Origin of the sequence: Slackia sp. CM382, assembly GCF_000293015.1 — a bacterium.
Classification (GTDB): domain Bacteria; phylum Actinomycetota; class Coriobacteriia; order Coriobacteriales; family Eggerthellaceae; genus Slackia; species Slackia exigua.
This window is the reverse complement of record NZ_ALNO01000001.1, coordinates 114,527-229,869: the sequence shown is the minus strand read 5'-3', so window position 1 is coordinate 229,869 and position 115,343 is coordinate 114,527. Positions and strand designations below refer to the sequence as shown.

At 62.6% G+C, this 115,343-nt stretch carries 86 protein-coding genes (2 of these 86 running past the window's edge); 52 read left to right on the top strand and 34 right to left on the bottom strand.

What is annotated here, in order from left to right; translation table 11 throughout:
* The 9 genes from HMPREF1155_RS00955 to HMPREF1155_RS00915 form a co-directional block, all read left to right on the top strand.
* Nucleotides 1-466, top strand: partial view of a histidinol-phosphate transaminase gene (locus tag HMPREF1155_RS00955; RefSeq protein ID WP_009076125.1) — the final stretch only. It extends 635 nt beyond the left edge of the window; only the last 466 of its 1,101 coding nucleotides appear in the window; the start codon falls outside the window, past its left edge; its stop codon occupies nucleotides 464-466.
* Nucleotides 466-1,056, top strand: a complete 591-nt coding sequence (gene hisB, locus HMPREF1155_RS00950) for an imidazoleglycerol-phosphate dehydratase HisB (protein WP_009076283.1) — start codon at nucleotides 466-468, stop codon at nucleotides 1,054-1,056. Before HMPREF1155_RS00955 ends, hisB begins: the two co-directional genes overlap by 1 nt.
* A complete protein-coding gene (hisH, locus tag HMPREF1155_RS00945; RefSeq protein ID WP_009076451.1) occupies nucleotides 1,053-1,694 on the top strand; it encodes an imidazole glycerol phosphate synthase subunit HisH in 642 nt (213 codons plus the stop codon). Before hisB ends, hisH begins: the two co-directional genes overlap by 4 nt.
* The gene (gene hisA / locus HMPREF1155_RS00940) at nucleotides 1,694-2,434 is read left to right on the top strand and encodes a 1-(5-phosphoribosyl)-5-[(5-phosphoribosylamino)methylideneamino]imidazole-4-carboxamide isomerase (RefSeq protein WP_009076224.1); all 741 of its coding nucleotides are present in this window, start codon (nucleotides 1,694-1,696) and stop codon (nucleotides 2,432-2,434) included. Before hisH ends, hisA begins: the two co-directional genes overlap by 1 nt.
* Nucleotides 2,431-3,192 (top strand): imidazole glycerol phosphate synthase subunit HisF, encoded by a 762-nt coding sequence (gene hisF / locus HMPREF1155_RS00935; RefSeq protein ID WP_009076114.1) that lies wholly within the window; start codon nucleotides 2,431-2,433, stop codon nucleotides 3,190-3,192. Before hisA ends, hisF begins: the two co-directional genes overlap by 4 nt.
* A 9-nt stretch (nucleotides 3,193-3,201) precedes the next feature.
* The gene (gene hisIE / locus HMPREF1155_RS00930; protein WP_006362996.1) at nucleotides 3,202-3,858 is read left to right on the top strand and encodes a bifunctional phosphoribosyl-AMP cyclohydrolase/phosphoribosyl-ATP diphosphatase HisIE; all 657 of its coding nucleotides are present in this window, start codon (nucleotides 3,202-3,204) and stop codon (nucleotides 3,856-3,858) included.
* Nucleotides 3,859-3,891: 33 nt separating this feature from the next.
* Nucleotides 3,892-4,695, top strand: coding sequence for a histidinol-phosphatase HisJ family protein (locus HMPREF1155_RS00925; protein WP_009076276.1), 804 nt, complete (start codon nucleotides 3,892-3,894; stop codon nucleotides 4,693-4,695).
* Nucleotides 4,696-4,832: 137 nt separating this feature from the next.
* Nucleotides 4,833-6,020, top strand: coding sequence for a polysaccharide deacetylase family protein (locus HMPREF1155_RS00920; protein WP_009076001.1), 1,188 nt, complete (start codon nucleotides 4,833-4,835; stop codon nucleotides 6,018-6,020).
* A gap of 115 nt (nucleotides 6,021-6,135) precedes the next feature.
* Nucleotides 6,136-6,654, top strand: a complete 519-nt coding sequence (locus tag HMPREF1155_RS00915; RefSeq protein ID WP_009076523.1) for a pyridoxamine 5'-phosphate oxidase family protein — start codon at nucleotides 6,136-6,138, stop codon at nucleotides 6,652-6,654.
* 124 nt (nucleotides 6,655-6,778) lie between these two features.
* Here HMPREF1155_RS00915 and HMPREF1155_RS00910 read toward each other — a convergent pair whose 3' ends face one another.
* The 4 genes from HMPREF1155_RS00910 to panC all read right to left on the bottom strand — a co-directional run bounded on the left by HMPREF1155_RS00910 (nucleotide 6,779) and on the right by panC (nucleotide 10,968).
* Nucleotides 6,779-7,942 (bottom strand): cation diffusion facilitator family transporter, encoded by a 1,164-nt coding sequence (locus HMPREF1155_RS00910; protein ID WP_009076329.1) that lies wholly within the window; start codon nucleotides 7,940-7,942, stop codon nucleotides 6,779-6,781.
* 154 nt (nucleotides 7,943-8,096) lie between these two features.
* Nucleotides 8,097-8,936, bottom strand: a complete 840-nt coding sequence (locus tag HMPREF1155_RS00905) for a class II glutamine amidotransferase (protein WP_009076138.1) — start codon at nucleotides 8,934-8,936, stop codon at nucleotides 8,097-8,099.
* Between the two features lie 224 nt (nucleotides 8,937-9,160).
* Nucleotides 9,161-10,120, bottom strand: coding sequence for a bile acid:sodium symporter family protein (locus HMPREF1155_RS00900; protein WP_009076354.1), 960 nt, complete (start codon nucleotides 10,118-10,120; stop codon nucleotides 9,161-9,163).
* On the bottom strand, nucleotides 10,117-10,968 hold the full coding sequence (gene panC / locus HMPREF1155_RS00895) for a pantoate--beta-alanine ligase (protein WP_039993126.1): 852 nt from the start codon (nucleotides 10,966-10,968) through the stop codon (nucleotides 10,117-10,119). The genes HMPREF1155_RS00900 and panC overlap by 4 nt, the downstream gene beginning before the upstream one ends.
* 389 nt (nucleotides 10,969-11,357) lie before the next feature.
* On the opposite strand from panC, the gene HMPREF1155_RS00890 reads away from it, so the two are divergent.
* From HMPREF1155_RS00890 to HMPREF1155_RS00880, 3 genes are all read left to right on the top strand, one after another.
* The gene (locus HMPREF1155_RS00890) at nucleotides 11,358-15,749 is read left to right on the top strand and encodes an acyl-CoA dehydratase activase (protein ID WP_009076462.1); all 4,392 of its coding nucleotides are present in this window, start codon (nucleotides 11,358-11,360) and stop codon (nucleotides 15,747-15,749) included.
* Nucleotides 15,750-16,589: 840 nt separating this feature from the next.
* Nucleotides 16,590-19,466, top strand: coding sequence for a YhgE/Pip domain-containing protein (locus HMPREF1155_RS00885; protein ID WP_009076608.1), 2,877 nt, complete (start codon nucleotides 16,590-16,592; stop codon nucleotides 19,464-19,466).
* Nucleotides 19,463-21,649: a YhgE/Pip domain-containing protein gene (locus HMPREF1155_RS00880; protein ID WP_009076112.1), complete on the top strand. Its 2,187-nt coding sequence runs from the start codon at nucleotides 19,463-19,465 to the stop codon at nucleotides 21,647-21,649. Before HMPREF1155_RS00885 ends, HMPREF1155_RS00880 begins: the two co-directional genes overlap by 4 nt.
* Nucleotides 21,650-21,762: 113 nt before the next feature.
* Here the strand turns inward: HMPREF1155_RS00880 and HMPREF1155_RS00875 are convergent, their stop codons facing one another.
* Nucleotides 21,763-23,574, bottom strand: a complete 1,812-nt coding sequence (locus HMPREF1155_RS00875; protein WP_009076176.1) for an elongator complex protein 3 — start codon at nucleotides 23,572-23,574, stop codon at nucleotides 21,763-21,765.
* Nucleotides 23,575-23,761: 187 nt separating this feature from the next.
* Here HMPREF1155_RS00875 and HMPREF1155_RS00870 point away from each other — a divergent pair, with 187 nt between their 5' ends.
* Nucleotides 23,762-24,643, top strand: a complete 882-nt coding sequence (locus HMPREF1155_RS00870; protein WP_155999071.1) for a class I SAM-dependent methyltransferase — start codon at nucleotides 23,762-23,764, stop codon at nucleotides 24,641-24,643.
* Here the strand turns inward: HMPREF1155_RS00870 and cydD are convergent.
* Nucleotides 24,640-28,413, bottom strand: coding sequence for a thiol reductant ABC exporter subunit CydD (cydD, locus tag HMPREF1155_RS00865; RefSeq protein ID WP_009076572.1), 3,774 nt, complete (start codon nucleotides 28,411-28,413; stop codon nucleotides 24,640-24,642). The two genes, HMPREF1155_RS00870 and cydD, sit on opposite strands and share 4 nt — an antisense overlap.
* 461 nt (nucleotides 28,414-28,874) lie before the next feature.
* Here cydD and HMPREF1155_RS00860 point away from each other — a divergent pair, with 461 nt between their 5' ends.
* The gene (locus HMPREF1155_RS00860; protein ID WP_009076466.1) at nucleotides 28,875-29,792 is read left to right on the top strand and encodes an NAD(P)/FAD-dependent oxidoreductase; all 918 of its coding nucleotides are present in this window, start codon (nucleotides 28,875-28,877) and stop codon (nucleotides 29,790-29,792) included.
* Between the two features lie 229 nt (nucleotides 29,793-30,021).
* Nucleotides 30,022-31,440, top strand: a complete 1,419-nt coding sequence (locus tag HMPREF1155_RS00855) for a sodium-dependent transporter (protein WP_009076546.1) — start codon at nucleotides 30,022-30,024, stop codon at nucleotides 31,438-31,440.
* A 170-nt stretch (nucleotides 31,441-31,610) separates the two neighbouring features.
* Here the strand turns inward: HMPREF1155_RS00855 and HMPREF1155_RS00850 are convergent, their stop codons facing one another.
* From HMPREF1155_RS00850 to HMPREF1155_RS00830, 5 genes are all read right to left on the bottom strand, one after another.
* Nucleotides 31,611-32,321, bottom strand: coding sequence for a membrane protein (locus HMPREF1155_RS00850; protein WP_009076041.1), 711 nt, complete (start codon nucleotides 32,319-32,321; stop codon nucleotides 31,611-31,613).
* 4 nt (nucleotides 32,322-32,325) lie between these two features.
* Nucleotides 32,326-33,051, bottom strand: coding sequence for a molecular chaperone (locus HMPREF1155_RS00845; protein ID WP_039993069.1), 726 nt, complete (start codon nucleotides 33,049-33,051; stop codon nucleotides 32,326-32,328).
* A 134-nt stretch (nucleotides 33,052-33,185) separates the two neighbouring features.
* On the bottom strand, nucleotides 33,186-33,812 hold the full coding sequence (locus HMPREF1155_RS00840) for a 4Fe-4S dicluster domain-containing protein (protein ID WP_009076396.1): 627 nt from the start codon (nucleotides 33,810-33,812) through the stop codon (nucleotides 33,186-33,188).
* Nucleotides 33,812-36,721: a molybdopterin-dependent oxidoreductase gene (locus tag HMPREF1155_RS00835; RefSeq protein WP_009076162.1), complete on the bottom strand. Its 2,910-nt coding sequence runs from the start codon at nucleotides 36,719-36,721 to the stop codon at nucleotides 33,812-33,814. Before HMPREF1155_RS00835 ends, HMPREF1155_RS00840 begins: the two co-directional genes overlap by 1 nt.
* Nucleotides 36,722-36,782: 61 nt before the next feature.
* Nucleotides 36,783-37,544 (bottom strand): hypothetical protein, encoded by a 762-nt coding sequence (locus HMPREF1155_RS00830; protein ID WP_009076130.1) that lies wholly within the window; start codon nucleotides 37,542-37,544, stop codon nucleotides 36,783-36,785.
* A gap of 280 nt (nucleotides 37,545-37,824) precedes the next feature.
* Between HMPREF1155_RS00830 and HMPREF1155_RS00825 the strand changes: the two genes are divergently transcribed.
* On the top strand, nucleotides 37,825-39,366 hold the full coding sequence (locus HMPREF1155_RS00825; RefSeq protein ID WP_009076213.1) for a LuxR family transcriptional regulator: 1,542 nt from the start codon (nucleotides 37,825-37,827) through the stop codon (nucleotides 39,364-39,366).
* 131 nt (nucleotides 39,367-39,497) lie between these two features.
* On the opposite strand, the gene HMPREF1155_RS00820 is transcribed toward HMPREF1155_RS00825, so the two are convergent.
* A complete protein-coding gene (locus tag HMPREF1155_RS00820; RefSeq protein WP_009076414.1) occupies nucleotides 39,498-41,006 on the bottom strand; it encodes a helix-turn-helix transcriptional regulator in 1,509 nt (502 codons plus the stop codon).
* Nucleotides 41,007-41,217: 211 nt separating this feature from the next.
* Here HMPREF1155_RS00820 and HMPREF1155_RS00815 point away from each other — a divergent pair, with 211 nt between their 5' ends.
* Together HMPREF1155_RS00815 and HMPREF1155_RS00810 are read left to right on the top strand one after the other, a co-directional pair.
* Nucleotides 41,218-42,987 (top strand): FAD-binding protein, encoded by a 1,770-nt coding sequence (locus tag HMPREF1155_RS00815; protein WP_238319031.1) that lies wholly within the window; start codon nucleotides 41,218-41,220, stop codon nucleotides 42,985-42,987.
* 135 nt (nucleotides 42,988-43,122) lie between these two features.
* A complete protein-coding gene (locus tag HMPREF1155_RS00810) occupies nucleotides 43,123-43,734 on the top strand; it encodes a cytochrome c3 family protein (RefSeq protein ID WP_009076612.1) in 612 nt (203 codons plus the stop codon).
* 165 nt (nucleotides 43,735-43,899) lie between these two features.
* Here HMPREF1155_RS00810 and HMPREF1155_RS00805 read toward each other — a convergent pair whose 3' ends face one another.
* Entirely contained in the window at nucleotides 43,900-45,486 is a 1,587-nt protein-coding gene (locus tag HMPREF1155_RS00805) for an FAD-binding protein (RefSeq protein WP_238319030.1), read from the bottom strand.
* Nucleotides 45,487-45,862: 376 nt separating this feature from the next.
* Here HMPREF1155_RS00805 and HMPREF1155_RS00800 point away from each other — a divergent pair, with 376 nt between their 5' ends.
* The 5 genes from HMPREF1155_RS00800 (at nucleotide 45,863) to HMPREF1155_RS00780 (ending at nucleotide 51,669) form a co-directional block, all read left to right on the top strand.
* Complete coding sequence (locus HMPREF1155_RS00800; RefSeq protein ID WP_009075977.1) at nucleotides 45,863-47,419, top strand: LuxR C-terminal-related transcriptional regulator; 1,557 nt, start codon at nucleotides 45,863-45,865, stop codon at nucleotides 47,417-47,419.
* Between the two features lie 265 nt (nucleotides 47,420-47,684).
* A complete protein-coding gene (gene thrS / locus HMPREF1155_RS00795; RefSeq protein WP_009076530.1) occupies nucleotides 47,685-49,448 on the top strand; it encodes a threonine--tRNA ligase in 1,764 nt (587 codons plus the stop codon).
* A gap of 190 nt (nucleotides 49,449-49,638) precedes the next feature.
* Complete coding sequence (locus HMPREF1155_RS00790; protein WP_009076448.1) at nucleotides 49,639-50,745, top strand: DUF4190 domain-containing protein; 1,107 nt, start codon at nucleotides 49,639-49,641, stop codon at nucleotides 50,743-50,745.
* 304 nt (nucleotides 50,746-51,049) lie between these two features.
* The gene (locus HMPREF1155_RS00785; RefSeq protein ID WP_009076542.1) at nucleotides 51,050-51,337 is read left to right on the top strand and encodes a hypothetical protein; all 288 of its coding nucleotides are present in this window, start codon (nucleotides 51,050-51,052) and stop codon (nucleotides 51,335-51,337) included.
* A gap of 116 nt (nucleotides 51,338-51,453) precedes the next feature.
* On the top strand, nucleotides 51,454-51,669 hold the full coding sequence (locus HMPREF1155_RS00780; RefSeq protein ID WP_009076009.1) for a helix-turn-helix domain-containing protein: 216 nt from the start codon (nucleotides 51,454-51,456) through the stop codon (nucleotides 51,667-51,669).
* 66 nt (nucleotides 51,670-51,735) lie between these two features.
* On the opposite strand, the gene HMPREF1155_RS00775 is transcribed toward HMPREF1155_RS00780, so the two are convergent.
* Nucleotides 51,736-53,427 carry an AAA family ATPase gene (locus tag HMPREF1155_RS00775; protein ID WP_009076200.1) on the bottom strand — a complete coding sequence of 564 codons (1,692 nt, stop codon included), beginning with the start codon at nucleotides 53,425-53,427 and terminating at the stop codon, nucleotides 51,736-51,738.
* Between the two features lie 190 nt (nucleotides 53,428-53,617).
* On the opposite strand from HMPREF1155_RS00775, the gene HMPREF1155_RS00770 reads away from it, so the two are divergent.
* The 6 genes from HMPREF1155_RS00770 (at nucleotide 53,618) to HMPREF1155_RS00745 (ending at nucleotide 61,856) form a co-directional block, all read left to right on the top strand.
* Complete coding sequence (locus HMPREF1155_RS00770) at nucleotides 53,618-54,928, top strand: phenylacetate--CoA ligase family protein (protein WP_009076359.1); 1,311 nt, start codon at nucleotides 53,618-53,620, stop codon at nucleotides 54,926-54,928.
* On the top strand, nucleotides 54,928-55,356 hold the full coding sequence (locus tag HMPREF1155_RS00765) for a hypothetical protein (protein ID WP_006362933.1): 429 nt from the start codon (nucleotides 54,928-54,930) through the stop codon (nucleotides 55,354-55,356). The genes HMPREF1155_RS00770 and HMPREF1155_RS00765 overlap by 1 nt, the downstream gene beginning before the upstream one ends.
* 209 nt (nucleotides 55,357-55,565) lie before the next feature.
* Nucleotides 55,566-56,018, top strand: coding sequence for a glycoside hydrolase family 43 C-terminal domain-containing protein (locus HMPREF1155_RS00760; protein ID WP_006362932.1), 453 nt, complete (start codon nucleotides 55,566-55,568; stop codon nucleotides 56,016-56,018).
* Nucleotides 56,019-56,306: 288 nt separating this feature from the next.
* Entirely contained in the window at nucleotides 56,307-57,515 is a 1,209-nt protein-coding gene (locus HMPREF1155_RS00755) for an NADP-dependent isocitrate dehydrogenase (protein WP_202898186.1), read from the top strand.
* 192 nt (nucleotides 57,516-57,707) lie between these two features.
* Nucleotides 57,708-59,132, top strand: a complete 1,425-nt coding sequence (locus tag HMPREF1155_RS00750; RefSeq protein WP_009076470.1) for a radical SAM protein — start codon at nucleotides 57,708-57,710, stop codon at nucleotides 59,130-59,132.
* Between the two features lie 507 nt (nucleotides 59,133-59,639).
* Nucleotides 59,640-61,856 carry an FAD-dependent oxidoreductase gene (locus tag HMPREF1155_RS00745; protein WP_009076364.1) on the top strand — a complete coding sequence of 739 codons (2,217 nt, stop codon included), beginning with the start codon at nucleotides 59,640-59,642 and terminating at the stop codon, nucleotides 61,854-61,856.
* On the opposite strand, the gene hydF is transcribed toward HMPREF1155_RS00745, so the two are convergent.
* The 5 genes from hydF to HMPREF1155_RS00720 form a co-directional block, all read right to left on the bottom strand.
* Nucleotides 61,853-63,064, bottom strand: coding sequence for a [FeFe] hydrogenase H-cluster maturation GTPase HydF (gene hydF, locus HMPREF1155_RS00740; RefSeq protein ID WP_009075998.1), 1,212 nt, complete (start codon nucleotides 63,062-63,064; stop codon nucleotides 61,853-61,855). The two genes, HMPREF1155_RS00745 and hydF, sit on opposite strands and share 4 nt — an antisense overlap.
* A gap of 13 nt (nucleotides 63,065-63,077) precedes the next feature.
* Nucleotides 63,078-64,571 carry a [FeFe] hydrogenase H-cluster radical SAM maturase HydG gene (hydG, locus tag HMPREF1155_RS00735; protein ID WP_009076346.1) on the bottom strand — a complete coding sequence of 498 codons (1,494 nt, stop codon included), beginning with the start codon at nucleotides 64,569-64,571 and terminating at the stop codon, nucleotides 63,078-63,080.
* Between the two features lie 17 nt (nucleotides 64,572-64,588).
* The gene (hydE, locus tag HMPREF1155_RS00730) at nucleotides 64,589-65,647 is read right to left on the bottom strand and encodes a [FeFe] hydrogenase H-cluster radical SAM maturase HydE (RefSeq protein WP_009076454.1); all 1,059 of its coding nucleotides are present in this window, start codon (nucleotides 65,645-65,647) and stop codon (nucleotides 64,589-64,591) included.
* Between the two features lie 10 nt (nucleotides 65,648-65,657).
* The gene (locus HMPREF1155_RS00725) at nucleotides 65,658-65,915 is read right to left on the bottom strand and encodes a TM1266 family iron-only hydrogenase system putative regulator (protein ID WP_009075980.1); all 258 of its coding nucleotides are present in this window, start codon (nucleotides 65,913-65,915) and stop codon (nucleotides 65,658-65,660) included.
* 186 nt (nucleotides 65,916-66,101) lie between these two features.
* Complete coding sequence (locus HMPREF1155_RS00720) at nucleotides 66,102-68,840, bottom strand: RNA helicase (protein WP_009076504.1); 2,739 nt, start codon at nucleotides 68,838-68,840, stop codon at nucleotides 66,102-66,104.
* 435 nt (nucleotides 68,841-69,275) lie between these two features.
* On the opposite strand from HMPREF1155_RS00720, the gene HMPREF1155_RS00715 reads away from it, so the two are divergent.
* A complete protein-coding gene (locus tag HMPREF1155_RS00715) occupies nucleotides 69,276-70,214 on the top strand; it encodes a 3-hydroxyacyl-CoA dehydrogenase (RefSeq protein ID WP_009076453.1) in 939 nt (312 codons plus the stop codon).
* 278 nt (nucleotides 70,215-70,492) lie between these two features.
* Here the strand turns inward: HMPREF1155_RS00715 and HMPREF1155_RS00710 are convergent, their stop codons facing one another.
* A complete protein-coding gene (locus HMPREF1155_RS00710; RefSeq protein ID WP_009075969.1) occupies nucleotides 70,493-71,173 on the bottom strand; it encodes a DNA alkylation repair protein in 681 nt (226 codons plus the stop codon).
* 297 nt (nucleotides 71,174-71,470) lie between these two features.
* Between HMPREF1155_RS00710 and HMPREF1155_RS00705 the strand changes: the two genes are divergently transcribed.
* From HMPREF1155_RS00705 to HMPREF1155_RS00680, 6 genes are all read left to right on the top strand, one after another.
* Nucleotides 71,471-71,896 (top strand): Fur family transcriptional regulator, encoded by a 426-nt coding sequence (locus tag HMPREF1155_RS00705; RefSeq protein WP_238319028.1) that lies wholly within the window; start codon nucleotides 71,471-71,473, stop codon nucleotides 71,894-71,896.
* Nucleotides 71,893-72,198: a hypothetical protein gene (locus tag HMPREF1155_RS00700; RefSeq protein WP_009076256.1), complete on the top strand. Its 306-nt coding sequence runs from the start codon at nucleotides 71,893-71,895 to the stop codon at nucleotides 72,196-72,198. The genes HMPREF1155_RS00705 and HMPREF1155_RS00700 overlap by 4 nt, the downstream gene beginning before the upstream one ends.
* A 121-nt stretch (nucleotides 72,199-72,319) precedes the next feature.
* Nucleotides 72,320-73,327 carry a metal ABC transporter substrate-binding protein gene (locus HMPREF1155_RS00695; protein ID WP_009076031.1) on the top strand — a complete coding sequence of 336 codons (1,008 nt, stop codon included), beginning with the start codon at nucleotides 72,320-72,322 and terminating at the stop codon, nucleotides 73,325-73,327.
* The gene (locus HMPREF1155_RS00690; RefSeq protein WP_009076497.1) at nucleotides 73,324-74,157 is read left to right on the top strand and encodes a metal ABC transporter ATP-binding protein; all 834 of its coding nucleotides are present in this window, start codon (nucleotides 73,324-73,326) and stop codon (nucleotides 74,155-74,157) included. The genes HMPREF1155_RS00695 and HMPREF1155_RS00690 overlap by 4 nt, the downstream gene beginning before the upstream one ends.
* Before the next feature lie 2 nt (nucleotides 74,158-74,159).
* A complete protein-coding gene (locus HMPREF1155_RS00685) occupies nucleotides 74,160-74,969 on the top strand; it encodes a metal ABC transporter permease (protein WP_009076604.1) in 810 nt (269 codons plus the stop codon).
* A 309-nt stretch (nucleotides 74,970-75,278) separates the two neighbouring features.
* Complete coding sequence (locus HMPREF1155_RS00680; RefSeq protein ID WP_009076102.1) at nucleotides 75,279-79,313, top strand: MBG domain-containing protein; 4,035 nt, start codon at nucleotides 75,279-75,281, stop codon at nucleotides 79,311-79,313.
* A gap of 274 nt (nucleotides 79,314-79,587) precedes the next feature.
* Here the strand turns inward: HMPREF1155_RS00680 and HMPREF1155_RS00675 are convergent, their stop codons facing one another.
* From HMPREF1155_RS00675 to HMPREF1155_RS00655, 5 genes are all read right to left on the bottom strand, one after another.
* Nucleotides 79,588-80,391 (bottom strand): metal ABC transporter permease, encoded by an 804-nt coding sequence (locus tag HMPREF1155_RS00675; protein ID WP_009076185.1) that lies wholly within the window; start codon nucleotides 80,389-80,391, stop codon nucleotides 79,588-79,590.
* On the bottom strand, nucleotides 80,384-81,058 hold the full coding sequence (locus HMPREF1155_RS00670) for a metal ABC transporter ATP-binding protein (protein WP_009076357.1): 675 nt from the start codon (nucleotides 81,056-81,058) through the stop codon (nucleotides 80,384-80,386). The genes HMPREF1155_RS00675 and HMPREF1155_RS00670 overlap by 8 nt, the downstream gene beginning before the upstream one ends.
* 257 nt (nucleotides 81,059-81,315) lie before the next feature.
* Nucleotides 81,316-82,647: a metal ABC transporter solute-binding protein, Zn/Mn family gene (locus HMPREF1155_RS00665; RefSeq protein ID WP_009076627.1), complete on the bottom strand. Its 1,332-nt coding sequence runs from the start codon at nucleotides 82,645-82,647 to the stop codon at nucleotides 81,316-81,318.
* A 54-nt stretch (nucleotides 82,648-82,701) separates the two neighbouring features.
* Entirely contained in the window at nucleotides 82,702-83,358 is a 657-nt protein-coding gene (locus tag HMPREF1155_RS00660; RefSeq protein ID WP_009076265.1) for a ZinT/AdcA family metal-binding protein, read from the bottom strand.
* A gap of 170 nt (nucleotides 83,359-83,528) precedes the next feature.
* On the bottom strand, nucleotides 83,529-84,671 hold the full coding sequence (locus HMPREF1155_RS00655) for an ABC transporter substrate-binding protein (protein WP_009076053.1): 1,143 nt from the start codon (nucleotides 84,669-84,671) through the stop codon (nucleotides 83,529-83,531).
* Between the two features lie 121 nt (nucleotides 84,672-84,792).
* Between HMPREF1155_RS00655 and HMPREF1155_RS00650 the strand changes: the two genes are divergently transcribed.
* The 3 genes from HMPREF1155_RS00650 to HMPREF1155_RS00640 are packed head-to-tail and all read left to right on the top strand — an operon-like array spanning nucleotide 84,793 to nucleotide 87,516.
* Entirely contained in the window at nucleotides 84,793-85,887 is a 1,095-nt protein-coding gene (locus HMPREF1155_RS00650; RefSeq protein ID WP_009076478.1) for an iron ABC transporter permease, read from the top strand.
* An 11-nt stretch (nucleotides 85,888-85,898) separates the two neighbouring features.
* A complete protein-coding gene (locus tag HMPREF1155_RS00645; protein WP_009076024.1) occupies nucleotides 85,899-86,657 on the top strand; it encodes an ABC transporter ATP-binding protein in 759 nt (252 codons plus the stop codon).
* A 19-nt stretch (nucleotides 86,658-86,676) separates the two neighbouring features.
* On the top strand, nucleotides 86,677-87,516 hold the full coding sequence (locus tag HMPREF1155_RS00640; RefSeq protein WP_009076170.1) for a class I SAM-dependent methyltransferase: 840 nt from the start codon (nucleotides 86,677-86,679) through the stop codon (nucleotides 87,514-87,516).
* 42 nt (nucleotides 87,517-87,558) lie between these two features.
* On the opposite strand, the gene HMPREF1155_RS00635 is transcribed toward HMPREF1155_RS00640, so the two are convergent.
* Complete coding sequence (locus tag HMPREF1155_RS00635; protein WP_039993116.1) at nucleotides 87,559-87,933, bottom strand: desulfoferrodoxin family protein; 375 nt, start codon at nucleotides 87,931-87,933, stop codon at nucleotides 87,559-87,561.
* Between the two features lie 618 nt (nucleotides 87,934-88,551).
* Here HMPREF1155_RS00635 and HMPREF1155_RS00630 point away from each other — a divergent pair.
* Both HMPREF1155_RS00630 and ahpC read left to right on the top strand, forming a co-directional pair.
* Nucleotides 88,552-89,412 (top strand): alpha/beta hydrolase, encoded by an 861-nt coding sequence (locus HMPREF1155_RS00630; RefSeq protein WP_009076483.1) that lies wholly within the window; start codon nucleotides 88,552-88,554, stop codon nucleotides 89,410-89,412.
* Nucleotides 89,413-89,921: 509 nt separating this feature from the next.
* Nucleotides 89,922-90,485 (top strand): alkyl hydroperoxide reductase subunit C, encoded by a 564-nt coding sequence (gene ahpC / locus HMPREF1155_RS00625; RefSeq protein ID WP_006362881.1) that lies wholly within the window; start codon nucleotides 89,922-89,924, stop codon nucleotides 90,483-90,485.
* Between the two features lie 336 nt (nucleotides 90,486-90,821).
* On the opposite strand, the gene HMPREF1155_RS00620 is transcribed toward ahpC, so the two are convergent.
* From HMPREF1155_RS00620 to HMPREF1155_RS00605, 4 genes are all read right to left on the bottom strand, one after another.
* Nucleotides 90,822-91,526 carry an LrgB family protein gene (locus HMPREF1155_RS00620; protein ID WP_006362879.1) on the bottom strand — a complete coding sequence of 235 codons (705 nt, stop codon included), beginning with the start codon at nucleotides 91,524-91,526 and terminating at the stop codon, nucleotides 90,822-90,824.
* Nucleotides 91,527-91,531: 5 nt separating this feature from the next.
* Complete coding sequence (locus tag HMPREF1155_RS00615) at nucleotides 91,532-92,041, bottom strand: CidA/LrgA family protein (RefSeq protein WP_039993114.1); 510 nt, start codon at nucleotides 92,039-92,041, stop codon at nucleotides 91,532-91,534.
* A gap of 469 nt (nucleotides 92,042-92,510) precedes the next feature.
* On the bottom strand, nucleotides 92,511-93,239 hold the full coding sequence (locus HMPREF1155_RS00610) for a B3/4 domain-containing protein (protein ID WP_009076350.1): 729 nt from the start codon (nucleotides 93,237-93,239) through the stop codon (nucleotides 92,511-92,513).
* A gap of 162 nt (nucleotides 93,240-93,401) precedes the next feature.
* Entirely contained in the window at nucleotides 93,402-94,364 is a 963-nt protein-coding gene (locus HMPREF1155_RS00605) for a LysR family transcriptional regulator (protein WP_009076141.1), read from the bottom strand.
* 185 nt (nucleotides 94,365-94,549) lie between these two features.
* Here HMPREF1155_RS00605 and HMPREF1155_RS00600 point away from each other — a divergent pair, with 185 nt between their 5' ends.
* Entirely contained in the window at nucleotides 94,550-96,340 is a 1,791-nt protein-coding gene (locus HMPREF1155_RS00600; protein ID WP_009075981.1) for an FAD-dependent oxidoreductase, read from the top strand.
* Between the two features lie 314 nt (nucleotides 96,341-96,654).
* Here the strand turns inward: HMPREF1155_RS00600 and HMPREF1155_RS00595 are convergent, their stop codons facing one another.
* Nucleotides 96,655-96,951 (bottom strand): cupin, encoded by a 297-nt coding sequence (locus HMPREF1155_RS00595; protein WP_009076197.1) that lies wholly within the window; start codon nucleotides 96,949-96,951, stop codon nucleotides 96,655-96,657.
* A gap of 386 nt (nucleotides 96,952-97,337) precedes the next feature.
* Between HMPREF1155_RS00595 and nifJ the strand changes: the two genes are divergently transcribed.
* On the top strand, nucleotides 97,338-100,889 hold the full coding sequence (nifJ, locus tag HMPREF1155_RS00590) for a pyruvate:ferredoxin (flavodoxin) oxidoreductase (RefSeq protein WP_009076561.1): 3,552 nt from the start codon (nucleotides 97,338-97,340) through the stop codon (nucleotides 100,887-100,889).
* Between the two features lie 224 nt (nucleotides 100,890-101,113).
* Here the strand turns inward: nifJ and HMPREF1155_RS00585 are convergent, their stop codons facing one another.
* The 3 genes from HMPREF1155_RS00585 to HMPREF1155_RS00575 are packed head-to-tail and all read right to left on the bottom strand — an operon-like array spanning nucleotide 101,114 to nucleotide 103,608.
* Nucleotides 101,114-101,956: an ABC transporter permease gene (locus tag HMPREF1155_RS00585; RefSeq protein ID WP_009076408.1), complete on the bottom strand. Its 843-nt coding sequence runs from the start codon at nucleotides 101,954-101,956 to the stop codon at nucleotides 101,114-101,116.
* A complete protein-coding gene (locus tag HMPREF1155_RS00580) occupies nucleotides 101,957-102,703 on the bottom strand; it encodes an ABC transporter permease (RefSeq protein ID WP_009076253.1) in 747 nt (248 codons plus the stop codon).
* Between the two features lie 5 nt (nucleotides 102,704-102,708).
* Nucleotides 102,709-103,608 carry an ATP-binding cassette domain-containing protein gene (locus tag HMPREF1155_RS00575; RefSeq protein WP_009076160.1) on the bottom strand — a complete coding sequence of 300 codons (900 nt, stop codon included), beginning with the start codon at nucleotides 103,606-103,608 and terminating at the stop codon, nucleotides 102,709-102,711.
* Between the two features lie 209 nt (nucleotides 103,609-103,817).
* Here HMPREF1155_RS00575 and HMPREF1155_RS00570 point away from each other — a divergent pair, with 209 nt between their 5' ends.
* From HMPREF1155_RS00570 to murI, 9 genes are all read left to right on the top strand, one after another.
* The gene (locus HMPREF1155_RS00570) at nucleotides 103,818-104,552 is read left to right on the top strand and encodes a response regulator transcription factor (protein ID WP_238319027.1); all 735 of its coding nucleotides are present in this window, start codon (nucleotides 103,818-103,820) and stop codon (nucleotides 104,550-104,552) included.
* The gene (locus HMPREF1155_RS00565; protein ID WP_009076215.1) at nucleotides 104,527-105,939 is read left to right on the top strand and encodes a sensor histidine kinase KdpD; all 1,413 of its coding nucleotides are present in this window, start codon (nucleotides 104,527-104,529) and stop codon (nucleotides 105,937-105,939) included. The genes HMPREF1155_RS00570 and HMPREF1155_RS00565 overlap by 26 nt, the downstream gene beginning before the upstream one ends.
* 213 nt (nucleotides 105,940-106,152) lie before the next feature.
* Nucleotides 106,153-106,830: a TetR/AcrR family transcriptional regulator gene (locus HMPREF1155_RS00555; protein WP_009076094.1), complete on the top strand. Its 678-nt coding sequence runs from the start codon at nucleotides 106,153-106,155 to the stop codon at nucleotides 106,828-106,830.
* Nucleotides 106,831-106,976: 146 nt separating this feature from the next.
* A complete protein-coding gene (locus tag HMPREF1155_RS00550) occupies nucleotides 106,977-108,755 on the top strand; it encodes an ABC transporter ATP-binding protein (RefSeq protein ID WP_009076445.1) in 1,779 nt (592 codons plus the stop codon).
* A gap of 9 nt (nucleotides 108,756-108,764) precedes the next feature.
* Nucleotides 108,765-110,510 (top strand): ABC transporter ATP-binding protein, encoded by a 1,746-nt coding sequence (locus HMPREF1155_RS00545; RefSeq protein WP_009076034.1) that lies wholly within the window; start codon nucleotides 108,765-108,767, stop codon nucleotides 110,508-110,510.
* A gap of 180 nt (nucleotides 110,511-110,690) precedes the next feature.
* Entirely contained in the window at nucleotides 110,691-111,602 is a 912-nt protein-coding gene (locus tag HMPREF1155_RS00540; protein ID WP_009076342.1) for a DUF975 family protein, read from the top strand.
* A gap of 181 nt (nucleotides 111,603-111,783) precedes the next feature.
* Nucleotides 111,784-112,518, top strand: a complete 735-nt coding sequence (locus tag HMPREF1155_RS00535; protein ID WP_009076499.1) for a response regulator transcription factor — start codon at nucleotides 111,784-111,786, stop codon at nucleotides 112,516-112,518.
* Between the two features lie 2 nt (nucleotides 112,519-112,520).
* Nucleotides 112,521-113,642 carry a sensor histidine kinase KdpD gene (locus tag HMPREF1155_RS00530; RefSeq protein WP_009076360.1) on the top strand — a complete coding sequence of 374 codons (1,122 nt, stop codon included), beginning with the start codon at nucleotides 112,521-112,523 and terminating at the stop codon, nucleotides 113,640-113,642.
* Between the two features lie 747 nt (nucleotides 113,643-114,389).
* On the top strand, nucleotides 114,390-115,343 hold the 5' portion of the coding sequence (gene murI / locus HMPREF1155_RS00525; protein WP_009076019.1) for a glutamate racemase. Its footprint extends 297 nt past the window's final position; only the first 954 of its 1,251 coding nucleotides appear in the window; it begins with the start codon at nucleotides 114,390-114,392; its stop codon lies beyond the right edge, outside the window.

Below are 115,343 nucleotides of genomic sequence, written 5' to 3'. Positions count from 1 at the left end.
CGTGCTGCGCACGATGTCGAAATCGCGTTCGCTCGCCGGCGCTCGCATCGCATTCTCGCTTTCGAATCCCGAGATCGCGCGCGTGCTCGAGGCCGTACGCTTCAGCTTCAACCCGTACAATCTCGATCGCGCGGCCCTCGTCGCCGGAGCGGTCGCCTGCAGGGACGCGGCGTATTTCGAACAGACGCGCGAGCGCGTGATGGCGACACGCGAGCGCACGGCCTCCGCGTTGCGCGGCCTCGGCTGCACGGTGCTGCCGAGCGCCGCGAACTTCCTCTTCGTGCGTCCGCCTGCCGCCGTGTCGGCCCCACGCTACGTTTCCCAGCTGCGTGAACGCGGCATCATCGTACGATATTTCAATGCCCCGCGCACAAGCGGCCACGTGCGCGTGAGCATCGGCCTGCCGCAGGACATGGACCGGTTCATCGCGGCGAGCGCGGAGATCTTCGACCGAAAGGACGCCTGATGCGCACGGCAACGATCGAACGCGAAACCAAGGAAACCAAGGTGGCGCTGAGCATCGACCTCGATGGCGCCGGCACCGCGCACGTCGACACGGGCGTTCCCTTCCTCGATCACATGCTCGATCTCTTCGCATACCATGGCTGCTTCGATCTGGACGTCGCCTGCCAGGGCGACGTGGAGGTGGACGGGCATCACAGCACCGAGGACGTGGGCATCGCGCTCGGACGTGCCATCAGCGAGGCGCTCGGAGACCGTCGCGGCATCTTTCGCTACGGCGACATCGCGCTTCCTATGGACGAGGCCCTCGTGCTCGTCGCCGTCGACATCTGCGGCCGCGATTTCTGCGACTGCCGTCTCGACGTGCCGGCCGAGCGCCTCGGCACCTTCGAAACCGAGCTCGCCGACGAATTCATGGCGGCGTTCGCGCGCGAGCTGGGCGCATCGCTGCATGTGCGCAAACTGGCGGGACGCAACAGCCACCATATCATCGAGGCGGCGTTCAAAGGCCTCGGACGCGCCATGCGCGCGGCGGTTTCGATAGACGACGCACGCGACCAAGCTGTTCCTTCAACGAAGGGAACCATCCTATGAGCACGGCCGCCATCGTCGACTACGGGGTCGGGAATCTCTTCAGCCTCACGGGCGCTCTGCGGCGCCTGGGTGCGCCGACCGTCGTGACCTCGGATGCGGATGCGATTCGCGCAGCGGATGCGATCATCCTGCCGGGCGTCGGCGCATTCGGCGACGCGGCGGCTCGCCTGCGTGCATCGGGGCTTGCGGACGTGCTCGACGAACGCATCGGCGCAGGAGTGCCGCTCATGGGCATCTGCCTGGGGATGCAGCTCCTTTTCGAGCGCAGTTTCGAATACGGCGAGCATGCCGGCCTGGGCTACCTGCCCGGATCGGTCGTGCCGCTGTCCGAGGCGTTCGCGCGCGACGGCATCGATCTCAAGGTGCCCCATATGGGTTGGAACGCGCTCGATCGCGTGCGCGACGACGTCCTGATCGCCGACGTGCCCGAAGGCGCATGCGTCTACTTCGTGCATTCCTACGTCGCCGACGCGCGTCCCGAGCATCTCGTCGCGACCGCCGGCTACGGCATCGACGTGCCGGCTATCGTGCGTGCAGGAAACGTGTGCGGCTGCCAGTTCCATCCCGAGAAGAGCGGGGACATCGGGCTTTCGATCCTGGCCGCCTTCCTCGACGACGCGAAGGGAGGCCGCATCTGATGGACATCCTGCCTGCCATCGATCTGCGCGACAGCGGCGTCGTGCGTCTCGCCCAGGGCGATTATTCCCGGACGACGCGCTACGGTCTCGATCCCCTCGAGGTCGCCTGCGGCTTCGAAGGGGCCGGCGCGCGCTTCCTGCACGTGGTCGACCTCGACGGGGCGCTCGACGGCACGCTCGCGAATTTCGACGTGGTGCGTCGCATTGCGGAAGGCACCAGCCTCGTCGTCGAGGTGGGCGGCGGCATCCGCGATCTCGCGCGCATCGAGTCGTACCTGGACGCCGGCGTCGGGCGCATCATCCTGGGCACCGCTGCCGTCAAGGATCCTGCGTTTCTGGATGCCGCCCTTGCGCGCTTCGGGGCCGAAACGGTGGTCGTGGGCGTCGATCTGCGCGACGGCCGCGTCTCCGTGTCGGGCTGGACGGAAGATTCCGGACTTGACGGCATGGGCTTCTGCCGGAGTCTGGTCGCGCGCGGTGCGACGCGCGTCGTCTGCACCGATATCGCCTGCGACGGGATGCTTGCCGGCACGAACCGCGCGCTCTACGCCCGCCTGGCCGCGATCCCGGGACTTTCCGTCATCGCATCGGGCGGCGTGACCGACGAATCCGACATCGCCGCGCTGCGCGATGCCGGCGTCGAAGGCGCGATCGTGGGCAAAGCGCTCTACGAGGGCCGCATCGACCTCGCCCATGCGATCGCCGTCGCTTCGGGCGTCGCGGAAGGGGAACCTGCATGATCGGCAAGCGCATCATTCCCTGTCTCGACGTGCGTGACGGGCGCGTGGTGAAGGGCACGAACTTCGAAGGCGTGCGCGACGTGGCCGATCCCGTCGCCATGGCGCGGCGCTACAACGAATCATGCGCCGACGAGCTGGTTTTCTATGACATCACGGCTTCAAGCGACGGACGGGCGCTGTTCGCCGACGTGCTGTCCGCCGTGGCATCCGAGGTATTCATTCCCCTGACCGTCGGCGGAGGCATCCGCACGCTCGAGGACTTCGATCGCGTGCTCAAGGCCGGGGCGGATAAGGTCAGCGTGAACTCGGGAGCTATCGCCGATCCGTCGCTCATCGGACGGGCGGCGAAGCGCTACGGCGATCAGTGCGTCGTGCTGTCCATGGACGTCAAACGCGTGGACGGAACGTTTCGCCTGTTCGCGAACGGCGGACGCGTGGATACGGGCATCGATGCCCTTGCGTGGGCGCGCGCGGGCGTGGAGGCGGGCGCCGGCGAGGCGGTGCTCAACAGCATCGATGCCGACGGCGTGCGCGGCGGCTTCGATCTCGAGATGCTCAAGGCGTTTTCCGAGGTCGTGGATGTGCCCATCGTCGCATCGGGCGGCGCGGGGAAGAAAGAGGACTTCCTCGAGCTTTTCCGCGAGGTCCCGAGCGTCGATGCGGGGTTGGCGGCGAGCATCTTCCACTTCGGCGAGGTGGACATCGTCGACCTCAAGCGCTTCCTGCATGACGGCGGCATTCCGATGCGACTGATATAGGAGGATGACATGAACCTGGACGATCTCACCTTCGACGCCGCGGGGCTGATTCCCGCGGTCGTGCAGGACTTCTTCACGCGCGACGTGCTGACGGTCGCGTACATGAATCGCGAGAGCCTGGCCATCACGCTGGCGGAAGGCCGCACCTGCTTCTGGTCGCGCAGCCGCCAAGAGCTGTGGCGCAAGGGCGAAACCAGCGGAAACGTGCAGTACGTCGTGTCCGTCCGCGCCGATTGCGACGGCGATGCGCTCGTGGTCGAGGTGGTGAAAGACGGTCCTGCCTGCCACCTGGGCACCGACAGCTGCTTCACGAAACAGCTGTTCAAAGACGAATCCGTTCAGCGTTTCACGCTCGACGCCCTCTATGCGCTCCTGTGCGAGCGCAACGAGCGGCGTCCCGAAGGATCGTATACCACGTATCTCTTCGCCGAGGGCACGGAGAAGATCCTCAAGAAGGTAGGCGAAGAAGCCACCGAGGTCATCATCGCCGCCATGAAGGGCGACGAGGGCGAGACGGTCTACGAGATCGCCGACCTGTGCTATCACGTGCTCGTGCTGATGGCGGCAAGCGGCATCGGCCTGGACGAGGTTCGTGCCGAACTGGCGGACCGGCACGTGGTGGACCGCAAGGAGAAGCAGGTCGCGATGAGTTCGGCGCTCGTCTGAGCGCAAACGGGGAAGACGGAAGGGAATACGGGCTTGAACTGGGCGTGGCTTGACAAGAACCTGCATGCGCACACGACGTACAGCGACGGTGCGAACTCCATGGAAGAGATGGCCCGGCGTGCCGTCGACCTGGGATTCTCCGCATTCGGCTTCACCGACCATTCGCATACCTTCTTCGACGAGAGCTACTGCATGCCGCGCGAGCGCTACGAGGCGTATGCGGCCGAGGCGGCCGGGCTCAAGCGACGCCTTGCGGGCACGATCGACATCAGGTGCGGCGTGGAACAGGACTTCTATTCCGACGATCCGACGGATGCCTTCGAGTACGCCATCGGATCGGTCCATTACGTGCGCGTACCCGGCGCGAACCGCGGCACGGTGGTCACGATGGGCAATCCCCAGGGCGAGTACCTGCCAGTCGACGAGACGCCCGAGATCCTGGCGCTCGGATGCGCGACGTATTTCGACGGCGACTACTATGCGCTCGCCGAAGAGTTCTTCGCCACCGCCGCCCAGGTCGTCGAGAAGACGGGATGCGGCATCATCGGACACTTCGATCTGGTCAAGCGATTCAATGCGCACGGCAGGCTCTTCGACGAATCCCATCCGCGCTACGTGCGCGCCTGGCAGGCGGCGGCCGATGCGCTCCTGGACACGGACGCCACCTTCGAAGTGAACGTCCGCGCCTTTCGCAAGGGGCAGGCCGCAGAACCGTATCCGAGCCGTGCAATCAGGGACTACCTGACGCAGCGCGGCGCCGTGCTCATCCCCTCGAGCGATGCGCATGCCGTCGAAGACCTCGAGACCTGGGATTTCCTGCGCGATCTTGACGCGTAGCCCTTCGGCGTCCGATCGGTTTTCCGCACGTTCGCGCCGCCGCGCGTCCGGCGCGCCCCGCTTTTTTCTCGCGTTCGAGGGTGCAGGCATGGTTAAATGGAGCGAATCGGGATGCGTGCGTGGAAGGAGAGACGCATATGAGCCAGAACCAGGGATACGGCGTCTTCGAGGACGACCGTCCGTCCAAGACGCCCTTCATCGTGCTCGCGGTATTGGCGCTGCTGGTCGTCATTGGCCTTGCGGGGTTCGTCTACGCCGTCGGCGGTCCGGGGGCCCAGGAGCGTTCGATGGCCGACGGGGCTGCGCAGGCGGAATCTTCCGATCAGGATTCATCTGCGAACGGCACGGCCCAGACGAACACGGCCGCCACGCCGACGACCGTTCCTCTTGAAGACGGCCGCATCGTCATGACGCTGCATGGCAGCAAGGACACGTACGTGAAGACGGGCGAGAGCTATATCGAGTCCGGCGTCCACGTCCTCGACGTGAAGGAGGGCGACCTGACCTCCAGCGTGACGACGTCGGGTTCGGTGGATACGTCCAAGCCGGGCGACTACACGGTCACCTACACGGTGCGCAACGCCGCCGGCATGGAAGACTCGATCGAGCGCACGGTGCATGTGACCGATGACATGGCATGGGATTCCGACGGCATTTCCGTGCTCATGTACCACTACGTCTACACCGACGACGACCAGCCCGACGAGGTCAATTCCAACTACATCAACCAGAAGACGCTTGAAGAGCAGCTTAAATGGCTGACGGACAACGGCTACTACTATCCGTCCTGGTTCGAGCTCCGCGCCTATATCGACGGCACGCATTCGCTGCCGGCGAAGAGCGTCGTGCTCACCTTCGACGACGGCCAGTACGGATTCCTCGACTACGGCATTCCCCTGCTCGAGAAGTACAAGGTGCCGGCCACGGCGTTCCTCATCGGAGACAACGACAACACCGAAGAGATCATCCACGAGAAGGCGAGCCCCTACATCGATTTCCAGAACCATTCGTACGCCATGCATACGGGCGGATCGACGGCGATCGGGCACGGCGGGCGCATCTACGATCTGACCGCCGAGCAGATCACGGCCGACCTTCAGAAGCTCTCGGATATGCTGGGCACGAACGAGGCCTTCGCCTATCCGTACGGCGATGTGTCCGATGCGGCACCGGGTGCCGTGAAGGACGCGGGGCTGCTCTGCGCATTCACCACGGCCTATGATCAGGTCCATGTGGGCGACAACCCCTATACGCTGCCGCGCATCCGCATCTTCGGCGAGTCCCCGCTCGACAGCTTCGTCTACCAGGTGCAGACGGGCGCCTAAAGCCTCGAGCGCTTCCTCATGCACCGTCGCGAGGGAGCGGTTCGCCAGTGGATTCGGCGATGCTGCCGGCCATGGTCGCCCCGAAAGAATCCATCCTTCATCGAAAGGATTTCACATGCTTCCTTCCCTGCGTCGAAAGAACCAGAAGCTTTCGGATGAGGAGGTGCAGGCCGTCATCGCCCGAAACACGCATGGCGTGCTGGCGCTCGCGGGCGATGATGGGTATCCCTACGCGCTTCCCATCAGCTATGCATACGCGGACGGCGCATTCTATTTCCATAGCGCGCCGGCGGGGCACAAGATCGATGCCATCGCGCGCTGCGGCAAGGCGTCGCTTGCGATCGTCGACGCCGACGAAGTCGACGGACCCGGATACACGACGCACTTCCGCAGCGTGATCGCCTTCGGGCGTATCCGCCTGATCACCGATGCGCGCGAGAAGATGGAGACGGCGATGATGCTCGGTGCGCGTTACAATCCCGGCGTCGACCAGGAGAAGGTGCTGACCGAGCAGATGGCGGCGAGCTTCGCGCACATGCATATGATCGCGCTCGACGTCGACGAGATGACCGGCAAGGAATCGAAGCATTTCGCCACGCAGCGCCGCATCGAGAAGGGCGAGGAACGCGCATAGCATCGAGCGTCTCGGTCCATGCCGGCAAGTTCTCGCTCTCGCTGACCGTGCGGCAGGTCGTTGCGAAGGAGCCTGCGAGCCCGTGCGGCGCCGTCCTTGCGCCAACCGGACTGGGCGCCTGCGCTCAGTTGCTGTAATCGGTGTCTAGGGTCAGCTCGATCACGTACTCGGGGAAGGCGGCCTGGATCTCTTCGCGGATGGCTTCGGCGGCCGATGCGCGATGAGGCTCGTCGAAGGAAATGACGACGTCGAGGCTTATGGTGCGGGCATCATCGTCCAAATAGAATCCATGCACCTCGAGGATGTGCTCATGCTTCCAGACGATTTCGTTCACGTGCGAGCGGATAGATGAGACGCGGCTCGTATCGTCGACATTCGTGGAATAGATTCCGACCGCGTCGATGACGACGTTGCAGGTGCGATAGACGGTTGTGGTGATTTCGCGGGTCAGTGCATCGATGCGACGGGCGGTCATGGTCTCGTCGACCTCGATGTGCACGCTTCCCATCTGGCGGTTCGGACCATAGTCGTTCAACGTGAGGTCGTAGGCCCCTCGCACGCCCTCCACGCCCTCGATCGTCTTCCTCACGCGATCGGCGAGGTCGGAATCCATGCGTTCCCCGAGTATCTTGTCGAGGGCTTCGCGCAGGATATCGATGCCGGCTTTGACGATGACCAGGGAGATGACGACGCCCAAATAGGCCTCGACGGCAATTCCGAACGCGAGGTTCACGCCCGCCGCGACAAGCGTGGTGGCCGAGATGGCGGCGTCCATGGTCGCGTCGGTGCCCGACGCCTTGAGCGAATTGGATCCAAGCGCCCGTCCGCGTGCCGTGGCATAGCGTCCTAGGGCGATCTTCGCAACGACGCCGAGTGCCACGATGACGAGCGCGGTTTTGCCGTATGAGGCGGGCGAGGGGTCGATGATGCGGCTGACGGATTCGGAGAGGGAGGTCACGCCGGCCCAGAGCACGATGGCCGCGATGATGATCGTCGTAAGGTATTCGATGCGGCCGTGGCCGAAGGGGTGCGCGCGGTCGGGCTCCTTTTCCGACAGGCGCGTTCCGACGATGGTGATGATCGACGAGAGCGCGTCGGAGAGATTGTTCACGGCGTCGAGGACGATCGCGATCGATCCCGTCATGGTGCCGATGGCGGCTTTCATGGCCGAAAGCAGCATGTTCCCGACAACGCCGACGATGGATGCGCGCACGATGAGCGCACCGCGCCTCTGGGCGCCTTCCGTAGCCGAGGCGTTTCCCTGTAGCGTCTGATCGGGTCTAGGCATCTTCCCACTTCCTTTTTCCTGCGGCATTGGAATGCGGCGCGGTTTCCTGCAATGCAGGAATTCCTGTCGAACCGGTGCTCTGCAATGCTGGCATTCTACAACGTCGCTTCTGCCGCGGATGCAGGCGCAGGCGCGATGCCGACGCTTCGCGGCATCAGCGCCGGCATTCCACGGACTTGGCGCCCTGCAATGCCGGCGAGGCGTAGGAATCGGCGGCGGCAGGCAGGTCTACCTCGGGGAGCTGCAGGTAGCGGACCGTGCGGCTGTCGAAGGAATGCACGTGCTGGACATGAGAGGCGCGCACGAGGCGTCCCTGTCGATAGGCGACCAGGCGGCGCTGAGGGATGGGCGTCCAGTCTCCGAGCGTGAGCGGCACGGTGCAGAACATCGCCGCGTCGTCGTTCTGGCTTGCATAGAGCGTGGTGTCGAGCGTGTTCGTGTGAATGAAAAGCGTCTGTCCGTCATCGAGGATGAGATTAAGCTTGTTGCCGTTCGACAGCTGGTCGAAGGCGCTGCCGAGCACTTCGAACTTCTCGTCGAAGGAAAGCTCGTGCCCACGCCGCCGCATGGCTTCGTCGATGACGTCCACGAGGAACATCAGCACGCATTCGCTATCGGTTTCGCCCACTTCCCATGAATCGTATCCCGCGAGCAGCGCGTCGTTGACGATCACGCCGTTATGGATCATCGTCCAGGCGGTTTCCGAGGAATCGGTCTGGACGAACGGATGGCAGTTGTCGTAGGCGCAGGTGCCGTGCGTGGCCTTCCGGATATGGGCGAGAATATGGGTGGATTCGATCGCCTCATCGAGGGTGTGCCGCACGAGGGTCGAACGGTAGGCGGGTATGGGTTCTTTCACCATGCGGACCTCGTCGCCTTCGTGCCAGGCGACGCCCCAGCCGTGCGGGTTGTCCATGCTGTTGCCGAAGAATTCGGCGAGCGCGGCGGTCGCGGTCGTGGGATGAAGCGAGCTATAGGCGAAGAGCTGGCACATATCGGGATCCTTCAAGCGGTTTCGCCGGGTCGCGAAGGGTGCGGCGCAGCGCGTTATGCGGGGATATAGTAGGCGAGTGCGCGCGCGATCGCCCTGCATTCAGGAAATCTGCGTCGAAAACGCAGGTTGGAGGATTCGAGATTCGTGCGGGGAAGGGACTCGGCGTCGATGGCGGATCGAAGGTCGGCATCGGGAGGCCTGAGGACGCGCCTCGTTGCCGAGCCCTATCCGTTGTCGATTCCTCGTTCGGCCTTCTCCATGCCGCGGCGTCTCACGTTGGCGAAGATGGAGCCGGCGATATTGTGCCAGATGCTGAAGATGGCGCCCGGCAGCGTGGCGAGGGGATTGGCTGCGAAGTTGGCGGCGGCGAGGCTCACGGCCAGGCCGCTGTTCTGCATACCGACTTCGACGGCGAGCGCGGTGGTCTTGTCGTAGTCGAGTTTGAACAGGCGCGATATGCCGTATCCTGCAGCCAGCCCGATGCCGTTGTGCAGCGCGACGACGGCCAGCACGAGCGCGCCGCTCTCGATGATCTTCGATCCGTTGTTGGCAGTGATGCCGGCCACGATAAGCGCGATGGCCAGCACGGATACGAGCGGCATGATGCCGCCGGCGCGCTCGACCGCCTCTCCGCCGACGGTCGAGACGAGGACGCCTGCGATCACAGGGAGAAGCACCACCTGCACGACCGATGCGAACATGGTCCAGAACGACACGTCGACCCATGCGCCGCCCAGGCAGAAGACGAGCGCCGGCGTGACGATCGGTGCGAGCAGGGTGGATGCGATCGTCATGCCGACCGACAGCGGCACGTTGCCGCGCGCGATGTAGGTGATGACGTTCGACGCCGTGCCGCCCGGGCAGCATCCGACGAGGATGACGCCGATCGCGATATCGGCCGGAAGGTCGAGCGCCCACGCCAGAAGCCATGCGGCAAGCGGCATGATCGTGTACTGCGCTATGACGCCGAGCACGATTTCCTTCGGATGCGTGAAGACGACCTTGAAATCCTGGGCCTTGATGGTCAGCCCCATGCCGAACATGATCACGCCCAGAAAGACGGTCGTGTACGACGTCGCCCATGAGAAGAGCGAGGGCATGAAGAATGCCCAGACCGAAAGCGCCACGATGATGACGGCGACGTAACGGGAGAGCGCGGTTCCGATGGCGTTGAGCGTTTTCACGAGAAATCCTGCAGGTCGAAGCTGAAGTTGTCGATCAGGCGGGTGCGGCCGATGCGCACGGCCATGGCTACGAGCGCGTCGCGGTCGAGCGCCTCGATCGGCTGCATCGTGAGCGCATCGACGACGGTTACGTATTCGACGTCGGCGAGCGGCTCTTCGGCAAGCACCGCCTTCATCGCGCTTTCGAGCTCGGCGGCTGCCATGCCGGCGTGCGCGATGCGCTGCCCCTCGAAGATCGAGCGCGAAAGCACCGTGGCCGCTGCGCGCTCCTTGGGCGAGAGGTAGACGTTGCGCGAGGATTTCGCCAGGCCGTCGGCTTCGCGGACGATCGGGCAGCCGACGACTTCGACGTCGAAGTCCAGGTCGGCCGCCATCTTCTTCACGATGGCAAGCTGCTGGGCGTCCTTCCGCCCGAAGTAGGCGCGGTCGGGCAGGAAGATGTTGAAGAGCTTGGAAACGACGGTGCACACGCCGCGGAAATGGATCGGGCGTGCGGCCCCGTCCAGGGTTTCGGACAGCAGGTCGATGCTCACGAACGCGTGCGGGTCATGGTACATGGCCTCGGGTTCGGGATGGAATACGAGGTCGGCGCCGATGGTTTCGCAGAGCGCGACGTCTCGGTCGAAATCGCGGGGATAGGAGGCCAGATCCTCGTTCGGGGCGAATTGCGTCGGATTCAGGAACACCGACACGGCCACGCGGTCGTTTTCTCGGCGCGCGCGTTCGATCAGGCTCGCGTGTCCCTCGTGCAGGTATCCCATCGTGGGAACGAGGCCGACCGTCTTGCCCGCGCGCCTCCACGCTCGGGCGATCGCCTTGGCGTCTTCGACGGTACGTGCGATCTGCATGACGAATCCTTCTTTCGATTGCGCGGACGAAAGGCCTCGCGCGTCGTCTCGGGCATATCGCACGATGATACCGTGCCTTGCGCCGTTTCGCCACGACGCCTTCATGCGCCGTGGCCAACGTGCGAATATTCCTGACCGGCGTTTACGTCTATGCGATTCGCCTTCTTCTCATGGATAGGTTTCCGCATGACGGCTTCGTGACGTTTCGTCGGCAAGGTGTGGGGATTGTCTGCGCGCGTCGCCGAGAGGAGTACATTCGTATTCCAAGCCTTTTGGCTTTCAAACTATTCGCCGCAACGGACAGGAAGGCCTGCTTCGCAATGCGGCACCGATCGGGGGCGCGCCCGCGCATGAGGCTTTCCATGCGTCAGCCATGAGGGAATGCGCCTATGTGGGGATGGAATTTGAGCGCTGCGGGGAATCGCCTTCATCTAGGCATCGATATCGGCTCCACGACGACCAAGTACGCGGTCCTGGATGCCTCCACGCACGACGTGATGCATCTCGAATACCGTCGTCATGGCGCCCATCAGGCGGCATCGGTCGTGCGTGCGCTTGAAGAGGTCGAAGGGCTCTATCCGGGCTCGTCGGTCGAGGTCGCCGTCTGCGGATCGGGCGGCGCGGCGGTGGCGGCCGCGCTCGACGTGCCCTTCGTGCAGGAGGTCGTGGCGAACGCGATCGCGATCAGGGACATGCATCCTCAGGTCAGGTGCGCCATCGAACTCGGCGGCCAAGACGCCAAGATGATCTTCTTCCATAAGGACGAGGCGACCGGCGCGCTCGATGTGTCGGACATGCGCATGAACGGCAGCTGCGCCGGCGGCACCGGGGCTTTCGTCGATGAGATCGCCGCGGTGCTCGAGGTTCCGGTCGAAGGCTTCGACGCGCTGGCCCGCGAGGGCACCACGGTCTACGATATCTCCGGGCGCTGCGGCGTGTACGCGAAGACCGACATCCAGCCGCTGCTCAATCAGGGCGTTCCGCGTGCGGACCTGGCGCTGTCATCGATGCATGCCATCGCGAAGCAGACGATCGGCGGCCTCGCGCAGGGCCTCGACATCACGGCTCCGGTCATATTCGAGGGCGGTCCGCTCACGTTCAATCCGACGCTCGTGCGCGTGTTCGCCGAACGCCTGGGCCTTGAAGGCGACGATGTCGTCGTGCCCGAGCGACCCGAGATGATGGTGGCCATCGGGGCGGCCCTCTCATGCTCGGGGCTTTTCGCCGACGCGTCCGAACCGCTTGACATCGATCGGGCCAAAGACGTGCTGACGCGCATGGGGCGCGGCGCGTCGTCGGCGTCGGGCCCGAAGTTCTTCGAGACGCTCGAGGAGCGCGACGCCTTCGACGCGCGGCATCGCCTTCCCGAAATCGTGCGTGCAAGCGACGTGCCGGACAACGTCGGGCGCACGGTGCGCGCCTATCTGGGCATCGATTCGGGATCCACCACCACGAAATTCGCGCTCATCGATGAGCGCGAGCGCTTGATCGATGAATTCTATGCGTCCAATCAGGGCGAGCCGCTCGGCGTTTGCACCGATGCGCTCATGGCGCTGCGCGACCGGTATGCCAAGGCGGGCGTCGGGCTCGATATCATCGCCTGCGGCACGACGGGGTATGGCGAGGCGCTGTTCCAGCATGCCTACCATGCCGACTGCCACGCGGTCGAAACCGTCGCGCACGCGACCGCGGCCTGCGCCATCGAACCTGATGCGAGCTTCATCTTGGACATCGGCGGGCAGGACATGAAGGCCATCTGGCTCGACCGCGGCATCGTGTCCAACATCACGGTCAACGAGGCCTGCTCGTCGGGATGCGGATCATTCCTCGAGAACTTCGCGTCGTCTCTGCGCATAGACGCGCCCGATATCGCCGCCGCCGCGTTCCGCGCCGATTTCCCCGCCCAGCTCGGCAGCCGCTGCACGGTGTTCATGAACTCGAGCATCGTGAGCGAGCAGAAATCGGGCCACGGCCCCGACGACATCATGGCGGGCCTGTGCCGTTCCATCATCGAGAACGTGTTCACCAAGGTCATCCGTGTGTCCAATCTTTCGAGCCTGGGAAACCGCATCGTCGTGCAGGGCGGCACCTTCAGAAACGACGCGGTGCTGCGGGCGCTCGAGCAGTATCTGGGCCTCGAGGTCACGCGCGCTCCGTATCCCGGCCTTATGGGCGCCATCGGCGTCGCGCTCCTGACCAAACGCAAGGCCGAAGCCGCACGCGCCGCCGGTTCGTTCGAGAGCTCCTTCATAGGCCTGGAAGCGCTTCCCGGTTTCTCATGGACCGAAGAGACCGGGCTTTCCTGCCCGTTCTGCGCGAACCATTGCAGCCGTACGCGCGTCACGTTCTCGGACGGATCGACGTTCATGACGGGCAACCGCTGCGAGCGCGGCGAGGTCGTCGGCGATCCGAAGGATGCCGGGGTGCGTGCGCAGGTGGCGGCCATCCGTGCCAAGACGGCGACGGTGCCGAACCTCTTCGAGGTGCGCAAGGACCTGCTGTTCAAGGATTACGATGCAGGGAAGGCGCCTGAGCGCGGCGTCGTGATCGGCCTGCCGCGCGTGCTGGGCTTCTGGGATCGCATGCCCTTCTGGCGCACGCTTCTGCGGGCGCTCGGCTTCACGGTGAAGATGTCGCGCCTCTCGACGCGCGCGATGTACGGGGAAGGGCTTCCGGCCGTCGCGTCCGATACCGTGTGTTTCCCCGCGAAGCTCGTGCACGGGCATATCCGCGATCTTGAACGCCAGGGCGTCGATCGCATCTTCTTCCCGATCGTGACCACGGTTCCGACGGAGAACACCGAGAAGACGAGCGAATCCATGTGCGCGGTGGTCAAGGGGTATCCGATGGTCATCGCCAATTCGGACGACCCGACGCGTCGGTCGGGCATTCCCTTCGACAACCCGCTGTTCCACTGGTATAGCCTTACCGATCGCGACCGCCAGCTCACACGCTACTTCGCCGATGTCTTCAACATCGGTGCGGACGAGGTCGCGCGCGCGATCGGCCGCGCCGACGCGGCCCAGGCGAGCTTCCGCGCCGAACTGCTCGGGCGCGGGGCGGAGGTCATCGATGCCGCGGAAGCGGCGGGTACGTATGCGGTCGTGCTGGCGTCGCGTCCCTATCACAACGACGACCTGGTGAACCACGGCATCCCCGAGATGTTCTGCGAGATGGGCATTCCCGTGCTCACGCCCGATGCGGTGCCCGGCGCGGCCGAGGTCGACCTGTCGTGCAGCCGCTTGGACGTGGTCAACAACTTCCATGCGCGCATGCTTTCGACGGCGATTCTGGCCGCGGAAAGCGACAGCCTTGAATACGTGCAGGTCGTGAGCTTCGGCTGCGGGCATGACGCATATCTGTCGGACGAGATCGTGCGCCTGATGGACGAGGTGGGAGAAAAGACGCCGCTCATCGTCAAAGTGGATGAATCCGATAACCTGGGACCTCTGCGCATCCGCATCCGCTCGTTCGTCGACACGATAGGGATCACGCGCGAGATGGGGCGGACGCGGCGCGTGCGCAGCCTATCCGATCCGTACCCGGTGAAGTTCACCGAAGCCGATGCGCGGGAGAAGGTCGTTCTCGTGCCGAACACCTCGCATGCGTTCAGCCGCCTGATGGCATCGGTGTTCACGAAGCAGGGCGTGCGCGCGGTGCCGCTGCCGCTCGGACGCGAGCGTGCGATCGCGCTGGGCAAGCGTTACGTGCACAACGATATCTGCTTTCCGGCCCAGATCACGATTGGAGAGACGCTGGCCGCGCTCGAGAGCGGGGACTACGACGGGTGCGATGTTGCCGTGGCGACGGGCAAGTACATCGGCGACTGCCGCCTGACGCATTACGCGGCGCTGCTGCGCCGGGCGCTCGACGACGCCGGCTACGAAAACGTGCCTATCATCACGAACGACGACGTGGATTATCACGACATGCATCCCGGCTTCAGGATGAATCTGGCAAGCGCCATCCGCATCGCGATGGGTCTGCCGATGATCGATGCGCTTGAAGAGATGCTGCGCAAGATCCGTCCGTACGAGCTTGAAGCGGGGTCTGCCGATGCGGCGTTCGACCGGGCGATCGATGTGCTCATGGATGGCATCGAGGCTCATGGCGTGCGCGGCGCGGCACGCGGGTTCGCCCGCGCGGTCGATATCATGGATGCCGTGGCCTACGATCGCAGCAATCCTCGTCCGACGGTGCTTATCGTGGGCGAATACCTGCTCAACTTCCATCCGGGCGCGAACCACGAGGTCGAACGCTATCTGGAAGCAAACGGGCTCGAGGTGATCGAGGCGCGGATGACCGACGTCATCCGCAAGACCTACTTCTACAAGCATGCCCAGGTGCGCGAATACCGGGTGGACAAGCCGCTCGGCGAGAAGACCTGGTATGCGGTGGCGGACGACTTGTTCAACGTCGCGCATGCGCTGACCGATCGCATCGCGGCGAAAAGCCCGCTCTACGAGCCGGCCACGCGCATGCAGGATCTGGTCAAGGCAAGCGACCCGATCATCCACCATACCTTCGACGCGGGCGAAGGGGTGCTCATACCTGGCGAGATCCTGCATCATGCCTCGCGCGGGTGCCGCAACTTCGTCATACTGCAGCCTTTCGGATGCCTGCCCAACCATATCGTCGGGCGCGGCATCGCGAAACGCCTGAAGGAGATGTATCCGGACGCGCAGATCCTGCCGCTCGACTACGATCCCGATGTGAGTTTCGCGAACGTGGAGAACCGCCTCCAGATGCTCATCATGAATGCTCGCGGGCGTGCGGAGTAGGAGGCTCCGTCCGATTCGATGCCTGATCGGGCGCGTGAATGTTCGCGGGCGCTTGGGGTAGGAAAGGCGCCTCCCGTCGCGCGGGCGAATGCCCAGTTGAATGTTCGCGAGCGTGCGGGGTAGGACTATCCAAGGCGGAACGAAGCATAGGCGTTGCGAGCGCCCGTTGCCGCGAGGGACGGGTCGAGAGGCAGGATGAGCCGCCCTGAACGGCGCAGGGAAAGAATCGGCTGCGGCACCCATTGCCGCGAGGGGTAGGATGGATTCTACGGTCCGGCTACTCGACATATAGCGAGCGCCCGCGGACGCGAGCGTGCGGGGTAGGACTATCCGGAACGGATCGAGGCGTAAGGATGAATCGGGCTCCGGTCGGCTCGTTGGGCGATGGTGTATATGCTCTTTTCCCCTCCAGTGTCAAAAATACGGAGCTTAGTGGAGTTTTATAAGTCGAATCAAGAAGATCCTCGACCGATTCTTGGCCAACGTTTCAATATATAGTGCATGCATGAGGCCTATGCGGCATATAGGGGAACGCTAAAAGCGTAGATCCGCGCGAGAGCAATAGCGTACGATGTAAATTCCCCACTAAGCTCAGATATTCTGGCAGTTGAGCCTGAAACACCCCCGTTTTTTCGCAAAGCTCCGATTTTTCGGCAGATTGAGCTCATCCGAACGTTCCGGCCTGATAGGGGAGAGGCCTGATAGGAAGTTGCCTGATATCGAGCCGCCGTTTGGAATCGATCGGGAGCAGGGCTTGCACGCCTTCCCGAAAAGGCGAGTCGGCGGTAGGATACGCGATACTGCATCATATGCGCCGAAACTCGAGGAGCCCCCTCTTCCATGAAGACCGCCTTTAGGATACTCGCGCGCGACCTGGGGCGTCTTGCGCGCAATCCGGTCGCGCTCATCGTCATAGCAGGACTTATCGTTCTCCCTGCGCTCTATGCGTGGTACTGCATCTGGGCGAATTGGGATCCGTACGGGAACACCGGGAACATCCGGGTGGCGGTGGCGAATGCCGATGCCGGCGCCGATACCGAGGCGCTCGGGCATATCGACGTCGGATCCCAGGTGGAAGCGAACCTGCAAGACGACGATCAGCTGGGTTGGGAATTCGTGTCCGAAGACGAGGCCGTACAAGGCGTCGAGTCGGGCAGGTACTATGCCGCCTACGTCATCCCTGCCGATTTCAGCGCCGACTTCGCAAGCGTGCTCACCGGCAAGCCCGAGCACCCTACGATCACGTATTACGCGAACGAGAAGCACAGCGCCGTCGCCACGAAGGTGACCGATTCGGGCGCGACGGCGCTTGAGCGCAAGGTCAACGAGCAGTTCGCGTCCGCAGCGAGCGAAGCCGCCTCGTCCGCCGCGCGCGATGCCGCAAAGTCTGTGAAGGGCGAGGTCGAGGGTGCGAACGCAGGCGTTGCGGCCGGGGTCGCCGGCGCAAGCGACGACTTGTCGTCGGTGCGGGAGGCCCTGGCATCCGCTTCGGAAGGCATCGACGGCTGGAAGGGTTCGGTTTCGTCGGCGCGCACGACGCTCGGCGATGCGAAGTCCCTCGCCTCGTCGATCTCCTCGTCCCTCGATGCGGCGGAGGCGTTCATGGCGTCCGCCCAGGCCGACGCCGGATCGTTTTCGGCATCGGCATCCGGTGCGCTCACGAAGGGGAGCGTGGCCCTCGGCGGAGCTTCGAGCCAGGCATCGATCGCGGTCGGCAAGCTGGCGGCGAAGACGACCGAGGCGAAAGGCGACGTGGATGCCGCGATCGCATCGCTCAACAAGGCGATCGACCGCAACGATGAGGCCATCGCGGCGCTGAAGGCGCTCGCATCCGCCGATCCGAACGTTTCGAAGGCGATCGACGATCTTCAGGCGCGCAACGATCGCTATCGGGCCGCCGTCGGCACGCTCCAGGAGACGAGCGATGCCCTGGATACCGCCGTGAGCGCGGCGAACGGGCACGTGCAGGCGATGGGAGGCATCGTGTCGAACGGGCTTGCCGGCATCTCCTCGTCGGCGCAGTCCGTGAATACGATCATAACGCCCCAGGTGACGTCGGGTCTCGGATCCCTGTCGACATCCCTCGGACTGCTATCCGGCGTGTCGTCTGCGCTCGGGCCGCAGGCCGATCAGGCCCTTGCGCTCCTGGATCAGCTCGATGGAACGCTCGGCGAAAGCGCCTCTGCCCTCGATGCGACGGCATCCACCCTCGCGACCACCCAGACCGACCTGTCCTCGACGGCATCCGACCTGGCGGCTCTGTCCGATTCACTCGAAATCGACGAGCTTTCCCAGATTCTCGGCATCGATCCGGCCGACGTGGGCGATTTCATGGCCTCGCCCGTGACGCTTACGACCAAGGTCGTCTATCCGGTGGAGAACTACGGGTCGTCGGTGGCTCCCTTCTACACCAACCTCGCCCTCTGGGTGGGCGGCTTCGTGCTCATGGCGCTCATCAAGCTCGAGGTCGATCGCGAAGGCATCGAAGGCCTTACCGCCACGAGGGCGTATCTCGGCCGCTGGCTTCTCTTCATGGTGCTTTCCATCCTGCAGGCGCTCGTGATCTGCATGGGCGATCTGGTCATCGGCGTGCAGTGCGAAAACCCCGTCGCCTTCCTCGCTGCCGGCGTGCTGACGTCGCTCGCCTACATGAACATCATCTTCATGCTCGGCATCACGCTTCGGCATATCGGCAAGGCTGCGGCGGTCATCCTGCTCATCATGCAGATTCCCGGGTCGTCGGGTATGTATCCTATCGAGATGATGCCGGGGTTCTTCCGCATGGTGCACCCGCTTCTCCCGTTCACCTACGGCATCGACGCGATGCGCCAGGCCATGGCCGGCATATACGGCCACGACCTCGCCTTCGACGCGGCCATCCTCCTGTCCATCGTGCTCGTCTCGCTTTTCATCGGACTGGTCGTGCGTCCCTATGTGCTCAACCTCAATGTGCTCTTCGATGCCAAGCTGCACGAGACGGGCTTCCTCGTAAGCGAGGAACAGGGCATGCGCCAATCGCGCTACCGTGCCCGCAATGTCATCCGGGCCCTGCTGGATACCGATACGTACCGTGCGATGCTGCTCGACCGCGCAGAGCGGTTCAACCGCAGCTACGACGGCATCGTGCGCGTCGGGTCGTATGTCGTCGCCGCGCTGCCGCTCGTGCTCATGGCGCTGGTCTCGTTCGTCAATGTGGACGTGGACGACAAGCTCATGCTGCTTGCCGGCATGATCGCCCTCGTCATTCTCGTCGACGTGTTCCTCATCGTCGTCGAATTCCTGCATGAAAGCCTCGGCTTCCAGCTGCGCATGGCCGGCCTCGGCGGGGATGCGCTCATCGATGACGCGCGCGACCACCTGCCTCTCCGCCACCATGATTTCTCGCCCGACCATCATGCGCGCGTCGTCGAGGCTCGGACCGCCTCGACGAAGCCGGGCGCGCACGAGCGGGCAGGCGTCGAATCGGAGTGGATAGCGCTGCAAGAAGACCTGTTCAGGGGCGATGATCCTCTCGCATTCCACGATGGCGCAGATGCGGGCGGCCGCTCCCGAATCGATGGCGAACACGGCGTCGTCCCCTTCGCATACGGCGATAAGGCCGACGTCGATTCTCTCGGGCATGGCGGCTCCTTGGATTCTGGGAATGCGCCCGGCATCGATCCCTTCGGGTCCGACGGCGCGCCCGGCCCTTCCGATGAGAAGGGAGGTTCGCGATGAAGCCTCCTCGGCTTGAGAGCCCGGCCAAGGTCGTAGGCGACGTCCTGCGGATATTCGCCGGCGACGTGCGCTACGGCGTGAAGAACGTCATCGGCATCATCGTCCTCATGGGCCTGGTGCTCGTGCCTCCGATGTACGCATGGTTCAATATCGCTGGCAGCTGGGATCCGTACGGGCATACCGAGGGGCTCAAGGTCGCGGTCGCGAACGAGGACGCGGGCTACGAAAGCGACCTGACGCCCGTGGACATCAACATGGGCGACGCCGTCGTGTCGTCGCTGCGCGCCGACGACAGCTTCGACTGGGTCTTCGTCAGCGAGGACGAAGCGGTCGAGGGCATCCGGTCGGGCAGATACTATGCGGCCATCGTCATCCCCGAGGGTTTCAGCGCCGACATGATGACGTTGTTTTCGCCCGACGTCACGCATTCGGAGATCACCTATTACACCAACGAGAAAGAAAACCCCATCGCACCGCGCATCACGGAGAAAGGCGCTGCTTCGGTGCAGGATTCCGTGCGCGTGAAGTTCACCGAGACGGTGGACAAGGCGGCTCTGTCCCTTGCGAGCGACCTCGTGTCCTATCTCGACGGCGATCAGGTCTCCACCTATGCGGCGCGCATGGACGGGCATATGGCCGATGCGGCCCGCGACATGCGTTCGGCCGAGGGCGACATGCGCGCGTTCTCGTCCCTCATGACGGCGGCATCCGGCCTGTCCGATGCATCGGCCTCGATGCTTTCATCGTCGAAGGACGCCTCGTCGGGCGCCGTTTCCTCCATCACGGATGCGGCATCCGGCTTGTCCGATGCGTCGGATTCGTTCGACGCGGCGACCGGAGCGGTGCAGGGCGCCCTGGCGCAGAGCCTCGCGGGCTTCGACGGCTTGGACGCCGAGGTGACTTCCGCGCTCGACGACGCCCAGGGCCGATCAAGCGATGCTTCGGCGATTCTGCGTTCCGCCGCGCAGGAGGCGGAGGATTCTCGCGTCGCTTATGAATCGGTGCGCGATGCCGTGGCGGCCGCCGATACGAGCGGGGAGGCCACGGCCGCGATCGACCGCGTCATCGCCGAGCTTGCAGCGCTGCAGCAGAACCTCGGCGACGCGGCGGACGCTCTCGACGCAGGTACGTCGGATGTATCAGCGCAGATAGATACCGTACGGTCATCCATCGCCGATGCGAAGGCGAGCATTTCGGATGTGTCGGGGTCGGACGATCTCAGGAAATCCCTGGACGCGCTGACCGCATCGCTCGGGGATATCTCGACGAAGTCCTCGACGGTGGCGTCCGATCTGGCGGATGTCGCGGGAAGCCTTTCCCGCAATGCCGGATCGCTTTCCTCCCGCTTGTCCGATGCGGCCTCGTCGCTCGACGACGCGGCGGACAAGCTTGACGATACCGCTTCCTATCTGGATGAATCCCGTGGAAAGCTCGCAGCGGCCCTTGCGTCGGGCAATCTTGACGAAGTGCGCACGATCTTGAACGGAGGGTCGGATGCCCTTGCCGAATATCTGGCCTCGCCCGTGCGCGTCGATCGGCAGGCCGTCTATGGGGTCGCGAACAACGGTTCGGCCATGGCTCCCTTCTACACGGTCCTTTCGCTTTGGGTCGGCGCCATCATCCTTGCGGCGATGATGAGGACCCGCATCGCCGATCGGCGCCTGTTCGAGCTGGGCATGCCGCCGCCCGCGGCGCGCTATTTCGGACGGTTCGGCATCTTCTCGCTGCTTTCCTTCGGACAGGCGCTGCTCGTATGCCTGGGCGATCTGTTCGTCCTGCAGATCCAGTGCGTCCATCCGGTCCTCTTCGTGATTGCCGGCATCGTTGCCGGTCAGGTATTCATGCTGATGATGTATACGTTGACCGCGATGTTCAACGAGGTGGGCAAGGCGGTTGCGGTCATTCTGCTTGTGATGCAGGTGGCGGGGTCGGGCGGCACGTTCCCTATCGAGATGACGGGTTCGTTCTTCCAGGCCGTCTATCCGTTCTTGCCCTTCACCCACGGCATGAACGCGATGGCGGCGTGCGTGGCGGGCATCTACGGCGGCGAATTCGCCTTCCACGTGGTCGCGCTGCTTGCGTTCGCGATACCGACGCTGCTGGTCGCGCTCGCGCTGCGCGGGCCGGCGCTGAAGCTCAACGATTTCGTCGACGGGAAGCTCGCCGAGACGAAGTTCATGTAGGCCGCACGGCTCGAGGGATCGGGCAAACCGTGCGGCTTCGGTCGTGGAACCCTATTTCGAGGCATGGCGTCTAAGCCGGGCATGGGCATGCGCCTCGAGGATGCGGCGACGGATTAAAGCGTCCTTTGCTGGTACAGCTCCGCATCCTCGAATCCAAGGCTGCGATAGTACGCGCGCGTTCCGATGGCGCTGATGACGTTGAGATGCGAGAACCCTTCGTCCCGCGCAATGCGCGCAGCCTCTTCTATGAGACGTTTTCCTAGGCCGAGATGCTGCGCACCATCGCTTGAGGCATGCAGGCGTGCCGCCTTGCCATAGACGTGCACCTCGCGGACCATGGCTTCCCCCAAATGCACGGGAAGCTCGTCCGCGTGGGCGGCGACATACTCCTGGTGCGGCATCGACAGGCGAAGGAACCCTGCGATGCGCCCGTCGGGGGTTTTCCACTGCAGGAAGCGTTCGCTCGTGTTCGTCGTTTCGTAGGGGATGATCTCGAGCTCGAGCGCATCTGCGTCGATGCGCGCGGTGCCCATCTCGCGGAAGCGGATTTCGGCAACGTCCGACGCGCGCCCGCACGCCTCGATCTCCGATTCGACCATCTGGCGCAGGTTGGTCTTCTTGTTGCCGACGAGGATATCGTCGGCGGAGATATCGCGGATCATGCGGGAGATGCGCGTATAGGGCGCGGATGCCAGCACGTCGGCGACCAGGATGTCGAGCAGCTCGTCTTCTCCGTAGGGGCGCCACAGGCCGGCTTCGTAGAGGTCGACCAGGCCGGTTCCTGCGACGAGCGCGCAAGGGTAGAGCTTGACCTCGTCGGGCAGGAATGCCGGGTTCGTCACGAACTCCCGGTAGTCGCGCTTGTCCGATTCGGGCGTCTGCCCGTAGAGGTTCACCATGAAGTGGGTGTGCAGCTTGAACCCGAAGGCGCGCATCAGCTCGAATGCATGCTCGATGGAACTCAGGTCTACCTGGCGGTCGTTCGCTTCGAGCACGCGTCCGTCGAGGCTCTGGATGCCTATTTGGATCTTCGTGCATCCGAGGCGCCGCGCGAGCGTGAGGCTTCGTGCATCGATGGCGTCGGGGCGCGTCTCGACGACGAGGCCGACCACGCGCCTGCGCGCGGTCTCGTTGCGCTGCTGCTCGGATTCGAGCTCCTGCAGCGTGGCGGTTTGGTCGTGGCCGACGGCGCGCCATGCCTCGGAGGCATCGTAGAGCGATGCCACGGCATCGTTGTAGGTCTCTTCTCCTGCATCGACGCGCGCTTGCGCGGCGCGGGTCGCCCGTGCGAGGATGCCGGGGTCGTTCTCCAATCCGAATGCGCGCAGCTTCTCGCGCCGCGCGGCGGCGTGGGACTCCGCGTCCTCGTCGTTCAGGGCACGGAAAAGCTCGCGCACGAACCAGATCTGGTAGTTCTCGGGATAGTCGGTCCAGGTGCCGCCGAGCACGATGAGCTCGACCTTATCGATCGGATGTCCCATGGCGGCAAGGGCGCGCACGCGTGAGACGACCTGCAGGTACGGGTCGAAGAAGTTGTGCTCCGCCCGCTGGCAGGCGGGCTCGTTCGCCAGATAGCTCTTCGGCATGCGCACGTCGTTGGGGCAGTAAAGGCAGGCGCTCGCGCAGGGCCAAGGCTTGGTGATGACGGTGATGGTGGCCACGCCCGATGCGGTGCGGCGCGGTTTCATCTGGATGGCGGCGAGCAGCTCTCGTTCGAGTTCCGAAGTCACGTTCCACGAGCGCCATCGTGCAGGGTCGTTCCGTTTCGTCTTGAGGTAGAACGGCAGAAGGCCGCGCTTCGAGACGTGCGTGCAGCCGTCGGAATAGCCGTGGTTGCGGCGCTGCACGAGGCGCGCGACCTCCTCGGGGCCGAGGGAGCCGCGGGTGCGGATGCGGTCGATGATGTCGAGGAGGAGTTCTTCCATATCCAGGGATTCTAATGGATGCGTGCGGAGGCGTGCAGGGCCGGCAGGCGGATTCCATGCGTCTTCGCGGCGTGCCTCTTCGGCAGGATCGGGCGCGTTCGGGCGACCGAAGCTTTTGCATCCCGAGATGCACCCGGTAAAGACAGGGCCGGGAACGCACGGGCGGCCGTCCGTTATAATCCTGCGCATGAATACCGACGACGCGCGATACCTTGCTGCGCTCAACGAGCGTTTCTATCGGCTGCACGCCGATTCCTTCTCCGATACCCGGCAGGCTTTCTGGCAAGGGTGGATCCGCGCATGCGACAGGGTCGTGCCGGCCGTTCGCGAAGCGATCGGGCGCGCCGGGCATGGCGAAGCCTTCGATGAGGTCGGAATTGCCAAGCGCGATGAAGCCTTCGAGGGGGCTGAATGCATCGGGGACGGCGGCTCATCTGCCGTTCGCGTGCTCGACGCAGCCTGCGGCAACCTTCGGTTCGAGCGGTTTCTGGCAGCGCGCTATCCGCACGTGCCGTTCGCATTCGACGCGGTGGATTCGTGCGTCGAGCTCGCGCGCCTCGGGTCGGACGGTTTTTCCGGCGGGGATGTGCGCTTCGAAGAGCGTGATCTTATAGGGATGCTTCTCGAGGATCCGATATCTCCGTTTTCGTGCGAAGACGCATACGACCTGGCGGTCTGTTTCGGCTTCATGCATCATGCGCCCGGTTTCGAGAACCGCCTGCGCCTTCTTGAGGCCATGATGCGCGCGACGCGTCCGGAAGGCTTCGTCGTGGCGACGTTCTGGCAGTTCACGAACGATCCGGCACGTGCGGCGAAGGCTCGGCGCGACCATGCGCGCCTGGCGCGGGCCCTTGAGCGGCCGATCGCCTTCGAGCCAGGCGACTTCCTTCTCGGTTGGCAGGACGACGAGGCGGCCGTGCGCTATTGCCATGAGGCCGACGATGAGGAAATCGATCGGCTCGTCGCGGCGCTTGGGCGCCGCATGCCCGATACCCGCGTCGTGGACCGATTCAAGTCCGACGGCCGGACGGGCGATCTCAATGCCTACATCGTCCTTAAGCCCGCCTAGCAGTTCGCGTCGAATTCCAGAAGCGCTTGGAAACGCGCATCGCTTCGTGCGAGAGCGGCAGGCGTCCCATCCATCGCGATACGTCCGTCTTCGATGAAGACCACGCGGTCGAACCGTTCGATGCCTGCGAGGTGATGCGTCACCATGACGAGCGTGCGGTTCTGCGCCGCGTTCATGAACGTATCGAGCAGGCCGGTCTCCGTATCGGGATCGAGCCCGCTCATCGGCTCATCGAGCATGATGATAGGCGCCTTCGACAGCAGAACGCGTGCAAGCGCGATGCGGTGGCGTTCGCCGCCGGAAAACCGTGCGCCGTCCTCGCCGCAGAGCGTGTTCAGACCGCGGGGGAGGCGCGCAAGCGCCGGTGCGAGCCCGACGGATTCCATGGCGCCTCGCAGGTCGTCGTCGGTTGCGTTCGGATCGGCGATGCGCAGGTTCGCGCGCAGCGTCTGGTCGAAGACGTAGGGATCCTGCTGCACGTATCCGGCGATGCGTGCGATGCTGTTTCCGAAGGACGACGCCTCGCGCCCCGCGATGCGTATCGACCCGTTCCGAGGCGCCGCGTCTCCGCGCATGAGCGAAAGCAGCGTCGATTTGCCCGACCCGCTCCGGCCGAGCACGGCGACCTTCTGGCCGAAGGGTATGTCGAGCGTGATGCCGTCGAGCGCGGGGCGGTCCGAGCCGTCGTAGACGTATACGACCTCGCGCACGTCGATCGCGGGATGCGTCGCATCCGCTTCGTTCAGAAGACGGGTATCTCCCTGCGCATCCGCATGGCACTTGCGGTTCGGGAAGGCATCGCGATCGTCGGAGCCGCGCTCCTGACCGTTTCGCCCGCCTTTCGCGGGTTTCGCGCATGCGTGCCTGATGGCACGAGCCTCGTCCTCCGCTTCGGGAATGCGGTTCAGGTGTGTGATGGATTGGGCGTAGGTGCAGCTTACGGCCGCACCGTGCGGAAGGGGGGAGAATGCTTCCGCAAGGGAGAGGAATCCGAGGACGAAGGCCGCGACCCAGTTCGCCGCATTGCCCATGGCGCCTGGTTCGGCGAAGCGCTCGCCCGCCCAGACGATCGTCATGCATGTTCCGATGCAGAAGACCGCCGCCATCGAGGCGTCGATGACGTGGCGGCGGCGCTCAACTGCGGATTCTTCGCGTGCGATTGCGGACTGCGCCGTACGATGCGTCTCGAGGAATTCCGCCCCGCGGCCCGCGAGCACGATATCGTTCGAGCCCAAGACGTCATCGGTCAGGTTCGCATAGCATGCATCCGTCGCGTTCTTGCTGCGTTCCAGATGCGTGCGGTTCGCGCGCCAGGAAATGAGGGGAAGGACGAAGGCCGCAACGCCGAGGAGGACGGCCGTGCCGGCTGCGAAGGGCAGCGAGAGACATCCGAGCGCGATCACGACGAGCAGGTAGAGCAGAAGCGCTGTCACGGCAGGGAAGATGCTGCGCAGGTAGAGGTTCTGGATATGGCCGATGTCGTCGGATACGAGCCCGAGCACCTCGCCTGCGCTCCTGCGCGATCCAGGCGCAAGCGCGGTCTTCTCGAGCGCGGCATACAGGCGAAGACGCAGGTCCGATGTCATGCGGAAGACCCAGTCGTGACTGACGAGGCGCTCGAAGTAGCGAAGGACGGGTTTGCCGCCTCCGAATACCTGCACGCAGATAAGGGGCAGGTAGACGAGCAGGATGGCGTCAGGACGCTCGGCTGCGCGGCTAATGAGGTAGCCCGACGAGAACATAAGGAGCGTCGCGAAGGCGAGGGCGGCCACGCCGAGGGCGACGGCACGGATGAGCTCAGGGCGGAACATCGAGAAGTACGGACGCACCCAGCGGTCGCGTTCCGGAATATCGGCACCCGGAGCGACGGCATCGGCGGAGCCGGCTGCATGCGTGAAGGCCGCATCGTCGGAAGCCTGGTCGTCAAGGCTGCAGGTTACGCGGGATGCGCGGACGCTTGGCGAGCGGCCGGCCGAAAGAGTCTCGTCCAGGTGCGCAGCTTCGCCGGTTGCGGTTGGTGCAAACGTGAGGGCTGCGTCATATGCGATGCGCGCGCCGTCATCCGCGGCATGCTGCTCGTCCATGGCGCCTTCGACTTCGACAAGACGCCCCCCCTCCGTGCGGAAGACCCGATCGGCCTGTTCGAGCCAGTGAAGGCGATGCGTGACGATGATGCAGAGCCGGCCCTTGAGCAAAGGCAGCATGCGCTGTTTGAGCTCAAGCTCCGTTTCCACGTCGAGATGCTCGGTCGGCTCGTCCAAGACGAGGATGCGACGTTCGGGCACGAGGAAGGCGCGCGCGAGCGCGATACGTTGGGCTTGGCCGCCCGACAGCCCTCTGCCGCCTTCGCCGATCACGGCGTCGAGGCCGTCGGGCATCTCATCCACGAGGGCGTCGAGGCCTGCAGCCCGCGCTGCTTCGAGCACGGCCTCGTCAGACGCGTCGGGCGCATAGAAGCGCAGGTTGTCGCGCAACGATGCTTTGAACACATAGGGATTCTGGGGGATGTAGACGACCTGGCGTCGCCAGGCGTCGCAGGAAAGGTCGACGTCGATAGGGGCTTCGATTCCGCTGGAAACGGCGATCGCGCCCGTTGAAGGACGCAGGAAGCCTGCAATAAGGGAGGCAAGCGTGCTCTTTCCCGACCCGCTCGGGCCTATGAGCGCGACGACCTCATGTCCGTGCAGGTCGATGGTCGTCTCTTCGATCGCGGAGAAGCCGGCGTCCTCGTAGGCGACCGAGACGTCGCGCAGGGAAAGGACGGACGAATCGTTCCAGACCGCAGGCGCGGCCTTTTCCTCCGCCGGCGTTTCCTCGGTTCCGGTTCCCGTGCGTTCTTCGAGGTCGAGCATCGCCGCCAGAGCGTTCTTCCCATCGAGCGAGGCATGGAAGTCTCCGGCGAAGGCGCGGATGGGCTTGAAATATTCGGGCGAGAGGAAGAGCACCGCGAGCGCCGGGGCGAGCGCGATGCTGCCATCGATCAGATGGAGGCCGAGCATGATCGCGACGGCGGCGACGCCTGCGGTCGCGATGAGGTCGAGCACGGCGCCCGAAAGCGTGGCGACCTTGAGCGTGTCGATCGTCGCGCGGCGGAATGCCTCGCTCGTCTCGAAGACCTGGATCCCGCGTGCCCGTCCGGCGCCGAGGGCCTTGATGGTAGGCAGCCCCCGCAGCGTGTCGATGAAATGGTTGGACATCGTCTGGAACGCACGGTACTGGCGTTGCGCCTTATCCTGCGCCATGTTTCCGATCAAGATCATGAAGAAGACGATGATGGGGAACAGCACGAGCAGGATGAACGCCGAAACGATATCGAGCGGAATCGCAGCGATGAAGATGATCAGGGGAATCACGACGATGCCGACCATTTTGGGCAGCACGAGCTTGAGATACGATTCGACCTGTGCGGCTCCTTCGATGAGCGTCTGTGCGACGGCGGCCGAGCCTGCCTTCTCCTTCAGACGCGCGTCGCCCGAGAACGTCCGTTCCATCAGCCGCTCGCGAATCTCGTTCACGCGCGAGCGCGCGAACGATTCCATGCGGGTATCCGATATCCAGGCAACGGCTTGGGATGCAAGGAAGCATGCGGCGAAGACGGCGACGGGCAGGGCCTGATCGGATACGGGATTCCCGTTCCAGATGCGTGCGATGGCCGTCGAGAGCCCCCATGCCTCTCCGAGCACGCAGAGCGCATGCGCGAAGGCGGCGACGAGAAGCATGATGAGCGCGCGTCGGACGGCGGGCAGGGCGAAAAGTCTCTTATCGAACATCGGCCGGCTTTCTATCGGGGAGGGGATGCCGCACGTCCCGGGTCGATCTTCGCCGTGCGTCTCGCGGAGGATGCGTACGGTCGCATGTGTCGATGGAATGCGCCGTTCGGCCTGGTCGACGGGCGCAGATTCTTACGTTTCGCATGCGGCGCAGGCATTCCGTTCGGTGCGTTCCCCTGCATGTGCATTGTTGCTCGATGCGTAGCATATGCATTTTAAAGCATGGTGCGGGCGGATAGACGTATAGAGGCTTCGGCCTCGGTCAATCTGCAGACGAAAGGCCGGATTCGCTCGATCGTCCGCAAAGATGCGCGTCCGTAGGATTCGGCGGAGATGACAGGCGGTTCTCATCTTCTGCCTATTGCCTTTCATAGAGCCGCGTGCTGGCGTAGGATGTGTCGTGCGACTCAGAGGGACGAACCGGCGATGCGCGCCGGTATGGGGAAAGGAAGCATCGCATCATGTACGACATCATCATCGTGGGAGCCGGTCCGGCGGGGTTGAGCGCCGCGTACTACGCGCTCTGCAACGGACGCAAGACGGTCATCTTCGAGGCAGGCCAGGTCGGAGGAACTATTTCGCACGTGTCGGCTATCACGCATTTCGCGGGCGCGCCGCAGTGGATGCCGGGCGCCGACTTCGCGAAGGCGTTGGAGGACGACGCGACGGCCGCCGGGGCGGACATTCGTCACGAAGCCGTGCGTGCGATAGAGATGACGGCCTCGGGCGTTCGTCGCGTCGTGACCGACGCCGGCGTCTATGAATCGAAATGCGTCGTCTTGGCGCACGGCGGCACGCCGCGAGCGGCGGGCTACGATGGGGAAGATGCTTTTGCCGGTCGTTTCACCAGGCTGAACGCACCGCGCGACGCTGCTCGGTTCGCTGAGCGCGAAGTCTACGTGATCGGCGGCGCGAATGGGGCCGCCAAGGAGGCGATCTTCCTAGCGAAGACGGCGGCGCGCGTGACCATCGTGTGCGTCGAGCCTGCGCTTGCGTGCTCGTCCCAGTTCAGGGGTATCATCGAGGCGACGGACGCCATCGTCGTCCGTCCTGCGAGCAAGATCGTTGCGGTGCGCGGGGAGGGCGAGCTTTCCGAGATCGACATCGAATCGTTGGCCGACGGGTCGGTCGAGACCGTGTCGTGCCCGGGTGCGGGCGTGTTCTCGTACGCAGGGGCCACGCCGAACACGGGCATGCTCGACGGCGCGATCGAGCTGGATGCCGCAGGCTATATCGTGACCGACGAGGCGATGCGCACGAGCGCGGATGGCGTGTTCGCGGCCGGAGACATCCGATCCAAGAAGGTGCGCCAGGTGGCGACTGCCGTCGGAGACGGCGCGATTGCCGGCATGTCCGCTTCTGCGTACTGTTCTAGATAGGCTCTGTCGACGCTCGGCGCATCTTCGACCGTCCTCTTCTCTGGTGTACGCTTCGGAAGAGGGGAGCGTTCTGTCCTCTTGCTTGCCATAGGGCGCGCTCGTGCCGTACAATCCCGAATTCGGCAGGCATTCCCCCCGGAATTCGCCCGCCCCACACACCGATCGTTTCGTGCGACGTTAACCCTGCGTCGCGTATGAATGCGCGTCCGCGCAGGGAAAGGACGTTGCCATGTCTTCGGACACCCGTATCATCGAGCCCAAATCTCCAGGCGATTCCGCAGCGGGTTCCCGCGCGCAATGGTCGGGCAAGCTTGCATTCGTGCTGGCCGCTGCCGCTTCTGCCGTCGGCTTGGGAAGCATGTGGCGCTTCCCGTATCTTGCGGCGCACTATGGCGGCGGGGCGTTCCTCCTGCTCTTCGTCGTTTTCGTGTTCACGCTCGGCATTTCGCTCCTCACGCTGGAAGTCGCCTTCGGCCGCAAGACGCGGCAGAGTGCGATCGGCGCATATCGCCAGTTCGGAGATCGGTATTCCTTCATCGGCGTGCTGTCGTCGGCAGTGCCGTTCATCATCGCGCCCTATTATTGCGTGATCGGCGGCTGGGTGACCAAGTACGCGTTCGCCTACGTCTTCGACTCGCCTTCGGCGATGGCCGACGGGGGGACGTACTTCTCGTCCTTCATCGCGAACGGGCCGCAGAGCGTGAGTTTCATGCTGGTGTTTCTGACGGTCACGTTCCTGACGGTCGCTCTTGGCGTGAACGGCGGCATCGAGAAGGCGAATCTCATCATGATGCCGGCGCTTATCGTCATGTCCATCGCGGTGGCTGCCTATACGCTGACGCTTCCCGGCGCGCTTGACGGGCTCGTCTATTACCTGAAGCCTGACTTTTCCAAATTCTCGATAGACCTCGTGGTCGCCGCGCTCGGGCAGACGTTCTTCGCGCTCTCCATCGCGATGGCCATCATGGTGACGTACGGCTCCTACGTGAAGTCCGAGGTGTCCATTCCCACGTCGTCCGTGCAGACCGCCGGCATGACGCTCGGCATATCCCTGCTCGCGGGCATGATGGTCGTGCCCGCCGCCTTCGTCGCGTTCGGCTCGGGTGCCGCCGTCGCCGAGAACTCGGGTCCGTCGCTCATGTTCATCGTGCTTCCTCAGGTATTCGAGAACATGGGGCCGGTCGCGGGTGCGCTCGGGTTCGTGTTCTTCCTGCTCGTGTTCTTCGCGGCGCTCACGAGCGCCATCTCGCTCGTCGAGGCGTGCACATCGATTCTGGCCGATGCCCTCGGCGCCATGCGCCGTCGCGCGCTCGTCATCGTCATCGTGTACGTGTCCGTCGTCGGCATCGTCGTGGCGCTCGGGTACAGCGGGCTTTCGTTCATCCAGCCGATGGGCGAGGGATCGACGATCCTCGACGCGCTCGACTTCGTTTCCAATTCGGTGCTCATGCCTGCAGTCGCGCTGATCACCTGCCTGTTCTTCGGATGGATCGTGAAGCCTCGGGTCATCATCGACGAAATTCGCCGCTCGTCGGAATTCCGCCTGGCAAATGCGTGGTCGGCCATGATCAAGTACGTGGCGCCGGTCTGCATCCTCGTGATTCTCGTGGCGTCGATCGGGAAATCCCTCGGGTTCTTCAGCTTCTAGGCGCATAACGGCTGTCCACCACGCACATCGCCCACGCCCAGCCGTTCGTGGCAGGCTGGCCGATGGGACGCGCATTCGTGCCTGAGCTTCCTTCCGAGCTTCGTGTTTCGGCATCTGCAAGACCATAGGCTGCCGTGCGGGCATGCTTGCGCTCCGCTTCCTGCGCCTCTTCAGTTTGCCGCTTCGTCTTCCGAGAGCTCGCAGCTTTGCTCTTCCGTGCGGTCGGTCAGGAATCGATGCACACGAGCTACCGCGTAGATTCCAAAGATCGCCGTATACATGAACATCGACGCGATCGCCGCGTCGCCGCCTCCGATCGCGGCAGGCATGAGCAGCAGAAGCAGATGCACGTACACCAGTCCGAAGAACAGGTACGCAAGGCGTTGCACGGCCTTCCATCCCCTTGCGTCCATGTGCTTCTTCACGGACTTGAACGACGTTACGCCAAGCAAGATGAGCAGCACGAATAGGCCGATTGCCACAACGATGCCTATCATGACGTTATTCCTGACGCCTGCGCCTCCGATTAGGGGGGAAAGGTAAGACTGCAGGTATACGACCACGTGCCCGAGCGTGAGGATCCAGGCGACGATAGAGAGTTCGGTCCGGATGGGGCGCAGCCAGAGAGCGACCTTCGATGTGCGCGGAAGCACGCCGATATACATGACCACAATGAACAATGCCAGCGGCACCAGGCATTTCTGAATAGTCCAGAAGAAGGCCAAGCGCACGCTTCGCGAAGCATCGAGCGAGTCGAGCATCAGAAACGTCACGACGACGATCGACGCAAGGACGTAGAAGGCGAGAGGCGCCTTCTTCAGGGGGTTTCGCAGCGCAAAACATGCCGCGATGGCGATGAGAAGAACAAGAACCGCATTCATGGCCTTAGGATTCCTTGCTCCGAGTCTGAAGCTCTCCGATGATGTCGGCAAGAAGCTGCTCGTCGAAGAGGAAGAAGCCCTTGGTGAACTTCAGGACGCCGCAATAGAAACGCGTGTGCAGGAGGCGCCCGGCGAGCTCAGAGAGCGTGTCGAACCATGAGAGGATATGCGCGTTCAGAAAATCTCGGGATATGCTCAACCATTCGACGGCTGCATCCGCGTTTTCCCTCTCGAGCGCTTCAATGGCGCGGTTGGACAGGACTACCAGGAACTCGCACATGAATGACAGGTGGTCATGCGGATAGTCGTATCCTTCCGCGCGCTCCACGCTGTATTGGCGATACAGTTGATAGACCTCATGATAGGCCCCTTGGAACATAAGCCCTTCCTCGCTTGTGTGCACCGATTCGTATGGCGCGGCATAGCGGCCCTTCCATGAAGAGGTGCATCCGAACGCGCCCGTATAGTCGACAGCCAGCTCCTGGCGGGTGCCCGAATCGCGCTTCGCAAGGTAGCGCTTCATGTCGTTGATGCCTGCCGTGAGTTCGTCGTTTATGTTCTCGTACGCTGATAAATCGGCAGCTGCGAAGCCATTCACCTGTTCGGCAGTCAGGGGCATGAAATACACGTTAGCCAGCATATCATAGGTTGCGTTACGGCCGCGCAGCGCTTCGACGATGGTGGCAAACGGTTTTGTGCTCTGTGTCTTGGAATCTTTGGGTTCTGTCATGGGTTCCTCCGATTGCGATTGCGCCTTACGGATTCCGGCACCGTTCGAGGCGAGGTGGGAAGAGGCGCAGGGCAAGGAGGGAAAATGCCCTGCGCCGAATGGGGGATCGGGTGCTCGTCGAGCGAGTTCGGCCGTTACTTCTCGTACCGCGTGACCTCGATATCGGAATTTTTCCATGGCTGCCATTCGGCAGTCGTGCGCATGATGTAAATCGTGGCCGGCTCTACGTTTCCGATGTCGTCAAGCTGATGGCAGCTTTTCTCGCCGGCTTCGGCGACGGCCTTGGAGACGTCGCTTTCCGGGTCGTCCAAATCGCCGAAGAGACGTGCGCCGGTGCAGCAGTTGCGCACACATGCGGGCTTCCAGTCCTTGTCGGGTTCGGCGACGTGGTCCTCATAGCATAGCGTGCACTTGTCGACCGTGTTATTGCCGGCGTTGTACCAGCGCATCTCGTAGGGGCAACCCTCCATGCAGCTCTTGCAGCCGATGCAAGTTTCTCTGTCTACGAGCACGACGCCGGTCTCTTCGTCACGATGGCTTGCGCCGGTCGGGCATACCTCGATGCATCCCGGGTTTTCGCACTGCTGGCATTGCAGGGGCAGCCAGTACATGCTTACATCAGGATAGGTTCCCATCGGGCCTATCGTGCTCACGCGGTTGCGATACACGCCAAGATCGATGTTATGCCAGTGCTTGCAGGCGGCAGTGCAGGAATCGCATCCGCTGCAGCGGTCAAGGTCGATAACGAGGCAGTTTTTCATCAGAACACATCCTCCGTCCTGGATTCGCCTTGTAGGGTGGGCATGAAGGGCTGGAACTCTTCAGGCTCGACCCAGACATTGTCGGGTCGCTCGGATCTTTCGATCTTCACTGTGAAGCCGCGGTTGGTGTAGGAGCCGAAGACCTCGTTGAACGGTGCGGTGTTCTTGGTGAGCACATTGACGTTCTCCTGAGTCCAGCCACCGTCCGGGTTATCTTGCGATTCATCGAAGGCCTCGGGGTTCCAGAAGCGCTCCATCCATACGGTCTTGGGGTTGATGGCTTCGGTCAGCCATGCACGTGCGCGGATCTCGCCGCGGCGGCTGGTGACTTTCACCCAGTCCATATGCTCGATGCCGAGCTCCTTGGCGCTTGTTGGATTCATGCGAATCTCGGCGCATGGGAAAAGCTCGCGGCTGTAGGCCGCATGGCGCATGGTGCCGTGATGGAAGTACGGAACGCGGCCGCTGGTGAGGACGAATGGATACTCGTCGCGATCGTCGATTTGCTGCGTGGAGTCGGAATACGGGCTCTCGCAAGGTTCGATGGGAACGCAGATCGGACTGTAATCGTCGCAGGCTTCTTGCGGCTTTGGATAGCAGTACGGATATCCGGTACGGGAAAGGCGCAGTAGAATCTGCGTATAAGTTTCGATCTTGCGGGATTCGGTGGCGAATCCTATGGGCAGCCCATCGTCGTCTTCTGCGATCGTCTCATGTTGGTTGTAGTTGAAGTATCCGGGAGTGATGAGGGGCACGTACTTGTCCGTGTTCTTGTGGAGGTCGTCCCAGTCTTTCGCGCCGAATGTCTCTACGAGGCTATCCTTTATCTCCTTTTCGGTTGCGCTGCCTATGTAGCCAGGCTTGAGTCCAGGCAGTTCACCGCCGAGCTTCTCGGCTACCTTCTTGAGCACCTGCGCGGCGGGGATGCTGTGGCTTACCGTCTCGCCGATGTGGGTGCATTCGTTCTGCAGCCACCGGGTATCGAGCTGGGTCATGTTGACCATGGGCTCTTCCAACCATTCGCGCAGCGGGAACATCAGATCGGCGGCCTCGAATTGGAAGGATGTGATCATCGGATATTGCGTGATGACGTAATCGACTTCAGGAAAGACTTCGTACCAGCTCTTGGCGTTGCCGAGCATCGCAAGCTTATTCCCGGACATATCGAACCATATGCGCGGTTTGAAGGGCTCTCCGGTGGCTATGGCGTCGCGTACGCTGGGAATATGGCTGTGGCACCAGGCATAGAGACCCTTATGGTCCTTCATGCCTATGCGATCGACGAGCAGCTGATTGGCAAGCTCCTGTTGCGATACGTCGGCTCTGCCCGCAGGAGTTTCCTCCCCGCGCGCCCAAGCCTCGTTCTGCGCGTCGGACAGGCCGATGACGGCCCCGACACCGTACATGGCGCTGAACATGCCGCCGAAGCCATTGTTGAAGGTGTACTGGCGCTTGAGCGACTGGGTGCCTGTAGCGTCGGTGAAGTATCCGCCGCCTTTCTGGGTCATGGTGCAACCGGGCTTGTTGATATAGCCCATGATGGAATCCAGGCCCATGAGCCCGATGGGAACTTGGCTTGCCGATTCCGTCATATCGGAAGCGACGCCGTTGGCGATGCCGCCGACATGCTTCAGACATCCGCCTTCGTCATCGGCATGCGTATACAGGCGGATAGCGGCTTCGATCTTGTCGGCCTCGAGCCAGCAGTCTTCGGCGGTCTTTTCTAAAGTCCAGGGCTCGGCCTCATCTTTGTAGATCTGGCCTGCGGTCTTGTAGACTTTGCCGTTAAACGTGCCTTCCCAGAATATCTTGGGGTCGACGGCGCTCTGCTCCGGCGCGCTGTATTCGAATGGCGCCACGGCATTCGTCTTGAGGTCGTAGCAGACATAGGCCGGGGTGTGTTCGGGTGTTGACTGTTCGAAGCCGGGGAAGAGCTCGTTCGCCTTTACAGGCAGTTTGGTGTCAGGATCGATGAGAAACGGCAGGTTCGTCCAGTACTTTACGAACTGCTCATTATACAGCTTGTTCTCAAAAATGTAACGGTACCAGCTCAGGATTAGCTTGGTGTCGGTCGCTGGGCGAATGGGCAGCCATACGTCGGCATGGACGGCGTCGGGCGAAAAGTTCGGGTCCACGACGACCGTCTTCACACCGGCTGCGCGCAGCTCGGCTATGCCGCGGCCGGATTCGGCGGTTTGCGACACGGAAGGCTGGGCACCCCAAATAACGACGACCTCTGCTTTGTTGTCAGGTGCGGGACGGAAGATCTCCTGCACCGCGTTGTCGGCAATCGACTGGTCATCGCCTCCGTAGAACAACTTAGACAAGGTCCAACGAGGCAGATAGCACTGTGCGCAGCCGGGCTCGAAGACGGTTGGCGAACCCATGGCCATAGGGAGCGTCATGGCTTGCATGAACGAATACGCGCCGCCGCCTCCTACGCTGGAGAAGAACGAATAAGGTCCGTACTGCTGAATGGCGTCGGCGATGTGGGTTGCCGCCTCATCGATGGCTTCGTCCCAGGTGATCTGCTCCCACTTGTTGGTGCCGCGCTCAATGTGGCGCAGGGGGTGAAGCACGCGGCGCGGACTGTACATAGTGTGAACCTGATTCAGGCCTTTGATGCACAGGCTGCCGCGGCTCACGGGAGCTTCCGGATCCCCTTCGAGCTTCACGACGACACCGTCTTTCAGGTATGCGATGGCTGGACACATCTGAATGCAGCCATGGCAACTGGTGCGCATCGTGGCGTCGTAGTTCAGATGGGTTCCGAACGCAGCTTCGTCCGACTTCTTTTCTCCTTCCTTCGATTTCATGCATCCCGAAAGGGAAGCGCCGATGGCCGTGACGGCCGCGGTCATCGCGGACGCTTTCACGAAGTTTCGGCGAGTCAGGTCGGATTTCGTCATAGTCTCCTTCTTTCCCGTTCTCGTGATTCTCGCCCGGTGCGCCTGACGCACCGGGTTCCCCCTACAGATCATCAGATAGATACGAGCGCCCCTCCTCCGTCAGTTTCCATCCTTTATCCCAGACCAGAATGCCAGCACGTTCAAGCTTGTCGATGAAGACGCTGGGCTGCACGACCTCGATCCGTCCGTTAATGACGGTTTCGAGCACGGGCCGTCCGCTCAAAAGGCTCTTGACGTCGTCGTAGCTGCGCGGCTTTTCCGCTATGAAGCGCAGCAGTTCGTCAAAGGTGTCTGCCCGGTCGGGACGGGTGCCCATGAGGTCGGCCAGACGCGTGAGAGGGTTATGTTCAACTACGATTTCACATCCGATATCAGTGGTGCGGTATCCGACGAGCACGACAAGGTCATCGATCTCGTCTTCGGTAAGACCTTCTTTTTCCTCGGAAGTCACCTCGTGACCGTCTGCAGCGCGCTCGATAATGGAAAGACCGTCTTCACGGGCGAGCGATTTAGCCATATATGCAGGATTTTCCGTGGCACGGGACGCTTCGGGGAATCCTGCTGCGAACCTGTCGATATCAGCAATGGTGCGCTCCTCGATACAGAAGGCAAGGATGCGCATCATGAGTTCACGATTGAGCGGCTGGCGCGTTATCAGGCGGTTGATGATGCGTTTCTTATCTTCTAAAGATATGCCGGCTTTCTTGCGGGAAAGTATGGCTTCATCGTTTTCGGCCGGTCTGGAAAGCCCGTTGTCTTCTTGCTCGCACCTTTTCGATATCCACTGGTTTTCCTGCGCAAGGCGCTTGAAATCTGTTGCCATGCGACATCCTCCCCCTTGTTTCTTGGATGCAGGTCTTGTTACTCGTTGCGACCGCGTTTCGGCCGCCGCGACATGCATCCCGCGTTCCCCCTTGTTGCGAAGCTACTCTGCAGGTAGATAGCTGGAAAGATGCAAAATGCGGTATTGGGGTGAATGAGTCGCGCTCGAAACTCACGCAGTCATTGGGTGAGGAAAATACCTCATTGCGGAATCCCTGGTCGCACGTCTGTTCAACCGTTATCATGAAGAGCGCTTCTATCGTGTGTTCTAGGGGGAGAACATGCAAGAGAAAACGTTCTGGAGCGGGCTCGTGTCCGCTTGCCCGGCCCTTCCGTATGCGGCTACGGGATTGTGGATGGCGTGGATGCGTATTGCATACGACGGCGTGGTCTGGATTTCCACAGTCGATTCAGCGGCCGATACCGTCGACGATATGTATGTCATATCAATGGCGGCGCTCGCATTCGGGCTCGTCGCACTTGGCTTTCTGTCGCATCGGGTCGTCCATCTCATGGAGCGTTCGTGGTTCATCTTGGGTTCGGGACTCCTGTCCGCCCTTGGCTGTTTCGCGGTCATCCTCGTGGGTCCCTTCTTCCTCCAGGATGTTCTGGCGGCTACAGGGTTTCTTTATCCGGTGTATTACAGCGGATGCGTGTTGGCGGGTCTTGGGCTTGCTCCCATCGTGATCGGCTGTTCCCGCATGCTCGGCTGCCTTCTTCCTCGCAATGCGATTTTGCGTTTGGCGTGGGCGAGCGTCGTCATGGTGGGTGTGTACTTCGTCGCCACCGGGTTTCCTCAGTGGCGTATCTTTGGAGACGGTCCGCAAGTCTTAGGCGCCGTCGCTTTCGTGCTTCTGCCCCTGGGCTCCGCCCTATGCGCGATTCTCTATAGATTTGTGCGCATGCAGGGCGATCGGTGCGCGCCTTCGTTAGACGTAGGCAGCTTACCGCCGGCGTTTTGGAAGCTCGCAGCTGCAGTAAGCGTACTTGCGTTTTCTGCGGGTGTGTTGCAGGGCTATGGGAGCGTGTACATCTTCGACAGCACCGGCGTGTTGCGTGCGTCGTGTATCGTGCTTTTCCAATTGCCTGTCGCCGGCGCGTTCATCGCGATTGCCGTTGGTGCCGATGAAAATGAACCGAACTTCGCACGCCTGTTCACCATAGTCATGGTCATTGCGGGATTTTTCATAGCGTTGGCGCCGGTGATGGGCGCTTCGATTCCGGCGTTCTTCCATGCGGTGCCGTTTTGCATGCGCATATTCGAGTTCGTGCTGCTGTGTCTGCTGGCGTTCATCGTCTATCAGCGTTGCATTTCCACCTTGATCGTCATCGGTATCGCTTACGGTATGTACACGGCGGCATCGTGCATGGGGTATGCAATCGGAGCTTATGCCATGCCGTCGTTGCAGGGCGGTATGACCGCGGTGTATGCTTTCTCCGCCATCTCATTCGTCACGTTGGCGGCGGCGTTTCTGGTTTTCACAGAAAAACAGTTCAAGCGGCTCTATGAAGGCGTCGAAGACGATGTCGCCCCTCTGTCTCGCCTCATGAAGAAGCGGATAGACGCACGCGTCGATATCGAGACGCATCGCGGCAAGTTCAATATAGCGATGGATTTCATCTCCGATGAATACCGTTTGTCGCGACGTGAGAAAGAAGTGTTGCGCCATCTTGCCATGGGGCATGACAGCATGCGCATTGCCGAGGATGAGCACATCAGCTGGAATACCGTTCGCACGCACACGCGCAATCTCTATCGCAAACTGGACGTGCACAGCAAGCGCGAGTTGACGGAGCTTATCGAGAAGTACCTCGATTCGTAGGGGATGCGACGGGCAGGGGACTGCCTGAGCTGCATCCATGTTTCGACATCCGCAAGCCTCCGAGATCGGAACGGCTACGCCTGAGCTCCGATCGTTGCGTTTTCAATCAGCCGTTATCCTGCGGCTTCGTTTTAGACCGACGACCGGTCTTTTGCATCGGATCCGTCGTTTTCGTACAAGACGTCGAGAAGATTCTGAAGCGAAGAAACGCCGATCTTCTCGTAGACGTGTGAAATATGCGTTTTGACGGTGCCTTCGGAGAGAACGAGCTTCTGCTGAATGAACGGTCGAGAACGTCCTTGCGCAAGGAGCTCGAGAACTTGGATTTCGCGATTGGATAAGCCGTATGCCGATCCGATGAATGCACAGCGCATGGCGATCGCTTCCAAAGCGGCCGTTCCGCTTGCGCCGGTCGATGCGCTCTCGTCGATGGAACCCGTGCCGAAGGCTTCATGCTCAGGGGGTTTTCCCGAACGCGTGGAAATAAGAAGGATGATGGCGAACGCAACCGCCAGAGCGAAGATCAACGATGCCGTCTGATCGTTTTCCATAAGGACGATCCATCCGAGCGAGCACATGCAATAAGGGAAGAGCGCTATTCCAGCCAAGCGATATGCGGGCCGCCCCGTTTCTTTGATCGCAGCGATCAGGATCGTCCATAGCAGAACATGTGCGAAGAATTCGGCCGACGTCAGTTCGACGGCGATGGCCTTGCCTTCTGCGTCGGCCGCGTAAGGCTGAAGCAGGGCTACCATGATGCTTGCTATGAGTATCAGCAACGGAATCTGATATCGATGGACCAGCGGATATCGCATCGGCTTGAACAGGGAGATCGAAAACGCAAGCAGCAGCACGCAGGCGATGCAGGTCCGCTGCATGGATTCGACGAATCCGTCCATGGCGTAATCGGGCCGTACCGCACCCCAGAGCCCGACGTTGCTTAAGGCTCCCAAAACCACGATGGCGATTCCCGCCGAAAGGAGCAACGCCGAAACATGTCGAAGCGCTCGATCCGAAAAAGACTCTTTTTCGATGCGCTTCTGCTTTATTCCGGCTTTAAGGCGCTGCGTCGTCATCAGCGCGATCGTCGAGACTGCCGGACATGTGCAGCAAAGATACAGCTGTATGAGAGGAGGGCTTCCGTAGTTGATCGCCGTGCTGGCGACCTGCTCGATTATCTGACCGAAGAGAACGACGGAGATACCGGCTCCAAGGGGTAGGCATCGCGCGAGCGATACATAGAGGGCTACGATCACCCAGATGTAGGCGAAACCCAGAACCAGCGATGCGACGATGCTCACGGTATGCGTCGATAAAAGCGTTTGGAACGGCGCTATGGAAAAGCCTACCGTGCAGAAGCTCATGAAGATAGGGATTATGGCGGATGCGGCGACGGAAGCCCTGTCGACCGTCTTAGGAAACAGAAGAAGGAGCAACGCCGCCAGCGCGCGCCCGCCGTGAAACGCGTAGCGCGTCGCTTCGAAAGCGGGGCTCGTCTCTGCCGGCAGAATGAATGCGGTGCCGTAGCCCACGAGGTTCGCCCAAATTCCCAATGCACCCAAGGCAAGCAACAGGCATAGGGCGCACGCGAGCTCTTTGGAGCCGGGCCATTCGAATCTATGGATCGTGGCCTTCAGCATTTTATCCCCCCAACTGGCGCTGCATGATCGGTAGGCCTTTTAGGATCATCCAGACGAGCCAATCGTCCGATTCGGATGATCGACGTGCTTCAGGGCGAAATCCGCCAAGTCCGTCGATGCATGAACATGCTGCATCGCATACGTTGTTCCCTGCCTTCGGAGATGTTCCGAAGGCAGGGAACAAGGAAGCAATGGGGAGGGGAGAAGAGCAATGACTTACACAGTATCTCGTCGTGCCTTTCTACGCAACATGGGCGTTGCTGCGGCAGGTACCGCCGTGGGCGCGTCAGCGCTCGGCCTTGCAGGCTGCTCTAGCTCGGGCGGTTCGGGCGGACAGGCATGGGACAAGGAAGCCGAAGTCGTGATCGTCGGATTCGGCGGCGCTGGAGCGTGCGCTGCTATTTCGGCAGCAGATGCAGGGGCCTCTGTTCTTGTCCTAGAGAAGAACGCCGAGGCTGAACATCTATGCAACACGGTCATGTCCGGAGGCATATTCCACTCTCCTGACCAAGATGGCGATAAAGAGGCTCTCAAGGAATACCTGCGCGCTATGTTCTCGGGCGAGAATCTCCCTACCAAGACGGAAGGGGAATCGTCTCCTCGATATATCGACGGCATCGTGGACAAGTTCGCCGAATACGAGCCTAAAAACGTCGAGTTCATGCAGAGCCTCGATCCCGACTACAACGTGATCGAACGCGGCGGCGCTGCATTTCCGAGCTTTCCTGGAGCGGAGGCCTCGAAGTACAAGTCCTATAACAGCTCTTATGGCAAGGCTGCAACGGGACCGAAGTTCCCTACGCTCGACATGCCGAAAGAAGACACGGCGGCCGGCCTCGCATTCTTCAACTGCCTTAAGGCGGGCGTTTCTGCACGATCCGAGAAGATCGAGATCGACTACGGCATGCGAGGAAGCAAGCTTCTCATTAACGATGCAGGAGAAGTGATAGGGCTTGTTGCCCTGCAGGGTGAAGAGGAGGTCCGCGTCAAGGCGACCAAGGCGGTCATTCTCACCTGCGGAGGCTTCGAATACAGCGAGGATATGCGCCGTGCGTTCCTCGAGGGCCAAGGCATTACCGGTTGGGCATTCTACGGCACGACCTCTAACGAAGGCGACGGCATTCGCATGGGTTGCGAGGTCGGCGCGCAGTTGGCGAAGGTCGGCAAGGCCGCGTCGCGACTTATCTGGGCATGTCCGGACGTCGTGAAGAACGGCATGAATGTCGGATCGATCACCGATTCGGTTGGCGGGGCGGGCACGATCGTCGTCAACGCCGAAGGCCGACGCTTCATGAACGAAGTGCTGATCACCAAGGATCCCAGCCGTTACTTCTCGTATAAGAACGCCGTGCATATGGACATCGAGAAGCTCGAATTCCCCAATACCCCTTCGTACATGATCATCGACGAGACGAAGCGCACATCGGGACCTTTGGTCAATATCACGCTCTCTACGTGCGGATTCGGAGTCATTCCCTGGGACGAGAGCAATCAGATCGCGGTCGATAACGGCTGGCTTATCAAGGCGGACAGCATCGAGGAGCTTGCAGAGAAGATCCGTGATTCCCACGGTGACAACAAGGGTCGCATGAGTCCTGAAGTCCTGGTCGAGACCATGGAGAAGTATCAAGCTATGGTTGAGTCGGGCGTCGACGAGGAGTTCGGGCGCTCGAGCAAGACGAAGGATCCTATTTCGGGCGAAGAAGTCGACAAAGGCTTTCAGCCCATCGACACGCCTCCGTTCTATGCGATGCCTCTTGTTGCGGGTGGGCCTAATACGAAAGGCGGATTGCAGACCGACGGCGATCGCCACGTAGTCAATTGGAACAATGAGATCATCCCGCGTCTTTACTCGGCAGGGGAGATGTCTTCCGTGTTCAAGTTCGTGTATCAAGGCGGCGGAAACCTCACCGAATGCATCGTGTGCGGACGCATTGCGGGAGAAAATGCCGCGGCGGAAACGGCCTGGGAAGGCAAGTAGATATCTCGGCATCCCGCCGTCCGAAGGACATCGGCGGCGGGATGCTTCCCATAGGCGCTGAACGAGCGAGGTTTCGTCTTGTTCGTGCGCAACCGCAAGGAGAGGACCTTGCGTGGCGCACAAGGGGGTACGAACTTGAAGAGCTTGCAAAGTAAAACTCTCATCTCATGCGTCGCGATCGGGTTGCTTGCCGCAACGTGTCTGGCGGCATGCGGGGGCCAACGCGAGAGCGAATCTCGGCAGGGTGCCGCGAACGAAGCGCCGAGTGCAGCTTCGATCTCTGCATGGAGCTATGCCGATGATTGCAGCCTATGCCATGCCGCAGAGTCGAACTCGCTGACCGATCCCGCGTGTCTTGCGGGCATCCATGCCGCAAACGGAAATACCTGCCAGACCTGCCATGCCGATGAGTCCGACTTGGCCGTCGTCCATGAAGGCGCCAATGCCGAGAAAGCGCAGAAGGTCACGAAGCTTCGTAAGACCGGCATCAAGCAGGATGCGTGCCTTGGTTGCCATGGCAGCTACGACGATCTTGCCGCCAAGACGGCCGACTCGACCGTCCTGACCGATTCCGAGGGGAAGACCGTGAATCCCCATGCGCTGCCTGCGAACGAGGACCATTCAGAGACCACCTGCGCGAGCTGTCATGTCATGCATACGAAGAAATCCGTCTCGGAGACCGCACCGGAGTATTGCATATCCTGCCACCATGCGAACGTATACGCGTGCCACACCTGTCACGATTAAAGATCCAAGGATCCATCATCTGCAACCGAACTTCTCCTCTTTCTCCTCTAAGAGCAAGAAGGCGCCGACATGCCGGCGCCTTCTCTCGCGATGCTCTCTTGCTCTCGACGGGAGGAGGGGTGCGGGCGGAGAGGGCAGGAGTGCGGTCGTGGGATCGTGAATGGCTTATGCCTGGGCAAGCGCCTTGCCGGCCAGGCGCCCGAACGTGGCGCAACGCCCCGCATTGAGGCCTACAGCCAGATTGGGATACACGCCTCCGTAAAAGCCTCCTTGGTCGTTTCCGACTACGCGAACGCCCTCTATGGCGTGATCGTCCTCGCCGTAGGGGCGCAGGTCGTCGTCGACTTTGATGCCATCGGTGGTGCAGAGCGAGAATCCGCAGGACTTCACCGTGGCATAGAACGGCGGGGTGCGCAGCTCGCTCAGACGGAAGGCCTCCTTGCCGAAATCGGGATCGACCTGATTGTCGAAATTCTCGTTCTGGCGTTCGCACGTGGCGAGGAAGGCATCCATGTCGGTGATCTCGAGCGCTTTTCCGAGCTCCTCGAGCGTATCGGCTTTCACGATGTAGCCGGCTTCGACGAAGGATTCCATCTCCGGTTCGATCCAGTCCTCCACCATCGTCGGGAACGAGTCATGGTCGCCGCCCTCGTGGTAGCAGATGGTCGAGCATCCTGTGGTATGGAAGCGGTCGATATCGGTTTTCCAGTTGGCATCCCAGATCTGGTGCCAGAAACGGTTGCCCTTCGGGCGGTTGGCCGAGGTCTTCATGACGTATTCGTACGGCTCGCTTTCGTTATGGAAGCGCTGCCCGCTATGGTCGACGCGCAAGAAGGGCTGGGAGCTATAGAAGAAATAGCCGTATTCCTTGATGCCGACGTTGTACGGGTCTCCTTCGTGCTGCTCGGCCGTGAGCAGGCAGCGGTTGAACACGACGCCGGAAGGAATGGAGTCCATGGAAGATCCGAGCCAGAGCAGCGACTTGATGCCGTCGCCCGTGCAGCTGGGGAAGGCGTCGAAGGTTCCGTGGCTTGCGTACTCCTCGGCATGGCGATCCATATACATGGCTTTGTCGTAGGCATAGCCGCCGGTTGCTATCACGACGCCTTTGGAGGCATTGACGCGGATCATGCCGTCGGGGCCTTCGGCATACAGCCCAATGACGCGGCCGGACTCATCGGCGATCAGGCGCCGCATGACGGTGCTGAATCGCTCCTCGCATCCGTCGAACGACGTGATGTAGGCATCGAATATCTTGGAGACTTCTCCTTCGCGTGCGGGGTATTCGCCGTTGGTCCCGTGTCCGACCGGCCATTCGAGATATCTCGTGCCTTCGGGCATGCTCCATTCGAGTTGGACCTCCATGCCGTTTTGAGCGAGCAGGTCCGTGTACCAGTCGATCGCTTCGCCGGAATTCTCGGCCCATTTCCTGATGAGGCGCGTGTCTGCGCGGCCTTGCGCATAGCTTGAAAGATTGTTGACGATGTCGGGGATATCGATGGATATGCCGCGCTCTTTCTGCGCCTTGGAATTCACGGCTCCGAGCGCGGAGGATCGAATGCCGTTTCCGGCCGGGCTCTTTTCGATGAGCAAGGTCTTCGCGCCGTTTTCGGCGGCGGATGCGGCGGCGAAGTACCCGGACGTCCCCGCTCCTACAATGACGACTTCGAAATCGAGGATATCGACGCAATCGGCATCCGAAATCTCGGGCGCTTCGCCGAGCCAGCTCGGCGCATCCGATGCTCGATGCATATCTCCCGCGTTCTGCGATGCTGCTTCCCCCTTAGGCGCACAGCTTGAGATCGCGCCTACAGCGGACAGCGAAGCGACTGCCGCGGCGCCCGTGAGAAACGAGCGACGAGACATATCGAACGAACGTGCCATATTCCCTCCCTTGACGAACGGTACGTTTTCAGGCGAAGCGGCGATGCGGCATCTGCGTGGTGGTCCGATGCGATCGGCGTCCCCTCTGCGCCTACGGCTTTCCTGATGGCCGCGACTCGCATGATGGCATGCGTCGGCTTTTCCGTAATCACCTAGAATGAGGGCGGATGCGGGTTTTCACCTGAAAGAGGTGAGCGGGTTTTCAGGGCACAAGCCTTTCGTGCCAAGAGGGAGGGGTCTCATCGTGCTTCGCGAGGCAAGGCTTCATCATTGCGGCATAGGGTTCGTGTGGATGTGGGTCTACGCGATGTTCGAGACGCCGGCGTTCTATCCTCATCGCGAAGGAGTCGGCATCAACGCCGACCCGTCATGGCTTGCCTCCGCGGCATCGGTCACGCTCGCTTTGTTCGCATTCGGACTTTGGTTTTCCCGTCGCCGCCCCTCCCATGAGAGAGCGATCGGCTGGATAGGTTCGGTGCTCATCGTGCTGGGTACGCTGCTTTCAGCCGTGTCGATCGGGGAAGGCGCAGCGGGTTTCATGGATGCGTGCGCTGGAACCATGTCGGGCGTCGGCACGGCTCTGCTCATGCTGGTGTGGTGCTCCGCATTGAGCCGCCTGACCATTGGGCAGGCGGAGCTCGGGATATGCTTGAGCACCGCTCTGCCGCTTGTCGGCGCTCTGGTCTTTCCCTATCTCGACGGTGCCGTCGGAATGGCGGCCGTTTCGTCGCTTCCCGTCATCTCCGCATCGCTCTTGAGCATGACGATCGAGGATGCTTCGGTTCATGAAGGCGCTTCCTCTTCCGACGACGGTGCTGATGCCCGTCTCTCGATCGCCGGGTTCCTGCGGGCCATGATGGTCGTCGCGGTCGTCTACGCGATCACGGGATGCTTGGGAGTCTTTCAGGATGTCAAAGGGGATGCCCTGCTCGTCTGGGGCATCGATGTGCCGACGATTCTGGGGACAGGGCTCGGAATCGTGCTCGTATTCTCGTTCGTTCAGTTCTCGCATGCCACCGATTTCACGGAGCTGTTTCGTTGGCTCGCGCCTTTGCTGACGGTTGCCTTGGCGTTCTTTCCGTGGGATGGTCGTGCGATGCCGATAGCCTCTTCGACGATCTTGTCCATGGCGGATACCGCTATGCAGGCCATTTCACTCCTGTGCCTGGTTGCCATCGTGAAGCGGCGTATTGCGAATGCGTATGGCGCCGCAGGGCTATGCCTGGGCTCGATACAGCTCGGCGTGCTTGTCGGGAATGTGGCAGGTGCACGGGCCATCGACTCGGTGAGAATGCTTCCCGACGGCATGTTCGCGCTCGCCTTCGTGCTGATGTGCGTGCTTGCATGCTCCCAAGTGCTGCTCGCGCGCACAGAGAGCCAGCCGCCCGGATCGTCTTCGGCTTCTACCCGGGTTCGCTTTCCAGCGTTTGGAACGGCTCGGGAGACCGTGGGTGCGGATGAGTTTCGAACCGCGGTTTCTCGTTCGCGCGCAGGAGCTTTCCTCGACGAGGAGGGGCAGTCTTCGGCGGGGTGTTCCGAACAAGGTCGCGCGCTTCGCGACGAGGACGCTTCCCTCACGCATGAAGAGGAAATCGATGCGCGATGCGCCCAGCTTGCGGATGAGTTCGGGCTTTCCCTGCGCGAGCAGGAGGTGCTGGGCTATCTTGGTCGCGGCAGGTCGCAGCCGTATATTCGCGACCAGCTCGTTCTTTCCAAGAACACGGTCGCTTCCCACGTGAAGCATATCTACGCGAAGCTGGGAGTTCATTCCAAGCAGGAGGTCATCGATTTGTTCGAATAGCAGAAGATGCGTGCGTCCCTTACCTTCCCAAGCAGTTCAAGGTTTCGCGCAGGATGCAAGGCGTCGATTCGTCGAGCCCCTTCGGATTTGCGTCCTTCGTAGCAATCGGGATGATTTCCTCCAGGCCTGCGGCAAATCGGATAAGATGGTGCGGTCATTGTCGGGCTGCGACCGCGCAACGTCCCCTCTCCTGGGGGGCGGACGGCAGCGCGCCGCATGCCGGCAGCAGGCCGTCTGCTGCATCGTACGTGCAAGGGGAGTTACCATGAAGGTCCTGTATAACGACGGAACGGTCGCCGAATGCGCCGAGGACGAAGAGCTCGACGTTCTGCGCCACTCCGCCGCCCACATCATGGCGCAAGCGGTCAAGCGTCTGTATCCCGAAGCCGACTTCGGCTACGGTCCCGCCACCGATAACGGGTTCTACTACGACATCGACTTCGCCGACACGAGAATTTCCGAAGAGGACTTCGCCGCCATCGAAGCCGAGATGAAGAAGATCTGCAAGGAGAACCTGAAATTCAGCGTCTTCGAGCTCCCGCGCGCCGAAGCGGTCGCGCTCATGGAAGAACGCGGCGAGAAGTACAAGGTCGAGCACATCGGCGACCTGCCCGAGGACGCGCGCATCACGTTCTATCAGCAGGGCGAATACATCGACATGTGCGTCGGCCCGCACATCTGCTACACCAAGGCGCTCAAGGCGTTCAAGCTGACCGCCGTGTCGGGTGCGTATTGGAAAGGCGACAAGGACAACAAGATGCTCACGCGCATCAACGGCATCGCCTTCCGCAGCAAGGAAAAGCTCGCCGAGCACGAGCGCATGGTCGCCGAGGCCGAGAAGCGCGACCACCGTCGCATCGGCCGCGAGATGGAGCTCTTCATGATGGCCGACGAAGGCCCGGGCTTCCCGTTCTGGCTTCCCAACGGCATGCGTCTGAAGAACTCCCTCATGCAGTATTGGATGGACATGCAGGACGCCTACGGGTACGAACAGGTGGACACTCCGATCATCCTGAACAAGAGCCTGTGGGAAACGTCCGGCCACTGGGATCACTACAAAGAGAACATGTACACGACGGAGATCGACGGGGAAGAGTACGCCGTCAAGCCGATGAACTGCCCCGGCGCGTGCCTGATCTACAAGAGCAAGCCGCGTTCGTACCGCGATCTGCCGCTGAAGCTCGCCGAGGCCGGCAAGGACCACCGCCACGAGCTCAAGGGCGCGCTGCACGGCCTGTTCCGCGTGCGCGCGTTCACGCAGGACGACGCGCACCTGTTCATTCGCGCCGATCAGATTACCGAGCAGGTCACCGATACGGCGCATCTCATCTCCACGTACTACGAGCAGTTCGGCTTCCCGTATCGCGTCGAGCTTTCCACGCGCCCCGAGGACTCCATGGGCTCCGACGAGGATTGGGAGCTCGCCGAGGCGGGCCTGCGCGCCGCGCTCGAGGCCATGGGTGTCGACTACACCCTGAACGAGGGCGACGGCGCCTTCTACGGCCCGAAGATCGACTTCCATCTGCAGGACTGCCTGGGGCGCACCTGGCAGTGCGGCACGATCCAGCTCGACTTCCAGCTCCCGCAGAACTTCGAGCTCGAATACACCGACGCCGACGGCATGAAGAAGCGCCCGATCATGATCCATCGCGCGGGCTTCGGCTCGTTCGAACGCTTCATCGGCATGCTGACCGAGCAGTACGCGGGCAAGTTCCCGACGTGGCTTTCTCCGTGCCAGGTCAAGGTGCTGCCGGTGTCCGAGAAGCATCGCGAATACGCGCGCGGCGTCTACGACGCCCTGCGTGCGGCGGGCATTCGTGCGAAGCTCGACGAGCGCGACGAGAAGATCGGCTACAAGATCCGCGAGGCGCGCGGCATCGACCGCGTTCCGTACATGCTGATCCTCGGCGAGAAGGAAGAGGGCGCCGGCAACATCTCGGTGCGCGATCGCAGCAACGAGACGGTCGAGCGCGACCTTGGGGAATTCATCGCCGATGTGACGGCTGAGATCGAGGAACGCCGCGGTTGAACGCGGTTTTCCATTCGACCGGCACGTCCGCGAGCGCACGCCCATCCGATGCTCTTCGGATGGGCATTTTCCTTTCAGGGGCAACTGTACGCGAAACGGAGACAGGAGCGGGTATACTTTTCAGCGAATCCGGGCGAGCAGGGTAGCTTCGCCGACCGGATCGCGTTCCGCACGATTGAAGGGAAGAACTATGACCGACGAAAACCGCATGCCCGAAGGGGCGCCCGGCGCAGCACCCGAGCAGCCGGCGCAGGCTCCTTCCGTTCCGCCCGCGGCTTCCGAGCCTCAGGGCGTTGCGCCCGCCGCACCCGCCGCTACCGAGCCTATGCCGCAGGCTCCTTCCGCCGCTCCTGCCGCAGACCAGGCTCAGACGACCGCCATTCCCCCGTTTGCCCCGACGAACGATGCTCCTGCGTATCAGCAGGCCGCCGGCACGTATCAGCAGCAGCCGGCATCGGGCGGCAACGGCCTTGCCATCGGCTCGCTCGTCTGCGGCATCCTGGCCATCCTGACCGTTCTCTTTCCTATCGTCGCCATCGTCCTCGGCATCGTCGCTATCGTCCTCGGCGTCCAAGCGTCTAAGCGCGGCAAGGACGGCAAGGCGACGGCCGGCAAGGTGACGGGCGGCATCGGCATCGCCCTCGGCGTCATCATCTGGATCGTCTCGGCGGTCTTCCTGGCCTCGGTTCTGCCCGGCATGACCGAGGAGCTTGCATCCACTTCCGCGCCTTCGACCATGGAGGCTCCGGCGACCTCTTCGAACGACGCCGCGAAGTCCGGCTCCTCTTCAGCCGATGCCGACGGCGCGCGCGATGCGCTCAAGGCGTATCTCGACGAGAACCTGGACACGTCCGCCACGCAGAACGCGTTCTTCGAGCAGGCGTTCGCCAGCGCCATCGAAGCGTCCACGAACGTCAGCATCGATAAGCTGGGGCTGACCGGCGCCGATTTCGTCAACTGGATGCTCGCGAGCGATTCGTATTCCATCGACAATGTATCGGTCTCCTCCGACGGCATGACGGCGACGGCTCAGGTCACGATGCAGGTCAGGGACTACAACGAGTTCAACAACGTCTATGCCCAGAAGATCGGGGAAGCGGCCAGCTCCTTCGCTGCATCCGCCGACGAAGATGAAATCTATCGTCAGGTCGGCTCCGCCATCTCCGATGCCATGAACGCAACGCCGATGACGAGCACGACCATCTCGGCCTCTCTCACGAAGTCCGGCAGCACGTGGACGGTCGACCAAGCGACCCAGAACGCGATCGACAACGCGATCTTCGGGAGCGGCAACTAAGGGAATCCGAGATATCCCGACGCATCGTCGCGGTTCGCCACGATGTCAAGCATATGCGCTCTATGGCCCGGCCGAATCATTTCGGCCGGGCTTTTTCCTGCGCACGGCGCTTTGCGAGCCAGGTTTCCATATCCTTCGCGCGATGGGCGAAGGCGACCGAGTCGTCGAGTCCATCGTCTTTCATGCGCATCGCGCTTTGCATCGCGCCTTTTCCTGCACGCATTGGATGGATTTTCGCGCGACGCGATTCGTCGGGAGTAGGGTAGTGGGTCGTTGCAGGGAATGAAAAGGAAGAAGGTTTCCCATGGCATCGGTTCTTGAAGCGATCATGCTCGTGTGCTTCGGGCTTTCGTGGCCCATCAATGCGATAAAGGCGTACAAGGCTCAGACGGCGGCAGGCACGTCGTGGGCATTTCTCGCTCTGATCACATTCGGATATGTTGCCGGCATCGCTGCCAAGTTCGTCGGAGGCATGGTGAACTGGGTGCTCGCCGTCTACTTCTTGAATCTTGCGGCGCTTGCTGTGAACTGGGCGATCTTCTTCAGGAACCGTGCCGTCGATGCCCAGCGCGCGGCCGATCGCGCCGCGTAGAACTGCGCACGAAGCTCTCCGATATATTCCCGTTCGGGAAAATTAGGATAATTCTCGCTATTTTTTCCCGAACGGGAATGGTATAACCATTCTCGTAAAGAGGAGGAGGGTGAGCAATGCGGATTTACTCGGTCGAAGACTTGGGAAAAGAGATACGAATCGAGAGGAAGCGCGCAGGCTTGACTCAGAGAGAGCTTGCACGCGCCTGTCGGGTCGGCGTTCGATTCATCTCCGATCTTGAAAACGGGAAGCCGACCGTCGAATTCGCCCGCGCCCTCCTGGTGACGAACGTTCTCAGCATGGACCTTTCCATCGATAGGAGAGGCGCATGAACCTCAACGTGTATTGTCGCCGTAGTGGAGGAGGACGATCCCTATCAACCTCCTGCGATCGCCGCTTCAGAACCTTCCTTGCGCGAGGGCGCAGGCGAAGGCATGGGTCGAAAACGATTCCGGCGATGGGGCTATCTCGCGGATGAGCTGCAGATAGGGCGGCATGAGGTCCGCCGGTTTCGCATCCAGGTCCGATTCGTCGCATTCGACGATGGCGACGGCCTGGTAGGGAAGGAACGAATACGTGCGCACCTCGTATCGCCTAGCGCCCTCGGCAAGGTGGATGCGCGTGTGCCGAACTTCATGCAGGGAAGGATCCGCAAACGCATGCAGATCGCGGAAGCGCTTCCCGTCGATGGCGAGGGCGTAACGCTCGCAGGCGCCGTCGAACGATTCGCGCGCGGTACCTTCATAGATGTCTGTCGAGCAGGTCAGGCGGAAGTATTCGCGCCGAGGCCCTTCGACGTTCTTGGTTCCCGATGCCTTGCTGCCTTCATGTTCCCCTATGCTTCGTACTCCGGCGTCGCCGGCTTCCGCATCGCGTGCGATCGCCCCGATCCTTGCATGGGACTCGAGGATGATGCGGGTTTCTGATGCGTGGCCTCCACCCTGGTTCGATCTGCGCCTGCCGCCTCGCTTCTCGGTGCGTTCGCCATCCCGGTTCGATGCGCGTTTGCCATCCTGCTCCTCAACGCGTTCTCCATCCCGTTCCGTCGCGCCCGCCGGCCTCAACAGGATTTGCTCGACATCTTCGGCATACGTTCCGACGCGTTCGAGCAGGGCGCTTTCGTTCGGCTTCCTGATCAGGAAGATGCGCCGATGCGGAAGCACCCTGCCGCATCCGGCCGCTGAAAGGGCGCATGCGAGCGCATCGCCGATCTTGGCGTCCATGCCATCGCGCGCAGGCACGAACGACACGTGGGGATGTCCCGCCCATGCACGCTTGATCCGTTCTTCCATGGCGCGCGCACCCAGGACGTCTTCTCGCCGTGCGGCATTGCCCTCCATCCCATAGGCTGCGGATTCCTCCGCCGCGAGCGATTCGAGATGGATGACGGCATCGTAGCGTTCGAAGGCTTCATCGACGGAAAGGCCTGCGCGCGCGAGCATGAGCGGGAATTCCATTGCAGGAAGATAGGCCGCCCCGTCCATGATGCCGCGGTCGCAGAGCACGACCGCCCTGCAATCCGCGCTGCGCTCAAGCGTGATGCGGGCGGCGCTCTCCAGGGACAGCTGCAGATCGAGGATCCGCTCTTGAAAGGTGCCCTCGGATACGTCGATGCCGGGCCGCATGCCCGTTTCCATCAGGAGCGTCGCCGCTTCCGGAAGCGTGACGACCCGATATCCGCGCACCTCGAGCTCATGCGCGAGCACGGGTATGGCGGTCGTCTTCCCGGCGCACGGACCTCCGGTGACGGCGATGATCGCGATGTTCGATCCTTCGCGCGATGCCTGTCCGTCGAACAGTTCGGCCAGGCTCATGCCGTACAGGTCGGCCAGGCGTACGAGCGCATCCATGCTCGGGTACGACGCGCCCCGCTCCCACCTGGAGACGGCCTTTCCCGTGATGCCGATGGCCGCGCCGCACGCATCTTGGGAAAGCCCCGCGCGCATGCGCAGCGCAAGGAGCCTTCGTCCCAACAATGCTTTGTCCATCGTCGCTCGCTTCCTGTGATCGACGCCGAAGGAATCCGTCGGATGGGCGAACCCATCGCAATCGGCGTTCTGGTCGAAAGGCGTGTCGCCCGGCTGCTTCATGCCGATATCGATGCGCCCGATGACGCATCGCGGTTTCCGTTCGGAAGTTCTATTTAAAATAGAGTATAGGAAACTATGCCGAGAATCCAGCGATTCTCAAGAGGCACCGAACCGGGTGCGCGGGAAAGCCCTATCATCACGCCATCGACGTGCGAGACGCACCGAAGCAGAATCGAAGGAAGGCGACGCGATGGATGCGAACCAGGGGGATATCCTGACGATGCCGCACGAGCGGATCGAAGGGGTCCAGCTCGAGGGAATCAAGAAGACCGTGGCACGCTGCTACGAGAACATTCCGTACTACAAGAAGGCGTACGACGAAGCGGGCTTCGACCCGTATTCCGTCGAATCGCTCGACGACCTCGGGCGCGCTCCGTTCGTTGGCAAGCAGGACCTGCGCGACAACTACCCGTACGGCATGCTCGCCGTGCCGCGCAGCGAGGTGCGCGAGATCCATCTGTCCTCCGGCACGACCGGGGTCGCGACGCTTGCGGCCTACACGCAGCGCGATCTGGAGATCTGGGCGGAATGCTTCGGACGCGGCATCGTCTACGCCGGCGGCGGCGCAGACGACGTCGTTCAGGTGAATTACGGATACGGCCTGTTCACCGGCGGACTGGGTGCCCATTACGGCAGCCAGCATTCGGGAGCTGCGGTCATCCCCGCGTCCTCGGGCAACACCGAGCGCCAGATTCGCCTGCTCAAGGATCTCGGCACCACCATCATGTGCTGCACGCCCAGCTACGCGATGCACATCGCCGATACCGCCCTCGAGGCGGGCATCGATCCTTCCGAGGAATTCCATCTGCGCGCCGGCATCCACGGCGCCGAGCCTTTCAGCGATTCCCTGCGCGCCGAACTCGAGCGAAAGCTCGGATACAAGGTGCTCGATGTGTACGGCCTGACCGAAACCATGGGTCCGGGCGTCGCGATCGAATGCTGGGAGCAGACCGGCCTGCATCTGGCCGAGGATCACTTCTATGCCGAAGTCATCGATCCGGTCACCGGGAAGAATCTGCCCGACGGCGAATGGGGCGAGCTCGTCATCACGACGGTCGATCGCGAGGCGAGCCCCGTCGTGCGCTATCGCACGCGCGACATCACGCGCATCATTCCCGGAGCCTGCGCCTGCGGACGTACGCATTGCCGTATCGACCGCCTGCACGGCCGCACCGACGACATGCTCGTCATTCGCGGCGTGAACGTCTTCCCGAGCCAGATCGAAGACGTCGTCAAGACCATTCCCGATGCGTCGTCGTGGTATCGGATCGAACTGGAGACCGTGAAGTCGCTCGATGTCGTGACGCTCAAGATCGAGGCCGATCCCGGCTTCGCGCTCGATTCCATCGCCGCGGTCCAGCGTCTCCAGCGCGAGATCCAAGCGAAGCTCAAGGCAGCGCTGTCGGTTAGAATCGAGGTCAAGGTCGTGGAACCGAAGAGCATTCCGCGCAGCGAAGGTAAGGCGAAGCGCGTCTTCGACGCGAGGGAGGGGATTCGGTAATGGTCGATCAGATCACGGTGTTCCTTGAAAACAGCGAAGGCCGCCTTCTGGCCTTGTGCCGCTGCCTGGGCCGGGCGGGCGTGGATATGCGGGCCCTCACGATCGCGGAGACGTCGGACTACGGACTCGTGCGCATCATCTGCAACGATGCCGATGCTGCCATGGAGGCGTTGGGAGAAGGCGGATTCAGCGCCACGAAGACCAAGGTCGCGGCCATAGCGGTGCCGAACCGTCCGGGCGGCCTGTCCGAACTGCTCGAGGCGCTCGACGGGCTCGGGCTGAACATCGAATACGGATACTGCTTCTCGACCGAAGCAGGCCAGGCGGTGGACGTCTTCAAGATCCACGGCGGCGCCCAGGCGGCCGAAGCCGCGTTCGCCCTCGAGGCTGCGGGCTTCAAGGTCCTTTCGTCCGAAGATCTTGCCTAGGGCTCGTTCGTCGCGCAGAGAGGCGGCACGATGCGCGAGGGAAGAACCGGCTTCGCAAAACGAGCCGCGCGTCTCATGGGCGCGCGGCTTTTCTTGCCATAGGGACCTTTCCCCTCCCATTTCTCGCCTAAGCTTCAAAAGAATCTGTTTTCAGGTAAAATCACCGGAGGGAAACCAAGGGATAGTGTTTATGAGAGGAGACTCCCGCTATGAAGGAATCCAAGACCAAAGTTCGTGTCGGCCTGCTGGCAGCCCTTACCGCCGTTTCGGCGCTCGTGCTCGCGCTCGGACTTACCGCGTGCGGCGGTGCCGGCGGCGGCGATGCCGACAAGACGCCGTTCGTCGGCACGTGGGACATCTCGTCCATCTCCGGCGAGGAAGCCGTGACCGAGGACGACATGAAGATGATGAGCGACATGGGCCTCAATGCGTTCATGAACCTCGACGAGGACGGCACGGCCAGCATCGATCTGTTCGGCGAAGTCATGACGGGTACTTGGACCGTCAAGAGCGCGACCGAGATCGACGTCACGATCGACGGCAGCACCCAGGCTGCGACCCTCGATGGAGACAAGCTCACCATGACCGACAAGACCAGCACGCTCGTGTTCACGAAGGGCGATCCGAAGGAAGTCTCTTCCGCGGGCGGCGCTTCCAAGTAACCTGCGCGCGAACCGCACGCATTTCGTCATGAAGCCTGAGAGGGTTTCGATCGGCGAAGAGTCGCGCGTTCCTTTCTGCCGATCAGGAAGGTTCTGCGACTTGAATAGAGAGGGGCGGCCGGCCTTGGCGTCGGTCGCCTCTCGTGCGTCCGGGGTTCGTATCGGCGGATTCGTGCGCTCCTTCCGTCGCGGATGGATGCTTCCCGCCTTCGTGCCATGGAAGCCGTTCGCGGTCTCGCGGTACAATGCCTCGGTATGCTTCAGGCTCTGTTCGGAGGGGACACGCGCATGACCAAGATCCAGATGACCACGCCGCTCGTCGAGATGGACGGCGACGAGATGACCCGCATCATGTGGCAGATGATCAAAGACGAGCTCATCTGCCCGTTCGTCGATCTCAAGACCGAATATTACGATCTCGGCCTTGCGCATCGCGACGAGACCGACGATCAGGTCACCGTGGATTCCGCCGAGGCGACCAAGCGCCTGGGCGTCGCGGTCAAGTGCGCGACCATCACGCCGAACGCGGCCCGCGTCGAGGAATACGACCTGAAACGCATGTGGAAGAGCCCAAACGGCACCATTCGCGCGATGCTCGACGGCACCGTATTCCGTGCGCCCATCGTGGTGCGCGGCATCGAACCGTGCGTCAAGAACTGGGTGCGCCCGATCACGCTCGCGCGTCATGCGTATGGCGACGTCTATCGGGATGCCGAGATGCGCATCCCCGGCCCCGGCGCGGTCGAGCTCGTCTACACCGCGTCCGACGGCACCGAGACGCGCCGGCTCGTGCACGAGTTCACGGAGCCTGGCGTGGTCGAGGGCATGCATAACCTGGACGCTTCCATCGAAAGCTTCGCGCGGGCCTGCTTCGACTTCGCGCTCGCCACGAGCCAGGACGTCTGGTTCGCCACGAAGGACACCATCTCCAAGACCTACGACCATCGCTTCAAGGATATCTTCCAGGAAATCTTCGATGCCGATTACGCCGCACGCTTCGAAGCGGCCGGCATCGAGTACTTCTACACGCTCATCGACGATGCCGTGGCGCGCGTCATGAAGGTGGAGGGCGGCTTCATCTGGGCCTGCAAGAACTACGACGGCGACGTGATGAGCGACATGGTCTCGTCGGCGTTCGGATCGCTCGCGATGATGACCTCGGTGCTCGCGTCTCCTCACGGCTATTGGGAATACGAGGCCGCGCACGGCACGGTCCAGCGCCATTACTACAAGCATCTCGCGGGCGAAGAGACGTCCACGAATTCGGTGGCCACGATCTTCGCGTGGACGGGAGCCCTGCGCAAGCGTGCCGAGCTCGACGGCCTGGCCGATCTCGCCGCTTTCGCCGACGCGCTCGAGCAGGCGACGGTCGCCACGATCGAGTCGGGGAAGATGACCGGCGATCTTGCGCGCATCACGTCGATCGAGCATCCGACGAAGCTCAGCACAGGTGCGTTCATCAAGGCCGTCGCAGAGGATCTGAAGGGCCGCCTGTAGGTTGAGGCCCTAGGGCCTCCGGCATTCCCATCGGCTTGTTCATCTGCACGATTCCCATACGCGCGGGCATGAGGTCCATTCGATACGAGATTGTTGCTCCCAATCGACGCATGTGGTTTTAGAATGACAACACCGCACTATGCACGACGCAACGACGCGCCCTCTGGGGCGCGTTTTACATGAGGAGCCCGCATGCTTTCCGAACGTGTTTTGACCAAGATCATCCATAGGATGACGAAGAATCACCTTGCGATGGTTCCTGCTCCTGAATCCCGCATTCCCGAAGCGAAGCCCGGTCAACGTTACATGCTGTATATGCATGTGCCGTTCTGCCAGCGTCTCTGCCCGTTCTGCAGCTTCAATCGCTATCGGTTCGACGAGAAGGTGGCGCGTCCGTACTTCGAGAGCATGCGCAAGGAAATGCTCATGCTGAAGGATCTGGGCTACGACTTCCACGACCTGTACATCGGCGGCGGCACGCCCACGATCATGCTCGACGAACTGTGCGAAACCATCGATCTGGCGCGCGATGCATTCCATATCGAAGACGTGGGCACTGAGACGAATCCGAACCATCTGGCCCAGCCGTATCTCGACAAGCTGCGCGGACGCGTGCAGCGTCTGTCGGTCGGCGTCCAGAGCTTCGACGACGGCCTGCTCAAGCAGATGGATCGCTACAAGAAGTATGGCAGCGGCGACGAAATCCTCGAGCGCATCGCCGAGGCCATACCGTATTTCGACTCGCTCAACGTGGATATGATCTTCAATTTCCCTTCGCAGACCGAAGAGATCCTGATCAGCGACCTTGAGAAGATCGCGACGTGCGGATGCCGCCAGACCACGTTCTCGCCGCTCTACGTGTCGAGCGCGACCACGCGCAAGATGACGGAGACCTTGGGCTCGATGGATTACGACCGCGAGCGCCGCTACTACCATCTGATCGACGGCGTTCTGGCAGGTGGCGAAGATCCTCTGTTCAAGCGTACGACGCTCTGGACCTTCACGCGCAACGGCGCAGACGCCGCGGCGGTTGAAGCGGCGCCCGACCGCGCGTCGTCCTCGGTTGACGCCGCAGTGCATGCGGCAGTTCGAGGGAAAGAAGACGACGCAATGGGGGCGGCGGAACCCATGTCGGCAGCGCGCCTCGATGAATTCCAGGTGTCATGCGAGCAGTATCCCGCCATCGGCAGCGGGTCCATCTCGTGTCTTGGCGGATGCATTTACGTGAACACCTTCAGCATCGAGGAATACAACGAAGCCATCGCCGCGGGCCGCATGCCGCTCATGGGCAAGAGCAGGATGGGTGCGCGCGATTTGATGCGGTACCGTTTCCTGCTGCAGCTCTATCAGCTGCGGCTCGATAAACGCCAGTTCAAAAGAGATTTCGGCATCAGCATCGAACGCGGGCTTCCGGCCGAGATGGCATTCATGCGTCTGAACGGGGCTTTCGCGACCGACAATGAGGAAGAGCTGACGCTTACGCCGAAGGGGCGGTATCTGACCGTGGTGATGTACCGCCAATTCCTGAGCGGCATGAACAACCTGCGCGATCAGGCGCGCGATGCGCTTTCCGGTCCTGAGCACGAGCTCTTGTTCGGAGACGGCACGCAGAGGTAGGCGAATTGTGTATCGGCACGGCGGGGATGCGCGTGCTCAAACAGTCCTGAGCTCGCACGAACGCGCCACCGGCGCGTTCGGCTCGTGCGGAACTGCGCGCGTCGCATTCCCCGCCGCGCCTATGCAGCTGCTAGGAGTATTGCGCGAATCTCGGTATCAACGGTGCATATGGGTATTCCCCGGCTCAATGCATGGCCGCCTTGCCGATGCCTATAGAGCACGGTCATTACGCGCGCTTCGCCCGTATCGTGCTATTTCAGCAGAGCCATACGATTCTCTTATGACTCAATAAGAACTCGGTAGTTCCTCTTCCTCTCGCATCCGCATAGAATCTCATCATGCCGGTCGAGGGGACCGGTCGCGCAATGTTGCCGAAGGGGAGCGGCACGCAGGGGGGATGCGCTTCCGTGCATGGGAATCGAATGCGCGGGAATTCCGCTCTCTCGGGCGTTGCCGGTCTCGCGTATCCCGCGATGCGCGCGGACTTTTCCAAAAAGGGGGAGCACCATGGATCTTTCACGTCGTAATTTCCTCGCAGGCGTCGGCATCGCAGGCGTCGCCGCCGCAGGGGCCGGTCTGGTCGGCTGCTCGGATGGCTCTGATGGGGCTAAGACCGGCGTGGCCGGGTCTACTGCGCCTGCGGACGAGGATCTGCTCTATACTGCGCGCATCAACCCGCAGGATTACGACTATCGCAGCAACACGACCGACTTCAAGACGCTCTTCTCGCCGATCTCCATCGGTTCGATGGAGATCTCGAACCGCATGGTGAAGTCCGCCGCCGGCTCTGCCTGCTATCTGTCCGGCGTGGCCGACGAACTCATCCAGTATTACGTCAACTTCGCCAAGGGCGGCGTCGAGCTCATCTGGATCGAGGGAGAGGCGTTCTCGTTCGCTCCTGACGGCAGCGGACTGTCCCCGGAGGGAATCGAGCTCGGTAAGTCGCTCGTGGCAGCCTGTGCAGAGTACGGTGCTCATCTGGGCTATCAATGGGCCGTCTTCGGCACGTCCGTCGCCGAGGCCGACATGGACGTCGCCACGATCCAGGCCATCGAGGACGCCGGCGTGACCGTCGCCAAAGCGCTCAAGGAGATGGGCTTCGAAGCGATCGAAATCAATGCCGCCGGTTTCAATCAGGGCGAGATGTTCTTGTCGCGTTTCCATAACGCGCGCACCGACGACTATGGCGGAAGCATCGAGAACCGCGCGCGTTTCGTCACCGAGTGCATCACGAAGATCAAGCAGGCCTGCGGCGACGATTTCAACGTCCAGGTCCTGATCGACTGCATCGAGGAGAACGACAACCTCACCAACAATGCGACGCTTATGAATCTCGACAACACGCTGACCGTACCTCACAACCTCGTGACCGGCACGGCAGAGGGCATCGAGTTCGCGAAGCTCTTCGAAGCCGCCGGCGCCGATGCCATGCATCTGCGTCTGGGTCCTTTAGGCAACCATCCCTGCCAGTTCGGCAGCGATCTGTATTTCATCCTGAACGGCATCGAGGGCGCGACAGGCTATGGCACGCAGTGGGATTTCAACCGTCACTGGGAAGGCAAGCTCATCGGCGATCACAGCGGCGCAGGCATGCTGCTTGACGTCGTCGCCGAATACAAGCAGCAGCTGAAGATTCCTGTCGGCACGGTCACCTACATGGATCCGGCGCATGCTCCCGACTTCTTCGAGCAGGCGCTCGCCGGCGGCAAGGTCGACTTCTATATCATGAACCGTCCGCTGACGGTCGATGCCGACTACGTCAACAAGCTGCGCGACAGCAAGATCGACGAGATCGCTCCCTGCACGCGCTGCCTGCACTGCCATATCGGCAGCAACCAGCTTAATGCGATGATGGGCTACTGCCGTGTGAACGCCCTCACCCAGCGCGTCATGCGCGAGGGCGGCCCTGCCTCTTACGAACTTCCGGAAGCCTCCGCATCCAAGAAGGTCATGGTCATCGGCGGCGGGCCGGCCGGCATGGAGGCCGCGCGCATCGCAGCATTCCGCGGGCATAAGGTGACGCTGTTCGAAAAGAATGCCAAGCTCGGCGGCCTGCTCACCTTCGCGCACCTCGTGAAGGGCGAGCATGAGAACCTGGCCGATCTCGAGGCGTACCTGGAGCATCAGCTCGAGCTTTCCGGCGTCGACGTGAAGACGGGCCAGGAAGCCGATGCGGACCTCATCGCGTCCGAAGCACCCGATGCGGTCGTGCTGGCCTGCGGCGGCGTGCGCGTCGACAGCGGGCTTGCCTCATCGTCCGGTGCTCCGATCGTCGCCTTCGACGACTTCATGACGACGGAGATGGGCGACGACGTCGTCGTCATGGGTTCGAACGCTCAGGCTTTCGACGCCGCGCTCTGGCTCACCGTGCATAAGAAGAGGGTCGTCATGGTCACGGCCGGCAAGAACGAAGAGCTCGACATGCAGCAGTCGCAGCACGCGATGCGTTTCATGACCACGGCGCTTTATGCGCTTGGCGTGCGCGTTTTCCCCGAGGCATCCATCGCCGAGGTCGGAGATGGGCACGTCGTCATCAAGACCGGCCAAGGGCTTGAAGTCACCGTTGCCGCCGATGCCATCGTCGATGGCGCGGAGATGCAGCCGAACACCGCGCTTATCGACGGGCTTTCAAACGTCGATACGTATGCCGTCGGCGATGCGGCGGCTCCGTTCAACATCGCGATGGCCATCCGCTCCGGCAACGACGCCGGCCGCGCGATCTAGACGCCGAACGGCCGCAACGCGCGGTCGAGGATGCCGTTCATCTTGGCGATCGCCATGCCGTAGTTCGTGCACGGGATGCCCTGCGCGGCGGCATGGCGCAGCCGCCAGCGCATCTCGCGCTCGTTGAGCATGCATCCTCCGCAGTGGACGACCAGCCGAAAGCCTGAGAGATCGTCGGGGAATTCGGTGCCCGACGTGAACGAGAAGTCGATGTCGCGGCCCGTATGGTCGCGAATCCACCTTGGAAGCTTCACCGTGCCGATGTCCTCGCATTGACGATGGTGCGTGCAGCCCTCCGAGATCAGCACCGCATCGCCGTTTTCGAGCCTATCGAGCTCGCGTGCGCCGGCGACCTGCGCATCAAGATCGCCCTTGTATCGTGCCATCAGGATCGAGAACGATGTGAGGGGGATATCCTCGGGCACGATCCGGGACACAGGGCGAAACGCCTGGGAGTCGGTGATCACCAGGCGCGGCGGATGCGCGAGCGCGTCCATCATGGCCGCAAGCTCGGTCTCGCGCGTCACGTGCGCATGCGCTCCGGCATCGAGAACGTCGCGTATGGTCATCTGCTGGGGGAGGATGAGCCTGCCTTTGGGTGCCGCGGCGTCGATGGGAACCACGAGCACGACGTCGTCGCAGGGTTCGAGCAGGTCGCCCACCACGCGCCGGGGTTCCTTCGCGCCGGCGGCGATCGTGCCGATGAGCTCCTTGAGCTCGTGGACGCCCGTTCCCGTCAAGGCGCTTGCGAACAGGCGCCCATGCGGCGGGTTCGCGTTCGCTTCCAAAGACGTCTTCGGCTCTTGTTCGCCCACGAGGTCGCACTTGCCCATGACGACCGCATACGGAACGCCTCGCTCTTCGAACAAGCCTATGAGCGTGCGATCGGCATCCGAAAGTCCCTTGACGCTATCCGCCACGAGCACGGCCGCATCGGTCGAATCGAGCACGCGGCGCGCCTTCCTGACGCGCAGGGCTCCGAGCTCTCCCTCATCGTCCATGCCGGGCGTGTCGATGACGAGCACGGGTCCCAAGGGCGCGAGCTCCATGGCCTTGCGCACCGGATCGGTCGTCGTGCCGGCCACCTCCGAAACCACGGCAAGGTCCTGTCCGACGACCGCATTGACCAAGCTCGACTTGCCTGCGTTGCACGCGCCGAAGAATCCGATGTGGATCCGTTCGCCGCTCGTCGCGCCGTTCAATCCCATAGGATCCTCCCGCCTAGAACCTGAAGTCGTTGCCGCGGCCGCCGGCGATATCGCTCAGGTACCGCTCGGTACGCGTGCGCGTGGCCTCATTCGGGATCTTCAGCAGTTCGCGGCGCACCATGGCCTCGCCCTTCTCCTTCGTAGAGGGCGTCGCGTAATCGACCAGGTATTCCATGAGCGTCATGAGCGCATTGGGATGGCAGTAGTTCAGGATCTGCCCGCCTTTGCAGAATTGCATGAAGCGGTCGCCCGTGCGTCCGGCACGGTAGCATGCCGTGCAGAAGCTCGGGATGTGGTCGTTGTCCATGAGCCAGGCGACGACCTCGTCGAGCGTTCGTTGGTCCGACACGTCGAACTGCTCGGTGTCATGCGGGCGGTCCTCTTGCGTGTAGCCGCCCACGCTCGTGCGGCTGCCGCCCGAAATCTGCGAGATGCCGTAGCGCAGCGCGCGCTCGCGCACGCTTCGGGACTCGCGCGTCGAGATGATCATGCCCGTATAGGGCACGGCTATGCGGATGAGCGCGATGATCTTGTCGAAGACGTCGTCGGGAATGCCGTTGTCGAACGCGTCGGGATCGATGTCCATCGCCGGCTTCACGCGCGGCACGCTGATGGTATGGGGGCCTACGCCATGCACGGCCTCCAGGTGCTCGGCGTGCATGATGAGTCCCGTGAATTCGTAGGCGTATCCTTCCAGTCCGAACAGCACGCCCAGACCCACGTCGTCGATGCCGCCCTCCATGGCGCGGTCGTGCGCCTCGGTGTGCCAGCAGTAGTCCGATTTCGGCCCCGTGGGGTGGAGCTCCTCGTATCGTTCGCGGTTGTAGGTCTCTTGGAACAGGATGTAGGTGCCGATCTCGGCTTCCTTGAGCATCCGATACTCTTCGACGGTCGTGGCCGCGATATTGACGTTCACGCGGCGTATGGCGCCGTTCTCGTGCTTGATGGAGTAGATGGTCCGCATGCATTCCAGGATGTAGTCGATGGGGCTGTGCACCGGATCCTCGCCCGCTTCGATGGCCAGGCGCTTGTGTCCCATGTCCTGCAGCGCCACGACTTCGGCGCGCACTTCGTCCTGGGTCAGCCTGTGGCGCGGGATGTCTCGGTTCTCGGCATGGTAGGGGCAGTACAGACAGCCGTTCACGCAATAGTTGGAAAGGTAGAGCGGGGCGAACAGGACGATGCGGTTGCCGTAGTAGGCCAGCTTGATCCTATGGGCGAGACGGCGTATCTCCTCGTTGATGCCGGCATCCTCGCATGCGAGCAGCACCGCCGCCTCCCGATGGGTTATGACCGCGCAATGGTCCTTGGCAGGCGCCAGATGCGATTCGGCTTTCTTCAGAATCTCGCGGCAGAGGCCGACATCGTCCTTATGCGCCTGCGCGAACGCGAGCGTTTCGAGAATCTCGTCATGGTTGATGAATTCGTCTGCATGAAGCGATGCAGGATCGTATCGATGGACCGTCATGCGATTGCCTTCCCCCTTGAATTGGATGCGTCCCTTCATTCGGTGCATTCACCCGGTCAGACCGGGGAAAGCTTCGGATCCCCTCGGTCGACGACGGTTCGGTAGCCGATGGAGGCGATGCGCGCGTCCAGGCGTCGTCGGCCTTCCGCAGCCTCTTCTCCCGTGCATGCCTTGTTGTCGTACGGGTCGTATCGCGTGCGCACCGAAGCGGGCGATACGTTGGGCATGATGACGTTCGCTCCGGCCAGGATCCCCTTCTCGCGCCCTGCGGGATCAAGGGTCGCGAGCGCCGTCGTGGCCGGGATGAGCAGGCCGGGGGAGATGAGCCGGATGAGCGAGAGCAGATAGCATGTGAGGTCGACCGATCCGCGGGGCGCATCGGAAAACGGTGTGGCGTGATGCGGCACGAACGGACCGATGCCGCACATCTCGGGGCGGAATTCCTCGATAAGCTTCAGATCGCGCGCCAGCTCGCGCGGGCCTTGGCCGGGCGATCCCACCATGAAGCCGAGGCCCACCGCGTATCCGATGTCGCGCAGGTCGGATACGCAGCGCATGCGCCTCTCGTACGACATCGAACGCGGATGCAGCATCGCGTAGTGATCGGGGCTCGCGGTCTCATGGCGCAGGAGATAGCGGTCTGCGCCCGCATCGAACAGGCGGCGGTAGCTCGCGCGGCTGCGCTCGCCCAGCGAAAGCGTGACGGCGCAGTCGGAATGCCGGTCCTTGATCGTCGAAACGACGGCGCAGAGCATATCGTCTGTGAATCGGGGGTCTTCGCCGCCCTGCAGCACGAACGTGCGGTACCCGATGCCGTAGCCTTCCTCGACGCATTCGAGGATCTGGTCGGGCGTCAGACGATAGCGGTCGGCGCGGCCGTTGGAGCGTCTCAGGCCGCAGTAGAGGCAATCGTTGACGCAATAGCTGCTGAACTCGATGAGGCCGCGCAGATAGATATCGGTGCCGTAAACCGTGCGCCGAGCTTCGGCGGCGCGTTCGGCGGCATGCGCGGCGAGGGCGGCGTCGCATTCGGCTATGAGGCGCTCGTAGCCTTCCGTCGGCAATGCGTGGTCGACCTCGAGCGCATGGATGAGCTCATGCGGCTTCGCGTCCATGATCGTGTCGTCAATCTTGCGAGATGACGCTCGAATAGGCCGTTTTCACGCTGACGCCGTCGATGTTTCCCACTTTGCCGGCCAGCGCCGATATCTCGTTTTCGGGAGCGTCGAGCGCCACGCTTATGATGTTCACGCCGCGCTCTCGATAGGGAATTCCCATGCGTCCGATGATGTGGCGCGCGTACTCGTGCAGTATCGCGTTGAGTTCGGCTACATGCTCGGGATCCTCGACGACGATGCCCATGATGGCGACCCTGCTCTTCATGACCTGCTCTCCTCTCGTGGGAACACGACGCGGCCATGAAAAGAAAAAACATGCATTCACGCCCTGCAGTCAGATTCACGACCACGCTCGTCTTCGTATCGGGCGACGTCATGGTAGAAGGCGGCCGTCGCGTTTCGCAAGCGAGGAGCGGACCGCTCCATAAAACCCGCGTTCTTTCGAAGCTGGCTATTGGAAATCCTGCAGATCTTCGAACGCTCCCACCCGATAGCGCGAGAAGACGACCTCGCCGCTTTCCTGGGTCGCATCCAGATCGACGTCGGCGCGAATGCCGAAGTCGCGGTCGCCATCCGCATCATGGAAGGTCTGCGTCACGCGCCAGACATGGCGGGAAGCCTCGTCGGATTCATCGATGGTGAAATAAGCGGTCGAGCGCGCGTCGGCATCGGTCAGGATCTCCTCGTGCGCCTCGAAAAGCCCGTCGAGCGCCTGCTGCCAGGCGCGGGTGCCATAGCCCCAGTCCGCATCGAGTTCGCCGAGCTCCGCGGCGCGTCCGCGGGCGGCCAGGCGAACGCGGGCGAAAAGCGCGTTGCGCACGAGCAGCGTGACGGCGCGCCGGTCATGCACGACGACGTCTGCCGCCTCGGGGGCCGCGATATCTTCCGCTTCGCCGGCGGATTCCCATGCATCGATGAGCGAGGAATCGACCGAGCGCACGACGAAGCCGAGCCACGACACGATGTCTCCCAGGTGCTCGTCGCGCTTATCTGACGGAATCGTCTTGGCGAGCACGCGGTAGGCGTCCGACAGATACCGTAAAAGCGTGCCCTCCGATCGCGCGATGTTGTAGGAAGTGACGTATCCTTTGAAGTTCGCGGCGGTCTCCACCATGTCGCGCAGAACCGACTTGGGACGAAGCGCGTAGTCGTTGGCCCAGGGAACCGATTCGCAGTACTGCGCGAACGCCGCTTCGAGCAGCTCTTCGAGCGGCTTGGGGTAGGTGACGTCGGCGATCTTTTCCAGACGTTCCTCGTAATCGATGCCCTCGGCCTTCATGGCGGCCATCGCGCGGTCCTTCGCGCGGCGCTCTTGTGCCCGCAGCACCTGGCGCGGATCTTCGAGCGTGGATTCGACCATGGAGATGACGTCGAGCGCGTAGGTCTCGCTTTCCGGGTCGAGCAGCTCGAGAGCCGCCAGCATGAAAGGGGAGAGCGGCTGATCGAGAGCGAAGTCGTCGGGAAGGTCGACCGTCGTGGCGTATGCGGTGCCGCCCTCTTCGTCCGTGAGGCGCTCCACCACGCCGGCATCCATGAGCGTCTGGAAGATCTCGGCGGCGCGTGTCTTGAGCGCGGTCTTCTCCTCGGTCGTCTGGAGCGAATCGTCGATGAGCCTGCACGTGCGCGCCCACGCGTCGCCGCCCTGCTCGACTTCGGCCAGCACGATGGCATGCGTGATGCGCATGCGCGGTTTGAGCGTTTCAGGAGCGGCTTCTATCAGGCGTTCGAAGGTCTGCTTGTTCCAGCTGACGAAGCCTTCGGGCACGGCCTTGCGTTTCACGCGCTTGCGCTTCTTATCGTCGTTGCCGGCCTTCGCGAGCGCCTTGGCATACTCGATGTCTTGCTCGGGCGCCTCGGCGATGACCCTGCCTTCGGTATCGAACCCCGAACGCCCTGCCCGCCCGACGATCTGATGGAATTCGCGCGAGCGGAGGCGACGCATGCGCCGTCCGTCGTATTTGGAGAGCGCCGTGAGCACGACGGTGCGGATAGGCACGTTGATGCCGACGCCGAGCGTGTCGGTGCCGCAGATGATCGGGATGAGCCCCTGCTGGGCGAGCTTTTCGACCAGCAGTCGATAGCGGGGAAGCATGCCGGCGTGGTGCACGCCGATGCCGGCTTCGAGCAGGCGTTTGAGCGTCTTGCCGAATGCTGTGGAAAAGCGTGTGCCGGACATGGCCTCTTTGATGGCGACGCGCTGGTCCTTGCTGGCCAGACCGAAGCTCGATAGCGACTGCGCGCAGGCGAGCGCCGCGTCTTGGGAGAAGTGCACGATATAGATGGGCGCATCGCCGTCGCGCACCGCAAGCTCGACGGTCCCTTCGAGCGGGGTCTCGACGTATTCGTACGTCAGGGGCACAGGTCGCTCGGCGTCGAGGATCGCATCCACCGCGCGTCCGGTCTGCGTTTCCAAGGCGTCGGCGATCTGCGTCATATCGCCGAGCGTGGCGCTCATGAGCAGGAACCGGGTGCGAGGCATCGTGAGCAACGGCACCTGCCAGGCCCATCCGCGATCGGGATCGGCGAAGAAATGGAACTCGTCCATGGCGACGTAGTCGATATCGCACGCGTCGCCTTCGCGCAGCGCCTGGTTCGCCAGGATCTCCGCCGTGCAGCAGACGATGGGCGCGTCGGTGTTGATGCGGGTATCGCCCGTGATCATACCGACGTTTTCGCGGCCGAGCAGCTCGACCAGGTCGAAGAATTTCTCGTTGACGAGGGCTTTGATGGGAGCCGTGTAATAGGCGCGGCGCCCCATGGCAAGCGCGAGGAAGTGCATCGCGAGCGCGACCATGGATTTGCCCGACCCGGTGGGCGTGCCCAGGATGACGTGGTCGTCCATCATGAGGCTCATGCAGGCTTCTTCCTGGTGCGGCCAGAGCTCGATGCCGGCTTCGATCGTCCAGTCGAGGAATGCGTCTATGACCTCGTCGGCCGAGAGCGTTTCGCGGTCGTTGAGCTCGAGCGCCCTGCGTCCCAGCTCGCCATATGCGGTCGGATCGCGCGGCGCGCACGCGCCGTCGGCGGCCGAGCCGATGGTCTGGGCTCCGTCGGCGGCGATCGGGCCTTCCGCTTCGGGGCCGTTGCCGGCAGTCGGGCCGTCTGCTTCGAAGTTTGCTCCGGAGATCGGGCCGCCTGTCTGAAGGCCGCCGTCGATGCTCGGACTGTTGTTTCCAGCGATGGTGTCCATAGGTTCCGTTCGTGATGAGGTGCGACATGCGGTCGCTTGCGTTCTCGCGGAGTCTTTGCCGCGCGATCGCCATGCTTTGAGTCGAGCTATCACTATAGACGTTCGGCGAACGATTCCGCCCGTCGAGCTGCATGCGGGATGCGTTCGTGCGCCGACGGGATCGCTCCTCTCGTTTCGAGCTTGTGCGATTGCGCGTTTCAGTATCCGAGTGCGACGGGGTCTTACGGCCTGAAGCTGTGCGAGGGTTCGCATGCGAGGCGATCCGTCCAGCGCTCGTGCGCCTCTCCGCTTGCCGCGCGAAATGCGCCCGGTGCGCGTTTTCCGTTGCACAGAGACGATTGCAAACCTACAATTCGATTGTACACAATTAAAAAGGCTCGAAAGGGCCTTGAGGAAGGGAAGCGTTCAGCCGCTTTCTGGCGAAAGGAGCAGAGCATGGAGATCAAGAACGTCGTCGTGGCCGGTGGCGGGGTCCTGGGAAGCCAGATCGCCTTCCAGTCCGCCTACAAGGGATTCAACGTCACGGTATGGGTTCGCTCCGAAGGGTCGATCGATCGCGCGAAGCCCAAGTTCGAAGTCCTGAAGAACACCTATCTGGCCACGCTCGAGGCCATGAAGACGAATCCCGCCGCCTATTGCCGCGGCTTGGCGGACGATCCGAAGGCCACGCCCGAGCAGATCGACGAACTCAAGGCGAAGGTCGTGCCCGCGTTCGAGGGCATCGCGTTCACGACGAGCTACGAAGAGGCCGCGCGGGACGCCGATCTTATCATCGAGGCGATTGCCGAAGATCCGCAGCAGAAGATTGCCTTCTACGAGGAGCTTGCCAAGCATATGCCGGAGAAGACCATCCTGGTCACCAATTCCTCCACGATGCTGCCAAGCTCCTTCGCGGAACATACCGGGCGTTCCGCCAAGTACCTGGCCCTGCATTTCGCCAACGAGATCTGGCGCAACAACACCGCCGAGATCATGGGGCATCCCGGCACCGACCAGGCGGCGTACGACCAGGTCGTCGAATTCGCCGCGGCCATCGGCATGGTACCCCTCAAGCTGCATAAGGAGCAGCCCGGCTATATCCTGAACAGCATGCTCGTGCCGTTCCTGAGCGCCGCCGAGGCCCTGTACGCCAACGAAGTGGCCGACCCCGAGACGATCGACAAGACCTGGATGCTCGGCACCGGCGCGCCCATCGGCCCGTTCCGCATCCTCGACATCGTCGGGCTTGTGACCGCGTACAACATCGTGATCATGAATCCTCTCGCGAAGGATCCCGAAACCACTCCGGGAAAGATCGCCGCGGCTCTCAAGAAATACATCGACGAGGGCAAGACCGGCGTCGCCGTCGGCGAGGGCTTCTACACGTACAAGTAGATAGAACGATTCGACCGAAGCGTCTGCTGCGCTGTCGGTGCTTCGCTCATGGGCATAGGAAGGGCTCCGTGGTGTCGGGTCCTTCTTTCGTTCGCAGAGAGATATATCGTTTGGAGGCTTCTTCGCCGATTGCAATGCATGCGTATTATCTTCGCGTATGAGGCGGTTTTTCGCAGTGCAATGCCGCACAAGAGTCGGCCGATCTTTTCGGTTGTCCGAAAAGATCGAGGCGCGCGTCGCATCGCATAGATGCGGTCTGCGGACATTCTTTCGATATGCTATCGCTTCAGCGTCTTGAGGTAGGCTTTCTGCTCATCGGCGATCCTGCGGCTCTCGCGCGCTTTCTGGATCGTTTTGTTGTGAACCCAGGAATTAAGCGCGCTTTGCTGCAGGTAGGGGATGGCCGCGTCCCACTGCTTCGCGAGCGCCGTCGCGAAGAACCAGGCGATCATCATGTTGACGTAGTATTCTTTCGAGCGAACGGCGGCGGGAATCTCCAGAAGCTCCGCCTCGAAATCCTCGTCGAGGAAGTGCGTCATCAGCATCTCAAGACCGAAGCGGCAGGTATACGCTTCCTTGGAGGAAGCCCAGACCCGAATCTTTCCGAGCAGTTCGGCCTTGTGCCTCTTGAACGCCTTCGGGGACATGATGTCGCAGACTGCCCAGTTATCCACGTAGGGCAAAAACGCATCCACCGCAGCGATGCAGGTCTCGTAATCCTTGATTTCGGAAATCAGCAGGGCATGCAGCATGTCCTCGTCGAAGTAATCGTGCGGCAGGTGGGTCAGGAATGCGGCCGTTTCCGGGTCTGAGGCGAGAGTCTTCGCAAGCCCGCGCGCGTCGGGCACGCGGACGCCGATGAACCGCTCGATCGGCACGCCGGGCGTAAGCTTCGCCTGGAAGGCGGCATAGCCTGAATCCTGCAGCTCGAAGAGCCTGTCTCGTATGGGCATGGACATGGGCGTCTCCCTTCGGCGGTGCGACGCGAAGCCTTCTGCCTGCATCGCCTCTCGCGTTTCCATATCAGGATGAGTACGGGCTGCTGCTCCGTATCAGGATGAATACGGGCGCCAGGATGAATACGGGCCGTTGCTCCGTATCAGGATGAATATGAGCTGTTGTTCCGAGGATTGCAAGAATGTATCGGTCCTGTGCCGAAGGATGCGGGCGAGGCCCTTCGTCCTTGACGACTGCCAATGCGGTTCTATAATTCGGAATCGAAATCCGTTTTTGAATTCAAATTCAAGGAGGCAGGCATGGCGCAGCAGAGACGCTCGTACAACACCAAGCAGCGCGCTGCGGTTCTTTCCTGCCTGACCGAGCAGTCACGTCGTTTCTTGAGCGTGGACGAGGTCTACGACATCCTGCGCGACGGCGGCGCCTCGGTCGGCCGCACGACGGTGTATCGCACGCTGCAGACGCTTGTCGACGAAGGCGTGGCGGCCAAGGTCGTGACGCCCGGCACCGGCGAGTCGCGCTATCGAATCCTCGAGACGGACGGCACCGACGAAGGCCAGCTCCTGTGCCTGGATTGCGGCTGCGCGCTTCCTCTCGACTGTTCCATGCTCAAAGGCTTTTCCGAGCATGTCGAATCCCACCATGGGTTCGTCATCGATCGTTCGCGCACGGTGCTCTACGGTTACTGCTCCGCGTGCGCTGCACGGCGGGAAGGCGAACGATGACCGCATCTCTCCACGGTGACCGTCGCGCGTTCGGCCTTGCGGCATGCCTGGCGACGCGCGATGCCTGCGCCCGCGTCTCCGCCGCCTCTCTTGCCGATCATCGCTGCATCGGGCCTCACTGCCCCGTATGCGAGGCGATGGGCGCATTTCGCCGCATCGAAGACCGCGTTGCCGCGGACGTGCGACGCGCATGCATCGCCGCGCGCCGCGAGGCCGAACGCGTGCACGCCTGGATCAGTCGCATCGCATCGTCGGCCGCATGCCTTACGCCCGTCTCCCAGGGTACGCGCCTGATCGTCTGATGCCGCCGCCGCGCGCCGTCGAAACGGCGATCCGCGGCGTTCGGACGCATGCGTTCGGCGCCCGCTTCCTCGCAGAGGGCGGGGAGGCTTCTGTCCATTGAGAGAGAATCTGGGAGGATTCATGTCTGTTGATGTTTCCGGGATGTATTCCCGTCGCACGTTCCTGGTGGCCGGTGCCGCCGCCTGCGCCCTTTCCGCGAGCTTCGTGCTTGGCGGATGCGGCACGTCTTCGCCCGCCAAGTCCGTCGACGACTCGAAGGTCCAGGTGGTCGCGAGCTTCTATCCCATGTACGATTTCGCGAGCAAGATCGGCGGCGACCGCGTTCAGGTGACGTGCCTCGTTCCTGCCGGCACCGAGCCGCACGACTGGGAGCCCTCCACGGCCGATCTCAAGACCTTCGAGACGGCCGATATGCTCGTCTACAACGGCGCGGGCATGGAGCATTGGGTGCATGATGTGCTCGAATCCACCACCAACGACAAGCTCGTGGCCGTGGAAGCGAGCAAGGGCGCGCACCTGCTCGAGCTTTCTCCCGAGGCGCTTGCCGAGGAAGCGGCCGAGCATGCGGCCGAGGGCGGTGCCCACGCCCACGAGCACGAGGATTCCAAGACCGATCCGCATGTCTGGCTTGCGCCCGAGAACGCCAAGGTCGAGATGAACAACATCAAGGAGGCCCTCATCGAGATCGATCCCGACGGCAGGGAGACCTACGAGGCGAACTACGAGAAGTGGGCGGCCGAATGCGATGCTCTGGACTCCGAGTACACCAAGGGGCTTTCCGGCGTGTCGAACCATTCGATCGTCGTCTCCCATGAGGCATTCGGCTATCTGTGCGATGCGTACGGCCTGATCCAGATGCCGATCGAGGGCATCGAAGCCGATGCCGAGCCCGATGCCGACCAGATGGCCAAGATCGTCGACTTCGTCAAGCAGAACAACGTCAAGACCATCTTCAGCGAGGAGCTCGTGAGCCCGAAGGTCGCCCAGGCTATCGCCGATGCGTCCGGAGCCCAGGTTGAGGAGCTCAATCCGCTTGAAGGATTGTCCGACGAAGAGCTCGCCGCCGGCGAGGAGTACTTCTCCGTCATGCGCAGCAACCTCGATGCGTTGAAGAAGGCGCTTGCGTGATCGAATCGCTCGACAAACCCGTCGTCTTCGACGATGTGACGTTTTCCTACCGTGAAACCGACGTGCTGCGCGGCGTGTCGTTTTCGATCGAGGCGGGGGAGATGCGCGCGCTCGTCGGCGATAACGGCGCGGGCAAGTCGACCATAGCCAGGATCATCGTAGGCGAGGCGACGCCCCGTTCGGGCGTCGCCCGCCTCTTCGGCGTCGCGCCCGAACGGTTCGAGGACTGGGCGCGCGTCGGCTACGTCTCGCAGCTGGCGCCGACTGCCATCGGACGGTTTCCCGCCACCGTGCTCGAGCTCGTGCGTGCAAGCCAGCATGCTTCCATGCCGCGCTTCCATCCGGCATCCCGTTCGTTTCGCGATGCCGCGCTCTCCGCGCTCGAAGCGGTGGATATGGCGCCGTTCTCCAAGCGTCTCATTCGCGAGCTTTCAGGCGGCCAGCTGCAGCGCGTCCGCCTTGCGTGCGCGCTCGTGGGCGCGCCTGACCTGCTCGTGTTGGACGAGCCGGTGAACGGGCTCGACAAGGAGAGTCGCGCGAAGTTCTACGGCCTGGTACGCCGCGCGCACGACGAGGCGGGCATCGCGGTCTTCCTCATCACGCATGATCTGGATGCGCTGCCGTCGCTCGGGTGCTCCGTCATGCGCCTTGAAGAAGGCGTCATCGAGGACGGCACGGGCGCTGTGGCCGGCACCGCCTCGCTCGCAGATGCGGCGGCCGGCGAGTCTCCTGCGGGCGAGGAAGATCTCGTCGTAGACGCCGACGAATCGCGTGCCTGCGAGGCCGAAACCGCCGCAGGCGCCGGCGTTTCATCCAAGGAGGCGCGTTAGCCATGTTCGAATACGTGTTCATGCAGCGCGGCCTTGTCGTCGGCATCCTGCTCGGCATCATCGTGCCCTTGGTCGGCGTCACCATCGTCCTGCGTCGCCTGTCCATGATCGGCGACGCCCTTTCCCATACGTCGCTTGCCGGCGTGGCGGGCGGCCTGATCGCTGGCATCAACCCCGTGGCCGGTGCGGCCGTCGCGTGCGTGGCCGGCGCGATGTGCGTCGAAGGCGTGCGCAAGCGCTTCAAGGACCAGTCCGAGCTCGCGGTCGCCATCGTGCTTGCGGCGGGCATCGGCTTGGCGGGCGTCTTGTCGGGCTTCGTGCCCAATTCCGCGAGCTTCAACAGCTTCCTGTTCGGCAGCATCCTCACCATCAGCGAGGGCGAGGTCGTCTCGGTCCTCGGCATCAGCATCCTTGCGCTCGCGTTCTGTGTGCTGCTCGACCGCGAGCTCTTCCTCATGGCCTTCGACGAGCGCCATGCGCGCGTATCGGGCGTGAAGGTCTCGCTCATCAACGCGCTCTACGTGTTCATCGTGGCCCTCGTCGTCGCGGTGGCGGCGCGCACCGTAGGCTCGCTCATGGTGTCGTCCATGATGGTCGTTCCCGTGGCGTGCGCGCTTCAGGTCGCGCGCAGCTGGCGTCAGACCTGCGTCATCTCGAGCGCCGTCGGCGTCGGCTCGGCTGTGCTCGGGCTCATTCTTTCGTACGTTCTCGGCCTGAAGCCTGGCGGAACCATCGTGCTGCTTTCCGTGGCATTGCTGCTGGCCATCTTCGTCGTGAAGAAAGCCGTCGCCCTCGTGACGCGGCGGGCGTAGGGAACGGTCGTCGAAGCCGAGCCTCATTCTGACATCGCGCATTCCCATTGATGCAGCGCATCGCTCCTTTCCGAGGGGTGATTTTTTTTTCTTTTTCGGGGTAACCACGGCAACCTTTCCGTGCGTTTGCATCCATTAATGTTATCTCTAGCTAACTATCGCCAGGGACGCCGGGGCATCGTTCGTCCGACAGCCAGGCGGAGAAGCAGAGGACCCGCCGCAACTCGCAGGGAATCGACATGCGGCAGGGGATAAGGATTTCGGCCGCGCGATCGTGGATGCGCGCGGCGCAGGGAAAGGATGGCTCTCATGGGCATGAAGGCACGAGGCAGATTCCTCGACGGGCTGCTTGCCACGGTCTTCGCCGTGGTCTTGGCCGTGTCGATGGTGCCGACTCCGGCATCTGCTTCACCAGGGGCGGATGCGGGGACGGAACCGTCGTCGGGCGCGGTGGCGGCACGCGTCGCCAACGAGCAGGACGGCGCGGACCCGGCGGGTGAAAACGCCGGCGAACCTGCCGACGAACTTGCTGACGAGGGTGCGAACGAAGCTGCGGGAGCGGCATCCGGCAATCAGGACGGCAGCCTGAGCGAGGAGGCTTCAGGCATGGCGGCATCCGCAGGCGCCCTGCGCGCCCCGGCCACGTCGCTCGCGCCCGGAACCTATTCGGTCACGGCCAACGTGAGCATGCCGGGGCAGTACAATCCCCTGATTCCGGGGCTTACGGTCTATCCGACCACGCAGCACAATCCCTTCGGCCCGACGATCGACGAGAACGTGGGGCTTGACGTGCAGAACGCGATTCCGCAGGTTCCGGTCAGCGCCAACGCGACGCTCTATGTGGGAACCGACGGCAAGGCTACGCTTCTCGTTCCCTTCCCGAATCCGATCTTCACGTTGCAGGACCTCGGCACCTGCGCCGCGCTGCCCGATGCGGCCGTCGAGCGCGTGTCGCCTACCGATTGGGGTGGCGGCGGCATATGGGAAGGCAACTACAATGCCAGGACCAGCCGCATCCATAAGGTCGCGCTCACGCTTCCCGAAACCCAGACTGCCGGCACCAAGACCTACGACTTCAAGGGCAGCAAGCTCTATGCGGTGCCGTTGAACATCGAGCTCGCCCCGAACGGGAATATCGCCCTGCAGCTCGCGATCGACTACGGCAGCGCGGTCAGGACGGGCGACGCGACGGCGGCTCCCGCGCTTGAGCAGGGCAGGATCGTCGTGAATACGCCCAAGGCCGTCGAAGGGCTCGTCTCGAACGGGTCCGAGCAGACGGGCGTCCTTATGGGCAAGGGTACCCAAGGCTTCACCCTGACGGGCGAGAAGGCCGCCGATGCCGGCGTGCATACCGCAACCGCGACGCTCAAGGACGGCTACGTATGGGCCGACGGCACGACCGGTCCCAAGTCCATCGAATACACGATCGAGGCGAACGCCCTCGATAAGGCCAAGGCAGCCTTGCAGGCATCCATCGATGCCGCGCAGGCAGATCTCGAGAGCGTGGCCGAATCCGCCGACGGCTCCGACATCTCTCCCGATGCGCAATGGGTGACTTCAACCGCGGCGCAGGAGCTTAAAGACGCCGTCGCCGCCGCGAAGGCATCCCTTGCCGCGCAGAACCCGACCTCCGAGTCCCTGACCGCCGCCAAGGATGCCCTCGACCAGGCCGTGGCAGCCTTCGATGCCGCGAAGAAGCCCGGCACGAAGCAGGAACCCGGAACCCTTGCGCCCGGCACCTACACGGTGACGGCGAACTTCGCCATGCCGGGGAAGTACAACCCCATCCTTCGCGACGTCACGGTGTATGCGAACAATCCCAATAACCCCTTCGGCGTCTACGACGAGAACACCCCTGATTACGGCGTGGATGTTGAAGTGCATACGCTCGCTCCGGGCGAGACCTTCGATATCGCCAACCCTCCTCTGCATTGCCTGCCCATGAGTCCCATGAAGGACAATGCGACGCTTGTCGTCAAGCGCGACGGCACGCGGTACCTCTATCTCAGGGTGTACAACCCCGCCTTCACGCTTCAGGATGCGGGGACGTGCGCCGACCTGCCCGATGTCGCGCTCGAGCGCGTGACCGCGACGGGCAAGCCGCTCTGGGAAGAGCCCGGCTACAACGGCAAGGATTCGCGCATACATAAGATGCTCGTGAAGCTCACCGACGCCCAGACGACCGGCACGGCGACATATGGATTCAAGGGCAGCGCCTTCTATATCGTGCCGCTCCAGTATTCGCTTGCCCCCGATGGAGACATCGCGATGGAGCTTGCCATCGACTACGATTCCGCGGCGAAGAAATCGGACTCCGTCGACGTGCCGGCGCTCGTCACGGACAAGACCGTGGTGAACAAGCCCGTGGTCAAGGAGACCGCATTCACCTACAACGGTAACGAACAGGGCGTTTCCGTCTACGAGAACACCGGCTACACCCTCGAGGGCACCGCTTCCGCCCTGTATCCCGGCGCCTACTCCGTCACGGCGACCCTGAAAGACGGTTACGTATGGGCCGACGGCACGACCGACCCCCTCACCTACGATTGGAGCATCGCCGGGCCCGCGGCGCCGAGCGACACGATCATTCCTATCCCGACGGGAACGGACGCGGTGTTCGATAATCAGGAGCACAATGCCGTTGCGGCGGGCGAGGGGTATCTGGTCGTCAACACGCATGCGGTCGACGTGGGAACGTACGAGACCACGCTGCATCTCATCGATGGATGCACCTGGTCGGATGGAACGACGGAGGACAAGAAGATAGCCTTCGCCATCACGCCGCGCACGGTGGACGTCGAGCAGTCCGTCGTGACCCCGACCGAGGTGAATCTCGTGTATACGGGCGCGGATATCGATCTGACCCCGTATCTCGACTTCGGCGAGCATGTCGCGCTCTACGACACCCTTTCCAGGGAAAAGCCCTTCCTTCGGAAAGCCTGGGAGGGCGTAGACGAGCAGGTCGAACTGTTCGTGCCTCACGATGCGAGCCTGTATCCTGCGGCCACCGCTCCCTACGTCGTGCACAAGCAGGGCAACTTCGCTTGGAAGGACGGCACCACCGAGGGCGTGCTGGTGCGCATCAAGGTCGCGCCGGCACCGCTTGCGGCGAAGGCGCCCGACATGGAGATGTCGTACGGCGATGCGTCCGCCCAGCTTCCCGATCCCGTGGTGACGGGCTTCGTCGGCGGCGAGGATGCATCGACGGCGAAGGACTATGAAGCGCCGAAGGTTTCCGTCAAGGGTCATGAGGGCGAGGAGCTTTCTTCGCTCGCACCGGGTGCCTACGAGCTTGAAATATCCGGTGGTTCGGCCGCGAACTACGAGTTCGCCTCGTATGCGAACGGCACGCTCACCGTGCTGCCTTCCGGCCAGGCTCCCGTGCCGGCGCCTATCGAAGGGCTGGCATATACGGGTGCCGAGCAGCGGGGCGTTGCGGAGAGCGAGGCCTACGAGCTTTCGGGCGATGCGGCCGCCACCAACGCCGGCGATTACGTCGCCACGGCGACGTTGAAGCCCGGTTACGTGTGGGCCGACGGAGAGGCTTCTGCAAGCCGCGACATCGCGTGGTCCATCGCCAAGAAGAAGGTCGCGCGCCCGCAGGCCGCATCGGGGCTGAGCTACATGGGCACCGAGCAGCAGGGCGTGGCATCTTCCGATGACTACGAGCTTTCCGGCGATTGGAAGGCCACGCATGCCGGCGCCTACACGGCGACGGCCACGATCGCCGATGCCGGCAACCTCGAGTGGGCTCCTGCGCGCGCAGGCATCGTCGCCCGTGCGGCTTCGGCGCTGCGCGGGCCTGCGCCCGGTGCGGGTTCCGTGACCATTCCCTGGTCCATAGGCAAGGCGACCCTTGCGGCCTCCTATGCGGGCGAGACCATCGAGCCGGGTGGAAACCCGACCTACGCCGTGACCGTCACGGGCTTCGTCGGCGGGGAAGATGCTGCCACGGCCTCGGGCTACACGGCTCCCTCCGTTACGCCCGTGCCCGCCGCCTCGCTTGCATCCGAGGGATCGTTCGAGCTCTCTCCCGCAGGCGGCGCTGCCGACGACTACGACTTCTCGTACGCTTCCGGCACGCTTACCGTGAAGAAGGCCAAGGCGCCCGCGCCCGATCCGAAGAATCCTTCGAATACGCCGGGCGCAACGGACAAACCCGGCAGTACCGACGCATCCAGGCATGCCGACGACGGGAAGAAGGATTCCGACGATACGTCGAAGAAGCCGGCCATTCCTCGGACCGGTGACGCCGCGGGCGTCCTGCCTGCCGCCTGCGGCGCGCTTGGTTCCGTTCTCGTAGCGGGCGGGGCGGTCGCGCTGAGGCGCCGCATGCGCTCTTAGCCGATCGATGCGATATTCCCAGGCCCGATCCTCTACGATTCGGACCTGGAAACCCGGGCCGCGGTACATCTGCGGTCCGGGTCGGGGTTCCGGGCCGCAGTTTCATCTGCTGCCTGGGTTCGGATTCCGGGCCGCTGGTTTTCTCCTTCCTGACCGCGGTCCGGATTTTCTTCGAGCGGCGTCGCTTTTGTCCTCCGCTCCTGGCTCCGATTCCACATACATTGAGTTCTGAAAGTCCTAGAGGGTCGTTTTCCCGCTCGGGGAGGCGGTTCCTTTACCTGTTGCCTGCTTTCTTGATCTGCTTGATCGCAAGGAATGCCAGGATGCCGACGATGGCGGCCATGACGATCGATCCGCCGGGCCGCACGTCGTATTGGTACGAGAACACGAGCCCCGACATGGTGTAGACGATGCCGAGCAGCACCGCGACGATGCAGGTCTGCCGATAGCTGCGGCAGAGGATGAGCGCGGTCGCCACCGGCAGCGTCACCAACGATACGACGAGCAGCGCGCCGACGACTTTGCAGGCCAAGCCGATCATGATCGCGGAAAGCGCTGTGAACAGGCCGTCAACCACGCGTGCATCGACGCCTGCGATGCGGGCGAGCGTGCGGTCGATGGCGATGTCGGACAGCCCGGCGTACAGCACGACGCTCAAGGCTACCGTGAACAGGGTGGCCGCGGCCGTGCCGACAAGGTCGGCGGAGGTCACCGACGATATGGATCCGAACAGGTACGACTCGAAGGTGTTGCCGCCGGGAGCCAGGTCTGCGAGGATGACCGCGAGGCCGAGGCCCGCGCTCATGATGATGGCGACGGCCATGTCGCCGAACTGGGGGAGGCGCGTGCGCACCGCCTCGATGGAGAATCCCGCGACGACGCAGCTCGCCACGGCGCCCCACACGGGGTCGAACCCGAAGATGAGGCCCAGACCGACGCCGGTGAGCGATACGTGGGAAAGCGCGTCGCTGACCATGGAGGTCTTGCGGTTGATCATGACGATGCCGATGAGCGGCAGGGCGATGGCGAACATCATCCCCGCCATGAGGGTCCGCCGCATGAATTCGAACTCAAGCATGCTCGACCATCCTTCCGTCTACGATCCGATAGCTTGCGTCCAGCGGCACATGGTCGCGTATGAGCTGGAACTCATGCGAGATGATGAGGCAGGTGATCGTGCGCTGCTCCTTGATGTGCGCCAGAAGCTCGAGGAACTTGATCTTGCTGTCGCTGTCCACGCCCGCGGTCGGTTCGTCGAGCACGAGGAGCCTCGGGTCGTTCACGAGGGCTCGGCAGATCATGACGCGCTGCTGCAGGCCGCCGGAGAGCTGGTTGAAGGGCGTGCGCGCGTATCCTTCGAGCCCCATGCGCGCAAGCGCCGCATCGGCCACGGCGTAATGGCGCCTGCGCGGTATGCGAACGATGCCGAACTGACGGTAGAGCCCCTGCACGACGATTTCGCGGCAGGTGGTGGGGAAGGCGACGGCCCCGAGGACGTTGGCCTGGGGAACGTAGCCGATCCAGGTGAGGTCGTCGTAGGCCTTGATGCTCTTCCCGAAGAGCTCGATTGTGCCCGCATCCGGTTTGAGCTCTCCGAGCACGAGCTTCATGAGCGTCGACTTGCCCGATCCGTTCTCGCCGGTCAGGCAGCAGAACGCTCCCTCGGCGACGGTGAACCCCAGGTCTTTGAGAACGGGCTGCGCCGTATAGCCGAAGCTGAGGTTCGATACCCTGATGGCATCCATGCGTATCCTTTCGTGATGGGTTTCTTCTCGTGGGTGCCGGGATGCGCGCGTCGCACATCCCGCGAGATTCGCTGCGGGGCTTGCCGAGGCGTTCGAGGCGCGCGGCAGGCCGTGCCGAGATGCGTCCTGAGTCATGGCTTCGCGCTCCCGATCGAACCGGGATGCGTGCTTCGAAACAATGTCGAGGCTCTCGAGGCGCGCCTCGGACAACGCCGAGGCTCCCAAGGCGCGCTTTGGGAGCCCATGTCGAAGCGCGCTTATACCAGGGATCGGTAGATGGCCTCGATATTGGCTCGCATGATCTCGACGTAGCCGTTCATCTGGGCGCCCTGTTCCTCGCTGACGTATTCCATGGATGCGAGCGGCACGGCCTTCCCGCCGATTTCGTTGGCCACGGTCTCGGCATCTTTGGGATTCGCGCCCAGCTCGTAGAACACCGTGGTGGTGCCGTGCTCCTTGCAGAAGTCCACGGCCTTGCGCACGGTTTTGAGCGCAGGCGACTCGGTCGAAGTGAGCCCCTGCAGGGGGAAGTGCTTGATATCGAGGTCGCGGCAGAGGTAGGCGTACGCGTTGTGGGTGACGACGAATTCGCGGCGCGTCAGACCCTTGAACTTCTCCTGGTAAGACGCATCGAGTTCGGTGATGCGCGCCACGACATCGACTTTGCGCTGGTAGAAATCCGACTTCTGATCGGGCCGGATTTCGCAGAGGCGATCGTGGATGGCGTTGCAGTAACGTTTGGCGTTCAGGAGCGACAGCCAGGAATGCGGGTCGTAGCTTACCTTGTCGGTGCCCGACGACGATCCTTCCATGAGCTGCTTCGTCGGGATCTCGTCGCCGTTCTCGCGCGTCACCAGCCGATAGGAAAGCAGGTTCGCGCTCGCGCGGTCGGAAAGCAGGATCCAGTCGTCGCCTTCGGGCAGCGTGAAGCCGATGTATCCGCTCTCGTGCCCCATCTCCAAGGCGTAGACTACGCCGTCCTCGACCTTGATGGTGTCGTGCTGGGCGACGGTCCGGCCCTTCTCGCTCATGATGGCGCGTCCGCGCTTCGCGAGCTCGGCTTCGGACGCGTTCGCATCGGCCCTGAAGAAGGCGACGCGCATGATGTCTTGGTGCGTGTGGCCGAATTCGAAACCGTAGGTTCCGGGGCCGACCCCGAGGCTCGCGATGTATTGGAACTCGCCCATGGCGGCCGCACCCTTGTAGGTGATAAGATCGATGCCGTCCGCAAGCGTGAGCACGGGCAGGTCGGGAAGGTTGTCGCGCACCTGATCGACCCAGTGCTCCATGTTGGCGCCGTTCACGACCAGCAGATCGGCGCGGGAGAGGTCTTTGAGGTTCTTGGGCGTGGGCTCCCAGACGTGGGGGTCTTTGTTCGTCGGCATGAAGGCGTGCAGCTCCACGGCATCTCCCGCCACTTCGCGTACCAGGTCGTATACCGGGTAGAAAGAGGCGTAGACCACCGGTCGCGCCTGGGCGGAGGCCTTGGAACCGGCGCCGTCCGCACAGGAGGGAAGCAGGGCGGCGCTCGCGATGCCTGCGCCCACGTAGCCGCAGACGCGAAGGAATTCTCTGCGCGTGTGATTCATGATGCGTGCGTTCTCCTCAACGGTAAGGGGCGCCTTTCGGCGCCCCTCGCTGCGTTATTCTTTGATCTCGTCCTTGATCTGGTCGATCGTGGAGCTGGGGGCTACGAAGGTCGGATACCAGTCGTCTTTGCCCATCAGCTCGTCGACGTCATTGCCGTAGCGCATGTGGAAGTGCGTGAGCTCCTCCTCGCCATGGACGGGCATCATGAGGAGAACGGGGTATTTCGCGTCGGCCTCCTTGGCCTTGAAGACGTCCCACTCCAGCTCGTGGCCGCCGTGCATGACCTTTTTGGAGTCGACGCACTCGTAGGTGGCCTTGGCGATCTCGGTGCCGCCCTCGGATTCGAATCCGTCAAGGAAGCTCACGGTGTCGCCTTCGATCTTCAGGCCGTGGAATTCGCACGAGCGCTTCTCTTTAAGCTCGGCCTTCACATCTTCCGCCGTGGTCTTGTTCATTTTCGCGGCTTCGTCGTAGGCGTCGGCGACTTCGTCCTTGTCGAGGTAGGAGCTGAAGTCGTTCCAGGTGCCTTTCCAGCCGGCGAGGGTGGTCTTGGCGGCGGAAGCCTCGTCCATGGCGGCGGGCTGGGAGGCCATCGTTTCCTGCGACATGTCCTCGGCCTGATCCTTTTCCGCCTGCCCTGCGCATCCTGCCAGTGCGAGGGCTATGCCGACGGCCGCCGTTGCTCGACAGACCTTGTTGAGTGCTTTCATGGTATGCTCCTTGCATTGTCGGGGGAAGTTAAATGTTAACCTTGGCTAACTTCTGACGCGAAATACTGAATCCTCCGCGCCGTCCATGCAAGTGCATTCACATATTCTTGATAATTCCGGCGGTCGCCTGGATCTTGATAATTCCGGCGACCGCCTGGATGCAGGCTTCCCTATGGTTGCGTGATGTCGACCTGCTGGAAGCGCGCCCCTTCCTTCTGCGCGAACTCGGCCGACAAAGGCGCTCCGAGCATGAACTCGCTGATCTCGTCGAGCTTCTTCTCGGGATCGACATCCGAGAACGTATCGGGGTAGGCCACCGATCCGACCTGGTAGCAGTTCGCAAGCGCCAGCTCCACGTTGGTCGAGTAGAAGCGGTAGGAGATGAGCGAATAGGTCTTGCCTTCCTTAACCGCGTTCAGCGCGTCGAAGTACGCGGGGTTCGAGGCGTAGTCTTCCTTGACCAGCGGGAGGTTGCCGCTTTCTATGAACACGTATGAAGGCTGCGCGCTCGAAACCGCTTCCAGATCGATGGAATAGGGTCCGTTCGCGCCCTGGCCGTCCGCGACGTTCGCGATGCCGCAGACGTCGAAGGGCGGGAACAGGGCTTCGGTGCCGTCGAACCCGTGCCCGCCGCGGAAGCTGATGCCCGCGGCATAGGCCGAGACCGTTCCTGCCGACTTCGATGCCGCCGAACGGGCTTTCAGATCGGACTCGAGATCCTTGATATAGTCGACGACCTCGTGCGCGCGTTCTTCGCGGCCGAGCACCTTTCCGAGGAAGAGGAGATTGTCGCAGTAGTCCTGCCCGAAGAAGGTCTCGGGCTGGTCGAGGCAGACCACGGGGATTCCCGTTTTCTGCTGGAGCGCGTCCGCCGCATCGGCTTCAAGGCCGTCGGCGACGATGACCTGCGGCGCCGCCTCCATGATGACTTCTTCGTTCGGCGTCACGCCCTTCGACCCTCCGTCGCCGATCACGGGAAGTTTCTCGAAGGTCGCATGGTTGACATGCCGGTACGCGCACTGGACGTAATCCTCGTGCTCGGATTCCTCCACGCCGACCACCTTGTCGACGGCCTGGAGATAGCACACGGGGCGCAGGCTGATGCCGACGCAGACGATTCTCTGCACGTCCTGCGGCACGTTTACGGTGCGGCCGCGCATATCCACGACCGTCATCATGGCGGACGCGGCATCTTCCGTTTCGCCGCCGTCGTTCGTCTCCGCGCACCCCGCGAACGCCATCGCCGCGAGGGCGAGCATGATCGCGCAGGCGATCGCCGCCATTCGTGCGGCCCAACCGTGTCTGATTTCCACCGGAGCTCCTTTCTCGAAAGTATTATGATTTATAATTCCGTAACACTTCAGCGATGCTATCATGCTTTCGCGTACAGTGATACGAAAATAAAAAAAGTAACATCGCTATAAGGAGGGCGGCATGAACGCCTCGATGGACGATGACGTGCCGGCCTGTCGTCCGGCCGATGGTCGGGTGGACGAGATTCTTCGGGTCCAGCGAACGGCCGAGCGGCGATGCATCGCGACCATAGCGGTTCTCGTCGCTCTCATGCTTGCATCCGCTGCGGCCGAACTCTCCTGCGGAGCGTCGGGCATCGGCATAGGCGAGATTATGGCGGCGCTGTTTGGCCAAGGCCAGCCGACCGATGTCGCGGCCGTGCGTTCCATCAGGCTTCCACGCGTCGTATGCGCTCTTGTCGCGGGCTCCGGGCTCGCCTTGGCGGGTGCGGTTCTCCAAAGCGTGCTCGAGAATCCTCTGGCCTCGGCGTCCACGGTCGGCATTTCCCAAGGTGCCTCTTTCGGCGCCAGCCTCGCCATCATCGTCGTGGTGCCTGCGCTTGCAGGATCGGCATCCGGCATTGGCATGGGCGCGATCGCGCTGTTCGCGTTTGCGGGCGCCATGGCGTCGAGCATCATCGTGCTTCTGTTCTCCCGGCTCGGCGGCATGCGTCCGGAAAGCATCGTGCTCGTCGGCGTCGCCCTCTCCGCGCTCTGGGGCGGCTCGTCGACCATCATGCAGTACTTCGCCAGCGACGTCGAGCTTACGAAGGCCGTCTTCTGGCAGTTCGGCGATCTGGGACGGGCGACCTGGAGCCAGATAGGATTCATGGCAGCCGTATGTGCGTGCTGCGGCGCATACTTCTTCATGAACCGATGGAACTACAACGCGCTGCAGAACGGCGCCCACGCGGCCAGCGGCTTGGGCGTGGATCTTGCGCGCACGCGCGTGGCGAGCGTGGCCGTCGCCTCGCTCGCGGCGGCGGCCGTGGTCTCGTTCGTCGGTCTCATCAGCTTCATCGGCCTTATCGCACCCCATATCGCCCGCAGGGTCGTAGGCAGCGACTATCGGTATCTGCTTCCGGCGTCGCTCGTGCTCGGCGCCGTGATCATGCTGGGAAGCGATCTCGCGGCCCGCATGGTCATCTCGCCCGTGATCCTTCCTATCGGGGCGATCACATCCTTCCTGGGCGCGCCGTTCTTCCTCGTGCTTCTGTATCGGGGGTATGCGCGATGAATAGGGAATCCATGACCGCATGCGGGCTCGCGTATTCCTATCCGCGCTGCGCATGCAACGTGTTCGAGGATATCGACGTGCATGTCGGACCGGGGTCGTTCATGGCGATCCTCGGCAATAACGGGGCGGGGAAGTCCACGTTGCTCGACCTGCTTGCCGGTATCGCACGCCCCTCTGCGGGCGAGGTGTCGGTCTGCGGACAGGCGATCGCCTCGATGAGCCGTCGGCAGATAGCCCGGCATATCGCCTATGTGGGCCAGCAGCAAACCGTGCCGCACCTCACCGTGTACGACGAGGTGCTCTTGGGAAGGCGCCCGCATGTCGGCTGGGGGTTGACCGATCACGACAGGGAAGTCGCCGCGCGAGCCATCGCCCGTCTCGGATTCGAGGGGTATTCCCGGAGGTATTGCGACGAGCTTTCGGGAGGCGAACGTCAGAAGGCGTTCATCGCGCGCGCCCTCGCCCAAGAACCGAAGGTCCTGATCCTGGATGAACCTACAAGCGCGCTCGACCCCAAGAACCAGCTCGAGGTGCTGCGGCTCATCCGCGACGTCACGCATCGGGACGGCCTTGCGACCATCGCCGTGCTCCATGACGTCAACCTGGCGTTGCGCTTCTGCGACGAGTTCCTGCTCGTGAGAAACGGCGTCCTTGTGGCCTGCGGCGGCCGTGAGGTCGTGGATTCACGGAATCTATCCGAGACCTATGGCGCTTCGTTCAACGTGATCGAAGTCGATGGGATGCGCATCGCGCTTCCTGCGGCCTGCTGAAGAGAGAAAGGATACGGCCATGAACATCGAGAGGTACGATACCGCGATTCTGTTCGACGAGGAACGCATCGCGCTCAGCTGGAAGAGCGAGGATGCCGGTTATCGCGGGCAGGAGGTATGGGATGCCGCCGCGCCGAACTTCGCGAAGATGCCGATTCCGACCGGCGACGACCCGTTCATACGCATGCTTGACGGCGAGGTGGAGTTCACGCCGGACATGAGGGTTCTGGATATCGGATGCGGAAGCGGCATCTACGGCCTCGCCCTCGCATCGCGGGTGGGAGAGGTGGTCGGCATCGACATCTCCCCGAAGATGATAGAGGCCGCCCGCGAGAAGGCATGCGCCCTCGATGTGCGCAACGTGCGGTTCGTCCAGGGCGATTTTCGAGACATGGCGTTCGATGGGGGCTTCGACCTCGTGTTCGCGCATATGACGCCGGCGATCGGGGATGCCGAGGCGTTCCTGAAGATGATGTCGCTGGCGAAGCGATGGTGCTATTTCGCGCGGCCCGTCCGCAGAACCGACGAAGTCCTCTTCGAGGCGCGCAGACGCTGCGGTCTGCCGGAGTCCCGCGATCCCTTAGATACGGATTTCCTCAGCGCGTTCTCGCTTGCATGGCTACGGGGATATACGCCCGAAATACGTCGGTATCACGACGTGTGGAATACCGATCGGCCGCTTGAGGAGGCGATTCGCCTGTATGCCGACCGTCTGGTATCGACATCTCTCGACGAAGGACGGAAAGCCGTCGTCGAAGAATACCTTCGATCGATCGCGCAGGAAGGCATCGTGCGCGAGCATATCGAAACCACCGTCGTGATGATGGGCTTCTGCATAGACGAGGGGCGGCCCGCTTAAGTCGCGTGCCGCCCCTCGATCGCCGTTAAGGCTTGAGATGCTTTAGATCTCGGCCTTCCAGAGGCCGTGGAGGTTGCAGTACTCGTAGGCCGCGACGGCTTCGTCGCCCTCGACGAGCGCGAACTCGGCGACGGGCTCCTGTCCGGCGGAAAGCTCGACCTTCTGGAAGCCGTTCTTGGTCTCGAGGACGACCCAGGAGATGTGGTGCTCCTCGAGCATCGGGTGGGCGACTTCGCCGACCTTGACGGTGACCTTCGAGCCCTCGACCGTGACGACGGGGACGTGCTTCTCGGTAGCCGCGTCGGTCGTGTTGGGGATAAGCTCGGTCATCTCCGTGCCGCAGCAGACGACGCGCGGGCCCTTCTCGACGAAATACATGATGATGTTGCCGCAATCGGCGTTGGAATAGAACTTCATGATGTCCTCCTTTTTTCCGGCCCATACGGGCCTTTCATGGGATTCCCCGCAACAGCGCGCCTGGGAATCGCACAGATGTCGCGGGATCGGTTCGCGGATGGAATCCATACGTTTCATCCCCGAATCCATCACGCTCATTATCGCTCGTTTTCCGCCGCACTCATATGGGATTCGAAGATGCTATTAAATTGGTCACAATTACATCAAATGCAATCGAAAATGAGGAAGGGGAGCCGATGCTTCGGATAGGCCCTATGGCCTCGAGATTCCCCACGCATGAAAAAGACGGACGGCTCGCTTAGGGGATGGGAGCCGTCCGTCTTCAAGGGGCGCCGTCTGCATCGCGGGAAAGGGGAGGAAAGGGGGTCGCGATGCATGCGGCTTTCGGGTATGCAAGGATCGAGCCGGCGCCGTGCGCCGGCCGAAAGGGTGCGAGGCGTATGGCTTGCGCGCATCTGTACGTGCGCTCAGCTGCATCCGCTCATTTCCTTTCGGTTTCATAAAGATAGTACAAAATAAAATTGCATACAATTTAAAACAGGGAAGAATAGAACGTGCGCACAAGGATTCCACAACCTATACTTTGAGCCATCGGCACATCCTCGAGAAAGGATTCCCATGGCAGAGGAATACACGTTCGCGTCATTCGACGGCACGGAGCTCTTCGGCAAGACCGATGCGGTCGACACGCCGCTCGCGGCCGTCGTCATCGTGCACGGGCTGTGCGAGCATCAGGGGCGCTACGACTATCTGACCATGCGTCTGAACGCGCAAGGATACACGGTGTACCGCTTCGACCATCGCGGGCACGGGCGCAGCGGCGGCCAGAAGGTCTACTACGCGACGTTCGACGAGATCGCGAAGGATGCCGACGTCGTGGTCGATCGCGCCATTGCGGAGAATCCCGACCTGCCGGTCTTCATGGTGGGTCACAGCATGGGCGGGTACTGCGCCGCGCTCTATGCGCACCTGTTCCCGGGCAAGGTGGACGGTTTCGTTCTGTCGGGAGCCTGGACGCGCGACAACAAGCATATGTGCGACGGCGCCCTTGCGACCGACGAACCCGATCTGACCTATATGCAGAACGAGCTGTCTGGCGGCGTATGCTCGGATCCCTCGGTCGGCGAGCGCTACATGGCCGATCCGCTGGTCGTCAAGGAGATGTCGCTCGGACTCTTCCGCGCGCTGCATGAAGGTCACGAATACATGCGCGCCCATACGGCCGATTTCGTCGACCCGGTGCTCATCCTGCACGGCGGCGACGACGGCTTGGTAGCTCCGAAGGATTCCCTGGAGCTCTACGAGCAGATCGCCGCGGAGGATAAGAGCCTGCGCATCTACGCGGGCCTGCTCCATGAGATTTTCAACGAGTACGACAAGGACGCCGTCATCGAAGACGCCCTCGATTGGCTGAACGCCCATGCCGACGCCTATTATCTCGATGCGCACGAGTGCGATGAGGAGGATTCCGCGGTATAGCGATCCGCAAAGAGGGGGCCACGCTCGCCGAGACGACGATGGGTGCGAGCGTGGCCGTAATGGCGCCCGTGCGCCGAGTGCAAGCGCGACACGGGGGGAATCGGTGCGCTTGGGGGAATCGGCGCCGGCCATGGGTTATGCGGTCTTGAAATCCCCTTTTTGCTTCGAGATTTCCTTGGGTTCGATCTCGTATCGAACGTAATTATTCTCGAATGAGAATATTATATCGTAAGTGTCGGGTAGAAGGGAATACCTGAATCGCTGCGAATTTCGGCATTCGGGTATGCAGGGATGCGACGGATGCGACGGATGCGGCTTGCCCGGCGCGGTTCCTTGGAAACCAGGCCTATCGAATCCGCCATGCTGAAATCGTGAATTCAGCGCTCACATTTCTTAATGAGATTCATTCCTATTAAAATAACGGCATCCGAAGAGTTCGATCGCTTCGGTATCGAACGTATCCGCACGATGCGTGCGGATACCCGCCATCACGACCTCAAGGAGGATCCATGTCACTCATCGGCAAGGAAGTATCCGATTTTTCCGTCCAGGCCTACCAGAACAATGAATTCAAAACCGTCACCAAGGCCGACACGCTTGGCCATTGGTCGGTGTTCTTCTTCTATCCGGCCGACTTCACCTTCGTCTGCCCGACGGAGCTCGAAGATCTCGCGAATTCATACGACGAGTTCAAAGCCGCCGGTTGCGAAGTGTATTCCGTCTCCTGCGATACCGAGTTCGTCCACATGGCGTGGCACCAGGAATCCAAGGCCATCGGCAAGGTCGACTACCCGATGCTCGCCGACCCGGCGCAGGCGCTTGCACGCGATTTCGAGGTTCTGATCGACGGCGCCGGCCAGGCCGAGCGCGGTGCCTTCATCGTCGACCCCGAGGGCCGCATCCAGTCGTATCAGGTGAACGCCGGCGGCGTCGGCCGCAATGCCGCCGAACTGCTGCGTCTCGTGCGTGCATGCCAGTTCGTCGCCGAGCACGGCGATCAGGTCTGCCCTGCACGCTGGGAGCCGGGCGCCGACACGCTCAAGCCCGGTGCCGATCTGGTGGGTGCTCTGTAGGATTTTCGAACAAGGCTGCGGCTGCAGCGGCATGTACGTTGCAGCCGTTTTCCAGACCGAACGGCGAAGGAGGCCGGCCCCGAAACATTCGGGGCCGGCCTCCTTGTTCATGCGCAACGGCGCTTTCGAATGCAGACAGGGGCTATAGGGCGGGATGCGTGCTGGAGACGGCGCGTTGCGCACCGAGGTCCCTGCGATTCGCTCCGGCTGCATGCGTCAAAGATGGCCAGGCGGCGAGGGTCGCATTCAATGGCCGAGGACCGTTTCCGATGATTCGGCTCGGATGCGCGCTCGGATGCATCCTGCCGGAACGACTGTGCAGGAAGGGGCCTGAGCCTATTGGAAGAGGATATGCGCCGCGATGACGATGGCGGTGGTCATGAGGCCGGACACAGCCAAGGCGACGCCGCTCATGGCTCCTTCGAGCGATCCCATCTCAAGTGCCTTGGTGGTGCCGACGGCATGCGAGCAGGCACCGATGGCGACGCCGGTCGCCACCTTGTCATGCACGCGGAACACCTTCGCCATGATAGGCGAGAAGATGGCGCCAAGAATGCCCGTGATGATGACGGCCGCCACGGTGATCGACGTGATGCCGCCGAGCTCCTGGGACGCCGCGATGGCGATCGGGGTGGTGACCGATTTGGGAATGAACGAAAGCGCAAGGTCGTTGCCGAGCCCGAGCAGGCGGCAGAGCGTATAGGCGCTCACCATGGAGACGATGCTTCCCACCAGACATCCGGCAACGATGGGAATGAAGTGCTCCTTCAATATGCGGCGCTGACGGTAGACGGAGTAGGCGAGGGCGACCGTCGCGGGGCCGAGCATGAACGAGAAGAGCTGGACGCTCGCCTCGAACGAATCCACGGGGATACGCAGGAGGCTCAGCGCGACGATGATGCCGACGAGCGTGACCAGAAGCGGGTTGAGGAGCGGGGTCTTCACCTTCTTATAGAGAAGGACCGAAAGCTCGAAGACGCCGAGGGATATGAGCGTGCCTAGGATGAGGACCGCGGGCAGCGGGAGGTTGAGATCGATCATGGGTCTTACGCCTCGATCTCAAGGCCGGTGCCGTCGGGCGTGCGGACGGCGCGGCGGGCGCGGCGTTCCATCAGGCGCTGGACGGCAATGACGGTGTAGCTCGTGGCCAGAAACACGATGATCGTGGTGGCCACGCAGACGAAGGCGAACTTGAGCGCCTGATCCTCGAGCATGCTGAAACATCCCATGATGCCGACTCCGGCGGGGATGAAGAAGATCGACATGTTGTCGATCAGGTAATCGCAGGCAGCGCCGACGTGCTTGTGCTTGAGCACACGCGTCGCCAAAAGCGTGAGCAGGAGCGCCATGCCGACGATATTGCCGGGCAGGTCTATGGGCAGCGCCTTCGCGACGAGGCATCCGGCTTCGTAGATTCCGACGAGCAGCACGAGCTGAAGGGCGATGAGCGCACCGCGCCGCGTTTTCTTGCGCGCATCCGTGCGGCTGGGAAGGAAGCGTGCGGCCGCCTTTCCGATCATCGTTTTGTCGCGTTCGGCATGCGACTGCTGCGTCATGGAGGAATCAGTCCTTTCGATCGTTTCGCGCGGCACGGATCGCCGCTTCCATCCGAGCGTCTCGATAGTCACGACGGCCGCGCTTCGGAAGGTATCGTTCCGTACGGTGCGGCTTCTCGAACACGGTGCCTTCGCGTCAATCTCGAACAGGTGCTAGGATACTCGTCCCGGGCGTACGGCCCTGACATTCACGTAACCGCCGAATGCCGTACAAGAAACGTTCATGCGGGTCTTCGAGCATCTCCATAATCGCCGGTCCGCGGGCCAGGGGATTTCTATTCCCGCATCACGTCTTTCCTCTATTCGCTCAATTATGCTTCGCTGCCGGCGAGGGCCTGTCTTTTCGAGGGCGCGTAATGGGTCGGCATGCTCGATCCGACGCGGATTCGGTTGCGCCTTCCGTTTCGGAGGTTTTCGTTTCCCGTTTTTCGCGTGGGCAGATGCATGGCGGCCGCTTATAGCGACCGGTCTAGTAGTCGAATTCGATCGCCGGGTCGTCCTTGGTGAGGACGCCGGCGACGACGATGTCGGCGCCCAGGTATTTCTTGGCAAGCATGCAGTATTCGTCGAGCGCGGCTTGAAGATCGCCGATGCGATCGGACTCGATGTTCTCCATGCAGAGCGTCGCCGCGCGGGTGCCGTCGGTGACGGCGGTGCGTTGGCCGTCGCGCCAGTTCATGCAGCGGCATACGGCGCCTTCGGCATCGTAATAGAGCATCTCGCCGGAAAGCGACGGCTCTTCGCGGTCTTCGCCTATGGGAAGGAAGGGGAGCGGTTCTTCGCTCACGCCCAGGTGCAATGCCTCGGCGATGCTGTCGAGGTCTTCCTGGCCGACGGGAAAGGCGTACTTGAGGGAGATGGCGTTTGAGATATCGACCGTCGGGGCGATGCTGCCGACCGGGTTGCCGTTGAGCGTGCGCTTCATGAGGTTCTCCATGCTGCAGCGCGCACCCTTCTTCTTCTTGAACTTGGTGTAGGCGTCGCGCCAGACGGCGACGCAGGGGTTCTGCGAGATGGTGCTGCTGACGAGGTTGCCGTTGGCGATTTCGTTCGCTTCTTTGAGCAGCGCGGCGATTTCCGCCCGCTCGCTATCCGGGACGTCGCCGTCTGCCTTGAAATTGCGGACGATGGCATAGGCGATGCTCGCATCGGGGAAGATGTTCCAGAACGATTCGTCGATGATGATGCTCTTCTTCATGCGCCGCTCCTTGATCGAGGTTTCGTTCCGTTGATTATAGGCGAGAACGCACGCGGGAATTCGCCGGGACCTGTCGCATGCCGCCCATATTCCGCAATCGTCGATGTCCCGGCATACCGGACGCTTCATTATGCTCAACGCCCGATATGCGGCCTGTCGGGCTTATGCGGAGGCGCGCGCCCGCCGTTTCCGGTCGTCTTCCTGCGCCAGCGACCGCATCGTCTCGACGAGCTTCCGAGCGAGGGGATCGTTGAGAAGCGCCGAGCGGTAGATCGCGTAGAAATCGGTTACGAACGGGAGATCGACCAGATTGAACGTGCGGCATTCCTCGCGTCGGTCGAGTCCGAACCGCGGTTTGAGCGTCGTCGGCACCACGCGTACGTCGGCGTCGAATCCGTTGGCGAAATAATCGAAGTGATCGCCCGGCGGCATGGACCTGAGCGTGACGTGCGCTCCGCGTTCGGCGAATCGGTCGGCCACGCCGTCGCGCACGTATCCGGCGTAGATGTCGGGCGGAAGCAGGATAGTGCATCCGTCCAGATCTCGCGCCCGTATGCATGCGCGTTCGAAGAGGGGATTGCCTTCGGTCACCCAAAGCTCGATCGTCTCCTCGCTGATCTTGAAGCCGTCGAACCCGCAGGGGATGGATTCGCTCGTCACGTCTCCGTCCCAATGCTTGCGGCCGCAGACCACGATGTCGTTGTCGTCGTCGGACAGCGCTTCGAGTGTGCTCGATGCGCCGGGCATGGGCGTGATCTCGACGACGATGCGCGGATTCTCGGCAGCGAGAGCCTTGCGAGCGCGATGCACGAGCGTCTCGAGCCATGGCAGGTTGGTCGCGGCGATGCGCACCGAAAGGAAGTTGCCGGCGAGGTCGCGGTATTCGTCGCATACGGTCTTGACGTTTTCGAGCATGCCCGATGCCGTGCGCACGAATCGTCGTCCTATCGGCGTGAGGCGGTACCGTCCCTCGTTGCGCGCGAAGAGGCGGCATCCGAGCTCCGATTCGAGCTCGCCCATGTGCTCGATGAGGGTGGCGCGCGCGACGAACGCCTGTTGGGCGGCGATCGTGCAGTTCAGCTCGCGAGCGAGGATGAGGAACTCCTCGAGGTGCTGCGTGTTCATACGTCCTCCTGCAAGGCGTGCGAAAAAACCTGCGCCTTGTTCGAAAATTCCTGCGTCGAAGCTGATTTTACGTCACGTCTCGAAAAGCGTCTACATCATACGTCCTGTTCAGCATCCCTAGCATTGCATGGTGGGAGCGTCGGCGCCAAAGGGAGGCGCCGGCATGCAAGAACAAGGAGGGACCCATGGATATGGATCGCAGGAATTTCGTCAAGGGCGCCGCGCTCGTAGGCGGTGCCGGCGTGCTTGCCGGACTTGCGGGATGCGCGGCGGGCACGTCCGTCTCGTCCGCATCGGACGAAGCGGCGGACGCACGCGCGGCGTTCGAGGCCGCCGCTGCTCCGATAGATCCCGTCGAACCGCCTGCCAGCTGGGATGAGGAATTCGATATCGTGGTCGTCGGATCGGGCGCGGGCGGCATGAACGCATCCATCCGCCTTGCGCAGGCCGGATATTCCGTCGTCATGCTCGAGCGCAATCCCGAGACCGGCGGCAACTCGCAGCATTCGTCGGTGTTTTCCAACTTCGGCGGGCATTCCCAGGCCGAAGTCGCGCAGTGGGCGTACCCGAGCTATCCCTACGACGTCGACAACATCGTCGAGTTCATGCTCGACTGCCAGCAGATGACGGGCGATCCCGAACTCATGCGCGCGATGGCGGTCGAAGGCCCGAAGTGCATCGACTGGATGAACGAGAAGGCCGGCGCCAAGTGGGTGCCGATGAATCCGTCGCCTGCAGGAAACGGCCTGCTTCAGTGGGAAGGCATGGCGACCGAAACCAACGGCATCAACGTGAACCTCGTTCCCTTGCAGGAGCTTGCGGAGACGGCGAAGGCCGCCGGGGTCGATATCCGCGTGAGCTCTCCGATCGATGCGCTCGTCTACGATGGCGCGCGGGTGGTCGGCGTACGCGTGGCCAAGGGCGATGAGCAGTCGTTCGTCGGCGCCGCGCGGGCCGTCGTGCTCACGGCGGGCGGCATGGAGGTCAATCGCGCGATGATGGCCAAATACTCCGCCACCTGCCTCAGGGGCATCGCGAATATCGCCACGCCTCCGAACGGCACGGGCGAGTGCATCCGCATGGGCCAGGGCGTCGGCGCCGATCTGGCCGGCTACGACTCCACAGGCGCGTTCGACGGCGGCGTGTGGTGGCGCGACTACGAGGAATTCGACACGCAGATGGATTGCCATATCAACAAGGACGGCAACCAGGCGCTGCGCCAGCCGTGGCTGCGCATCAATGTCTACGGCGACCGCGTGCCCTATATCTCCACCTCCGCGCGCAGCTTCCCGTACGTGACCGACGCCCCGCCGTCGTCGGCGGGCCTGTGCGACACGGCCGGCATCGAGATGGCTCAGCCCGGCGGCAAGACCTTCGTCTGCTTCGACTCCAAATACGACCAGCTCGTGACCGATAACTTCTTCGGTCAGGTCATCTGCCGCAAAGCGAAGATCGTCGCGCCGGACGATCCTTTCATCGACCGCGTGCCCGAGGCTCTGCGCGACTGGCATACCGGTTTCAATGCCATGGTGGATGCAGGCGCCATCGTGAAGGCCGATACGATCGAGGAGCTCGAGGCGGCGCTCGGCCTGACGGCGGGCACGCTCGTGGGCGCGGTGAAGAAGTGGAACGACGCCTGCGACGCCGGCGAGGACTATGCGGCATCGTATAAGTATCCGCCTGAGTGGCTGATCAAGATCGACGAGCCGCCCTACTACGGATCGAAGCTGGGCGGCCACGTGTTCGGGTCGAAGTGCGGCCTGCGCGTGAATTCCTCGATGCAGGTCCTTGCCAAGAACGGGTCGGCCATCGAGGGCCTTTATGCGGGCTGGCATACGGCCGGCGGCTCGGCGGGCGACGGCAACGCCGCCGGTAAGCCTCTGACCGGCATGTATGCCGATCTTGGCCTTGCGTTCGTCGGCGGCTACATGGCGGCCGGCGGCATCATGGCCGCCGACGGCAAGGCCGACGCATAGGTTCGTGTCGCATGGATGCATGCATGCGGGCAGGTGTGTCCGAACCTATTGGCAACCGATACGCCCGCCATGGATGATATGTGCGCGAGGGCGGTACATGTTCGCGCATGCATGCAGATGCACGAGACGGGTCGGAAGGCGTTCCGACCCGTCTCTTTCTGCGCATAATGGACGAATTGTCGGCGGTATATCGGCCAGCGCTTCGTCCAGTCGGCTTTTTCGCATGCGCGTCCATGTGCTCGAGGAGCGGTTCTGCACGGCTTCTCTATGGCTTGCTTCCCGGTGCGCTTCTCCGCGCGTGTATGCAGCAAGTCTTATTTCAGCTGGGATTTCACGACCATGAGCTCGGCGTCTTCGATCGCGTGGAGCGCATGGTGCTCGCCGGGAATCATCTTGACGATGTCGCCGGGCTCGATCGGCTCGCTCGTTCCGGCCGCCGTGTCGATGAAATCGACCTTGCCCTTCACGGGCACGACGATGACGTCGGCTTTCGCGAAGTGCTCAGGAATATCCTGGCCGGCAGGGATCACGAGGTGGGTCACCGTGAGGCGTTCTTCCTCGACGAGGTTCTCCCAGAGCTCAGCCTTCGGGTTGCCGTGGATGCAGCGCATGGCGTCTCCTTTCGTTCGTAGGGCTTTGCGAAGAACCTAGCACACGTCCGTCGGCTCATGCGTTGCTGCGGCAACGTATGCCGTCTTTTTCCTTCCAAGCCTTCTGCCGCATCCTTTTATCGGATCCCACGACAGAGCGCGTATGCGCAAGCCATGTGCGCATTGTGTTCCCGAGATGAAGCGTCGAATTCTTCACCTGGGACGACTTCCGCTTGCCGAAAGCTTGCGCAAGGGCCGTCGTCCTTCGTCCCGCATGCGCCCGCTCGCTCGATATGATGGACGGCGCTTCTATGAGAAGTTTCGCGCCCGCGCTTGGTTCGCGGATGCGCGTTCATCTGGTCGCGTTAATACTCGCGACGTACAGAGCGAAGAAGGGGAATTCTCGTATGACCAGAGCTTTCAAATCCATGGACGGCAACACGGCGGCGGCGCATGTGTCCTATGCGTTCACCGAGGTGGCGGGCATCTACCCGATCACCCCGTCGAGCCCCATGGCGGACTTCGTCGACCAGTGGTCGGCGCAGGGCCGCAAGAACATCTTTGGCACCACGGTCAGGGTCGCCGAGATGGAATCCGAGGGCGGTGCGGCGGGCACCGTGCACGGCTCTCTTTCCGCAGGCGCGCTGACCACCACCTACACGGCGTCCCAGGGCCTGCTCCTCATGATTCCGAATATGTATAAGATCGCGGCCGAGCAGCTTCCGGCCGTTTTCCATGTAAGCGCCCGTACCGTGGCCACGCAGGCCCTGAACATCTTCGGCGACCACTCCGACGTCATGTCGTGCCGCCAGACCGGTTTCGGCATGCTGGCCGAAGGCAACGTCCAGGAGGTCATGGATCTCGCCGCCGTCGCGCATCTCGCGGCGATCAAGGGCGGCGTCCCGTTCCTGAACTTCTTCGACGGCTTCCGCACCTCGCATGAGGTGCAGAAGATCGCCGCATGGGACTACGAAGACCTCGCCGATATGTGCGACATGGATGCCGTCCAGGCGTTCCGCGACCATGCGCTCAACCCGGAGCATCCGGCCATGCGCGGCTCGCACGAGAACGGCGACATCTTCTTCCAGCATCGCGAGTCCTGCAACGGCCACTACGACGCGCTCCCGGCGATCGTCGAGAGCTGCATGCAGCAGGTCAACGACAAGATCGGCACGAACTACGACCTCTTCAACTACTATGGCGCGCCGGACGCCGACCGCGTCATCGTGGCCATGGGCTCCATCTGCGACGTGGCCGAAGAGGTCGTCGATTACCTGAACGCGCACGGCGAGAAGGTCGGTCTGGTGAAGGTCCGCCTGTATCGCCCGTTCGTGCCCGAGAAACTGGCCGCCGCCATCCCCGAGACGGTCACCAAGGTCGCCGTCATGGACCGTACCAAGGAGCCTGGCAGCGTCGGCGAGCCTCTGTACTTGGACGTCGTCTGCGGCCTCCATGAGATCGGACGCGCAGGGATCACCATCGTCGGCGGCCGCTACGGCCTGGGTTCCAAGGACACCCCGCCCGCATCGGTCTTCGCCATCTTCGAAGAGCTCAAGAAGGACGCGCCGAAGCGCGAGTTCACGGTCGGCATCGTCGACGACGTGACGAACCTGTCGCTTCCCGAGGATCCCGCGGCCCCCAACACCGCGGCCCCCGACACCATCGAGAGCAAGTTCTGGGGTCTCGGCGGCGACGGCACGGTCGGTGCGAACAAGAACTCCGTCAAGATCATCGGCGACCATACCGACAAATACGTCCAAGCCTACTTCCAGTACGACTCGAAGAAGACCGGCGGCGTGACGATCAGCCATCTGCGCTTCGGCGATTCCCCGATCCGCAGCTCCTACTACATCAACAAGGCCGACTTCGTGGCCTGCCATAATCCTTCGTACGTCACGAAGGGCTTCAAGATGGTGCAGGACGTCAAGCCCGGCGGCGTGTTCATGATCAACTGCCAGTGGACGCCCGAAGAGCTCGAGCATCACCTGAATGCCGAGGCCAAGCGCTATATCGCACGCAACGGCATCCAACTCTACACGATCAACGCGATCGACCTTGCGATCGAGATCGGCATGGGCAAGCGCACCAACACCATCCTTCAGTCGGCATTTTTTTCGCTGGCGAAGGTCCTGCCCGCCGAAGATGCGATCCGCTACATGAAGGACGCGGCCACGAAGTCGTATCTGAAGAAGGGCCAGGACGTCGTCGACATGAACCATCGCGCGATCGATGCGGGCGCCACCGCGTATCGCAAGATCGACGTGCCCGCCTCCTGGGCCGACGCGACGGACGAGCCTGCAGGTTCCGCGCATGCCGGACGCCCCGAGCTCGTGAAGATGGTGACCGAGATCATGGAGCCCATCGGCCTCATGAACGGCGACAGCCTGCCGGTCTCCGCCTTCATGAACCATGTCGACGGCCAGTTCGAAACCGGCGCCGCCGCCTATGAGAAGCGCGGCGTGGCCGTGAACGTGCCGACATGGGATGCATCCACCTGCACCCAGTGCAACATGTGCTCGTACGTCTGCCCGCACGCCACGATCCGTCCGTTCCTCCTCACCGACGAGGAGGCGGATGCGGCACCCGATACCGTCACCGCGATCGATGCCAAGGGCGGCAAGATGCGCGGCATGAAGTACACGCTCGTCGTCTCGCCGCTCGACTGCATGGGCTGCGAGGTCTGCGTGCACCAGTGCCCCACGAACTCCCTTTCCATGTCGCCTATCGCGGTGGAGACGCCCAAGCAGAACGCCTTCGACTACTGCGTGGACAAGGTGTCGCGCAAGCCCGAGTTCGAGGGCATGGGCATCAAGGACAGCCAGTTCAGAAAGCCGCTGCTTGAATTCTCCGGTGCGTGCGCCGGCTGCGCCGAGACATCGTACGCGCGTCTCGTGACCCAGCTCTACGGCGACCGCATGTATGTTGCGAACTCCACCGGCTGCTCGTCCATCTGGGGAAATCCGGCGGCGACCTCGCCGTACACGACCGATGCCGACGGCCGCGGCCCGGCATGGTGCAACTCCCTGTTCGAAGACAACGCCGAATTCGGCATGGGCATGCTGCTCGGCCATGAGGCCGTGCGTAACGGCCAGGTCGAACGTACGCAGGCCATTCTCGCATCCGCTCTGGCCTCCGAATCCCTTAAGGCGGCGGCGCAGGCGTGGCTCGATGCGCGCGACGATGCCGAGGCCAGCAAGGAGACGTCGGCGGCATACATTGCCGAGCTCGAAGCCGAGGTCGAACGCGGCGGCGCGCACGTGCTCGACGCGATGGCCATCCTCGGCCACAAGGACTTCCTGACCAAGAAGTCGGTCTGGATCTTCGGCGGCGACGGCTGGGCCTACGATATCGGCTACGGCGGACTCGACCACGTGCTCGCATCGGGCGAGGACGTCAACATCTTCGTCTTCGACACCGAAGTCTATTCCAATACCGGCGGCCAGGCCTCCAAGGCATCGAACATCGGCCAGGTGGCCCAGTTCGCTGCAGCCGGCAAGGACATCAAGAAGAAGAGCCTGGCTGAAATCGCGATGGCCTACGGCTACGTCTACGTCGCGCAGGTGGCCATGGGCGCCAAGCCCGCCCAGACCATCAAGGCCATCACCGAGGCCGAGGCGTATCCCGGTCCGTCGCTGATCATCGGCTACTCGCCGTGCGAGATGCACTCCATCAAAGGCGGCATGAAGAACGCCCAGGAAGAGATGAAGCGTGCGGTGGACTGCGGCTATTGGAACCTGTACCGCTTCAATCCGGCGGCTCCCGTGGGCAAGAAGTTCACGCTCGACTCCAAGGAGCCGAAGGGCGGCTACCAGGAATTCCTGATGAACGAGGCGCGCTACAGCCGCCTGACGCGCGAGTTCCCCGATCGCGCCCAAGAGCTCTTCGACCGCAACGAGGCGGACGCCATGGCGCGCTGGCAGCATCTGGCCAAGCTCAAGGACCTCTACGCCGAGGTGTAGGGTCGTTCTAGCGTTTCGCGAGGGGACGTTCATACGTGAGAACGAGAGGAGGACGGTTCGCCGTCCTCCTCTCGTATGCGGGGGCGTCCCTATAGTTTCGTCGAATGGGGCGACGGAGAAAAGCCCGCCGAGCGGCGATGCGACGCCGTCCTCCTCGCGCAGCGGCGCGTCGAAAGCCGAAAGCCCATCGGACGATAGCTCCCGCCATCAGCGGCGCGCAGCGGCTAGCTGCCGGCCTTCACGTCGTTTCGCTCGACGATGAGCGAGAATGCGACGACCGCGATCGCGGCGAACGCGATGCAGGAGATGAAGAACGCCGCCAGCTCCGCGCCGGCAAGCCCTCCGCCGCCGGTGCTGTTCGAGGCTATCTGCGGCAGGGAATAGGGAAACGCGATCGCGAACGCCTTCACCTTGAATTTGACGAGGAGGCCCGTTATGCCGCCGGCGAGCGCGATGCCGACGGGAAGCGCGAAATTGCGGATCACGAGCGACACCACGAGCTGCACCGCGACGACCGCGCCTCCGCCGACCCATGTGCACGCCAGGTATCCCAGGTATTCAGGTCCCGGCATGCCGTCGATGCCGATCGCCTTTCCCGCCATGACGAAATACGCTCCGGTCGCGACGAGCCCTATCGCCAGCATCGCCATGCCGACGACAACCTTGCCGAGCGCGATGCGCCAGGCGGCTACGGGCTGGGCTGCGAGCTGGTTCCAATTCCCGCCCGTATGCTCGATCCTCATGAGCCACGAGCTTCCCACGCCGATGAGCGCCGGCAGGAAGAATACGAAGCTGAACAGGGTGTGCTGCGTCCAGAGGTTCTCCCAGCCGGGCGTGAGCATTTCAAGGTTGTTCTGGTAGTTGAAGGTGCCGATGGCGGCGGCGAGCAGGGGAAGAGCGATATAGGCGATCCAAATGGGCGCATGTTTCAGTTTCTCGAGCTCGGCGGCGACGGGAGTGGAGGATACGCGCGCCCCTCGATCGTTTTCGGGATCATGTCCCTGCAAGACGGCGTTCGCCTCTGCGTGCACGTGCATCGCGTGCGGATTCGTCGACGGTGCGTTCATCTAAAGGTCCTTTCTCGCGAACCAGGCGGCAGCTCCTGCAAGCGTGGCCGCGGTCATGCCGGCGAGGATGCCGAGGTAATGCCAGGCGAAGGGTACGAAATAGAAGGTCAAGACCTCAGCATCGCGGTTCCAGTCCATGGCGACGGTCGACAGCGTTCCGAAATACCCGCTTGGAATCAGCAGGGGGAAGGGGGCGGGCAGATAGAGCCCGAAGAGCCCCGCGAGCGCGAGCAGCAATCCGACCGAAAGCGTGATGAACTGGTTTTCCCACTTGAGCGCGATGAATTCGGTCAGGGCCGCCACGCCGAGCGCAGGGACGTACTGCGCGACGAAGAGCGCGGCGAATTCCGATGCGCCGGGGATATCGGGAAAGGCGAACGCATGCACAAGCGCCCCGATGCCTGCCGTCTCAAGCGCGGCGGCGGCGAACAGCACGATCGCGATGCAGGCGAACTTGGCCAGGTAGGCCTGGGATGCGCGCTCGTGGCATAGGAGCTGGTTCCAAGCCCTCGCCTCGTGGTCGACGTCGCAGACGCGCGAAGTCACCACCGTCGCGAGCACCGTGAGGATCATGGCGTTCACGAACGGCGCGCCGAAGAACGCCGAGCGCGCCCCGTTCTCCGCGCCGATACCGTCGTGCGCGGCCGTCGAACCGACCCAGAGCAGCGCGGCGGCCATGCAGGCGAAGGCGATGAGCCAGATATGCTTGCGGCGCAGTTTGGCGAATTCCAATCTCAATGCGGTCATGGCGTCTACGCCTCGCTTCCGGTCAGGCGCAGGAAGATGTCTTCGAGCGCGTCGGCATGCTCCTCCATGCGGATGACGCCGATGCCCGCCTGGGCGAGCGCAAGGGAGGCGCGGGCGCACCAGGCATCGTCGGCACGCGTGGATACGAGCCAATCGCCGTCGTAGGAAAGCCCCGGAACCACCTGTATGGCGCGGTCGTCGTCGGTGGTGCGCAGCGCAATCGTCCGTTTGGCCTGCGCGCGCAGGTCGCCTATGGGGCCCTGCCAGACCATGCGGCCCTTCGCGATGATGCCGACGTGGTCGCTCATCTGATCGATCTCCGAGAGCAAGTGGCTCGAGACAAGCACGGTCACGCCTCGGGTGCGCGGGAGGCTGCGGATGAGCTTTCGCATCTCGTGGATGCCGGCCGGATCGAGCCCGTTGGTGGGTTCGTCGAGCAGCACGAGCCTAGGGCGTCCGAGCAGCGCGGCCGCAAGCCCGAGACGCTGCTTCATGCCGAGCGAGAACTGTCCCGCCCGCTTGCGCCCGACGCCATCGAGCCCGACGGTTTCCAAGGCCTCGTCGATGCTCGAGGCGGGCAGGCCTTTCAGGCGCCGCACGATGTCGAGGTTCTCGCGTGCCGTCAGGTGCGCATAGCATCCGGGAACTTCTATCAGCGATCCGACCTCGCGCAGCGTCTCTATGCGCGTCGCGCGGTCCATCGTGCGGCCGAGCAGCTCCACCTCGCCTTCGGTCGGGGCGGCAAGCCCGAGCATCATCTTCATCGTCGTGGTCTTCCCGGCGCCGTTCGGCCCGAGGAATCCGAAGACGGCCTCTTCAGGCACGTTGAGGTCGATGGAATCAACGACTCGTGCGGTTCCGTAGGTTTTCGTCAGGTTTCGCGTGACGATCGCATTCGCTGCCATGGATTCGATCCTTTCGTCTCATGTCCTTCGCGATGCCTCGAGGATAGGACGCGCGTTTTTCGCAGACCTTTCCGCAGCCTTTCATGAACCTTTCGTTTGCGGGAACCACGAGGTTTCGACCGGAGATCCGCCGTGCAGCGCATACACTGGAGAAGCGAGAAGGCGCGGTCGTTCTCGCATCGGGCGATAGACGATGGAAGGCGTATGGCATGAGGGACGTGCATGAAGCTCGGGTGCTCGTGGTCGAGGACGACCCGGCGCTTGCATCGGTGCTTTCCGACCTGCTCGCGCGTGAGGGATTTCACGATGTGCATGTGGCGGGAACGGTCGCCGATGCGATGGCCGCGTCATCGACCTGGCGGCCCGAGCTCTACGTGCTCGACGTGATGCTTCCCGACGGCAACGGGTTCGACCTGCTTCGGCGCGTGCGCGCGGCATCTGCGGCGCCGGCGCTCTTCCTGTCGGCGCGCGACGAGGACGAAAACCGCCTGAGGGGTTTGGGCCTCGGCGCCGACGATTACGTGGCGAAGCCGTTTCTGCCGGCCGAGCTCATCCTTCGCATGACCGCCGTGCTTCGCCGCAGCTACAACCTGCCCGAACACCAGCCGCCTCTGCATCTGGGCGGCGCTTCGATCGATTTCTCGACCGGGGAGGTCCGGCGCGAGGGAGGGGATGCGGCCATGCTCACCGCGAAGGAGCATGCGCTCCTGAAGCGGCTTGCCGACAGCCGCGGGCTCATCGTCACGTCCGACGAGCTTGCGCGCAGCGTGTATGGCGACGAGTTCGGCAATGCGAATGCGCTTGCGATCCTCGTGCGGCGCCTGAGGGAGAAGATAGAGCACGACCCTTCCGATCCGCGTTGGGTCGTCACGGTGCGCGGGTTGGGATACCGACTGATGAAAGAGACGGAAGAAGAGCATGAATCTCGGAATCCCCGTGCGTGAGAGCGGGCGCATCGTCGCCTTCGCCGTCGTAGCGACCATGGCCGCTCTCGTCGTGAACCTCATCATGGCGGCTGCTGGGATCGTGATGTTCGGCGGATCTTCCGGCCTGAACCCCGACGAACCTTCCGCCGAGCGGGTCGCCGCCGCGCTCGATCGGACGGGCGGCCAGGGGTCGACGTACGTTCTGGCCGACGATGTCGCGGACGCGCTCGATGCTCAGGATGAATGGGCCATGGTCGTCGACGCGGCGGGCGAGGTCGTCTGGTCGAGGAATGTTCCCGATGCCTTGAACCGGCAGTACGGCCTGCAGGACGTCGCGTCGTTCTCGCGATGGTATTTGGATGACTATCCGGTTACCACCTGGGTGTACGAGGATGGCATCATGGTCGTGGGCGCGCCGCCGGATACGATCTGGAAGTATCCGATCTCCTTTCCGGTCGACTCCCTGGGCACCATCCTCGAATTCCTTGCGCTTCTGACGCTCGTCGATTTCGTGCTCGCCGTCGTTGTGGGCGGAGCGTTCGCTCGAAGACGCTGGAAACGCCGCGACGAGGCGCGCACCGAATGGGTCGCCGCCGTGTCGCATGATGTGCGCACGCCTTTGTCGGTCGTGATGGCGGAGGCGTCGGCGCTTGCGGATGCACGCGGGGCGTCCGTCGAAGATCGCCGCCGCGCCGAGCGCATCGTGGGCAAGGCGGGCGAGATGTCGGCGCTCATTTCCGATCTGAATGCGGCGAACCGTCTTCGCTACGCCATGCAGCCCGTCGATGCATCCGACGTGTGCATCGCGGCCGTGGTGCGCGGCGTCGTCGTCGATGCGATGAACGACGAGGAATCGGCACGGATGGAGGCTTCGTCTGCGGCATCGGCGCGCAATCGAGTTGCGGGCGAAACGCTTCGGGAAAGCGCGGCGGATGTTCCGGGCTATTCCCGCGATGCGGACGGCATGGGGGCCGTCGAGGCCGGCGCGCATGCGTTCGAGCTTGCGGTCGAACCCGATGCCGAAGGCGCCGTCGTGCGCGGCAGCGAGAAGCTTCTGCGCCGCATGGTGGCGAACCTCGTCGGCAATGCGGTCAGGCATAATCCGCGCGGCTGCTCCATCGCGGCGAGCGTGCGCGTGAAGCCGGGTATCTTCGGATCGTCGATCGGCATGCGGTGCATCATCGAGATCCGCGACGACGGCGTGGGATTCGGCGCCGATGAGCTTTCGCTCTTGAAGAGGCGTCCCGGTCGCGATATGCCTGAGCACGGCCTGGGGCTCGTCATCGTGCGGCGCATCGCGCACGCCCACGGCGGACGCGCGCGGTTCTTCAACAACGAATCGGGCGGATCCGCCTGCCAGGTCGTGCTCCCGGCGCAGGCGCCATCTCGCAGAAAGAGGTCGTAGCGCGGGCGCGGAACTGCGCCGGAGGATGACGTTTCGCGCCTCGGCGCTCGCGTTCGGCCATGCGAATTCGTCACGGACGGCGGCCGCGGCGCGCGCCGTTCCCAGAGCCGTCCGTCGCGTGCGAGCGCGCTGCTCCGTTTTCGCGCGAGCCACGCGTCTTCGCGAACGGCTACAATACGTGGACATGTTCGCGGCAGAAGGGGGCGGTTCGTCATGACGAGGGGCAGGGTCGCGACGCAATCCAAAGGTTCAGGCGCGCACGGCGCACCGGCCGGAAGCTCGAAGGAACGCATCTTGGATGCGGCGCGCGCCGAATTCCTTGAAAAGGGGTTCCAGGGCGCGTCGATGCGCGCCATCGCGTCTGCGGCCGGCATGACCACGGGCGCCATCTATGGGTATTTCTCCAGCAAGGAGGATCTCTTCGATGCGCTCGTGCGTCCGTTCGCAGACGAGCTGTTCTCGCGCTGCGTGGCGTTCGATTCCGATTTCCAGGGGCGGGCGCCTGAACGCAAGGGCTTCGACGAGATGGTCGCCTACGACCGCGGCGTCCGGCGCGAGCTCATCGAATTCATCCACCGCCATCCCGACGAGGTGCGCCTGATAGAGGAGTGTTCCTCCGGAACGGGCTGGGCCGATTTCCACGAGCGTTTCGTGGAGCTGGAAGTAGACGGCACGATGCGCTACATCGAATCGATGCGGGCGGCGGGCATGGACTATGCGGCCGTGCCCGACGAGGTCATCCGCACGCTTTCCGCATATGCAGTGAAATCGTTCCTCGAAGCCGCTGCGCACGTGTCCGACGTCGAAGAGGCCGTCGCACGCTGCGGCGTCTATGCGGATTTCTTCCATGCAGGCTTCGAGCACATCCTGACCGGAAGATCCTCTTCGTAGGGTTGCGCTCGTGGGAGCGCGATCGCGAAGGCGGCAGGTTCCTCGGGAATCTTCCGCCTTTTCCTTCGCGTAAGAGATAACGATGTTATACTCGTGTGCCGTAAGTCGAGGGAAACTTTTTCGCGCAGCAGGGAAGGACGCATGCGATGGCGAAGGACGAAGAGAAATCCCAGGTGAAAGACAAGCCAACGGACAAGGGGCCGAATCCCGTGGCGCTTCTGCTCGAATGGTCCGAAGAGAACAGGATCCGCTACGCGCTTTCCGTCGTGCTCGCCATCATAGGCGTGGCAGGGTCGGTCGTGCCGTATTTCGCGGCGGGGTCCATGATTAACGGCGTGCTTTCCGGCATGCGCGATTTCGGGTTCTACGTGCAATGGGCGCTCGTCGCGGCGGCAGGGCACACGGTCTATCTCGTGTTCCATAACCTTTCGACCGTGATTTCCCATAAGGCGACGTTCTCGACGATCAGCAAGATCCGCCGGCGCCTGACCGAGAAGCTTGCGCGCGTGGAGATGGGCCATGTGCTCGACACTCCTTCGGGCACGCTCAAGAACGTCATCGTGGAGAAGGCCGACGCCATCGAGACGACGCTCGCGCACGCGGTTCCCGAGCTCACGTCGGGCCTGATCGTGCCTCTTGCCGTCGTCGGATACATCTTCGCCCTCGATTGGCGCATGGGGCTCGTCGCCCTTGCCACGCTGCCTGTAGGCGCATTGTGCTATATGGGGATGATGAGGGATTACGAGACGATGTACGGCGCGTATGTGAGCGCGAACGCGCACATGAACGCGACTGCCGTCGAATACGTCAACGGCATCGAGGTCATCAAGGCGTTCGGGCAAGAGGCGTCGTCGTACGAGAAGTTCGCGAAGGCCGTGCATGACGCCGCTCATTCGGCGATCGATTGGATGGCGAAGGTGCAGATATTCCAGGACGGCGCGATCTCCATCTGGCCTGCGACGCTCGTGACGGTGCTTCCCGTCGGATGCTTCTTCGTGCTCGACGGATCGCTCGCATCGTCCGATCTGGTTCTGATCGCCGTGCTCGCGCTCGGCATCTTCCCTCCGCTGATGGCCTCCATGTCGCTGGCCGACAACCTTGCGCAGATCGGCACCATCGTCGGCGATATATCCAAGGTTCTCGACCTGCCTGATCAGCATCGCTCGATGACGAAGGCCGATCTTTCCGGCAGCCGCATCGAGCTTGCGGGCGTGCGGTTCTCCTACGGGGACGAGGAAGTCATCCATGGGATCGATCTGAGCATCGAGCCGGGAAGCATGGTCGCTCTCGTCGGGCCGTCGGGCTCGGGGAAGTCCACGCTCGGCCGTCTGCTCGCGGGCTTCTGGGACGCCGATGCGGGCATCGTCTCCATCGGCGGCGTTCCGCTCGAAGATATGACGCCCGACCAGCAGGCAGGGCTCATCGCCTACGTTTCTCAGGATAATTATCTGTTCGACGAGACCATCATGGACAACATCCGCATGGGACGTCCCGGGGCGAGCGACGAGGAGGTCGTCGCAATCGCCGAGGCGAGCGGATGCGACGAGTTCATCCGTGGGCTCGACGAGGGGTATCGGACGCGCGTCGGAGGCGCGGGAGGGCATCTGTCGGGCGGCGAGCGCCAGCGCATAGCCATTGCCCGCGCGATGCTCAAGGATGCGCCTATCGTCATCCTCGACGAGGCCACGGCGTACACCGATCCCGAGAACGAGGCGGTCATCGAAGAGGCCGTCGGACGGCTCGTCGCCGGCCGCACGCTCATCGTCATCGCGCATCGCCTGTCCACCATCGTCGGTGCCGACGAGATCGTCGTGGTCGACGACGGCGCCGTGCGCGCTCGGGGCACGCATGCCGAGCTCATGGAGAACTGCCCGCTCTACGCGGACATGTACTGCGCTCACATCAGCGCGAAGGATGCGGCGTAAGGAGGCCATATGCTTAAGACGTTCAGGAAGTATTTCGCCTTCGCCGGAAACTTCTCGCCTTGGATGAAGCGCGGCATGGCGTGGTCGATCGTCAGCTCCTTCTTCGAGGGCATGCAGATGATGGCGCTCGCCATCGTGCTCTTCGCCCTGGCGAACGGCACGCTGTCCGCGGCGACGGCCTGGGAGGCCCTTGCGGCCATGGTCGTCTGCATAGCGGGGACGTTCGTTTCCGCGCACTTCAAGAGCAAGAACTTCTGCTTCGGCAACTACTCGATGGTCGGGGAGAAGCGCGGGCAGGTAGGCGATCGCATGCGATATCTCCCCATGGGGTTTTTCAATGCGAACAGCCTGGGCGAGATCACGTCCACGATGTCGAATACGCTCGATGACGTGCAGAACATCGGCGGCATCGTGTACATGCAGGTCATTTCAGGATTCGTATTCAGCGGCATCGTGACGCTCATGATGCTCGCCTTCGATTGGCGCGTCGGTGCGGTCTGCGTTGCCGCGGGTGCGGCCGTGCTCGCCCTATCCGCGGCCCTGCAGCGCGTCGCGCAGGCGATATCGAGCGAACGCGTCGTGGCCCAGAACGCGTTGGTCGGCGCCGTGCTCGCCTACCTGCAGGGCATTTCCGTCGTGCGCTCGTTCTCGCTCGTCGGCCGCGTCGAGGCGGGGCTCGTCGGCGCGATCGACGAGTGCGAGCGCATGAACTTCCGGACCGAAGTCAAATTCCTCCGGTTCGCCATCGCGCAAGCGCTCGCGACGAAGGCGGCGTCGGTGGCCGTCTGCCTGATGTCCTCGTGGTTCTGGGTTTCGGGGACCATGGATGCAGGATCATGTCTGGTCCTGATCGCATGCTCGTTCATGGTGTTCAGCAAGCTCGAGATATCGGGGCTCTTCTCGAGCCTGCTGCGCCAGATAGACATCCAGATGGATAAGGTGAACGCGATGCTCGCGACTCCCGCGATGCCGGAAGGGTCGTACCGCGTCGGCGGCGAGGCCGATGCCGAAGGGCTTGACGTGGAGCTTTCCCACGTGACGTTCTCGTACGGCGGGCGCGACGTCATCAAGGACGTGAGCCTTTCCATACCTGCGAAGACGACCTGCGCCCTTGTCGGTCCATCGGGTTCGGGCAAGACGACGCTTTCCCAGCTTATCGCGCGCTTCTGGGACGTTGATGCCGGGTGCGTGACGGTCGGAGGGCAGGACGTGCGCTCCTGGGCGCTCGATGATCTTCTGGCGAAGTTCTCGATGGTGTTCCAGAACGTGTATCTGTTCGACGACACGATCGAGAACAACATCAAATTCGGGTCGCCCGCCGCGACGCACGAGCAGGTGGTCGAAGCCGCGCGCCGCGCATGCTGCGACGCGTTCATCTCCGAGCTGCCGGACGGCTACGACACGATGATCGGCGAGGGCGGGGCGCGCCTGTCGGGCGGCGAGCGCCAGCGCATCTCCATCGCCCGCGCGATGCTCAAGGATGCGCCCGTCATCATCCTCGACGAGGCGACCGCCAACGTCGACCCTGAGAACGAACGCGACCTGCAGCGCGCGATCGAGTCGTTGACCCACGACAAGACGGTCATCATGATCGCCCATCGCCTGAAGACGGTGCGTCATGCCGACCAGATCGTCGTGCTGGACGATGGGCGCATCGTCCAACGGGGGACGCATGACGCGCTCATGGGGACGCCGGGCCTCTATGCCGATTTCGTCCGGATGCGCGAGCGCGCCATAGGCTGGCGCATCGCATAGGCGTCCGCATCGCGGCATCCGTTCTGTCGACGGAACCGTCCGCACGCCTATCGCCTCCTTCGCATGTGCGATGCGTTCCTCGTATTAAGGAAGCGTTAAGGTCGCCTTCGGGCTTCGGAAAGATTCGCTTCGTATGCTTGGGGCATCGCAAAGCGTTGGCATTCGGCACTGGAGGCAATCATGTGGACGCGTAGGGACCTGAAGGCCAAGGGAAAGGCGACCTTCAAAGCGAATTATTGGAAGACCGTGTTCGTCGCGCTGATCCTTGCGATCGCTTGCGGCGGAGGCGCCTACTCGGCCGGGGGCATGCCTTCGAATCCCGCGGTGGGAGAATCTCTCATGGCGGATGGCATCACGTCGGTCGGCGCGGTAGAAGACGGCACGGCCGCCGATACGTCGGACGGCGCGGCCGCTGACACGGCTGCTGTCGCGGACGGCGGAACGGCGCGCGAGAACGCTTCGGCATCCGATGCCGACCTGGCATCGACGAACGACGGATCGGCGACGGAGACGACCGACGGCCTGACCGACGAAGAGAGGTCGCTCCTTCTCAGGTCGCTGCTCTATGCAGGCATCATCATAGGCGTCGTGGTCGTGGCCTTCGCCATTCTGCTGCAGGCGTTCGTCGCCAATCCGGTCGAAGTGGGCGTGCGTCGGTTCTTCGTGCGCAACCTGAACGATGCCGCTCGAGTCAAGGAGGTCGCATTCGGCTTCGACCATTCCTACCTCAACATCGTCAAGACCATGATCCTGCGCGACGTCTTCATCTTCCTCTGGACGCTCGTGCTCGTGGTTCCCGGCATCGTGAAGCTCTACCAGTACCGTATGGTTTCATACCTGCTGACCGAGAAGCCCGATATGGCCTGGCGCGAGGCGCTTGACGAGAGCCGTCGCATGATGCAGGGCCAGAAATGGCGCACCTTCGTCCTCGATCTGTCGTTCATCGGCTGGGAAATCCTATCCATCCCGACGTTCGGCCTGCTGAGCGTTCTCTATGTCGAGCCGTACCGCGGCATGACGAACGCCGCCCTCTTCGAGGCGCTGCGCTATGGCGAGGGGATGCCGGCCGCTGCCGAGATTCCGGCGGCCTAAGCCTCTAATGCGTCTTCGGCACCGACGACGATCGATTCGCCGCGTGCGCATGGAGCGTCCCGTGCGGTATGGTGGAAGCCGTCCGCTTCGATAGACGTCGATTGTCTGCAAGCATTCGGAACGTCCCGCGAGTGCGATCGCGGGACGTTCCGTTTCCCCTATCGGATTTCGAGGAGCCGCCATGACCTATGGGTCCCCATCGTCCCGTTGCATCCTGATCGCCGACGACGACCAGGATATCCGCGAGCTTCTGCGCCTATATCTCGAAAGCGAGGGATATCGCGTGCGGGAAGCCGTCGACGGCGCCGAAGCCCTCGGGGCCGTCAAGGCGGGCGGCATCGACCTGGTGCTGCTCGATATCATGATGCCGCGTATAGACGGCTACCAGGTGCTGAGGCGCCTGCGCGAGACGAGCGCCCTGCCCGTTATCATGGTGTCGGCCAAAGGACAGGATCCCGATAAGATCATCGGGCTCGATCTGGGTGCGGACGACTATCTGACCAAGCCGTTCAATCCGCTCGAAGCGCTCGCGCGCGTGCGCTCGTGTTTGCGCCGCGCCTACGGCATGCCTGCCGGTGCATCGCCCGACGACCCGTCCGCGAAGGCTCCGCTTCGTGTCGCGCGCGTGCTTTCGGTGCGCGATCTTACGCTCGACCTCGATGCCTGCGTGTTGCATCGAGGCGATGAACCCCTCGATCTCACGCCCGTCGAATTCCGCATGCTTTCTCTGTTCATGAGCCATCCTGGCCGTGTTTTCACCAAGCAGCAGATTTTCGAGGAAGGCTGGGGAGAGGAATACGTCGCATCGGGCAACAACGTCATGGTGGGGATCAGCAAGCTGCGCGCGAAGCTTTCGGACGATCCGGGCGCCTATATCGCCACGGTGCGTGGGCTCGGCTACCGGATGGAGGCGTAGGCATGGGGAGAAGACGGGCGGCTTTGCCGGATGCGGTCGATGCGCCGTCGAGCCTGCGTGCGTTTCTCATTCAACGGTTCATCGCCGTCGCCGTCGCCATCGCCGTGCTCGAAATCCTGGTGACGTCCCTCGAGCAAGGCTTCCTCATTCCATGGTTGACCATTCTGGTCCAGGGGGATATCGGCACGGCGAGCCTCGGAGAGGTGGCGCGCCTTGCGCTCGCCGCCGTGTCAGACGCCATCGCCGGAGGAAACAACATTCCGGTGGCTTTGGCGGAGATGTCCGGCATATTCCTCATGCTCGCCTTCTGCGTGGCGCTCCTCGTTCTTCCGATCGTCGCCGGAGCCTTCGCGTTCGCTTCTCTCACGCAGCGGAGGATCGATGCCGAGCAGCGTGCGCGCGAGGAGGAGCGCGCCTTGTTCTACGAACGCCGCAACCTCCTGATCAGCGATATGGCGCACGATTTGCGGACGCCTATCACGACCGTCGTCGGCATGTCTCAGGCTCTCGCCGACGGCATGGTGGACGATCCTGCCGACCGGCATCGATACCTGAAATCGATCGTCGCGAAGGCGACGAAGATGGCCGACCTGGTCAATACGCTTTTCGATTTCGTCAAGCTCGATAGCGAAGGATTCCATCTTGATCGCGCGACCGTCGATCTTCCGCAGCTTGTGCTTGCGGAGGCGGCCGCCCTGTATGCCGATGTGGAGGCGGCGGGTATGGAGCTTTCGCTCGAGGTGTCCGAGGAGCCGGTTCCCGTCTTCGCCGACGCCGTCCAGCTGAAGCGCGTGATCGGCAACCTGATCGCCAATGCTGTGCGGCATACCGATGAGGGGACGGAGATCCTGGTTTCGCTCGTGCGGAAAGCCGGCGTCGCGGATGTCGTCGTGGCCGACACAGGCAGACCCATAGAGGGCGATGCGCAATCCCTGTTCGATCCGTTTGTGCGCGGGGACGCCTCCCGTTCGGGCGAGGGGAGCGGCCTCGGCCTTGCCATCGCGGCGCGCATCGTCAGGATGCATGGCTATCGCATCCGCATAGACCAGCCGTATGGCCGCTTCTCCAAGGCGTTCGTCGTCACCTGCCGTATCGAGGATGAGGGCGAATTCGGCGAGGATTGACGGACGGGCCGCACCAGGGGGGATGCACAAATGAGCTGTACCACGGGGGATAGATACGACATATATTACCTCGATTCAGTGAGCGGGGTCGGTGGATGCGCATGCGTTGCATCAAGGGGACGGAACATTACGATCGAGGGGGGGTATAGCCCCTTTTCGGCTCCTAAATCCGACGCCGGTGTCAAAATACGGCTGCTTAGAGAATTTTGAATCCAATTTGCGTTGCTTCTACAACGAAATAGCCCCAAGAACAGCATTATTGCGTTGTATTAACAACAAAATAGTCTAAAATATACCCCTTGAGGGTATACTAAACTTCAATATTTTGGCATTGGAGAAGGATTCAGCTTGCGATCTTCAGCGTTGCGGTTAGGTTCAGCTTTGGAAACGGGGCGTGGCATCGACGATCGTTCGGGTTCCAAAATTCGAAAGATCTGAGAGAGGGCTTCGTGAATGCGGGCGACGATGTCGGTATTTTCAAGTCCTGAGAGAAGGCAAATCTTGTCTTGTTGTCAAAGCAACGAAACTAATTGCCATTCGTTGTGCACGCAACGATAATCATCGTCTTACGACCGAATCAGAATGCGATTCTTCTCAGAACTTCCCTATTTTGGAACTTGGGGAGACGCGTGCGTCTGGAACTCGGATGGGTGCGTGTCGTCTCGCATCACATGAGGTATCCTTGATGACATGAGAGAACAAGAGCGTATAAGGGAAGCATCCGCACCGACGGGGGCCTTTGAATATATGTCGCATTCGTTGCCGCTTGAAGGCGCATCGGGTGACGATGCATTGAAAATACCTGCCCACGATGCGTTGGGGGCAGCTGGATCCAATTGCAGCTCCTCGGGTTCCGACGGACGCGGCGACGCTGCGGGCTCCAGCTCCAATGGGTCCGACCCCGCTACGGGTTCTGACAGGTGCGGCAACGCTGCGGGTTCCGGCCGGAACGGCCTCGAACTCCATGATTCCGAGATTCGCGACTTCGGGCAAAGCGTTCCCGGCTTTGGATTTGGTGCCTTCGGGTCCGATGTCCCCGAAGCCAACGCTTTCAAGTCCGCCGTCCCCGAGTCCGACGCCCCCGAGCTCGTCGTCTTTGAAACCGATGCCGCTCTCAAACTCGACGCCCCTGAATTCGACAACGCTCCCATCGGCGTGTTCGATTCGGGATACGGCGGGCTGACCGTCGCACGCGAGATTGCCGCGCTCATGCCGCACGAATCCATCGTGTATTTCGGCGACACGGCACGCTGCCCATACGGCCCCCGCGACCCGCATGAGGTGGCGGAATTCGTGCAGCAGATCGGCCGTTGGCTCACGACGAAGAACGTGAAGATGCTCGTCATCGCCTGCAATACGGCGACGGCCGCCGGGCTCGAGCGGGCGCAGCAGACCTTCTCGGTGCCTGTCCGCGGAGCCGTCGAGCCAGGCGCGCGCGCGGCGGCGCGGGCCACGCATAACGGTCGCGTCGGCGTCATCGGCACGAAAGGCACGATCGAAAGCGACTGCTATCCGCGCGCCATACGCGCTATCGACGCAGGTCTCACGGTTTTCAGCATCGCCACTCCTCGTTTCGTCGAAATCGTCGAGAACGGCATCAGGCTTTCGAAGGGTCCGATCGAAGACCTGACGAGCATGGCGTCGAAGGCGTATATCCGCCCTTCGTTCCAGGCGATCGCACGTGAGTACCTGGAGCCCCTG

Coding starts and splice junctions, on each gene's coding strand:
- HMPREF1155_RS00720 (WP_009076504.1), bottom strand. CDS start 68,840: ATGGACACCATCGCTGGAAACAACAGTCCGAGCATCGACGGCGGCCTT.
- HMPREF1155_RS00675 (WP_009076185.1), bottom strand. CDS start 80,391: ATGCTTGAGTTCGAATTCATGCGGCGGACCCTCATGGCGGGGATGATG.
- HMPREF1155_RS00755 (WP_202898186.1), top strand. CDS start 56,307: ATGACCAAGATCCAGATGACCACGCCGCTCGTCGAGATGGACGGCGAC.
- HMPREF1155_RS00835 (WP_009076162.1), bottom strand. CDS start 36,721: ATGACGAAATCCGACCTGACTCGCCGAAACTTCGTGAAAGCGTCCGCG.
- HMPREF1155_RS00770 (WP_009076359.1), top strand. CDS start 53,618: ATGGATGCGAACCAGGGGGATATCCTGACGATGCCGCACGAGCGGATC.
- HMPREF1155_RS00870 (WP_155999071.1), top strand. CDS start 23,762: ATGAATACCGACGACGCGCGATACCTTGCTGCGCTCAACGAGCGTTTC.
- HMPREF1155_RS00545 (WP_009076034.1), top strand. CDS start 108,765: ATGCTTAAGACGTTCAGGAAGTATTTCGCCTTCGCCGGAAACTTCTCG.
- HMPREF1155_RS00575 (WP_009076160.1), bottom strand. CDS start 103,608: ATGGCAGCGAATGCGATCGTCACGCGAAACCTGACGAAAACCTACGGA.
- HMPREF1155_RS00830 (WP_009076130.1), bottom strand. CDS start 37,544: ATGGCAACAGATTTCAAGCGCCTTGCGCAGGAAAACCAGTGGATATCG.
- HMPREF1155_RS00875 (WP_009076176.1), bottom strand. CDS start 23,574: ATGGAAGAACTCCTCCTCGACATCATCGACCGCATCCGCACCCGCGGC.
- HMPREF1155_RS00615 (WP_039993114.1), bottom strand. CDS start 92,041: ATGACGCAGCAGTCGCATGCCGAACGCGACAAAACGATGATCGGAAAG.
- HMPREF1155_RS00845 (WP_039993069.1), bottom strand. CDS start 33,051: ATGACAGAACCCAAAGATTCCAAGACACAGAGCACAAAACCGTTTGCC.
- HMPREF1155_RS00635 (WP_039993116.1), bottom strand. CDS start 87,933: ATGAAGTTCTATTCCAACGCCGATTGCGGCAACATCATCATGTATTTC.
- HMPREF1155_RS00855 (WP_009076546.1), top strand. CDS start 30,022: ATGTCTTCGGACACCCGTATCATCGAGCCCAAATCTCCAGGCGATTCC.
- HMPREF1155_RS00670 (WP_009076357.1), bottom strand. CDS start 81,058: ATGGATGCCATCAGGGTATCGAACCTCAGCTTCGGCTATACGGCGCAG.
- HMPREF1155_RS00595 (WP_009076197.1), bottom strand. CDS start 96,951: ATGCGCTGCATCCACGGCAACCCGAAGGCTGAGCTCTGGGAGAACCTC.
- HMPREF1155_RS00725 (WP_009075980.1), bottom strand. CDS start 65,915: ATGAAGAGCAGGGTCGCCATCATGGGCATCGTCGTCGAGGATCCCGAG.
- HMPREF1155_RS00905 (WP_009076138.1), bottom strand. CDS start 8,936: ATGTGCCAGCTCTTCGCCTATAGCTCGCTTCATCCCACGACCGCGACC.
- HMPREF1155_RS00885 (WP_009076608.1), top strand. CDS start 16,590: ATGAAGACCGCCTTTAGGATACTCGCGCGCGACCTGGGGCGTCTTGCG.
- HMPREF1155_RS00585 (WP_009076408.1), bottom strand. CDS start 101,956: ATGAACGCACCGTCGACGAATCCGCACGCGATGCACGTGCACGCAGAG.
- HMPREF1155_RS00775 (WP_009076200.1), bottom strand. CDS start 53,427: ATGAAGCAGCCGGGCGACACGCCTTTCGACCAGAACGCCGATTGCGAT.
- HMPREF1155_RS00915 (WP_009076523.1), top strand. CDS start 6,136: ATGCTTCCTTCCCTGCGTCGAAAGAACCAGAAGCTTTCGGATGAGGAG.
- HMPREF1155_RS00745 (WP_009076364.1), top strand. CDS start 59,640: ATGGATCTTTCACGTCGTAATTTCCTCGCAGGCGTCGGCATCGCAGGC.
- HMPREF1155_RS00570 (WP_238319027.1), top strand. CDS start 103,818: ATGAGGGACGTGCATGAAGCTCGGGTGCTCGTGGTCGAGGACGACCCG.
- HMPREF1155_RS00815 (WP_238319031.1), top strand. CDS start 41,218: ATGACTTACACAGTATCTCGTCGTGCCTTTCTACGCAACATGGGCGTT.
- panC (WP_039993126.1), bottom strand. CDS start 10,968: ATGCAGATCGCACGTACCGTCGAAGACGCCAAGGCGATCGCCCGAGCG.
- HMPREF1155_RS00765 (WP_006362933.1), top strand. CDS start 54,928: ATGGTCGATCAGATCACGGTGTTCCTTGAAAACAGCGAAGGCCGCCTT.
- HMPREF1155_RS00790 (WP_009076448.1), top strand. CDS start 49,639: ATGACCGACGAAAACCGCATGCCCGAAGGGGCGCCCGGCGCAGCACCC.
- HMPREF1155_RS00630 (WP_009076483.1), top strand. CDS start 88,552: ATGGCAGAGGAATACACGTTCGCGTCATTCGACGGCACGGAGCTCTTC.
- HMPREF1155_RS00600 (WP_009075981.1), top strand. CDS start 94,550: ATGGATATGGATCGCAGGAATTTCGTCAAGGGCGCCGCGCTCGTAGGC.
- HMPREF1155_RS00840 (WP_009076396.1), bottom strand. CDS start 33,812: ATGAAAAACTGCCTCGTTATCGACCTTGACCGCTGCAGCGGATGCGAT.
- HMPREF1155_RS00805 (WP_238319030.1), bottom strand. CDS start 45,486: ATGCATCGAGCATCGGATGCGCCGAGCTGGCTCGGCGAAGCGCCCGAG.
- HMPREF1155_RS00920 (WP_009076001.1), top strand. CDS start 4,833: ATGAGCCAGAACCAGGGATACGGCGTCTTCGAGGACGACCGTCCGTCC.
- HMPREF1155_RS00685 (WP_009076604.1), top strand. CDS start 74,160: ATGTTCGAATACGTGTTCATGCAGCGCGGCCTTGTCGTCGGCATCCTG.
- hisIE (WP_006362996.1), top strand. CDS start 3,202: ATGAACCTGGACGATCTCACCTTCGACGCCGCGGGGCTGATTCCCGCG.
- hydE (WP_009076454.1), bottom strand. CDS start 65,647: ATGGACGCGAAGCCGCATGAGCTCATCCATGCGCTCGAGGTCGACCAC.
- HMPREF1155_RS00710 (WP_009075969.1), bottom strand. CDS start 71,173: ATGTCCATGCCCATACGAGACAGGCTCTTCGAGCTGCAGGATTCAGGC.
- HMPREF1155_RS00645 (WP_009076024.1), top strand. CDS start 85,899: ATGACCGCATGCGGGCTCGCGTATTCCTATCCGCGCTGCGCATGCAAC.
- HMPREF1155_RS00760 (WP_006362932.1), top strand. CDS start 55,566: ATGAAGGAATCCAAGACCAAAGTTCGTGTCGGCCTGCTGGCAGCCCTT.
- HMPREF1155_RS00880 (WP_009076112.1), top strand. CDS start 19,463: ATGAAGCCTCCTCGGCTTGAGAGCCCGGCCAAGGTCGTAGGCGACGTC.
- HMPREF1155_RS00785 (WP_009076542.1), top strand. CDS start 51,050: ATGGCATCGGTTCTTGAAGCGATCATGCTCGTGTGCTTCGGGCTTTCG.
- hisB (WP_009076283.1), top strand. CDS start 466: ATGCGCACGGCAACGATCGAACGCGAAACCAAGGAAACCAAGGTGGCG.
- HMPREF1155_RS00825 (WP_009076213.1), top strand. CDS start 37,825: ATGCAAGAGAAAACGTTCTGGAGCGGGCTCGTGTCCGCTTGCCCGGCC.
- HMPREF1155_RS00640 (WP_009076170.1), top strand. CDS start 86,677: ATGAACATCGAGAGGTACGATACCGCGATTCTGTTCGACGAGGAACGC.
- HMPREF1155_RS00665 (WP_009076627.1), bottom strand. CDS start 82,647: ATGAATCACACGCGCAGAGAATTCCTTCGCGTCTGCGGCTACGTGGGC.
- hisH (WP_009076451.1), top strand. CDS start 1,053: ATGAGCACGGCCGCCATCGTCGACTACGGGGTCGGGAATCTCTTCAGC.
- HMPREF1155_RS00540 (WP_009076342.1), top strand. CDS start 110,691: ATGTGGACGCGTAGGGACCTGAAGGCCAAGGGAAAGGCGACCTTCAAA.
- HMPREF1155_RS00890 (WP_009076462.1), top strand. CDS start 11,358: ATGTGGGGATGGAATTTGAGCGCTGCGGGGAATCGCCTTCATCTAGGC.
- hisF (WP_009076114.1), top strand. CDS start 2,431: ATGATCGGCAAGCGCATCATTCCCTGTCTCGACGTGCGTGACGGGCGC.
- HMPREF1155_RS00850 (WP_009076041.1), bottom strand. CDS start 32,321: ATGAATGCGGTTCTTGTTCTTCTCATCGCCATCGCGGCATGTTTTGCG.
- HMPREF1155_RS00530 (WP_009076360.1), top strand. CDS start 112,521: ATGGGGAGAAGACGGGCGGCTTTGCCGGATGCGGTCGATGCGCCGTCG.
- HMPREF1155_RS00705 (WP_238319028.1), top strand. CDS start 71,471: ATGGCGCAGCAGAGACGCTCGTACAACACCAAGCAGCGCGCTGCGGTT.
- hydF (WP_009075998.1), bottom strand. CDS start 63,064: ATGGGATTGAACGGCGCGACGAGCGGCGAACGGATCCACATCGGATTC.
- HMPREF1155_RS00910 (WP_009076329.1), bottom strand. CDS start 7,942: ATGCCTAGACCCGATCAGACGCTACAGGGAAACGCCTCGGCTACGGAA.
- thrS (WP_009076530.1), top strand. CDS start 47,685: ATGAAGGTCCTGTATAACGACGGAACGGTCGCCGAATGCGCCGAGGAC.
- HMPREF1155_RS00565 (WP_009076215.1), top strand. CDS start 104,527: ATGAATCTCGGAATCCCCGTGCGTGAGAGCGGGCGCATCGTCGCCTTC.
- HMPREF1155_RS00700 (WP_009076256.1), top strand. CDS start 71,893: ATGACCGCATCTCTCCACGGTGACCGTCGCGCGTTCGGCCTTGCGGCA.
- HMPREF1155_RS00660 (WP_009076265.1), bottom strand. CDS start 83,358: ATGAAAGCACTCAACAAGGTCTGTCGAGCAACGGCGGCCGTCGGCATA.
- HMPREF1155_RS00820 (WP_009076414.1), bottom strand. CDS start 41,006: ATGCTGAAGGCCACGATCCATAGATTCGAATGGCCCGGCTCCAAAGAG.
- HMPREF1155_RS00695 (WP_009076031.1), top strand. CDS start 72,320: ATGTCTGTTGATGTTTCCGGGATGTATTCCCGTCGCACGTTCCTGGTG.
- HMPREF1155_RS00620 (WP_006362879.1), bottom strand. CDS start 91,526: ATGATCGATCTCAACCTCCCGCTGCCCGCGGTCCTCATCCTAGGCACG.
- HMPREF1155_RS00780 (WP_009076009.1), top strand. CDS start 51,454: ATGCGGATTTACTCGGTCGAAGACTTGGGAAAAGAGATACGAATCGAG.
- HMPREF1155_RS00860 (WP_009076466.1), top strand. CDS start 28,875: ATGTACGACATCATCATCGTGGGAGCCGGTCCGGCGGGGTTGAGCGCC.
- HMPREF1155_RS00535 (WP_009076499.1), top strand. CDS start 111,784: ATGACCTATGGGTCCCCATCGTCCCGTTGCATCCTGATCGCCGACGAC.
- cydD (WP_009076572.1), bottom strand. CDS start 28,413: ATGTTCGATAAGAGACTTTTCGCCCTGCCCGCCGTCCGACGCGCGCTC.
- HMPREF1155_RS00650 (WP_009076478.1), top strand. CDS start 84,793: ATGAACGCCTCGATGGACGATGACGTGCCGGCCTGTCGTCCGGCCGAT.
- HMPREF1155_RS00680 (WP_009076102.1), top strand. CDS start 75,279: ATGGGCATGAAGGCACGAGGCAGATTCCTCGACGGGCTGCTTGCCACG.
- HMPREF1155_RS00605 (WP_009076141.1), bottom strand. CDS start 94,364: ATGAACACGCAGCACCTCGAGGAGTTCCTCATCCTCGCTCGCGAGCTG.
- HMPREF1155_RS00610 (WP_009076350.1), bottom strand. CDS start 93,239: ATGAAGAAGAGCATCATCATCGACGAATCGTTCTGGAACATCTTCCCC.
- hisA (WP_009076224.1), top strand. CDS start 1,694: ATGGACATCCTGCCTGCCATCGATCTGCGCGACAGCGGCGTCGTGCGT.
- ahpC (WP_006362881.1), top strand. CDS start 89,922: ATGTCACTCATCGGCAAGGAAGTATCCGATTTTTCCGTCCAGGCCTAC.
- HMPREF1155_RS00555 (WP_009076094.1), top strand. CDS start 106,153: ATGACGAGGGGCAGGGTCGCGACGCAATCCAAAGGTTCAGGCGCGCAC.
- hydG (WP_009076346.1), bottom strand. CDS start 64,571: ATGAAGGGACGCATCCAATTCAAGGGGGAAGGCAATCGCATGACGGTC.
- nifJ (WP_009076561.1), top strand. CDS start 97,338: ATGACCAGAGCTTTCAAATCCATGGACGGCAACACGGCGGCGGCGCAT.
- HMPREF1155_RS00580 (WP_009076253.1), bottom strand. CDS start 102,703: ATGACCGCATTGAGATTGGAATTCGCCAAACTGCGCCGCAAGCATATC.
- HMPREF1155_RS00750 (WP_009076470.1), top strand. CDS start 57,708: ATGCTTTCCGAACGTGTTTTGACCAAGATCATCCATAGGATGACGAAG.
- HMPREF1155_RS00715 (WP_009076453.1), top strand. CDS start 69,276: ATGGAGATCAAGAACGTCGTCGTGGCCGGTGGCGGGGTCCTGGGAAGC.
- HMPREF1155_RS00550 (WP_009076445.1), top strand. CDS start 106,977: ATGGCGAAGGACGAAGAGAAATCCCAGGTGAAAGACAAGCCAACGGAC.